The organism is Pinisolibacter sp. DMC19, assembly GCF_056313985.1.
In genome coordinates this window covers 1-112919 of sequence record NZ_JBQUZF010000007.1, presented here as the reverse complement: position 1 = coordinate 112919, position 112919 = coordinate 1, and the positions used below count along the sequence as shown (strand labels likewise).

Annotated in this window: 106 protein-coding genes, 1 tRNA gene and 2 rRNA genes (1 of these 109 running past the window's edge); 38 read left to right on the top strand and 71 right to left on the bottom strand. The window is 67.1% G+C overall.

The window, feature by feature from the left end:
• The 20 genes from ACT53U_RS16635 to ACT53U_RS16540 all read right to left on the bottom strand — a co-directional run.
• A protein-coding gene (locus tag ACT53U_RS16635) for an ABC transporter substrate-binding protein (protein WP_476156921.1) crosses the window boundary here: on the bottom strand, positions 1-391 show its start. 896 nt of this gene lie to the left of the window's left edge; 391 of the gene's 1287 nt are visible here — the first part of the coding sequence; its start codon is at positions 389-391; the stop codon falls past the left edge of the window.
• A gap of 46 nt (positions 392-437) precedes the next feature.
• Positions 438-1262 carry a carbohydrate ABC transporter permease gene (locus ACT53U_RS16630; protein WP_476156920.1) on the bottom strand — a complete coding sequence of 275 codons (825 nt, stop codon included), beginning with the start codon at positions 1260-1262 and terminating at the stop codon, positions 438-440.
• Entirely contained in the window at positions 1259-2185 is a 927-nt protein-coding gene (locus tag ACT53U_RS16625) for a carbohydrate ABC transporter permease (protein ID WP_476156919.1), read from the bottom strand. Before ACT53U_RS16625 ends, ACT53U_RS16630 begins: the two co-directional genes overlap by 4 nt.
• Positions 2182-3321: an ABC transporter ATP-binding protein gene (locus tag ACT53U_RS16620; protein ID WP_476156918.1), complete on the bottom strand. Its 1140-nt coding sequence runs from the start codon at positions 3319-3321 to the stop codon at positions 2182-2184. Before ACT53U_RS16620 ends, ACT53U_RS16625 begins: the two co-directional genes overlap by 4 nt.
• A gap of 118 nt (positions 3322-3439) precedes the next feature.
• Positions 3440-5368, bottom strand: a complete 1929-nt coding sequence (locus ACT53U_RS16615) for a bifunctional 2',3'-cyclic-nucleotide 2'-phosphodiesterase/3'-nucleotidase (protein ID WP_476156917.1) — start codon at positions 5366-5368, stop codon at positions 3440-3442.
• Between the two features lie 65 nt (positions 5369-5433).
• Positions 5434-6027, bottom strand: coding sequence for a MotA/TolQ/ExbB proton channel family protein (locus tag ACT53U_RS16610; RefSeq protein WP_476156916.1), 594 nt, complete (start codon positions 6025-6027; stop codon positions 5434-5436).
• The gene (locus ACT53U_RS16605; RefSeq protein WP_476156915.1) at positions 6027-8570 is read right to left on the bottom strand and encodes a TonB-dependent receptor; all 2544 of its coding nucleotides are present in this window, start codon (positions 8568-8570) and stop codon (positions 6027-6029) included. Before ACT53U_RS16605 ends, ACT53U_RS16610 begins: the two co-directional genes overlap by 1 nt.
• A gap of 37 nt (positions 8571-8607) precedes the next feature.
• The gene (locus tag ACT53U_RS16600; RefSeq protein ID WP_476156914.1) at positions 8608-9291 is read right to left on the bottom strand and encodes an energy transducer TonB; all 684 of its coding nucleotides are present in this window, start codon (positions 9289-9291) and stop codon (positions 8608-8610) included.
• 55 nt (positions 9292-9346) lie between these two features.
• Positions 9347-9751 carry an ExbD/TolR family protein gene (locus ACT53U_RS16595; RefSeq protein WP_476156913.1) on the bottom strand — a complete coding sequence of 135 codons (405 nt, stop codon included), beginning with the start codon at positions 9749-9751 and terminating at the stop codon, positions 9347-9349.
• Positions 9752-10005: 254 nt separating this feature from the next.
• A complete protein-coding gene (locus ACT53U_RS16590) occupies positions 10006-10650 on the bottom strand; it encodes a histidine phosphatase family protein (protein WP_476156912.1) in 645 nt (214 codons plus the stop codon).
• A complete protein-coding gene (locus ACT53U_RS16585; RefSeq protein ID WP_476156911.1) occupies positions 10632-11957 on the bottom strand; it encodes a DVU_1553 family AMP-dependent CoA ligase in 1326 nt (441 codons plus the stop codon). Before ACT53U_RS16585 ends, ACT53U_RS16590 begins: the two co-directional genes overlap by 19 nt.
• Complete coding sequence (gene trsS / locus ACT53U_RS16580; protein ID WP_476156910.1) at positions 11954-13345, bottom strand: radical SAM (seleno)protein TrsS; 1392 nt, start codon at positions 13343-13345, stop codon at positions 11954-11956. The genes ACT53U_RS16585 and trsS overlap by 4 nt, the downstream gene beginning before the upstream one ends.
• A gap of 17 nt (positions 13346-13362) precedes the next feature.
• Positions 13363-14535, bottom strand: a complete 1173-nt coding sequence (locus ACT53U_RS16575; protein ID WP_476156909.1) for a DVU_1551 family NTP transferase — start codon at positions 14533-14535, stop codon at positions 13363-13365.
• Entirely contained in the window at positions 14532-14990 is a 459-nt protein-coding gene (locus ACT53U_RS16570) for a DVU_1555 family C-GCAxxG-C-C protein (protein WP_476156908.1), read from the bottom strand. The genes ACT53U_RS16575 and ACT53U_RS16570 overlap by 4 nt, the downstream gene beginning before the upstream one ends.
• Positions 14987-15697, bottom strand: a complete 711-nt coding sequence (trsM, locus tag ACT53U_RS16565; protein ID WP_476156907.1) for a DVU_1556 family methyltransferase — start codon at positions 15695-15697, stop codon at positions 14987-14989. Before trsM ends, ACT53U_RS16570 begins: the two co-directional genes overlap by 4 nt.
• Positions 15697-15921: a DVU_1557 family redox protein gene (locus ACT53U_RS16560; protein ID WP_476156906.1), complete on the bottom strand. Its 225-nt coding sequence runs from the start codon at positions 15919-15921 to the stop codon at positions 15697-15699. Before ACT53U_RS16560 ends, trsM begins: the two co-directional genes overlap by 1 nt.
• Positions 15918-18275 carry a pyridine nucleotide-disulfide oxidoreductase/dicluster-binding protein gene (locus ACT53U_RS16555; protein ID WP_476156905.1) on the bottom strand — a complete coding sequence of 786 codons (2358 nt, stop codon included), beginning with the start codon at positions 18273-18275 and terminating at the stop codon, positions 15918-15920. The genes ACT53U_RS16560 and ACT53U_RS16555 overlap by 4 nt, the downstream gene beginning before the upstream one ends.
• Positions 18276-18397: 122 nt before the next feature.
• A complete protein-coding gene (locus ACT53U_RS16550) occupies positions 18398-21157 on the bottom strand; it encodes a molybdopterin-dependent aldehyde oxidoreductase (protein ID WP_476156904.1) in 2760 nt (919 codons plus the stop codon).
• A 115-nt stretch (positions 21158-21272) separates the two neighbouring features.
• On the bottom strand, positions 21273-22112 hold the full coding sequence (locus ACT53U_RS16545) for an XdhC family protein (protein ID WP_476156903.1): 840 nt from the start codon (positions 22110-22112) through the stop codon (positions 21273-21275).
• Between the two features lie 316 nt (positions 22113-22428).
• Positions 22429-24429: a sigma-54-dependent Fis family transcriptional regulator gene (locus ACT53U_RS16540; RefSeq protein ID WP_476156902.1), complete on the bottom strand. Its 2001-nt coding sequence runs from the start codon at positions 24427-24429 to the stop codon at positions 22429-22431.
• Positions 24430-24754: 325 nt separating this feature from the next.
• On the opposite strand from ACT53U_RS16540, the gene adh reads away from it, so the two are divergent.
• Together adh and ACT53U_RS16530 are read left to right on the top strand one after the other, a co-directional pair.
• Positions 24755-26275 carry an aldehyde dehydrogenase gene (adh, locus tag ACT53U_RS16535; protein WP_476156901.1) on the top strand — a complete coding sequence of 507 codons (1521 nt, stop codon included), beginning with the start codon at positions 24755-24757 and terminating at the stop codon, positions 26273-26275.
• 183 nt (positions 26276-26458) lie between these two features.
• Positions 26459-26863, top strand: coding sequence for a DUF779 domain-containing protein (locus ACT53U_RS16530; protein WP_476156900.1), 405 nt, complete (start codon positions 26459-26461; stop codon positions 26861-26863).
• Between the two features lie 59 nt (positions 26864-26922).
• On the opposite strand, the gene ACT53U_RS16525 is transcribed toward ACT53U_RS16530, so the two are convergent.
• The 18 genes from ACT53U_RS16525 to mdcB form a co-directional block, all read right to left on the bottom strand.
• Positions 26923-28611 (bottom strand): methyl-accepting chemotaxis protein, encoded by a 1689-nt coding sequence (locus ACT53U_RS16525; RefSeq protein WP_476156899.1) that lies wholly within the window; start codon positions 28609-28611, stop codon positions 26923-26925.
• 243 nt (positions 28612-28854) lie between these two features.
• Positions 28855-29619, bottom strand: a complete 765-nt coding sequence (madM, locus tag ACT53U_RS16520) for a malonate transporter subunit MadM (RefSeq protein WP_476156898.1) — start codon at positions 29617-29619, stop codon at positions 28855-28857.
• A complete protein-coding gene (gene madL / locus ACT53U_RS16515) occupies positions 29616-30014 on the bottom strand; it encodes a malonate transporter subunit MadL (protein WP_476156897.1) in 399 nt (132 codons plus the stop codon). The genes madM (ACT53U_RS16520) and madL (ACT53U_RS16515) overlap by 4 nt, the downstream gene beginning before the upstream one ends.
• Positions 30015-30312: 298 nt before the next feature.
• The gene (locus tag ACT53U_RS16510) at positions 30313-30888 is read right to left on the bottom strand and encodes a biotin transporter BioY (RefSeq protein ID WP_476156896.1); all 576 of its coding nucleotides are present in this window, start codon (positions 30886-30888) and stop codon (positions 30313-30315) included.
• Positions 30889-30890: 2 nt separating this feature from the next.
• A complete protein-coding gene (locus ACT53U_RS16505; protein WP_476156895.1) occupies positions 30891-31541 on the bottom strand; it encodes an energy-coupling factor transporter transmembrane component T family protein in 651 nt (216 codons plus the stop codon).
• The gene (locus ACT53U_RS16500) at positions 31538-32422 is read right to left on the bottom strand and encodes an energy-coupling factor ABC transporter ATP-binding protein (protein ID WP_476156894.1); all 885 of its coding nucleotides are present in this window, start codon (positions 32420-32422) and stop codon (positions 31538-31540) included. The genes ACT53U_RS16505 and ACT53U_RS16500 overlap by 4 nt, the downstream gene beginning before the upstream one ends.
• Before the next feature lie 119 nt (positions 32423-32541).
• On the bottom strand, positions 32542-33309 hold the full coding sequence (gene madM / locus ACT53U_RS16495) for a malonate transporter subunit MadM (RefSeq protein WP_476156893.1): 768 nt from the start codon (positions 33307-33309) through the stop codon (positions 32542-32544).
• A gap of 10 nt (positions 33310-33319) precedes the next feature.
• Entirely contained in the window at positions 33320-33718 is a 399-nt protein-coding gene (madL, locus tag ACT53U_RS16490; RefSeq protein WP_476156892.1) for a malonate transporter subunit MadL, read from the bottom strand.
• 170 nt (positions 33719-33888) lie between these two features.
• Entirely contained in the window at positions 33889-34098 is a 210-nt protein-coding gene (locus ACT53U_RS16485) for a biotin/lipoyl-containing protein (protein WP_476156891.1), read from the bottom strand.
• A gap of 41 nt (positions 34099-34139) precedes the next feature.
• A complete protein-coding gene (mdcG, locus tag ACT53U_RS16480; RefSeq protein WP_476156890.1) occupies positions 34140-34925 on the bottom strand; it encodes a malonate decarboxylase holo-[acyl-carrier-protein] synthase in 786 nt (261 codons plus the stop codon).
• Positions 34922-36010 (bottom strand): AMP-binding protein, encoded by a 1089-nt coding sequence (locus ACT53U_RS16475; protein ID WP_476156889.1) that lies wholly within the window; start codon positions 36008-36010, stop codon positions 34922-34924. The genes mdcG and ACT53U_RS16475 overlap by 4 nt, the downstream gene beginning before the upstream one ends.
• Before the next feature lie 76 nt (positions 36011-36086).
• A complete protein-coding gene (gene mdcE / locus ACT53U_RS16470) occupies positions 36087-36968 on the bottom strand; it encodes a biotin-independent malonate decarboxylase subunit gamma (protein ID WP_476156888.1) in 882 nt (293 codons plus the stop codon).
• Positions 36969-36984: 16 nt separating this feature from the next.
• Positions 36985-37941 (bottom strand): biotin-independent malonate decarboxylase subunit beta, encoded by a 957-nt coding sequence (locus ACT53U_RS16465; RefSeq protein WP_476156887.1) that lies wholly within the window; start codon positions 37939-37941, stop codon positions 36985-36987.
• Positions 37942-37957: 16 nt separating this feature from the next.
• Positions 37958-38269, bottom strand: coding sequence for a malonate decarboxylase acyl carrier protein (mdcC, locus tag ACT53U_RS16460; RefSeq protein ID WP_476138390.1), 312 nt, complete (start codon positions 38267-38269; stop codon positions 37958-37960).
• A 12-nt stretch (positions 38270-38281) separates the two neighbouring features.
• Positions 38282-39946, bottom strand: coding sequence for a malonate decarboxylase subunit alpha (gene mdcA / locus ACT53U_RS16455; RefSeq protein ID WP_476156886.1), 1665 nt, complete (start codon positions 39944-39946; stop codon positions 38282-38284).
• Positions 39943-40806, bottom strand: a complete 864-nt coding sequence (locus ACT53U_RS16450) for a biotin--[acetyl-CoA-carboxylase] ligase (RefSeq protein ID WP_476156885.1) — start codon at positions 40804-40806, stop codon at positions 39943-39945. Before ACT53U_RS16450 ends, mdcA begins: the two co-directional genes overlap by 4 nt.
• 26 nt (positions 40807-40832) lie before the next feature.
• Positions 40833-42047 (bottom strand): Na+-transporting malonate decarboxylase, carboxybiotin decarboxylase subunit, encoded by a 1215-nt coding sequence (gene madB, locus ACT53U_RS16445; RefSeq protein ID WP_476156884.1) that lies wholly within the window; start codon positions 42045-42047, stop codon positions 40833-40835.
• A gap of 133 nt (positions 42048-42180) precedes the next feature.
• On the bottom strand, positions 42181-43155 hold the full coding sequence (gene mdcB / locus ACT53U_RS16440; protein ID WP_476156883.1) for a triphosphoribosyl-dephospho-CoA synthase MdcB: 975 nt from the start codon (positions 43153-43155) through the stop codon (positions 42181-42183).
• A gap of 406 nt (positions 43156-43561) precedes the next feature.
• Between mdcB and ACT53U_RS16435 the strand changes: the two genes are divergently transcribed.
• The gene (locus ACT53U_RS16435) at positions 43562-43984 is read left to right on the top strand and encodes a HutP family protein (protein ID WP_476156882.1); all 423 of its coding nucleotides are present in this window, start codon (positions 43562-43564) and stop codon (positions 43982-43984) included.
• A 3-nt stretch (positions 43985-43987) separates the two neighbouring features.
• On the opposite strand, the gene ACT53U_RS16430 is transcribed toward ACT53U_RS16435, so the two are convergent.
• Positions 43988-45025 (bottom strand): bile acid:sodium symporter family protein, encoded by a 1038-nt coding sequence (locus ACT53U_RS16430; protein ID WP_476156881.1) that lies wholly within the window; start codon positions 45023-45025, stop codon positions 43988-43990.
• 130 nt (positions 45026-45155) lie between these two features.
• On the opposite strand from ACT53U_RS16430, the gene ACT53U_RS16425 reads away from it, so the two are divergent.
• Positions 45156-45998 (top strand): LysR substrate-binding domain-containing protein, encoded by an 843-nt coding sequence (locus tag ACT53U_RS16425; protein ID WP_476156880.1) that lies wholly within the window; start codon positions 45156-45158, stop codon positions 45996-45998.
• Between the two features lie 17 nt (positions 45999-46015).
• Here the strand turns inward: ACT53U_RS16425 and ACT53U_RS16420 are convergent, their stop codons facing one another.
• Entirely contained in the window at positions 46016-47374 is a 1359-nt protein-coding gene (locus tag ACT53U_RS16420) for a sensor histidine kinase (protein ID WP_476156879.1), read from the bottom strand.
• A gap of 31 nt (positions 47375-47405) precedes the next feature.
• Complete coding sequence (locus tag ACT53U_RS16415; RefSeq protein ID WP_476156878.1) at positions 47406-48209, bottom strand: response regulator; 804 nt, start codon at positions 48207-48209, stop codon at positions 47406-47408.
• A 196-nt stretch (positions 48210-48405) separates the two neighbouring features.
• On the opposite strand from ACT53U_RS16415, the gene ACT53U_RS16410 reads away from it, so the two are divergent.
• Positions 48406-48606 carry a NepR family anti-sigma factor gene (locus ACT53U_RS16410; protein WP_476156877.1) on the top strand — a complete coding sequence of 67 codons (201 nt, stop codon included), beginning with the start codon at positions 48406-48408 and terminating at the stop codon, positions 48604-48606.
• Complete coding sequence (locus ACT53U_RS16405; RefSeq protein ID WP_476156876.1) at positions 48603-49160, top strand: sigma-70 family RNA polymerase sigma factor; 558 nt, start codon at positions 48603-48605, stop codon at positions 49158-49160. Before ACT53U_RS16410 ends, ACT53U_RS16405 begins: the two co-directional genes overlap by 4 nt.
• Before the next feature lie 97 nt (positions 49161-49257).
• Here ACT53U_RS16405 and ACT53U_RS16400 read toward each other — a convergent pair whose 3' ends face one another.
• Positions 49258-50343, bottom strand: a complete 1086-nt coding sequence (locus tag ACT53U_RS16400) for an AI-2E family transporter (RefSeq protein ID WP_476156875.1) — start codon at positions 50341-50343, stop codon at positions 49258-49260.
• Between the two features lie 197 nt (positions 50344-50540).
• Here ACT53U_RS16400 and ACT53U_RS16395 point away from each other — a divergent pair, with 197 nt between their 5' ends.
• The 3 genes from ACT53U_RS16395 (at position 50541) to ACT53U_RS16385 (ending at position 51759) form a co-directional block, all read left to right on the top strand.
• Complete coding sequence (locus tag ACT53U_RS16395) at positions 50541-50951, top strand: hypothetical protein (RefSeq protein ID WP_476156874.1); 411 nt, start codon at positions 50541-50543, stop codon at positions 50949-50951.
• A 2-nt stretch (positions 50952-50953) separates the two neighbouring features.
• Entirely contained in the window at positions 50954-51340 is a 387-nt protein-coding gene (locus ACT53U_RS16390; protein WP_476156873.1) for a hypothetical protein, read from the top strand.
• Between the two features lie 122 nt (positions 51341-51462).
• The gene (locus ACT53U_RS16385) at positions 51463-51759 is read left to right on the top strand and encodes a hypothetical protein (protein ID WP_476156872.1); all 297 of its coding nucleotides are present in this window, start codon (positions 51463-51465) and stop codon (positions 51757-51759) included.
• Between the two features lie 103 nt (positions 51760-51862).
• Here the strand turns inward: ACT53U_RS16385 and ACT53U_RS16380 are convergent, their stop codons facing one another.
• From ACT53U_RS16380 to ACT53U_RS16365, 4 genes are all read right to left on the bottom strand, one after another.
• Positions 51863-52954, bottom strand: coding sequence for a sensor histidine kinase (locus ACT53U_RS16380; protein ID WP_476156871.1), 1092 nt, complete (start codon positions 52952-52954; stop codon positions 51863-51865).
• 1 nt (position 52955) lies between these two features.
• Positions 52956-53369 carry a response regulator gene (locus ACT53U_RS16375; RefSeq protein WP_476138499.1) on the bottom strand — a complete coding sequence of 138 codons (414 nt, stop codon included), beginning with the start codon at positions 53367-53369 and terminating at the stop codon, positions 52956-52958.
• 29 nt (positions 53370-53398) lie between these two features.
• The gene (locus tag ACT53U_RS16370; RefSeq protein ID WP_476156870.1) at positions 53399-54904 is read right to left on the bottom strand and encodes a sensor histidine kinase; all 1506 of its coding nucleotides are present in this window, start codon (positions 54902-54904) and stop codon (positions 53399-53401) included.
• Between the two features lie 311 nt (positions 54905-55215).
• Entirely contained in the window at positions 55216-55380 is a 165-nt protein-coding gene (locus ACT53U_RS16365; protein WP_476156869.1) for a DUF1328 domain-containing protein, read from the bottom strand.
• 378 nt (positions 55381-55758) lie between these two features.
• On the opposite strand from ACT53U_RS16365, the gene ACT53U_RS16360 reads away from it, so the two are divergent.
• Positions 55759-56064: a hypothetical protein gene (locus ACT53U_RS16360; protein WP_476156868.1), complete on the top strand. Its 306-nt coding sequence runs from the start codon at positions 55759-55761 to the stop codon at positions 56062-56064.
• Positions 56065-56276: 212 nt separating this feature from the next.
• On the top strand, positions 56277-57341 hold the full coding sequence (locus tag ACT53U_RS16355; RefSeq protein WP_476156867.1) for a zinc-binding metallopeptidase family protein: 1065 nt from the start codon (positions 56277-56279) through the stop codon (positions 57339-57341).
• A gap of 90 nt (positions 57342-57431) precedes the next feature.
• Here the strand turns inward: ACT53U_RS16355 and ACT53U_RS16350 are convergent, their stop codons facing one another.
• The 3 genes from ACT53U_RS16350 to ACT53U_RS16340 are packed head-to-tail and all read right to left on the bottom strand — an operon-like array spanning position 57432 to position 59165.
• Complete coding sequence (locus ACT53U_RS16350) at positions 57432-58394, bottom strand: lipid kinase (RefSeq protein ID WP_476156866.1); 963 nt, start codon at positions 58392-58394, stop codon at positions 57432-57434.
• Positions 58391-59017: an exopolysaccharide biosynthesis protein gene (locus ACT53U_RS16345; protein WP_476156865.1), complete on the bottom strand. Its 627-nt coding sequence runs from the start codon at positions 59015-59017 to the stop codon at positions 58391-58393. Before ACT53U_RS16345 ends, ACT53U_RS16350 begins: the two co-directional genes overlap by 4 nt.
• 1 nt (position 59018) lies before the next feature.
• Positions 59019-59165, bottom strand: a complete 147-nt coding sequence (locus ACT53U_RS16340; protein WP_476156864.1) for a hypothetical protein — start codon at positions 59163-59165, stop codon at positions 59019-59021.
• Between the two features lie 241 nt (positions 59166-59406).
• Between ACT53U_RS16340 and ACT53U_RS16335 the strand changes: the two genes are divergently transcribed.
• The 7 genes from ACT53U_RS16335 (at position 59407) to ACT53U_RS16305 (ending at position 65373) form a co-directional block, all read left to right on the top strand.
• Entirely contained in the window at positions 59407-59598 is a 192-nt protein-coding gene (locus tag ACT53U_RS16335; protein ID WP_476156863.1) for a CsbD family protein, read from the top strand.
• 141 nt (positions 59599-59739) lie between these two features.
• Positions 59740-60300 (top strand): NADPH-dependent FMN reductase, encoded by a 561-nt coding sequence (locus ACT53U_RS16330; RefSeq protein WP_476156862.1) that lies wholly within the window; start codon positions 59740-59742, stop codon positions 60298-60300.
• 194 nt (positions 60301-60494) lie between these two features.
• Positions 60495-60950 (top strand): RrF2 family transcriptional regulator, encoded by a 456-nt coding sequence (locus ACT53U_RS16325; protein WP_476156861.1) that lies wholly within the window; start codon positions 60495-60497, stop codon positions 60948-60950.
• A gap of 221 nt (positions 60951-61171) precedes the next feature.
• On the top strand, positions 61172-62236 hold the full coding sequence (locus ACT53U_RS16320; protein WP_476156860.1) for a sulfate ABC transporter substrate-binding protein: 1065 nt from the start codon (positions 61172-61174) through the stop codon (positions 62234-62236).
• A 280-nt stretch (positions 62237-62516) separates the two neighbouring features.
• On the top strand, positions 62517-63377 hold the full coding sequence (gene cysT, locus ACT53U_RS16315; RefSeq protein WP_476156859.1) for a sulfate ABC transporter permease subunit CysT: 861 nt from the start codon (positions 62517-62519) through the stop codon (positions 63375-63377).
• The gene (gene cysW, locus ACT53U_RS16310; protein ID WP_476156858.1) at positions 63377-64270 is read left to right on the top strand and encodes a sulfate ABC transporter permease subunit CysW; all 894 of its coding nucleotides are present in this window, start codon (positions 63377-63379) and stop codon (positions 64268-64270) included. Before cysT ends, cysW begins: the two co-directional genes overlap by 1 nt.
• A gap of 8 nt (positions 64271-64278) precedes the next feature.
• On the top strand, positions 64279-65373 hold the full coding sequence (locus ACT53U_RS16305) for a sulfate/molybdate ABC transporter ATP-binding protein (RefSeq protein WP_476156857.1): 1095 nt from the start codon (positions 64279-64281) through the stop codon (positions 65371-65373).
• An 82-nt stretch (positions 65374-65455) separates the two neighbouring features.
• Here ACT53U_RS16305 and ACT53U_RS16300 read toward each other — a convergent pair whose 3' ends face one another.
• A complete protein-coding gene (locus tag ACT53U_RS16300) occupies positions 65456-66025 on the bottom strand; it encodes an RBBP9/YdeN family alpha/beta hydrolase (protein ID WP_476156856.1) in 570 nt (189 codons plus the stop codon).
• Positions 66026-66572: 547 nt separating this feature from the next.
• Between ACT53U_RS16300 and ACT53U_RS16295 the strand changes: the two genes are divergently transcribed.
• From ACT53U_RS16295 to ACT53U_RS16270, 6 genes are all read left to right on the top strand, one after another.
• The gene (locus tag ACT53U_RS16295) at positions 66573-66779 is read left to right on the top strand and encodes a hypothetical protein (RefSeq protein WP_476156855.1); all 207 of its coding nucleotides are present in this window, start codon (positions 66573-66575) and stop codon (positions 66777-66779) included.
• Positions 66780-67132: 353 nt separating this feature from the next.
• Entirely contained in the window at positions 67133-68173 is a 1041-nt protein-coding gene (locus ACT53U_RS16290) for a methionine ABC transporter ATP-binding protein (RefSeq protein ID WP_476156853.1), read from the top strand.
• Positions 68163-68828 (top strand): methionine ABC transporter permease, encoded by a 666-nt coding sequence (locus ACT53U_RS16285; RefSeq protein ID WP_476156851.1) that lies wholly within the window; start codon positions 68163-68165, stop codon positions 68826-68828. The genes ACT53U_RS16290 and ACT53U_RS16285 overlap by 11 nt, the downstream gene beginning before the upstream one ends.
• A gap of 44 nt (positions 68829-68872) precedes the next feature.
• Positions 68873-69670 (top strand): MetQ/NlpA family ABC transporter substrate-binding protein, encoded by a 798-nt coding sequence (locus ACT53U_RS16280; RefSeq protein WP_476156850.1) that lies wholly within the window; start codon positions 68873-68875, stop codon positions 69668-69670.
• An 815-nt stretch (positions 69671-70485) separates the two neighbouring features.
• Positions 70486-71121, top strand: a complete 636-nt coding sequence (locus tag ACT53U_RS16275) for a hypothetical protein (protein WP_476156848.1) — start codon at positions 70486-70488, stop codon at positions 71119-71121.
• Positions 71122-71195: 74 nt separating this feature from the next.
• Positions 71196-72314 (top strand): IS5 family transposase, encoded by a 1119-nt coding sequence (locus ACT53U_RS16270; RefSeq protein WP_476156846.1) that lies wholly within the window; start codon positions 71196-71198, stop codon positions 72312-72314.
• Positions 72315-72529: 215 nt separating this feature from the next.
• On the opposite strand, the gene ACT53U_RS16265 is transcribed toward ACT53U_RS16270, so the two are convergent.
• Positions 72530-73123 (bottom strand): hypothetical protein, encoded by a 594-nt coding sequence (locus ACT53U_RS16265; protein ID WP_476156844.1) that lies wholly within the window; start codon positions 73121-73123, stop codon positions 72530-72532.
• Positions 73124-73935: 812 nt separating this feature from the next.
• On the opposite strand from ACT53U_RS16265, the gene ACT53U_RS16260 reads away from it, so the two are divergent.
• From ACT53U_RS16260 to ACT53U_RS16245, 4 genes are read left to right on the top strand one after another with little or no spacing between them, the layout of a single operon-like run.
• Positions 73936-75039 carry a patatin-like phospholipase family protein gene (locus ACT53U_RS16260; RefSeq protein WP_476156842.1) on the top strand — a complete coding sequence of 368 codons (1104 nt, stop codon included), beginning with the start codon at positions 73936-73938 and terminating at the stop codon, positions 75037-75039.
• Positions 75032-76069, top strand: coding sequence for a cyclic GMP-AMP synthase DncV-like nucleotidyltransferase (locus ACT53U_RS16255; protein ID WP_476157019.1), 1038 nt, complete (start codon positions 75032-75034; stop codon positions 76067-76069). Before ACT53U_RS16260 ends, ACT53U_RS16255 begins: the two co-directional genes overlap by 8 nt.
• Complete coding sequence (locus ACT53U_RS16250; protein WP_476156840.1) at positions 76069-77871, top strand: ThiF family adenylyltransferase; 1803 nt, start codon at positions 76069-76071, stop codon at positions 77869-77871. Before ACT53U_RS16255 ends, ACT53U_RS16250 begins: the two co-directional genes overlap by 1 nt.
• On the top strand, positions 77868-78389 hold the full coding sequence (locus tag ACT53U_RS16245; RefSeq protein ID WP_476156838.1) for a Mov34/MPN/PAD-1 family protein: 522 nt from the start codon (positions 77868-77870) through the stop codon (positions 78387-78389). Before ACT53U_RS16250 ends, ACT53U_RS16245 begins: the two co-directional genes overlap by 4 nt.
• A gap of 155 nt (positions 78390-78544) precedes the next feature.
• On the opposite strand, the gene ACT53U_RS16240 is transcribed toward ACT53U_RS16245, so the two are convergent.
• From ACT53U_RS16240 to ACT53U_RS16165, 16 genes are all read right to left on the bottom strand, one after another.
• Entirely contained in the window at positions 78545-78760 is a 216-nt protein-coding gene (locus ACT53U_RS16240) for a hypothetical protein (RefSeq protein ID WP_476156837.1), read from the bottom strand.
• A 415-nt stretch (positions 78761-79175) separates the two neighbouring features.
• The gene (locus ACT53U_RS16235) at positions 79176-80189 is read right to left on the bottom strand and encodes an AraC family transcriptional regulator (RefSeq protein WP_476156836.1); all 1014 of its coding nucleotides are present in this window, start codon (positions 80187-80189) and stop codon (positions 79176-79178) included.
• A 148-nt stretch (positions 80190-80337) separates the two neighbouring features.
• On the bottom strand, positions 80338-81171 hold the full coding sequence (locus tag ACT53U_RS16230; protein WP_476156834.1) for a transporter: 834 nt from the start codon (positions 81169-81171) through the stop codon (positions 80338-80340).
• Positions 81172-81571: 400 nt separating this feature from the next.
• The gene (locus tag ACT53U_RS16225; protein ID WP_476156832.1) at positions 81572-82984 is read right to left on the bottom strand and encodes a sigma-54-dependent transcriptional regulator; all 1413 of its coding nucleotides are present in this window, start codon (positions 82982-82984) and stop codon (positions 81572-81574) included.
• Positions 82962-84890 carry an ATP-binding protein gene (locus ACT53U_RS16220; RefSeq protein WP_476156830.1) on the bottom strand — a complete coding sequence of 643 codons (1929 nt, stop codon included), beginning with the start codon at positions 84888-84890 and terminating at the stop codon, positions 82962-82964. Before ACT53U_RS16220 ends, ACT53U_RS16225 begins: the two co-directional genes overlap by 23 nt.
• 77 nt (positions 84891-84967) lie before the next feature.
• Positions 84968-86248: a methyl-accepting chemotaxis protein gene (locus ACT53U_RS16215; RefSeq protein ID WP_476156828.1), complete on the bottom strand. Its 1281-nt coding sequence runs from the start codon at positions 86246-86248 to the stop codon at positions 84968-84970.
• Position 86249: 1 nt separating this feature from the next.
• Positions 86250-87404 carry a poly-gamma-glutamate system protein gene (pgsW, locus tag ACT53U_RS16210; protein ID WP_476156826.1) on the bottom strand — a complete coding sequence of 385 codons (1155 nt, stop codon included), beginning with the start codon at positions 87402-87404 and terminating at the stop codon, positions 86250-86252.
• 31 nt (positions 87405-87435) lie between these two features.
• Positions 87436-87876, bottom strand: a complete 441-nt coding sequence (gene pgsC / locus ACT53U_RS16205; protein WP_476156824.1) for a poly-gamma-glutamate biosynthesis protein PgsC — start codon at positions 87874-87876, stop codon at positions 87436-87438.
• The gene (locus ACT53U_RS16200) at positions 87860-88954 is read right to left on the bottom strand and encodes a hypothetical protein (RefSeq protein WP_476156822.1); all 1095 of its coding nucleotides are present in this window, start codon (positions 88952-88954) and stop codon (positions 87860-87862) included. The genes pgsC and ACT53U_RS16200 overlap by 17 nt, the downstream gene beginning before the upstream one ends.
• A gap of 198 nt (positions 88955-89152) precedes the next feature.
• Positions 89153-90358 (bottom strand): hypothetical protein, encoded by a 1206-nt coding sequence (locus ACT53U_RS16195; protein ID WP_476156820.1) that lies wholly within the window; start codon positions 90356-90358, stop codon positions 89153-89155.
• Between the two features lie 10 nt (positions 90359-90368).
• A complete protein-coding gene (locus ACT53U_RS16190) occupies positions 90369-90530 on the bottom strand; it encodes a hypothetical protein (RefSeq protein ID WP_476156818.1) in 162 nt (53 codons plus the stop codon).
• A gap of 18 nt (positions 90531-90548) precedes the next feature.
• Complete coding sequence (locus ACT53U_RS16185) at positions 90549-91883, bottom strand: TRAP transporter large permease subunit (RefSeq protein ID WP_476156816.1); 1335 nt, start codon at positions 91881-91883, stop codon at positions 90549-90551.
• Between the two features lie 136 nt (positions 91884-92019).
• Entirely contained in the window at positions 92020-92574 is a 555-nt protein-coding gene (locus ACT53U_RS16180; RefSeq protein ID WP_476156814.1) for a DUF6305 family protein, read from the bottom strand.
• A 69-nt stretch (positions 92575-92643) separates the two neighbouring features.
• On the bottom strand, positions 92644-94662 hold the full coding sequence (locus ACT53U_RS16175; protein ID WP_476156813.1) for a CocE/NonD family hydrolase: 2019 nt from the start codon (positions 94660-94662) through the stop codon (positions 92644-92646).
• Positions 94663-95050: 388 nt separating this feature from the next.
• Entirely contained in the window at positions 95051-96232 is a 1182-nt protein-coding gene (acmB, locus tag ACT53U_RS16170) for a methyl acetate hydrolase AcmB (protein ID WP_476156812.1), read from the bottom strand.
• Positions 96233-96355: 123 nt separating this feature from the next.
• Positions 96356-97360, bottom strand: coding sequence for an AraC family transcriptional regulator (locus tag ACT53U_RS16165; RefSeq protein WP_476156811.1), 1005 nt, complete (start codon positions 97358-97360; stop codon positions 96356-96358).
• Positions 97361-97945: 585 nt separating this feature from the next.
• Here ACT53U_RS16165 and ACT53U_RS16160 point away from each other — a divergent pair.
• The 4 genes from ACT53U_RS16160 (at position 97946) to ACT53U_RS16145 (ending at position 101926) form a co-directional block, all read left to right on the top strand.
• A complete protein-coding gene (locus ACT53U_RS16160; protein WP_476156810.1) occupies positions 97946-99247 on the top strand; it encodes an MFS transporter in 1302 nt (433 codons plus the stop codon).
• 76 nt (positions 99248-99323) lie between these two features.
• Positions 99324-100184 carry a L(+)-tartrate dehydratase subunit alpha gene (gene ttdA / locus ACT53U_RS16155; protein ID WP_476156809.1) on the top strand — a complete coding sequence of 287 codons (861 nt, stop codon included), beginning with the start codon at positions 99324-99326 and terminating at the stop codon, positions 100182-100184.
• The gene (ttdB, locus tag ACT53U_RS16150) at positions 100181-100789 is read left to right on the top strand and encodes a L(+)-tartrate dehydratase subunit beta (protein ID WP_476134147.1); all 609 of its coding nucleotides are present in this window, start codon (positions 100181-100183) and stop codon (positions 100787-100789) included. The genes ttdA and ttdB overlap by 4 nt, the downstream gene beginning before the upstream one ends.
• Before the next feature lie 270 nt (positions 100790-101059).
• Entirely contained in the window at positions 101060-101926 is an 867-nt protein-coding gene (locus tag ACT53U_RS16145; protein ID WP_476156807.1) for a fumarylacetoacetate hydrolase family protein, read from the top strand.
• A 59-nt stretch (positions 101927-101985) separates the two neighbouring features.
• Here ACT53U_RS16145 and ACT53U_RS16140 read toward each other — a convergent pair whose 3' ends face one another.
• Positions 101986-102900, bottom strand: a complete 915-nt coding sequence (locus tag ACT53U_RS16140) for a LysR family transcriptional regulator (protein ID WP_476156805.1) — start codon at positions 102898-102900, stop codon at positions 101986-101988.
• Between the two features lie 160 nt (positions 102901-103060).
• Between ACT53U_RS16140 and ACT53U_RS16135 the strand changes: the two genes are divergently transcribed.
• The 6 genes from ACT53U_RS16135 to ACT53U_RS16110 all read left to right on the top strand — a co-directional run bounded on the left by ACT53U_RS16135 (position 103061) and on the right by ACT53U_RS16110 (position 112342).
• A complete protein-coding gene (locus tag ACT53U_RS16135) occupies positions 103061-104365 on the top strand; it encodes an MFS transporter (RefSeq protein ID WP_476156803.1) in 1305 nt (434 codons plus the stop codon).
• A gap of 25 nt (positions 104366-104390) precedes the next feature.
• Positions 104391-105467 (top strand): tartrate dehydrogenase, encoded by a 1077-nt coding sequence (locus ACT53U_RS16130; RefSeq protein WP_476156801.1) that lies wholly within the window; start codon positions 104391-104393, stop codon positions 105465-105467.
• Positions 105468-105598: 131 nt separating this feature from the next.
• Positions 105599-106501 (top strand): LysR family transcriptional regulator, encoded by a 903-nt coding sequence (locus ACT53U_RS16125; RefSeq protein ID WP_476156799.1) that lies wholly within the window; start codon positions 105599-105601, stop codon positions 106499-106501.
• A gap of 1063 nt (positions 106502-107564) precedes the next feature.
• Positions 107565-108500, top strand: coding sequence for a hypothetical protein (locus tag ACT53U_RS16120; RefSeq protein ID WP_476156798.1), 936 nt, complete (start codon positions 107565-107567; stop codon positions 108498-108500).
• Positions 108493-110400: an AAA family ATPase gene (locus ACT53U_RS16115; RefSeq protein ID WP_476156796.1), complete on the top strand. Its 1908-nt coding sequence runs from the start codon at positions 108493-108495 to the stop codon at positions 110398-110400. Before ACT53U_RS16120 ends, ACT53U_RS16115 begins: the two co-directional genes overlap by 8 nt.
• 232 nt (positions 110401-110632) lie before the next feature.
• A complete protein-coding gene (locus ACT53U_RS16110) occupies positions 110633-112342 on the top strand; it encodes a recombinase family protein (RefSeq protein WP_476157018.1) in 1710 nt (569 codons plus the stop codon).
• Here ACT53U_RS16110 and ACT53U_RS16105 read toward each other — a convergent pair.
• From ACT53U_RS16105 to ACT53U_RS16095, 3 genes are all read right to left on the bottom strand, one after another.
• A tRNA-Met gene (locus tag ACT53U_RS16105) sits at positions 112299-112375 on the bottom strand. The genes ACT53U_RS16110 and ACT53U_RS16105 overlap by 44 nt on opposite strands.
• A gap of 231 nt (positions 112376-112606) precedes the next feature.
• Positions 112607-112721, bottom strand: a 5S ribosomal RNA gene (gene rrf / locus ACT53U_RS16100).
• Positions 112722-112795: 74 nt separating this feature from the next.
• A 23S ribosomal RNA gene (locus ACT53U_RS16095) occupies positions 112796-112919 on the bottom strand; the annotation flags it as partial.

The following is a 112919-nucleotide window of genomic DNA, read 5'->3' as shown; positions in this document are numbered from 1 at the left end:
TGCGCGGCGAATAGTTGGCGTCGAGGAAGGCCTGACCGCCTTCCTTGGCGATGAACGGCCCGAGATCGGAGATCTGGCCGCGCGGCGCCAGCGTGTGGACGAGCTCGGCGGTCAGATTGTAGCCGGAAAAGTAGACGTCCGGCAGATTGCCGGTGACCGCGGCGCGCAGCACCTGCTGCTGACCCTCGTTGTAGCCGGCGGCCGGCGCCAGGAACTCGATCTTGACGTCCGGGTTGGCGGCCATGAACGCGTCGGCGATCGGCTGATGGAACTTGGTGAAGCCCGGCAGGTTGTAGAGCACCTTGAGTGTCACCGGTTCGGCCGAGGCCGCGGCCGGCAACGCGAGCCCGACCGCGAGCGCGGCGGCGGCGATGCGTTTCACGAACGACATGGGGATCTCCGTTTCGTCTGGTTTGGAGCGGGAGGCGCTTTCCGGGTCACTTGACCCCGGACATCGTGATGCCGGCGACGAACTGCCGTCGGGCGAGAAGGAAGGCGACGACCATCGGCGCCGTGATCATCGTCGCGCCGGCCATCAGCGCGCCGTAGTTGGCGCCGCTCTCGACGTCGGCGAAGATCATCATGCCGAGCGGCGGCGGCGCGAGGCTGGGCGTAGAGACGACGATCATCGGCCAGTAGAGGTCGTTCCAGTGGGCGACCACCGAGAACACCGCGAAGGCCGCGAGCGCCGGCAGCGAGCCGCGCAGCACCAGCCCCCAGCAGATCTCCCACTCCGAGAATCCGTCGAGCCGCGCCGCGTCGACGATCTCGTCGGGGTAGGAGCGGAACGACTGGCGGAAGAGGAAGATGGCGAAGACCGACAGGAAGAACGGCACCATCATCGCGAAGTAGGTGTCGAGCAGCCCCGCCTTCGACAGGCCGACGAAGAGCGGCAGGGCGAGCGCCTGCATCGGCACGGCGAGGGCGGCGACCACCGCGGCGAAGAGCAGATCACGCCCCGGAAAACGCAGCTTGGCGAGCGCATAGGCCGCCGGCACAGCGGTCAGGACCTGCACCGCGAGGATGCCACCGCAGACGATCACGCCGTTCGCCATGAACCGCGCCATCGGCACCTGCGCCGCCGCGCGGCCGAAGTTGTCGAGCGCCGCGGAGAGGTCGATCACCGGCAAGAGCGAGCCGTGGAAGATCTCCGCCGGCGAACGCATCGCGGTGAGCAACATCCACCAGAACGGCAGCAGCATCAGAGCCGCCCCGGCGGCCAGCACCACGCGCGAAGCCCAGCGTCCCGTCGAACCGCTCATCGATAGTGAACCTTGCGATCGAGGTGGAGGGTCTGGCCGATCGACAGCACCAGGACGACCGCCAGGAAGAGCAGCGTCAGCGCCGCGGCATAGCCGGTGTTCGAATATTCGAAGCCCTCGAGATAGAGGTCGTAGAGCATCGTCTCGGTGCCGCCGCGCCCGTGGGTGAGCACGGCGACGGTCTCGAACACCTTGAAGGCGGTGATCGAGGTGGTGACGACGACGAACATCGTCGTCGGCCCGAGCATCGGCCAGGTGACGGTCAGGAACCGGTCGATCGGGTGACGCGCGCCGTCGAGCCGCGCCGCCTCGTGCAGATCGCGCGGGATGGCCGAGAGGCCGGCGAGGAACAGCACCATGTTGAAGCCGACGACCTGCCAGATGCCGATCACCGCCATGGTCGGCACCAGCAGCTTCGGCGTCGACAGGAAGGCGACCGGCTCGAAGCCGAGCGCGACGATCGCCGCGTTGATCGGCCCGATCGACGGGTGCAGCAGGAACTGGAACACCGTCGCCATGGCGACCAGGGTCGCCGTCACCGGCAGGAAATAGGCGGTCTCGAAGAACGACCGGCTGCGCCGCCGCCCCTCGATCAGCAGCGCCGCCCCGAGCCCGAGGAAGACGCCACCGGGAATGACGATCGCCGCATAGAGCACGGTGTTGGCGGTCGCCCGCACGAAGACCGGATCGGAGAAGGCGCGGACGAAGTTGTCGAGCCCGACGAAACGGGTCGCGAGCGCCCCGAGCCGATAGTCGGTCAGCGCGAAGCCCGCGAGCACGAACATCGGCACGAGGTAGATCGCGAAGAGCAGGAGCACCGCCGGCGCCGCGAAGAGCAGCCCCGTCCGCCGCGCCCGCGCCTCGCGGTCGACCGGCCGCGCGATCGTCCGGACCGCGCCGGAAAAGGTCGCCGCGACGCTCATGCCGGCACCTCGACGCGGAAGGCGGTCGGGCGACGTTGCCCGTCGGCACCGAAGAGATGGGCCCGTTCGGCGGCGATGCCGAGCGACACGATCTCGCCCGCCCCGGCGACCGCACTCGGCGCGCGGCGGGCGACGACGCGCAGCGTGTCGTCGGCGAGCGGCGCATAGGTCTCGAAACAGTCGGCGCCGTGACGCTCGACCCGCACCAGTCGCGCCGCGAGGCCCGGCGCCCCGACCACGACGTCCTCCGGCCGGACGCCGAGCACCGCCGGCCCGACCTCGGCCGTCGCATGGATGCCTAACGGGCGGCCGAAGGCGGTGATCGATCCGCCCGCCTCGATCTCGACCGGCAGCAGGTTGATCGACGGCGAACCGATGAAACGGGCGACGGCGAGCGAGGCCGGCCGCTCGTAGAGATCGGCCGCGGTGCCGAACTGCAGGATACGGCCGCCGTCCATCAGGGCGATGCGGTTCGACATGGTCATCGCCTCGACCTGGTCGTGCGTGACGTAGACGAAGGTGGCGCCGAGCCGGCGGTGCAGCGCCGCCAGTTCCTCGCGCATGTGGGTGCGCAGTTTGGCGTCGAGATTGGAGAGCGGCTCGTCCATCAGGAAGGCCGCGGGCGAACGCACCAGCGCCCGCGCCAGCGCCACGCGCTGACGCTGGCCGCCGGAGAGCTGCGCCGGACGGCGATCGAGCAGATCCTCGATCTTGAGCATCGCCGCGGCGGCGGTGACTTCCCGGTCGATCGCCTCGAGCACGGCACTCCGTCCGCGCACGAAGGGGGCGAGGAGCGGCATGCGGCCGGCGAGCGACAGGCGACGCATCCTGAGCGGCGTGGCGATGTTCCGCTTGACCGTCATGTGCGGATAGAGCGCGTAGGACTGGAACACCATCGCGATGTTGCGATCACTCGGATCGACCTGCGTCACGTCGGCGCCGCCGATCGTCACCCGCCCGCGATCCGGGCTCTCCAGCCCGGCGATGATCCTGAGCAGCGTGGACTTGCCGCAACCGGATTCGCCGACCAGCGAGACGAACTCGCCCGGCTCGATCGAGAGGTCGATCCCGTCGAGGACGCGCGCCCCGCCGAAGCTCTTGTCGACGCCCGTGACCGCGACCGATTGGGGGTCCATGACATGCTCCTTTCGTCGAAGACATGCGGGTTTCCCCGAAGAACGCGAAGGCGGCGTGACGGTCCTGTGAACTGTCCATGACGGTGTCACACCTGCCCCTTCGTAAGCACCACACGTCTCACGCGAGGTCGAAGGCGTAGCGTGCCCAGCCCTCGCGCACCGCCGCGATCTCGCGCAGTTCCGGTGCCTCGGCGAGCCGGCCGCGGGCCTGCGGCGCGCCGTCGAAGGCGACGGTGGTCGGCTTTCCGAGCGGGGCGAAACGCCAGGGCCGCTCGTCGGGCACCGTCACGTCCGCTTGTGCCATCACCCACTTCAGGACGACGTCGCGGTTGCCGTCGGGCGCGCGCAGCACCACCCGGTCGCCGTCCATGCCGGGGAAGCCACCGCCGCCGTCGGCGCGATAGTTGTTGGTGACGACCAGGAACTCCGCCGCCTCGTCGATCGGCCGGCCCTCGTGTTTCAGATCGGAGATGCGCCCGCCCTCCGGCGTGACGATGCGGCCCTGGGCATCGGTGCGCGGCGGCCGCGTGACGTCGATCGTCCAGGTGAGGCCGGAGATCACGTCGAAATTGTAGGACGGGATCTTGGGTTCGATGAGCGACTGCACCTCGGCCGCGCCCGGCACGATGCGGGCGAAGACGCGGGCGGCATGCTCCAGCCACTCGCGCAGCAGTGCGCCGGTCACCTTCACCACCACCAGCGTGTTGGAATAGGCGTAGAGATCGGCGACCTGGCGCAGCGCCACCGGCCCGGCCGGGATGTCGATCCACGAATCCGGCGTGTAGCCGGCGCGGAACGGCGCCATCGCCGAGAGCAGCGGCAGCTTCTCGTGCTCGGTGCCGGCGAGGAGCCGGCGGGCGTAATCGGTCTGGGCGCGGTTGACCAGCGTCGTCGCCGGATCGCGTCCGGTCCACACGAAATAGCTGTCGATCGAACGGGCGAAGCGGCCGGCCGGTTGGTCGACCCAGGCCCGCGTCGCCTCGTGTTCGGGGCGGACGAGGCGTTCGACCTCCGGGTCGGGCTCGACCAGAGCGACCGTCTTCTGCCCGTCGCGCCGGGCGATCGGCCGTGCCTCGCAGGCGAAGTCGGCGATCCGCCAGCGGCCGCCGTCCTGGACGAGGCCGAGATCGACGACGCCGAGATGGCTGCCCCAGAAGCCCGGCATCACCGCCGGCTTGCCGGCGAGCGTACCCTTGACCGCATCGACGCCCGCCTGTCCCGAGAAGTCCGGGCCGGGCAGCACGCGATGGGAATGGCCGGTGACGACGACGTCGATGCCGGGCACCTCGGCGAGATGCAGGCCGGCGTTTTCCTCACCCTTGCGACGCGGCCCGCCGCCGACGCCGCCGTGGCAGAGCGCCACGACGAGATCGCAGGACGCACGCAGCGCCGGCACGTGGCGTTCGGCGGCCTCGATCACGTCGTCGGTCGTGAGCCGACCCTCGAGGTTCGACTTGTCCCAGATCATGATCTGCGGCGGCGCGAAGCCGATCACCCCGATCTTCAGGTCGTGACCCGTGCCGGCCTCGTCGACGAAGCGGCGCTCGAGGATGGTGGTCGCCGGCAGGAAGGTCGAACCGTCGGCGCGGCGGATGTTGGCCGAGATCTGCGGGAAGGCCGAGCCGCGCAGCGAGCGCTCGAGGAAGTCGAGCCCGTAGTTGAACTCGTGATTGCCGAGCGTCGCGGCGTCGTAGCGAAGCGCGTTCATGACTCGATAGGCCGGATGGATCGCCCCGCCCGAGAGCCCACCGCGCGCGATCTGGTCGGCGAGCGGATTGCCCTGCAGCAGATCGCCGTTGTCGACCAGCAGCGTGTTGGCGAAGCTCTTCCGCGCTGCCGCGATCAGCGTGGCGACGCGCGAGAGCCCGGTCGTCGGGTCCGGCCGGGCCCTGTAGTAGTCCCAGTCGGTCAGCGCCATGTGGAGATCGGAAGTCGCCAGGATCGCCAACCGCAGCCGCGGCGTGGCGGCGAGCGCCGGATGGAGCCCCGAGGCCCCGAGAAGGGCGGCGGCGCCGAGGAAGTCGCGGCGGCTGGGATGGATCGACATGGCGGCCCTCGTCGAGCGCGGAAGAATGACGGACGCGCGGCCTCGAAAGGGCCGCGCGTCGAGGATCAGCGGGTGGCGGCGAGCAGGAAGCTCTTGAACTCCTCGAGGATGACGTCGGCCACCCGGTGGAGGAGGTTGTGGGCCATCAGCCCGTAGAGCGCCGTGCCGATGCCGATGGCGGTGGCGAGCAGTGCGGCGGCGATGCCGCGACTGACCGCCGCCGGATCGGAGACGCCGCCGGCCGACAGCGCATCGAACGTGTCCATGATGCCGAGGATGGTACCGAGCAGGCCGAGCAGCGGCGCCGCCGTGACCACCGTATCGAGCACCCACAGACGCGCCGAGACCCGCGCGTCCATCGTCAGGTAGAGCGCCGAGGACAGGTCCTCGACGCGCGATCGGGTGATCTCCGGCTCGTCCTGGACGGCGACGTAGTCGGCGATCGACCGGGCGAGGACGTCGCGCCCGGCGAGGTTCTCACCGTGCGACGTCAGTCGACCGGAGGCATCGAGCCCCTTGCGGATGCGGTGCACCCGCCACTTGAGGATCGCGTAGTAGACGATCCGCTCCACCAGCACGAAGGTCAGCAGAGCCGCGAAGCCATAGAGAACCGTGATGCAGATCTCGTGGAAATAGGCGGTGTCGATGTGAATGCCCATCAGAACGCCGCCTTGAAGGTGAGCATCATCGAGAAGCCTTCGCCCATGTAGTAGCTCGGCGACGAACCGGAGACCGTCGAGCCGTTCACGCCGGTGGTGGCCACCGCGTTGCTCTTGGTCGAGTAGACGCCGGTCAGCTGGCGCTGATCGAGCAGGTTGGTCATCGACAGGCGCAGTTCGGGCTTCTTGATCGTCGCCTTGTCGGCGATGCTGACGTCGCCGAAGCGATAGCCGAGGCCGGCATCGATGCGGCCGTAGCCCGGCATCCGCTCGTCGTTCATGAAGGTCGAATACTGCGGGCCGATGTACTTCATCGCGACGTTGGCGAGATAGGTGCCGTCGTCCCAGTCGAGGCCGAGGGCTGCGATGACGTTCGGCGACTTCGGCAGTTCCTTGCCGCGGGTCGGCAGGTAGTCGGTGACGTTGACGCCACCGACCTTGCCGACGGTCTGCAGGTTGTCCTGCATCCGGCTGGTCATCAGCGACAGCGACGCATAGGGGCGGAGGCCACCGAAGAAGGGACGGGTGCCGATCTCGGCGTCGAGGCCGAACTTGTCGACCGTGCCGGCGTTGATCGTCTCCGACAGCGAGTTGCCGAAGGGGTCGAGGACGTTGGTGGAGACCTGACGGTTGGTGAAGTGGGTGGCGTAGACCGACATCGCGGTGGCGAACAGGTCGCCCTGATAGCGGTGACCCATTTCGACCGTGACCGACCGTTCCGGGTCCGGCTTGGTCGCCGGGGTGATCACGCCGGTCGTCGTCGAGAAACTGTCGTAGAAGGCATAGTTCGGCGCGCTGCGGAACGCCGTGCCGACGCTCACGAAGGCCTGATGCTCCGGCAGGAATTTCCAGTTGAGGCCGATCTGCGGCAGGGTCGCCGTATCGTAGAGCGAGGTGTCGCGGGTGGTGCCCGGCGCCTCGTTGGTGACCTGACGGTTCACGAACACCTGCTTGACGCCGTAGTCGAGCTTCAGCGTGTCGCCCGCGAGCGCCCAGGTGTCGCCGAGGAACACCATGTTGGTGACGGTGCGGGTGGTGGCGTAGCGCTTCATCAGGGTCTGGCCGGCAAGCGTGCCGGAGGTCACGACATAGCCGTCGCCGTCCGTCATGAAGTAGTTCTGAATGTTGCCGGAGGCATCGAGCGCCTGATACGGGCCGGTCTGCCGATGGAAGGCCGACTCGAACCAGTAACCGCCGACGATCTTGTGATCGCCCCACTCGTAGGTCAGCTTGTTGACGATGCCGGGACGATAGGTCCGGGTGATCGACGGATTGTAGTAGTTGACCTTGGTGCCGGCGGTGACCACGCCGCTGCCGTTCCAGTCGACGCCGTTGACGCCGACGTTGCCTTCATAGACCGGCGAGCCTTCCGTCATGGTCGAGACGCCGCCGCCCGAGCCGAAGCCGTACCAGAAATAGGGCACGACGTCGTAGGTCAGGTTGTCGGTGATGCGGAAGTTCGACGGCAGCGAGACGATCGCGTTCTCGAACGGATTGACCTTGTACTTGTAGTAGCTCGTGTCGGCCGAGGCGCTTCCGGTCAGCCTGGAATTGTAGTTCGGCAGCCAGGTCCCGGTGTTGAACTGGGCCATCGTCGGGTTGGCGTAGAAATTGTTGACGGCACGGTTGTAGATCACCGAGGCGCGGATCTGATTGCCGGCATCGAGATCCCACACCATCTTGGTGTCGATGTGGGTGCGGTTGTCGGTGCCGACACCCGACCAGTGATCACCATAATTGTACGAATAGGAGACGTAGCCGCGGAAGTTCTCGATCTGGCCGCTCTCGAGGCGCAGATAGTTGCGCCAATGATTGTGCATGCCGATGGTCGAGGAGACGTAGCCGCCGCGTTGCTTCGACGGATCGGCCATGTAGAGGTTGATCACGCCGCCCGAGGCGCCGACATGCGGGCTGTCGAGATCGGGCGTACCTTGCGCGATCGACACCTGCTGGATGTTCTCGCTGTCGACATATTCCTGCGGATAGAGCGCGTAGTTGCCGGAATCGTTGACCGGCGCGCCCTCGATGGTGAAGCCGATCTGGCCGGACTCGAAGCCGCGCAACGTGATGTCGCCGCCGTTGAGGCCGGAGGCATCGGTCGACGCCTGATTCACGCCGGGCAGCAGATTGATCATCTGATAGGGGTTGGCGGTCGGCGGCAGCTTGTCGATCGCGTCGCGCGTCACCGTCGAGCGGGTCTTGGGCGCCTCTTCCTCGATCATGTAGCCGCCACCGAGGTCCTTGCCGGTCGACCCGCCCGCCGAGGTGCCCGCGGCCGAGCCGCCGCCCTTGGCATAGACGGTGCCGAAGTCGGTCGGCGCCGCGGTCATGCCCGGCAGGGCGCGGGATTCGTGGCGCGGCTTGGCATCGGCCGCCGGCGTGGCCGGCGCAGGAACCGCCGCGGCCGCGGCCGGCTTGGCGCGCTGCTTCTTCTTGTCGACCTGCGTCGCCTGATCGGCGGCAGGGGCCTGGGACTGCGCCTGCGCCCCACCGCACAGGGCGGTCGTGGCGAGCAGGGCGACGGCGAGAAGACGGAGGGTCATGGGGATCGGTCCTGTCGGTTCGTCTGGCGCGAAGGGTTCAGAATTGGATGCGTCCGGAAAGCGAGCTCGCACCGCCGGCGAGCGAGCCGCAGCCGGAGGAGAGGACGCTCGACCGGGCCGCGGCATCGAGGATCGACGAGCCGGAGCTCGCGGTGATCGAGACGCCGGTGATCGACGTGCCCGAGATCGAGACGGCGACGCCGACCGATCCGTGTGGGTTCTGCAGCCGTGCCTCCTTGGAGGTCGGGTAACGCGCCCGGCTCTGCAGACAGGCGCGGAACTCGCCCGCGTTGCCGGCCGAGGCCGGGCGCGCCGCAGCGGCGGCCCTGGCGGCGGGCGCCGGATGTTCCGCGGCGGGACGCACCGGTTTCGGCTTCTCCTCGCGCGGCTTTTCCGGCTTCGGCGGCTTGGGCCGTTCCGGCTTCGGCGGTTTCGGCGGCTCGGGCTTCGGCGGCGGAGGCGGCGGCTCGACCGCCGGCAGCGGATCTGGAACCGGCGGTTCCGGCGGCGGCGGAGGCTCCGGAGGCGGAGGTTCCGGCTGTGGCGGCGATTCCTCGGTCGGTGGCGTCGGCGGCTCCTCGGCCGGCGGCGTCGGCGTCTCCGCGGCCGCCTCCTCGGCGGGCGCCAGCGACAGTTCCATCGTCGTCTCCACCGGCGGCGGAGGCGGCAGCGGCGCGGCCGAGGAGGCCGCGGCATAGACCGCCCCGGCCATCACCAGCATCGCGACGGCATTCGATAGACGAGCGTCCCGGTCGGGTTTCATGATCGGCACGCACTCACTTCGCCCTCGTGACGATCTGCGCGCTGCCGACACCCGCCGACTTCAGCGCGTCGAGAACGCTCACCAGTGTCTGCAGGGCGGCGCCCTCGTCGCCGGCGATGACCACCGCCGCCGGCTTCTCGGCGGTCGCGGTCTTCAGCGTCTCGGTCAGTGCGGCGAGCTCCATCGCCCGACCGTCGAGGAAGATCTGCCCCGCGCGATCGATGCCGACGGTGTAACGGACCTTCTCGACGACCTTGTCGGGATGTGCCGAAGAAGGCGGATTGACCTTGAGGCCGAGCGCCGGAAGCACGTTGGTGCTGATCAGTACAAAGAATACGAGAAGAAACATCATCACGTCGATCATCGGAATGATCTCGATCCGTGCGTGACGTTCCTTTCTCTCCGGCCAGACTCGCATGACGTTACACCACAAATATGCCTTATTGCGGCGCAAACATAGACGATATAGCCAAACCTATGATGACAACCCGCACGTTTATTCGGCTAATATTGAAAATCAACGATTCGTAAAGGTTTGTACGATCGCGCAACAGCGTCCGCGACGGGTCGGCGCGTTGCAGTGCGACAGACGGCGCGGGTTCGATTCGAATTCATGGGGGAGAGACGGCCGACGGCTCCCCGGTCGGCCCGGCGGGCACTCGCGCCCGGCCGTCAGACGGCCTGTCGGGACGATCCGCGCAGCCAGTCGGCGAGCGCCGCCGGCCCGGCGTCCAGCAGCCGCGCCACCCATCCGTCGCGCTGCCGCTCGAGCACGTCGACGTGGCCGTAGGTCTTGGGCAGACGGAAGAGATTCCGCTGCGGCATGCCGAAGACATGGCAGAGGAGCAGACGATGGACGCCGGCATGCCCCGCCACCGCGATCCGGGCGTCGCGCGCGTCGTCGGCGATCTCGGACCAGACCGGCAGGACGCGGGCGAGCACGTCGGCGAAGCTCTCGCCGCCGGGCGGGCGGAAGCCGAAGAGATCGCGCCCGCGCGCCGCATGGGCCTCCGGGTCGGTCGCGGCCAGCGTCGCCCGGTCGAGCCCCTCCCAGTCGCCCATGTCGATCTCGCGCAGCCGCGCGTCGACCCGGATCGGGATCGCCCGCGGCGCGGCGAGGATCTCCGCCGTCTGCCGCGCCCGATCGAGATCGCTGCACCACACGACGTCGAAGGGCGGCGCCTCGGCGAAGACTTCGGCGAGCGCCGCGATCTGCGCGATGCCCGCATCGCTCATCGCCAGATCGGTGCGCCCGAGATAGCGGCGATGGCCGTCGCCGGCGACCGCGCCGTGGCGGATCAGGTGAACGCGGCGCATGGCGCCTCCTCCCGGACCAGCCGACGCTTGCCCCGCCGTGCGACGATCGTGCCCTCGCTGCGCCCGACCGCGAGGCGGAGCCGCCCGGTGGCGACGAGCGGACCGACGAGCCCATCGGAAGCGACCGCCGCCTCGACCGCCGCGACGAGTGCCGTGTCGGGCCAGGCCGCGACCGCCGCGACCGAGACGGCAAGCGTCGGCGGCGCGCCCTCGACGAAACGGGCCTCGAAGTCGCAGACCCCGTCGACGCCGAACAGAATCTCGTCGAGCCGCGGCATGCCGAAGCGCCGGCCGTCGATCGCGACGTCGCCGTCGAGCCGCCCGTCGAGCCCGACGAGACGCAGCAGGCGCGAGCCACAGGCGCAGGGCGCGTCGATCAGCCTTCCACGGTCGCCGGTGCGATAGCGCAGGAGCGGCATGGCGCGGCGGCCGAGCGTGGTGACGACCACCTCGCCCGGCTCGCCGAAACCACGGACCGCACCGGTCGCCGGATCGATCACCTCGACCAGCAGATCGGCCTCGCGCACGTGGAGCCCGGCATGGGCGGAACATTCGACCGCCCCGCCGTATCCGGTCTCGGTCATGCCCCAGTGGTCGTGGACGGCGGCACCCCAGGCCCGCTCGAGACCACGCCGCAGCGCGCCGCTCGTATGGTCGGAACTGACCAGCACGGCACGGAGCCGGATCGGCACGCCGCCGTCGAAGCACGACACCCGCGCGGCGGCGAGCAGCCGCACCGGCGGTCCGGCGGCCATCGTCGCCCGCTCCCGGCGCAGGAAATCGGCGACATCTTCCGGCGTCGCGTCGCTCGACACGATCAGCGGCGTCGCCCCCAGCCGCCGCAGCGCCGCGGCGAGCCCGTCGCCGACGCCGCCCGGCCGATCGGCGGGAAAGGCGATGGCGACGCGGTCCTCGGGACGCGTGAACAACGTCATGCCGTGATGGAAGAAATCGAGCGTCGCCTCGCGGTCCTCGGCCGAGAAGCCGACCCGCTTCGGCGCCCCGGTGGTGCCCGAGGTCGGCTGCGTCACGATCCGCTCGATCTCGCCCGCCGACACCGCGGCGAGCGGCGGATCGGCCCGCACCAGATCGTCCGGCGTGGTGAAGGGCAGACGCGCCAGCGCCGCCCGGCCGTCGATCGGCCCCTCCGGCCAGTCGGTCCGGGCGCGGTAGAACGGGCTGCGGGCGCGCGCATGGGCGATCGTCTCGGCGAGCCGGGCGAACTGCAGCGCCTCGAGGTCGGTACGGTCGAAGTCGGGCGAGAGCCCGTGCAGCGCCGCCAGCCGATCGTCGAGCGGGGTCGTCACGTCGCCGCCTCCTGCCGCCGCGTCTGCGGGCGATGCAGCGCACCACCGTCGCGGTCGGTCAGATTGTAGGCGCAGAAGGGGATGACCCGCCTGTCCGGCGACACGACGTGGATGTGGCATTGCCGCAGCCGCTCGAGATCGAGCGTCCAGGCATCCTGGAAGGCCATGCCGGAGAGCCCGAGCATCCGCTCCTGCGCCGCCAGGAACCGGTCGAAGGCATCGCCCTCGGCGCCGCCCTCCCCCACCGGCCGCGTCCACTGGCCGGCGACGTAGCGCCGGGCGCGGGCGACGTCGGGGCTCGGCCGGGTCGAGCCGCAGCAGGCGCTCGATTCTTCCTTCGGCGCCTCCGCCGGCACGCCGCAGCACGACGCCTTCGCCCCCGTCGAGCGCAGCCGCCCCGCGGCATCGACCGCAAAGCGGCCGCTGAACGAGCAGTAGGGGTTCTCGGCCGAACCGGGATTGAAGTCGTCGAGCGCGATCGTCCCGCCCGAATGGGCGATCAGCGCCGCCATCACTTCCGGCAGGGTGATGCGGTCGGCCGCGGTCGGCTCGTGCGGGCGGCGGCCGAAATAGGAGATCGGCTGGAAATGGACGGCACGGACCACCGGCATCAGCGCGATGGCGTGATCGACGATGGCGCCGATCTGGCCGTCGTTGATGCCGGGCACCACCGTCGGCACCAGCACGACGCCGATCCCGGCGTCGCCGCAGCGGCGGATCGCCAGGTCCTTCAGCCGCGCCAGCTTCGCCCCGCGCAGCGCCTTGTGAACCGCGTCGTCGACCCCGTCGAACTGGAGGAAGACGCAGTCGAGCCCGGCCTCGGCGAGCGCCGCCACATAGGCCGGCTCCATCGCCAGACGGACGCCGTTGGTGTTGAGCTGGACGAAGTCGAAGCCGCGGGCGCGCACCAGCCGGACGATCTCCGGCAGATCGTCACGCACCGTCGGCTCGCCGCCGGAGAGCTGGATGTGGACGCGCCCGCCGCCCTCGTTGAGCACGTCGAGCCATTGGCCGATCTCTTCGAGCGAGGCGTCCGTCCCCTGCCGTCCGGCCGAGGCGAAACACACCGGACAGGCGAGATCGCAGCGCGACGTCACTTCGAGCAGGACGCAGCAGCTCTGTTGGCGATGGTCGGGGCAGAGGCCGCAGTCGTGCGGGCAGCCGCGTTCGACCGCCGTCGCCGTCGCCGTCACCGTCGGGCGGGCATGCGCCCGCGCGCCCGCCCCCCATCGGGCATAGGAGGCGACGCCGCGCCAGACCGGCGTCGAGAAGGTCCCGTGCTCGGGACAGGTCTTGACCAGATGCACGGCGTCGCCGACCACCCGTCGCTCCGCCGGGATCGTCGCCAGGCAGACCGGGCAGACGCTCTCGGTGTCGGCGCGCGTCACGGGGGTCTCGCAGCAGCTCATCGACCGATCCTGACCTCGACGAAGGGCGGCGCCGCCGGCGGCGACGGCACGTCGGCGAAGTCGATACGGGCCACGACCGCACGCAACACGGCCTCGGCCGCGGCCCTACGGCGACGCGCACCGGCAAGCGCTGCCGGATCGTCGCCGAAACGTCGTTCGGCCGGAGCGAAACGCTCGTCGAGACCGACGCGACGCTCTCCGGCGATGCACTTGTCGGCGAGATGCACCACCGCCGCCTCGTCGATCGGGTCGCCGGGGGCGAAGTCGATCGCCATGTGTTGCGCGATCACCGCGGCGACGCGCGGAAAGCCGAGATCGGCGAGGATCGCCGCCCCGACCTCGGCGTGACGCGCATGACCCTTGGCGATGTCGTGCAGGAGCGCCCCGGCCCCGACGAGATCGACGTCGAGCGCGACGCCGGCGGCATTCAGCCGTCGCGCCAGATCGACCGCGAAGGCCGCCACCGCCCGGCAGTGCCGGCGGATCGGCTCGGCGACCGCATGGGCCTCGAGGATCGCCGCGCATTCGTCGGGCTCGGGCACGTGGCGATGCGCCAGCGCCTCGGCGAGGGCGGCGTGTTCCGGCGGGTGGTCCATGTCGTGGAGACAGGCGCGATCGAAGACCGCGACGGTGGAAGCCTCGCCCTCGTGCCGGGCGAGGAGCGCGCGTAGGCCCCCCTCGCCGTCGCCGGCGATGATCTCGGCGAAGAGCCCCTGCGGCAGGAAGGGCGGATGGCCCGGCTCGCCGCGGAAGGTCGGATGGACGATGCCGCCGCGCGCCAACCCCGCCTCGGCGACACGGGCGAAGGTCGAAGCCCGGACCGCCGGCACGTCGCAGGGGATGAGGAGCGTGCCGGCGATCGCTTCCGGCAGCGAGGCGATGCCGGTGCGCAGGCTGGAATACATGCCGAGATCGTAGGCGGCGTTCTCGACCACCACTGCCGGACCACCGGCGAGCACGGCTGCGACGTCGGCGCCGCGATGGCCGACGACGACGTGGATCGGCCCGATCCCGGCCTCGGCCAGCGTCGCCACGACGTGTTCGATCACCGTGCGGCCGCCGAAGGGCAGCAGCGGCTTCGACGACCCCATGCGGGTCGAGCGGCCGGCGGCGAGGACGACCGCGGCGATACCCCTGCGGTCGGTCGAGAGGGCGGGAGCGTCGGTCATGGCGTCTCGCTCCGCGCCTCGGTCGGATCGATGCCGTGTTCGGCGAGGATCTCGTTGAGCTTGTCCCAGACCTCGCCGACCAGCGCCGGACAGCGCTCGGCCTTCAGCGCCTGATCGAACTTCATGATGTCGGCGCAGTCGATGCCGCCGAAGCGCTGCTTCGCCGAGGTGTGGAACCAGCCGGAGAAGGCGTCGAGCACCGAGGCGAAGCGCGGATCTTCCGCCTCGTCCTCACCCGCCCGCCCGGCGACGAGGCCGAGCACGCAGCAGCCGCCCGACAGCGCGCCGCAGTTGAAGCCCTGGCCCATGCCGAGCGCCAGACCCGACATGGCGCGGACGAGATCGGGGTCGTCGCGGTTCTGTGCCTCCAGCGCCAGTTTCATCAGCACGTGGCTGCACTTGAGCCCGGAGAGCAACATCTCGGCGATGCGGAAGGTGGTGTCGGGATCGCTCATGACGAAACCTCCGGACCGCCGGCGACGCGCGCGGCGATCAGCATGAAATAGCCCGGCCGGGTCGGCCGCCGGCCGTCGGCGGTCGCGCCGCAGCCCTCGCCCCACAGCGCGTCGAGCGAACCGTGGGCGAAGACGAAGCGCGCCACCCAGTTCTTCAGAACCTCGGAACAGTCCTCGAACCACGTCGGCGCGAAGCCGCTCGCCGTGAGGTCGGCCGCGAGATCCCGCGGCACGGCGGCGAGCGCGCCCGAACCACCGCGCAGCGGATCGGCGCGATCGAAGACGTCGGAGAGCGCCAGATGCCCGCCGATCGCCACCACCCGCGCCCATTCGGCGAGGGCGGCGCGGCGGTCGGGCATGGTCGAGAGGACGCATTCGGAGAGGACACCGTCGAGCGACCCGGTCGCGAACGGCAGACGGACGGCATCGGCGAGGAGGAAACGCGCGGCGTCCTCGCGTTCGCGCGCCCTTTGGAGCGTCGCCGCCGCGCGATCGACGCCGATCGCACGCAGGCCCCGGCGCGACAGGGCCGCGACCCCGGTCCCCTGCCCGCACCCGACGTCGACCACCACCCCGCCGGCGGGAAAGGCGGCGCGATCGAGGAGACGTTCGGTCAGTTCCGGCCCACCGGGCCGCAGCGGTGCGCCGTCCGGGCCGCAGACGCGGCCGTCGCCGTAGAGACCGGCAGTGGACGGCGCGACCTGCATCACTTGTCCTCCAGCGCCTGTTCGACCTTCAGCATCCGCCCCGCCGCGAGTTCCTCGCTGACGTAGACGAAGCCGCATTTCGGACAGCGCGGCAGATCGACCGGGAAGGTCTGGCCGAGATAGGCGGCCTCGATCTTTCCCGGCTCGAGGGCGATGTCGCAGGCGAGGCAGATCATCGCCGGCGTTTCGGGGGTGGGGGTGGGGGTGGTCGGGGTCTCGGTCACGGCTTGGCCTCCACGCTCATGCGATGGCTCCAGGCGCGGCGCAGCACGAAACCGTCGCCGTCCGGCTCGTAGGCGACCCAGCAGGTGACCTCGCCGCTGCGGTGCGCCGCGACGAGACGGCCCGTCGCCGGGTCCTTCAGCCGCCGGCCGGAGGCTTCCGCCTCGGCGATGACGCGCTCGGCGTCCTCGACCAGCAGGAGCTTGCGCTCCATGTCGCGCCGGACGTCCTCGGGCACCGTCAATGCGATCCGCGGCACGGCAACCTCCATGTCTTCCCCCCAGAGATCGCGCATCAGGTCGGCCTTCAGCCGCAGCCGCGCGTCGCGACGGCGCGACAGGCCCGGATCGATCCGTCCGGCGGCATCGCCGTCGTCGGCGAAGACCAGATCGAGCAGATGGGCGGTGCGCTTGCCGTGTTTGGCGAAGGTGTCGCGGCACATGGCGCAATAGGCGAGGAAGTCGTCCGGGCTCTGGGCGATCCGCGCCGTGACGATGGCGTCGGCGACGTCCGCGTCGGCGTAGGTGACGAGACCGCCGTAGCCGCAGCAGGTGGTCTTCTCCGCCCCCGTCAGCTCGCGCAACTCGATGCCGCGGGCCGCCGCGATCACCCGCACCGCCTCTTGCGTCGCCGGGTCGTGGCGCGCGGTACAGGGGTCGTGGATGGCGAGCGGGCCCACGGCGAGGGGAGCGGCGAGCGCCGGCGCCTCGGGCAGGCCGACCATCTCGAGCACGGTCCACAGCGACGACGCCTCGACCTCCGGATGGAAGTCGCGGAACATCTTCAGGCAGGACGAACAGGCGGTGACGACCTTCGGCTTGCCCATCCGCCGCCATTCGGTATCGAAGGCGGTGCGGATCTCGTCGTGCAGCTCGACCCGCCCGGCCCAATGGGCCGGCGCGCCGCAGCAGTCGAGGAAGAGCCCGACGCCGCCGTCGATCCGCGCCGCGAGGTGGTCCCAGATCCGCCGCACGTGATCGGGCCGCGAGCCGGCGAGCTGGCAGCCGGGGAAGAACAGCACCGCGCTCGTCTCGTGCCCCGGCTGATGGCGCACCAGCGTCGCCTCGGCCGAGCGGTAGAAGGCGAGCTCCCGCAGGGCGAAGTCGTGATGCGACGGCGGCATCTTGCCCCGCCGCACCATCGACTGGCGGGCGTCGAGACAGACCTCGCCCATCGACAGGTCGTTCGGGCAGATCTCGGCGCAGAGGCCGCACAGCGTGCAGCCGTCGATCATCCGGTTGGCCTTGCGGTTGCCCATGACGATGCCGTCGTTGTTCCAGATCTCGCGGACGTAGCGCTTGGGATAGCTGCCGTAGCGGGCGAGATAGGGACAGGCCTTGACGCATTCCTGGCAGCGGCAGGGGAAGCAGCGCGCCGCCTCGGCCATCGCCTCGGCGCGGTCGTAGCCCTTGACCTGATCGGCCGGCACGACGGGCGCGACCGGCGCATGCGCCTCGACCGCGACATGGAGGCAGGAGGCCTGCGAACCGCTGTCGCCGCGCCCCGCCGTCAGGCTGGCGCCCTGCAGGAATCGGTCGACCGTCATCGCCGCCCGCCGCCCGTCGTGGATCGAGCCGATCGGCGAATAGTCGGCGAAGGTGCCGTCGGTCGCGTGCCGCGTCTCGGAGCGCAGGCAGGCGGCGAAGATCTTGGGATGCGACGTGGTGCAGGCGTTGCAGTCGATCGCCACCCGCCCGTCGGCGGTCATCTCCAGCGTCGGCGCGAAGGCGGGCGTCGGCCCGCGGCCGGGGGCGATCAGCACCGCGTCGTAGTCGGCGACGAGCCGGTCGAGCCCGTTCGGCCCGTCACCGCCGGAGACCCTTGCACGACAGACGATCTCGACGCCGAGCCGGGCGAGCGCACCGAGATCGGCCTCGATCGCCGAAGGCGGCAGCACGTCGGGATCGAAGTTGCGCAGCCGCTCGAGCGGCCGGGCGTCGGCCTCGAGCACGGTGACGAGATGGCCCTTCATGGCGAGGTCGTGGGCCGCCGTGAGCCCCGTCAGTCCGCCACCGACCACGGCGATCTTCTTCGGCTTGCGGGCGCGCTGCGGCGCGCGCGTCAGGACCGCATAGGCCTCCTCGACGCAGGCGCGCTCGAGCGCGGAAATCCGGATCGATCCACCGACCTCGGCGCGGCGGCAGGCCGGCTCGCAGGGGTGGTCGCAGACATGGGCGACGATCGCGGGAAAGGGGACGATCCGGGCATAGGTCGCGAAGGCGCCGACGAAGTCGCCCTTGGCGATCTTCTCGGCCATCGCGCGGGCGTCGACATGGAGCGGACAGGCGGCGGTACAGGCCGGCGGCTGCTCCTCGATGCAGAGGGCTTCCCATGCCTTGACCTGTTCGCCGTCCATTGTCGCCTCCTTCCGGTATCGGCGGATGGATCCGATCCGGCTTATGGGAACCCGCAGCATGGAAGATGCCGCGGGTTCCGTCTTTGAGCCGCGTCATGTCCGACGCGACATGACGTCAGGCGTCACTCCGCCGGCTCGTCCTCTCTGACGACGGTGCCGTTGGCCTCGAGGCCCGCCAGGATCGCCTCCGGCAGAGCGGGGATCTTGAAGATCCGCACGCCGCAGGCGTTGTAGACGGCATTGAGGATCGCCGGATGCAGAGCGGTGAGCGGCGCTTCGCCGACACCGGCCGCACCGAAGGGACCGTCGGCCCGCGGGGTCTGGAGATAGAGGATCTCGATCTCGTCGGGGACGTCCTTCGGATAGGGAATGCCACAGTCACGCAGGGTGGTGTGGGTTTCCAGATCGTCGAAGTCCTCGGTGAGCGCCAGGCCGATGCCCTGGGCGAGACCACCGTAGATCTGACCGTCGCAGGTCGCCTTGTTGATGACGGTGCCGACGTCGATCGCCGTCGCCAGCTTCACGCAGGTCGCCTTGCCCGTCTCCATGTCGACTTCGACTTCCGGCAGGAAGACTTCGTACATGTAGATCGGGAAGGGGTTGCCCTGGCCGGTTTCGGCCGAGCAGTCGGTGCAGGCCGCCGCCACCCACTTGCCGTCGTAGGAGACCGGGATGTTCTCGGCCACCATCTCCTTGTAGGTGCGATAGGTGCCGTCGGCCTTCTTCATGGCGTTCAGCAGCATCTCCGAGGCGACGCGGATGGCGTTGCCGCAGAAGACGTTCGAGCGGCTGCCGCCGGCCGGACCGCCGTTGGGGCCGAACGTGTCGGCCATCACCAGCTTGATGTCGTCCTGCTTGGCGCCGGCGACACGGAGCACTTCGTGCGCCATGGTCTGTGCGGAGAGATCCGCGCCCTGGCCGTGGTCTTCCCAACCCGAATGGACGATGTAGCCGTTCGGGGTGATCTCGACGCGCGCCTCGGAGCTGTCCGGACCGTCGAGGCCGCAGCCGTAGATGCCGAGCGAGATGCCGACGCCGCGCTTGGTGGCGGTGTTGACCTTGTTGAACGCGGCACAACGGGCCTTGGCTTCGAGATACCGCGGCCGGATCATGTCGAAGAGCTGCTTGAACACCAGCACTTCGGGCTTCTGGCCGGTCGGGGTGGTCGAGTTCTCGTTGTAGAGGTTCTTGTAGCGGAACTCGAAGGGATCCTCGCCCATCTTCTCCGCCAGCATGTCCATGGCGATCTCACCCGCCAGGAAGGCCTGCGGCGAGCCGTAACCACGGAAGGCCGAGCCCCAGGCGTGGTTGGTGGCGACGGTGAGGCCCTTGCCGCGGATGTTCTCGAGATGATAGCCGGCGCCGGTGAACTGCGCCTGGCGCAGGGTCACGAGGTCACCGAACTCCGAGTACGGACCGTGGTCGAGCCACCAGTCGGTCTCCATCGCCGTCAGCTTGCCGTTCTTGTCGCAGGCGAGCTTGATGTTGATGTTGGCCGGGCTGCGCTTGCCGGTATAGGTGATGTTCTGGAACTGGTCGTAGACCAGCGACACCGGCTTCTTGGTGACCAGAGCGGCGACGCCGAGCAGCGCCTCCATCGTCGGCGAGAACTTGTAGCCGAAGGTACCGCCGGTCGGGTTCTGGATGATCCTGAGCTTCTCGGGAGGAATGCCGAGGCCGGGGCAGATCATGGCGTGATGGAGATGCACGCCGATCGACTTCGACAGGATGGTCAGCACGCCGTCGTCGTCGACATAGGCTTCGCCGCAGTCGGGCTCGAGATGCAGATGCGGCTGACGCGAGCAGTAGGTGGTGATGTCGACCACCGCCGCCGCGCTCTCCATCAGCGGCTTGGTGTCGGCACCCTTGACGACGCCCTGCTCGTAGTAGGCGTTCGGCACGCCGGGATGGATCTCCATCGCGTCGGGGGCGAGCGCCGCGAAGCCCGACATGTAGGCCGGCAGCACCTCGACGTCGACCTTGACCTTGGCGGCCGCGGCGCGGGCATGGGCCTCGGTGTCGGCGGCGACGATGGCGATCGCGTCACCGAACTGGAAGATCTTCTCCTTGCACAGGATCGGACGATCCCAACCGTCGCCCTTGTTGGTCGGGAAGGTGATGAGGCCGGTGATGGCGTTCTTGCCGCCGACGTCCTTCCACGTGATGATCCGCTCGACGCCCGGCATCTTCTCGGCTTCCGCCGTGTCGATGTTCTTGATCAGGCCGTGGCTGACCTCGGCCTGGACCAGCGCCAGACGCAGCGTGCCTTCCGGCATGCGCAGCGCGATGTCGGCGCCGAAGTCCCAGGTGCCCGTGACCTTGGCGAGAGCCGAGGGACGAACCGCCTTGGTTCCGACGATCGAACCGTCGGCCTTCGGCTTGTCGAGGATCTGTTCGGCGGTCTTCTCCCCGCGCATCATCGCGGCCGCGTCCATCACCGCGTCCACCAGCGGCTTGTAACCGGTGCAGCGGCAGAGGTTGCGATTGCGGTTGAACCAGGCGCGGACCTGTTCGCGCGTCGGGTTCACGTTGTTGTCGAGCAGCACCTTGGCCGACATGATGAAGCCGGGCGTGCAGACGCCGCACTGGGCGCCGCCGTGGGCCATCCAGGCGATCTGCAGCGGGTGCAGGTTCGACGGGGTGCCGAGGCCTTCGATCGTGGTGATCGCGGCGTTCTCGGCGACCTTGGTCATGGGCAGGGTGCAGGCGCGAACCGGCTTGCCGTCGAGCACGACGGTGCAGGATCCGCACTGGCCGTCTTCGCAACACACCTTGCAGCCGGTGAGCAGCATCTGCTCGCGCAGCACGTCCGCGAGGGTCGCGTCGCCTTCGGCGACGATCCAACGATCGACACCGTTCACGTTGAGAGGAATGCGCTTCATTTTTCGTCTCCTTCCTGCGGTGAGGCGTCCGTCGCCCACGCCGTAGAGACCGATTGGTTTTGGTGTTCTGGGGATTGCCGAATGCGAGTCCGGGTCGACGCGGTCGCCCTCCGCGTCACGAGGCCTCCTTTCTCGTCGCCGCCTGGCCGAGGTTGCGCATGGTGCGCATGATCGGGCGGACCGCCTCGGCGCCGCGGCGCCAGGCGATCGCTTCGGCGATCACGGAGACGGCGATTTCCGCCGGCGTCTCCGCACCGATGTCGAGGCCGACCGGCGCATGGACACGCTCGAAGGCCTCGGCCGGCACGCCCTCGCTCTGCAGCGCGGCGAAGACCGTGAGAACCTTGCGTTTGGAGCCGATCATGCCGATGTAGCCGGCCTTGGTGCCCAAGGCCCATTTCAGGACCTTGCCGTCGAGCTCGTGGCAGCGCGTGGCGATGAAGATCGCCGAGCGGCTGTCCGGCTCGAGCCCGGCCATGGCGTCGTCGAAGGGTTCGGCGAGAACCTCCCGCGCGCCGGGGAAGCGATCCGTCGTGGCGAATTCCTCGCGGTCGTCGACGATCACCGTCGACCAGCCCGCCGCCTCCGCCGCCCGCGCCGTGACGACGCCGACGTGGCCGGCACCGAACAGGTACATCGTCGGGGTCGGCAGGATCGGCTCGACATAGACGTCGAGGCTGCCGCCGCACACCATGCCGGTGTCGAGCTTCGGGTTGTCGTGCAGCGAGAAGGAGACCATCTGCGGCCGCCCCTTGGCGATCACCTCGCGGGCGGCGAGGATCACCTCGGCCTCGGCTGCACCGCCGCCGACGGTGCCGACGATCCGGCCGTCCTCGTGGACCACCATCTTGGCGTCCGAGGCGGCCGGAATGGATCCCTTGTAGGCGACGATGGTCGCCAGCGCGCAGGCTCGGCCCGCGTTTCTCTCGTTGATGAGGTCCTCGTAGACGTCCATGGCGTCGCGCTCCGCTTCTGATCCGGTCCGGCGGCGCGTGCCGAGCCGAGGCCCGGGGCTTCCACACGCTGCGGACGGCCACTCGGCGGGACGAAGGACCCCGTCGCGGCCACGGCCGCCGGGCAATCGGTGCGGACGAGAATCCGGCGACCGGCATTTTCGTCGACGCGCCTCCCTGCGGCCGACGATTCCTTATGTCGAATCTATCATAACGGCTGTCGGCTGGCCGACAGATACGCAGTCTCCCGGAGAAACCCGAGGCGATGCGCGGTGTTTCGGCGAAGGCCGAGCCCGTGGCGGGCCCGGTCCGGTGCCGTCACCGACCGTCGAAGAGCCGGCGGTAGAGGGTGGAGCGATGGACGCCGAGCCGCGCCGCGGCGCGGGTGACGTTGCCGCCGCAGTCCGCCAGCACGGCGCGCATCGCGGCGAGGGTGACGGCGTCGAGCCGTTCGTCGGTCCGCTCGGCCGCAGCCGCCCCGGCCGGCACCCGGATCGGGTCGCCGCCAGCGGGCGTCGCCGGAGCGGCGACGCTCCGCGGTCCGGCCCTGAGGTCGGCCGGCAGGGCGTCGACGGTCAATACCTCGCCGGGATCGGCGAGGATCGCCAGCGTCCGCAGCACCGTCGTCAGCTGCCGGAAGTTGCCCGGCCAGTCGTGGGCGGCGAGATGAGCGCGGAGTTCGGGCGAGAGCGTCGCGCCTTCCGTCGCCCCCCCGGTCGCAAGGGCCTGTTCGGCCCACAGCCGATCGATGGCCTGCGCCAGATCGGGCCGACCGCGCAGGGGCGGCAGCTCGACCGTGTACTGGGCGATGCGGAAATAGAGGTCCTGGCGGAAGGCCCGCGCCTCCACCGCCTCGGGCAGGCCCTTGTGGGTGGCGCAGATCAGCGCGAAGTCGACCGCGACCGGCCGCGTGCCGCCGAGCGGCGTCACCTCGCGCTCCTGCAGCGCGCGCAGGAGACGGGCCTGCAGCGGCAGCGCCATGTCGCCGATCTCGTCGAGAAACAGCGTGCCGCCGTCGGCCTCGCGCATCAGGCCCTTGGCCCCCTTGCGCCGCGCGCCCGTGAAGGCGCCCTCCTCGTAGCCGAAGAGTTCCGCCTCGATCAGCCCTTCCGGCAGCGCCGCGCAGTTGACCGCGACGAAGGGGCGCCCCGCCCGCCGCGAACCGTCGTGCAGCGCGCGGGCGAAGACCTCCTTGCCGGTGCCCGTCTCGCCCTGGACGAGGACGGGGACGTCGGCATCGATCAGCCGCGTCGCCCGGGCCAGCGCCCGGTCGCGCGCCGCGTCGGAGACGATGGCGGGCGCGGCCGGGCGCGGCGGCGCCGGGGGCGGAACGACGGCGGGCACGGCGGCGACCTCCACCCGTCCGGCACGCCAGCCGACCGAGGACGTCGGACCGCTGGCGTGCAGCCGGCCGAGGCAGGCCCGGCCGTCACGGGTGACGAGACGATCGACCGTGTCCGGGTTCGGGCAGCGCCCCTCGAAGAGGTCGCCCCAACGCCGCCCCGTCAGCGCCTCGCGGTCGCGTTCCAGCAGCGCCAGCGCGACCCGGTCGACCGCCACCAGCCGATCGTCGCGGAAGGCGAGGAGCCCCTCGCCTTCCATCCGCCCGCCGTCGCGGCGGATGCCGAGGACGCGGCTGCCCGCCGTCGCCTCGAGGAACAGCGTCCGCTCGATCGCCGCGACCGCGGCGCGGACGTCGACGGTGGCGCTCGAGGCCCGTCCCTCGGCACGACCGGAGAGATCGAGCACGCCCAGCGTCTCGCCATCGGGGCCGAAGATCGGCGCGGCGGTGCAGGTCAGCACGCGGTGGCTCTCGAAGAAGTGCTCGGCGCCGAAGACGGTGACGTCGCGCCGCTCTGCCAGCGCCGTGCCGATGGCGTTGGTGCCGGTCGACCCTTCCGACCAGACGACGCCGGGGGTGAGCGCCACCCGCTCGGCCCGGTCGGCGAAGCCGCCGTCGCCGTGGCGTTCGATCACCACGCCGTCGCCGTCGGCGAGAATGACGACGCCGTCGCCGCCCGCCACTTCGTGCAGACGCTGCATCGCGGTGAGCGCCGCCACCCGCAGCCGCTCGCTGCGGCCGCGACGTTCGCCGAAGTCGGCGCGGCCGAGCGGCTCGATCGTCGGGCGCATGTCCATGCGCAGGCCGAGCGCGGCGCAGCGCTGCCACGAGCGGCGGATCGGCGCCGGCACCAGATCGTCGGCGATCTCGCCCTCGAGCGCGAAGCGGCGACGGATCGCCGTCATCGAGCGCGTCGCAGAACGGGTCGGCAGAATGGTCGAGGGGCCCTCGCGGCGCAGCGGCGGCAGACTGGACATCGTTTCCTCCCGGCGACCGCGTCCGCGCCCCGAAGGGCCGTCCGCGTCGCTCTCCCTGTTCGGCGTCCGCCTGTTGCCGGCGGATCGCGACGGTCGCGTCCTGCGACGCTTCCCCGCGACGGTTTCGTCGCATCTTGCGACGGAGGTAATGCGCCTCGGACGTTGCGTCCAGATCGACATGACGAATCCCGTGCGAACCGATTCGACGCGCTTGTTGCGAGTCAGTCGCTTACCGCAGTGCACACTGTCGAAAGAACGAGACGCGCCGGCGGTTGGCACGGGACTGGCAGTCGTTTCCGCACCAGAACACTGGGAGGAAAACGAGATGAACCAACCCGCAACCACCGTCTCCACGCCCGTCACCCCGTTCCGCGCCCGCTACGAGAACTTCATCGGCGGCAAGTGGGTGGCCCCTGTCGACGGCCGCTACTTCGACAACATCTCGCCGATCAACGGCCGGAAGATCTGCGAAGTCGCCCGTTCGCAGGCCGCCGACATCGAGCTCGCGCTCGACGCCGCGCACGCCGCCAAGGACGGCTGGGGCAAGACCAACGTCGCCCAGCGCGCCTACATCCTGAACCGCATCGCCGATCGCATGGAGGAGAACCTCGCGACCCTGGCGCTGGCCGAGACCTGGGACAACGGCAAGCCGATCCGTGAGACGACCGCCGCCGACCTGCCGCTGGCGATCGATCACTTCCGCTACTTCGCCGGCTGCGTCCGCGCTCAGGAGGGCACGCTCTCCGAGATCGATCACGACACCATCGCCTATCACTTCCACGAGCCGCTCGGCGTGGTCGGTCAGATCATTCCGTGGAACTTCCCGATCCTGATGGCGGTGTGGAAGCTCGCCCCGGCGCTCGCCGCCGGCAACTGCGTCGTGCTGAAGCCGGCCGAGCAGACCCCGGCCTCGATCCTCGTGCTGATCGAGATGATCGCCGACCTGCTGCCCCCGGGCGTGCTCAACATCGTCAACGGCTTCGGCCTCGAGGCCGGCAAGCCGCTGGCGTCCTCGAACCGCATCGCCAAGATCGCCTTCACCGGCGAGACCTCGACCGGCCGTCTCATCATGCAGTACGCCTCGCAGAACCTGATCCCGGTGACGCTGGAGCTCGGCGGCAAGTCGCCGAACATCTTCTTCTCCGACGTCTGCGCCGAGGACGACGACTTCTTCGACAAGGCGATCGAGGGCTTCGTCATGTTCGCGCTGAACCAGGGCGAGGTCTGCACCTGCCCCTCGCGCGCGCTGATCCAGGAGAGCATCTACGACAAGTTCATGGAACGCGCGCTGAAGCGCGTGGCGGCGATCGTCCAGGGCAGCCCGCTCGATCCGCAGACCATGATCGGCGCGCAGGCCTCGTCGGAGCAGATGGAGAAGATCCTCTCCTATCTCGACATCGGCCGTCAGGAAGGCGCCGAATGCCTCATCGGCGGCGAGCGCAACCATCTCGGCGGCGATCTCGAGGGCGGCTTCTACGTCAAGCCGACCGTCTTCAAGGGCAACAACAAGATGCGCATCTTCCAGGAGGAGATCTTCGGACCGGTCGTGTCCGTGACCACCTTCAAGGACGAGGACGAGGCGCTGCACATCGCCAACGACACGCTCTACGGCCTCGGCTCGGGCGTGTGGAGCCGCGACGCCAACCGGCTCTATCGCTTCGGCCGCAACATCCAGGCCGGCCGCGTGTGGACCAACTGCTACCACGCCTACCCGGCCCATGCGGCCTTCGGCGGCTACAAGCAGTCCGGCATCGGTCGCGAGACCCACTCGATGATGCTCGACCACTATCAGCAGACCAAGAACCTGCTGGTCTCCTACAACCCGAAGAAGCTCGGCTTCTTCTGATCGACGACGCGAAGAAGCGCGGCTTCTTCCGATCGATCGACGAGCGGCGCGCCCGCGAGGCGCGTCGCCCCCTCCCCCGCGAGCCGACGGTCTCTCCCTCGTCTCTTCCCCCGTCGGTTCGCCGAAAGGCCGCGCCCGTTCCTCGCGGGCGCGGTTCCTTCGTCCGGCGACAAGGAGCGCGCGATGCCCGGAGAATCCTACGGCGCGGCGACGACGGGACCGAACGGCGCCCCCCTGCGGGTGACCGCGACGCCGCTCGCCCTCGCCTTTCTCGACGCCCTGATCGAACATCACGGACCGGTGCTGTTCCACCAGTCCGGCGGCTGCTGCGACGGTTCGACGCCGATGTGCTGGCCGCGCGGCGACTATCTCGTCGGCGACGGCGACGTGCTGATCGGCTCTCTCGGCGAGACGCCGTTCTACATGTCGCGCTCGCAGTTCGACTACTGGCGCCACACCCGGCTGATCATCGACGTGGTGCCCGGCATGGGCGGCATGTTCAGCCTCGACAACGGCACCGGCCGCCGCTTCCTCACCCGCTCGAGCCTGTTCGACGACGCCGAACTGGCGGCCCTGGCGCCGCTCTGACGGCGTCGAGCCGGCGACCCAGCGCCACGACCTGCGGCGCGAGGCGCGCCGGTCACGGTTCAGCCGTTGGAACGCACGTCCTCGAGGAACTGTTCGACGACGTTCCTGAGCGAGTCGGTCTCGCCGCGCAGGGCCTCGGCCGCATCGGCGAGGCTCTTCGACGTGTCGCGGGTCTGCGCCGCGGCCTCGCGGACACCGTCGATCGAGTGCGAGACCTCCGAAGTGCCGGTCGCCGCCTCCTGGGCGTTGCGGGCGATCTCGGCGGTGGCGTCGTTCTGCTGCTCGACGTCGGAGGCGATCTCCGAGGCGATCGAGCCGACCCGGCCGACCGTCTCCGAGATGGTGCGGATCACCTCGACGGTGCGGCGTGCCTCGCTCTGGACACCGTCGATCTGGGCGGCGATCTCCTCGGTCGCCCGCGCGGTCTGGCTGGCGAGCCCCTTCACCTCGGCCGCCACGACGGCGAAGCCCTTGCCGGCGTCACCGGCGCGCGCCGCCTCGATCGTGGCGTTGAGGGCGAGGAGATTGGTCTGCTCCGCGATGTCGGCGATCAGCTTCAGCACCTCGCCGATGCGGTCGGTCGCCATCTCGAGGCCGCCGATCTGCTCGCCCGCCGAGCGCGCCTGATCGTTCGCCGCATCGGAGAGACGCGAGAACTCGGTCACCCGCTCGCGGATCGCCGAGACCGAGGCGAAGAGCTCCTCGGTGGCGGCGGCGGCGGTCTGGACGTTGGCAGCGGCCTGTTCGGCGGCGGCAGCGGCGGTCGCCGAGCGCATGGTGGTCGTCTCGGCCGAGGCGGCGAGCGCCTGCGACGAGCCCTCGAGCGCGCCGATCGCGCCGTCGAGCGTCGTCAGCGTCCGCCCGACATGGCCGTCGAAGGCACGGGTGAGTTCGGTGATGCGCTCTGCCCGCTCCGCCTTCGCCGCCTCCTCGCGACGCTCGCGTTCGTGGGCGGCGGCGCGCTCGATGGCGTTGTCGCGGAAGACCGCGAGCGCGCGGGCCAGAGCGCCGACCTCGGTCCGCATCTCGGTGCCGTCGATGGTGATGGCGGTGTCGCCCTCAGACAGGCGCCCCATCTTGACGGTGATCTCGGCGACCGGGCGGACGATCGAGCGGCGGATGGCGAAGGCCAGCGCCGCCACCGCCAGCGACAGCACCAGGGCGAGGCCGAGCACCTGCCAACAACGCGCCATGAAGATCTCGTCGATGTCCTCGACATAGGCGCCGAGGCCGGCGAAGCCGCCGATCTCCGGCAGGTTCTGGATCACCGTCACCTTCGGCAGCACGGCGCCGCCGGCGCCCTTCTCGGCCGAATAGCGGGCGATGCCGGTACCGGCCGGCGACCGCGCGATCGACACGAAGAGGCGGACGAACTCGACGCCGTCGGGATCCTTCACCGCGATCCGGTTGACGCCGATGTTCTTCGGGTTGGCATGGACCAGCGTCGTGCCGGCATAGTCGTAGGCGAGGATGTAGTTGGCATCGCCCGCGGGACCGAAGCGCACCGCGCCGAGCGCCGCGACGAAGGCCTTGCGCCCCGCCTCGCTCTCCGCCCCGCCGGCCGCCTTCATGTCGGCGCGCGCGACCGAGATCGCCGCATCCATGACGTTGCGCAGCTCCTGCTGCCGGCCGGCATAGAGTTCCGAACGAAGCGTCCACAACCCGATGACCGCCGCCGCGAAGATGCCGAGGATGGTCAGGGCGACCATGAGGCTGAGACGCGTTCCGATGGAGAGTTTGAGCAGCATGATCGATCTCGTTCCCGTTCCCGCATCCATCTCGCGACGATGGATGACCGATCGATGATCCGACGACGGCGCCCGAGCCCGTGGACATGCGGGATCGAGCGAGCGCCGGATCGGCCAAGCGAGGGTGATCCCCCGACGACTCGCGGCGCGGGAACACCCGCGCCGCGCGTTCTTCTATTTTCTACAACCGACTTACGCTGAGGCATCGTCATGTCTCAGCGTCAGCCGGCCCCCCTGTCCCTCTCATCCGCCCGTGATCGCGCGGATGAAGAGATAGACCACCGACGGCCCGACCAGACAACCGAGCCCGGTGTAGAAGGTGGCGGTCATCGCCCCGTAGGGCACCAACCGTTCGTCGGTGGCGGCGAGCCCGCCGGCGACGCCGCTGGTGGTGCCCATCAACCCGCCGTAGGCCATTGCCGCCTTCGGGTTGTCGAGGCCGATCAGCGGTGCGATCAGCGGCGTGCCGACCATCACCAGCACAGCCTTGATCAGCCCCGCCGCGACCGAGAGCGCCACCACTTCCGAGGAGGCGCCGAGGGCCGTGCCGGTGACCGGACCGACGATGTAGGTCGCCGCGCCGCCACCGATCGTCGCCAGACTGACGGCGTCGGTGTAGCCGAAGGCCAGCGCGACCAACGCGCCGAAGGCGAAGGACAGGAAGACGCCCAGGAACAGCGACAGCACGCCCGTCACGCCCGCCCGCCGGATCTCGCGGACGTCGACGCCGAAGGCGGTCGAGACGATCGCGAAGTCGCGCAGCATCGACCCGCCGAGGATCGCCATGCCGGCGAAGAGCGGGATGTCGGCGAGCCCCTTGGTTCCGCCGGTGACCCGACCGCCCACCCACGCCAGCACGAGGCCGACGAGGATGGCGACCGCAGAGCCGTGCAGCCGCCCGCGGCTGAGGTGGCTGGAGGCGACGTAGGAGACCCACACCACCAGTCCGACCACAGCGAAGGCGAAGACCAGCCCGTTCGCCGCAATGGTGTCAGCGATGATCCTCATCGACCGGCCCCCTTGCGCTCGAGGCCGGGCAGCGGCGGTTCACGTCCGCCGATCCGGGCCAGGATCGGCACCAGCGACCAGCAGAGCGCGACGGTTCCCACCCCCGCGATCACAGCGATCGAACCGCCGGATACCGCCGCGACGACGTTCTGCAGCGTCGCCATCGCCACGACGATCGGAATGTACATGCCGCTCCAGAAGAGAACGCCCCCCTCGGTGAGCTTGGGCAGACGCCCGGTCCTGCGCATCCAGTCCGTCGCGAAGATCAGAAGCAACATCGCAAAGCCGACGCCTCCCACGTTCGACTTCACGCCGAGCAGCGCTCCCAGCCACTCGCCGAATGCGACGCCCACCAGGTGACACCCGGCGAGGATCGCAACCCCGTACACGATCATGCTCTTCCTCCCATTTTCCCCGCCGGAACGGCGAGAATTACGACAACAACCTCAAAATTTTGAGCAACTATTGATAGAAAGAACTGATATACCAGATAATACAGAGGCTAACCATTGCGGCCGTAAGTATGTTTACGACCCTCTCGAGCCTTGCCTGAGTCTCCGCGTGGTTTTTCTTCTCACTGACGTTGTCGACGAAATGCAGAAGCACGCGAATGACGGCTGCAACGAAGACCATCGCAAGCGAAATGCAGAAGATCGCCGTCATCGTCGCGCGCCATCCGAGTTCGCTCGAGGATCAGGTCCGGTCGAGCGTGATGAAGGTCTCGATCCGGAGGCAGACGAGTGCGGCGAGCGCCGCCTTCAGCACGTCACCCGGAACGAAGATCAGCGTACCGATGGTTGCCTTGGCGAGCCCCAGCCCTGCGGCGAAGGCGAGCCAGGCGACGCCGCAGAGGTGGACGACGAGGACACCGCCGACGAGGCAGGCGCCGAAATAGGCCGCTCCCCGCGAGACGGGGCTCGTCAGAGGTCGTGCCCTGCGGGCCAGAAGACCGATCGTCGGCGCCGCACCGAGCCAGCCGATCAGATAGCCGGCGGTCGGCCCGACCAGCACGGCGAGACCGCCGCGACCGCCGGCGAGCACGGGAAGCCCCATGGCCACCAGTCCGAGCACGACGGCGAGCGCCAAGGCGCCCTTGCGTGGACCGAGCATCAGGCCGGCCAGCATCACCCCCATCGACTGGAGCGTGATCGGAACCGGCAGGAGGCCGACGGGGATGGCGGGCGCGGCGCCGAGCGCCACGACGAAGCCGGCGCCGAGCGCGACGAAGGTCAGGTCGCGGATCCCGAGTGCGGATGACGACGATCGCATGGTCATGTCCTCGATTGGGGCGTCGGCAGGAAGCCGCCGGCCGTGGGACCGCGACGAAGGGGTGGGGCATGTTCGAGGCCGCGCAGTTCGACCGCCTCGGCGATCTCCTCGGCGCGCAGCAGGATGCGCAGGCCGAGCGGGATGGCGAGCGCCAGCACCGAACGATCGAGCCCGCGCAGCGCCTGCGCCTCGCGGATCTCGTCCATCTCCTCGCACATCAGCGGCACGAAGCGGACGGCGAGCATCAGCGTGAAGGCGCAGCGCCCTGCATCGACCAGACGCAGCTTCTCGAGCGGCATCAGGATGAGTTCGAAGGCGCCGCAGATCTCGTTCCAGCTCCACAGTCGGGTGATGATCTGCGCCGCCGAGACCAGCGTGGCGAAACGCAGGAAGACGGCGAGACCGCCGAGCCAGTCGCCGTCGACGGCACCGAAGGCGGCCATGGCGGCGACCATCAGCAGCGCGCCGCGGCTGGCGCGGAACGCCTGGACGGCCGAGCGATGGGCGACGGCGAGGCCGGCGAAGGCCACCGAGGCCGTGACGGCGAGCACCACCGGATCGGCGATCCAGGCGAGGGCGACGCCGAAGGCCATCAGCCCCGCCAGCGCGCCTGCGACCCTCACGCGGGTCGCCCGCGATCCGCCCGACCTCATTGGTGCCTCCCGCGATAGAAGCGCACCGCCTCGGCGGGCCGACCGTCGAAGACGACGCGGCCGTCGGAGACGACGAGGGCGCGATCGAAGGTCTCGACCAGATCGAGATCGTGGGTGACGACGATCGCCTGCTGCGGCAGCTCGGCGAGCACCCGGCAGAAGCGATTGCGGTTGGCGAGGTCGAGGCTCGACGTCGGCTCGTCGAAGAGCACGGTCAGCGGATCGCGCGCCAGCACGCCGGCCAGCGCCACCAGCTGCCGCTCGCCGCCGGACAGTTCGTGGATGCGGCGCTCGGCCAGATCCTCGATCTGGAGCCGCTGCAACGCGCCGCGCACCACCGCTTCGACGTCGCCCTCGAGGCCGGTCAGGCCGAAGGCGAGGTCCTCGTGGACGATCGGATAGACGATCTGGTTGTCGACGCTCTGGAAGAGATAGCCGGTGCGCGAGCGCACCTGCGCCGTCGCCCGGACGGGATCGAGCCCGTCGAGCGCGACGCAGCCCTCGGTCGGCGCGAGCAGGCCCACGACCAGCTTGAGCAGGCTCGACTTGCCCGAGCCGTTGAGGCCGAGGATACCGATGCGGTGCTCGGAGAGGACGCAGTCGACGTCCTCGAGCACCCGCCGTCCGCCACGGTCGAGGCAGAGATGGGAAAAGACGATCCGCTGGCCGACGTTCTCGATCGGCTGGGGCAACGCGCTCTCGATCGTCACCCCGTCGAAGGGGCGATCGGGCAGCGGCCGGACGCGGTGGAAGGCGACGTGACGGATCGAGCCGCCGCTCAGCAGTACCGATTGGCCGCCGGCATAGGCCGTGCGGCGGGCATCGTGGCCGATGCCGAGCAGCCGGCGCAGCCCCTGCGCGAGTTTGGACAGAGTGATCATGGCACGTCTCCGGGACGGTTCGGTCGATCGCGATCCGAGTGCGAACTCGCGGCGGTCGCCGACCGGCGTTCAGGAAGGAAGGGGCGGCCGACGGTCGCCCCTTCGTCTCGATCGGGGCCTCAGCCGAAGATCATCTTCATGATGAGGTAGCAGACCGACGGGCAGACCAGGCAACCGAAGCCGGTGTAGAAGGTCGCCGTCAGCGCGCCGTAGGGAACGAGGCGCGGATCGGTCGCCGCCAGGCCGGCGGCGGTGCCGGAGGTGGTGCCCATCAGGCCGCCGTAGACCATCGCGGCGGCCGGGTTGGTGAGACCGAACGGCTTGGCGAGGAAGGGCGTCATGATCATCACGGCGATCGACTTCACGACGCCGGCGGCGACGGAGAGCGCGATCACGGTCGACGAGGCACCGACCGCCGAACCGGTGACCGGGCCGACGATGAAGGTGACGGCGCCGGCGCCGATGGTGGTGAGCGAAGCGGTGTCGCGATAGCCGAAGGCATAGGCGACGGCGACGCCGACCACGAAGGCGAGCGCGGTGCCGATCACCAGGGCGAGAACGCCGGCGACACCGGCCTTCTTCAGCTCTTCGAGCTTCACGCCGTAGGCGGTCGACACGATGCAGAAGTCGCGCAGCATGGCGCCGCCCATCAGGGCGAAGCCGGCGAACATCGGGATGTCGGCGATGCCCTTCTTGCCACCGGTGGTGATGCCGCCGACGTAGGCGAGGATCAGACCGATGATGATCGCCACCGCCGAGCCGTGGATGCGGCCCTTGGTGATGTTCTTCGAGAAGGCGTAGCAGACCCAGGTGAGGACGCCGACCACCACGAAGGCGAAGACCAGCGGACGATCGCCGATCAGAGTGTTGAGAAACATGTTCTGCATGGCGCTCACCTCAAGCCTTGGCTTCTTCGGTCTCGTCGCCGAACGTCGAGGTCGCGGCGCCCGCCATGGCGGCGAGCGGACGGATCAGGACGAAGCAGACGACGACGGAGAGGATGCCGGCGATGAAGGCGATCCAGCCGCCCGACAGCGCCGCAGCGACGTTCTGGGTCGCGGCCATGGCGATGACGACCGGGATGTACATCGCGTTCCAGAACATGATGCCGTCTTCCGACGCGCGCGGGAGCCAGCCCTTCTTCTTCAGCCAGGGCGTCACGAAGACGAGGAGCAGCATGGCGAAGCCGACGCCGCCGATGTCACCCGTGATTCCGAGAAGCTTGCCGAGCCCCAGTCCGATGGATGTTCCGATGAACATGCAGAGGCCGAGGACCATTACACCGTAGATGACCATTGTATTTCCCCCTGACAGAGCGATCGCCCTTCACCCCGCATGGCCGGAGGAAGTCTCGGGATCGGTCATGCCGAACCTCGGTCTTCCGACGGATCTGCCTCGGGTCTCGCGACCGGTTGCCTGAAGCGTCCGAGGGCATCGACGACACCCCCGGACGGCATCGTTCGATTTCACTCGACGACCATGATGAGCGCGCCGGGCTTGACGCGGTCGCCGACCGCGACGGCGATCGACTTGACCGTGCCGTCGACCGGGCACACCAGCGGGTTCTTCATCTTCATCGCCTCGAGGACGGCCACGGCCGTGCCCTTGGCGACGGTGTCGCCGACGGCGACGTTGATGGCCTCGACCTTCGACGGCATCTTGGACTTGAGTTCCATTTGACTTCTCCTTGCAGGGTGGGGCCTTGCGCGCCCCGAGTTCACGGCACCGGAACGGCCGGAGGGAGCGTGTCGATCTCCCTCAGGATCCGGCGTCGTTCGACGAGCCGAACGCCGTCGATGCCGCGGCCGACGACCGCGGTGACGTTCGACAGAAGTTCTTCGAGCTTGACCCCGAGGGCCGCCGGCGTGGCGACCTCGACGTCGATGCGGCGCCCGCGGGTGCGGGCGAAGTCCGCCATGGCGGCCGCGAACCGTCCGAGGTCCGCACCGGAGCGCGCCGCCGCCACGACGTCGACGTCTGACTGCGCCTCCATGTAGGGAAGGCCGGTCAGCGCGGTCAGCGCCGCCGAACCGAAGAAGCCGACGGCGACGCCGACCGACCGGCCGGTCGCCACGAGATCGGCGAGCATCGCCGCCTCGGCAAAGGCGCCGGGCCGCACCGCCTCGGCGATCTGCCACGGCGTGAAGGCGCGGCCGACGCCCGAGGCCGGCACCGCGACGGCGCTGCGCACGCGGACGCCGCCGTCACGGAAGGGGAAGGAGACGCCGAGCTGCAGCCAGCCTTCCGGCAGCGCCGTCTTCGGCGCGCAGACGATCCCGGGGATCGCATGCGCCTGGAAGAACGCGCGGGCTTCCGCCACGACCTCGGTGCGGTCGTGCATCGGCAGGACGCCGGCGCCGAGCGCCTCGGCGACCAGGGCGCGATGGGTCGATGCGATCTCCACCATCACGTGGCGGGCACGCAGCGGGCTGTCGAGGCCGATCGGGGCGACGGTGCACGGATCGACCGCGCCGTCACGGACGGGGAGCAGGACCGTGTTCATCGTGTCTTCGTCCATGCCGGATCGGTCTTGGCGATCGACTGGACCTCGGCCTGGGCACGGACGAGGTCTTCGAAGGCGCGGGTGGCGACGGGGCCGCGGATCTCGATCGGCTCCGCCGCCGTGCCGATGCTCGGCACCAGGTGCAGCACCGTCTCGGGCGCGGAGGTCGTGAGATCGGGCGAGACCTTCACCACCCGGCTCTTGATGCGCAGGATGGTGCGGGCGGCCCGGTCGATCGTCTCGCGGCTGGCGGCCGTGGTCGCCACGACGATCACTTCGTATTCGGGATGGGTGCGCCGGCGCCGATAGGTGACGACCCGGCCCTCGGGCGAGCAGACGTGACCGGTCTCCGAGATCGGGAAACTGTCGCCGGTCGGCAGGCCGCCGACCACCAACTCCGACCATCCCTCGCCGACCGGCGACGGCACGAGGCCGACGTCGTCGCGCAGGGGATGGCCGTCGAGGGTGAGCCAGCCGAATTCCTGACAGCCGTAGAGGTCGTGGACGGGCCAGCCGTAGGTCTCGACCCGGGTCAGGAGTTCGAGGTCCAACGGCGTGCCCGCCACGACGATGCGGCAGGCGTCGGGGAAGTCGTCGCGCAGGCCGAGGGTCTCGGCCTCCGCGATGCAGGCGCGCACGAACGAGGATTCGCCCAGCACGACGGCCGGCTTCTCCTCGCAGAAGGCGGTGATGAAGGCCCCGCGGCTCGAGCGCTCCAGGAAAAACCACTCGATGCCGTAGCGATCCAACGCCTCACGGGAAAAGACGTTGATCAGCGGCGGATAGGTGACGAGCATCCGGTCGCCCGGCTTCGCACCGATCGCCTCCATCACCCGACGGGTCGCCTCGCAGCGCGCCTCGATCTCGGCATGCGTGACGCCGACGATGTTCTGGAACGCGGAAGATCCCGTCGTGAACGTGAGATAGGCGAGATTGAAGGGGGTGTGGACCTCCTCCACGACATGGGCGGCGGTCGGGCCGGCGATTCCCTTGTCCGCCAGCGAACGCCGCGGCATTTCCGCGAAGTTCGGGACGGTCGAAAACAGGTCCGCGACGGCGGCATAGGCTTTCAGGGCTTCGGACACGACTGATCCCCATCGTTCTCGTGGGTGTGACCGCGGGCGGGACCGGGGCGCAGGGTGCGTCCCGGTCCGCCTGCGATCAGGCGGCGTCGGGACGGAACTGCTGCTCGACGGCGGCGAAGCCGGCACGCAGCTTCTCCTGGACGGCCGGGCGCACGACGCGACCGCCGCGTTCGGCACCGAGCTCACCGCGGCCGCGCGGACCGGTCGCCTTGCCGGCGGCACGGGTCGCGCGGATCTCGGCGATGCGGGCGGCGATCGCCGGGCGCATCGCGTCGATCGAGGGAACGAGTTCCTCGACGCCGCCGAGCTTGTGGAAGAAGGCGGGACCCGCCGCGAACACCGGGTTCGTCTTGGCCAGGACCTCGAGCAGCTCGACGTCCTTCTTGATGATCCGCGACACCGAGGTGATCGGCATGACGTGGATCATCGTGCCGAACTCGGACGGCAGCGACAGGATGCGGTCGGCCTGCAGACCGTGGCAGAGGAAGGCGCCGGAGATGGCACGCCCCACCACCATGGCGACGATCGGATGACCGGCGAGCCGGGCCTCCGCCAGCGCCAGCTGATAGGCGCCGGTCGCCTTGTTCATGCCGAAGATCTCCTCGACCTTGCCCGGACCGTTGCCGGGGGTGTCGACGATCAGCACGATCGGGCGCTTCTCCGCCGCGGTCTTCTCGGCATCGGCGGCGAGGGTCGCATAGACGGCCTGGGCCATCTTGTAGCCTTCCTCGAGCCCGATCACGCCGGAGTAGACGACGGGGAACTTCTCGTTGAAGGCCTCGGCGTCGGAGGCGATGACCGTCACGGTCTGACCTTCGAGCGTCGCGGTGCCGACCACCGCGCCGGGGCCGAAGTCGGCATCGGCGAAGGTGCGGGCGCCGACCGTGCCCTCGGTGAAGGAGCCGGCGTCGATGATCAGGTCGATCGCGGCCCGACCCTGTCCCAGTAGAGTTTCCATGACTAGCGTCTCCCGGTCAGAGTTCGAGGCGACGGACGGACTTGCGGAAGTCCGAGATCGGACCGTCGGCGAGACCGACGGGGTCGTTGTTGCCGGCATGGCGCCAGACGTCGCGGGCGTCGGTCGGGGCGATCTCGACCGCCAGCGCCACACCGCGCAGCTGCTTCTCGACGAGTTCCGGCGAGCCGATGCGACGCATCGGTTCGAAGGCCTCGATCGGCAGGGCGCAGAGTTCGGCGAGCTGAGCGCGGAAGGCGGCGACGTTGTCGTCGACCAGGAAGTTGGCGTCGCCCATCACGTACTTGTGGCGGCCACCGGTGGTGCGATAGACGAGCGCGCGGTTGGAGGCGTCGAACTCGTCCTTGCCCATCTCCTGCTCGATCACTTCCGGTCCGGTGAGACCGAGGCGACCGAACTCGCTCATCACGATGCAGTCGGTGGCGGCGGCGACGAAGCCCATGCCGCCGAAGCAGCCGATGCGCGAGCCGATGAGGGCGACGACCGGCACCTTGTGACGGGCGCGCTGGATGGCATCCATCACCTCGGCATGGGCGAGCAGGCCGGCATTGGCCTCGTGCAGACGCACGCCGCCGGTCTCGAAGGAGATCGCCACGAGCGGCAGCTGCGACGCCGGCAGGTTCGGGAACTCGGCCACGAGGCGATCACGGAAGTCGATCGCCATGTCGATGATGCCGACCATCTTGGCACCACCGACCTCGCCGACCGAACCGCCGATGAAGCGGCCTTCCTGCGAGATCACGAAGACCGGGCGCTTGCCGATCCGGCCGACACCGGTGACGATGCCGTCGTCGTTCTCCACCGCCTCGCCGAGCGCGACGAGATGCGGGCTGACGAGACGGTCGAAGGGACCGCCCAGTTCGACGAAGCTGCCCTCGTCGACCACGCCGACCGCACGCTCGCGCGCGCTGCACTCCAGGAAGCTGTTCGTCTGTAGTTTCGTCCAGTTGGGCATTCTCGGAACTCCCGGCTCAGGCCTGAACGTCGGTGAGCGCCTGGCGCAGACGCAGGGCGACGACGGCGGGCGACGCGTTGTTGTCGTTGATCTCGATCGACGCGGCAGTGAGGCCGGTCTCGGTCACGAAATGCTCGACCACGCGCTTCCACAGGCCGTCGAAGCCCTTGACCGGCGTGACGATGCGGACGGCGACGGCACCCGCGCCCGGCTTCGGCTCGAGCAGGACCTCGAGGTCGCCGGACCCGACGACGCCGTTGTGGGCGCGGCCGGCCAGGGGGGCGGTCGCCGGCCCCGTGACGGTGAATTCAATCGTCTCGAGAGACATGAGGAACTCCAATCACCAGTTGCGGAAGCGGGTCGGCGGGTTGTAGAGACCGCCCGAGATGTCGACGAGGTCGCGCATCGAGCGCGCCGCGAGCAGGTCGCGGTTGGCACGGCTGCGGTCGATGCCGAGGTCTTCCGGGGTCAGGAAGATGCGCGCCTCGCGCAGACGCTTGGTCTCCGCCGGATCGGCCTTGAGACCGACCTCGGTGTAGCCGGCGACGGCACGGATCGCGGCCATGCGGGCCGCCATGTCGGGAGCGCGGTTGAGGTAGGCGATGCCTTCCTCGGTCACGACGTGGGTGACGTCGTCGCCGTAGATCATCACCGGCGGCAGTTCGAGGCCGGCGTTCTCGGCGAGCTTCCAGGCGTCGAGCTTCTCCACGAAGGTCGGCGCACGGGCTTCACCGAAGGTCTCGGCACCCTGCACCACCAGACGCTTGCCGCGCGGCATGTCGCCGATCTGGTCGGCCATGTGCGGCACTTCCTGGCCGCACTTCAGCCAGCTCTCGGTGACGTGACGACGGCCCTTGGCGTCGCAACCCATGTTCGGCGCACCACCGAAGCCGGCGACGCGGTTGGCGGTCGCGGTCGACGAGTTGCCCCACGGATCGATCTGCAGCGTGCCGCCGATGAACATGTCGAGGGCGTAGTGACCGGCCGTCTGGGCGAAGGCGCGGTTGGAGCGCAGCGAACCGTCCGGTCCGGTGAAGAAGATGTCGGAGCGCGCCTTGACGTACTCTTCCATGCCCAGCTCGCCGCCGAAGCAATGGATCGTGTCGACCCAGCCCGCCTCGATCGCCGGGATCATGGTCGGGTGCGGGTTCAGCACCATGTGGGTGCAGACCTCGCCCTTGAGCCCGAGTTCCTCGCCGTAGGTCGGCAGGATCAGCTCGATCGCCGAGGTGAGGAAGCCGATGCCGTGGTTGATCCGCTTGACCTTGTACTCGGCGTAGATGCCCTTCAGCGCCAGCATGGCGAGGAGGACGTGGTTGTCGGTGACGAGGCCCGGGTCACGGGTGAACAGCGGTTCGATGAAGAACGGCTTGGGGCTCTCGACCACGGCGTCGACCCAGTCGGCCGGGATGTCGATGCGCGGCAGCTTGTCGACGATCTTGTTCACCTGGGCGATGACGATGCCCTGGCGGAACTTGGTCGCCTCGACGATGACCGGCGTGTCCTCGGTGTTGAAGCCGGTGTAGAGGTTGCCCTCACGGTCGGCCTCGTAGGCGCAGATCAGCGACACCCGCGGCGTCAGGTCGAGGAAGTAGCGACCGAACAGCTCGAGGTAGGTGTGGATCGCGCCGAGCTGGAGCTTGCCCTCGGAGATGAACTTGGCGACGCGGCCGGCCTGCGGGCCGCCGAAGGCGAAGTCGAGCTTCTTGGCGATGCCCTTCTCGAACATGTCGAGATGCGAGGGCAGCGGCACGCAGGACTGCACCATGTGGAGGTCGTGGATCTCCGCCGGATCGACCTTGTTCAGGCAGTCGGCGAGGAAGTCGGCCTGCTTCTGGTTGTTGCCTTCGATGTTGACGCGATCGCCCGAGCGGATGACCGCCTTGAGCAGAGCGACCGTGTCCTCGGCCTTGACCCGCTTGCCCGGCCCGATATAGGCGGCCGCGGCCTGCATGCGCTGGCGGGTGTCGGCCTCGAGCGTATCCCACCGTCTTTCGATCTTCATGAGAGAACCCCCATGTGGGTCTTTGAGAATTGCGAGGGTCGGCGGTCGGCGGCCGGAGCCGTGACGATCTCGCCGGAATGGACGTCGCGGAGAGCACCGTCGGGCCCCCGGACGCGCAGTGCTCCGTCCTCGGCCAGGCCGATCAGACGCGCACGGGTTTCCTGGTCGTCCTCGGCCAGTCGGACGATGTGTCCGACGTCGAGCGCGTGTTCGGTCCAGGTCGCGGCGAAGGCCGCCAGACCGGAACGGCGCCAGAGTTCGAACCAGCGATCGAACACCTCGAGAAAGACGCCGATCAGGTGGTCCCGGGTGACGGGACGCCCCGGCAGCGCGGCGAGAGAGGTCGCCGTCGACTGCAGCTGCGTCGGAAACTCGCTGGGTCGGATCGAGAGATTGAGACCGAGGCCGACGACGGCGAAGGCGAGTTCGCCTTCCTCGTCGCAGGCGGCCTCGGCGAGGATGCCGCAGATCTTGCGGCTGCCGACCAGAAGGTCGTTCGGCCACTTGATCTTCGCCTCCACGCCGGTGGCGAGCGCGATGGCTTCACGCATCGCCACCCCGGCGAGGAGAGTGAGCTGGGCGGTCTCGGCGAGCGGACGGCCGGTCTCGACCAGGACGGAGAGACAGAGGCTGCCGTCCTTCGTCGAGAACCACGACCGATCGCCCTTGCCGGAGCCGGCGGTCTGATCGCCGGCGACGAGCACGGTGCCGTGCCCGGCGCCCTCCCACCCCATCTCGACGAGACGGCGGTTGGAGCTTTCGACCGACGCGATCTCGAAGACACGGCTTCCGATGCCCCGAGCCTTTTCGAGGCCTTCCAGACGGTCGACGCGGGCGACGATGTCGAGGGGGTTGATCATGACCGGGTCTCCGGGTTCGCGAGCCGTCAGTGCACGGCGACCAGTCCGATGGTCGAGGCGAAGATGCCGACGGCGATCGCCGAGACGATCAGGCCGCAGATGTTGGCACCCATGGCGACGGGGAGGATCATCGCGTAGGGGTTGTCTTCGGCCGCGATCTTCTGGGCGAGCTTGGCGGTGGTGGGCACGCAGGACACACCGGCGATGCCGACCAGCGGATTGAAGCTCTTGCGGCTGACCAGGTAGACGATCCAGCCGCCGAGCAGGCCGCCGAGACCGGAGATCAGCAGCGCGGTGATGCCGAGGACGAGCAGGATGACGACGCGGCTGTCGAGCAGGGTGGAGGCTTCGCAGAGAACGCCGAGCACCAGACCGAGCATCAGGGTCGAGGAGTAGGTGATCGTCTTCTCGAGCAGCTCCTGATAGGCCTCGATCTCGGCTTCCTTGATCGCGACGCCCAGGAAGAACGACAGGATCAGCGGAGCGGCGACCGGGAGCAGCAGGCAGAGCAGGCCGGCCGACACGATGGTGAAGATGAACTTCGACTTCTGCGAGACCTCGGGGAAGTCCATGTCGCATTCGAGCGCACGATACTTCGCCGGCACGAACAGCTTCATCAGGTAGGGATAGCCGGCGTAGGTCAGCGACAGATAGAGATAGGCGATGATCGAGATCGGAACGAAGAGTTCCTTGGCCATCATCAGCGAGGCGAACAGCACCATCGGGCCGTCGGCGCCGCCGATCGAGCCGACCGCGGCCGCTTCACCGGGAGTCAGGCCGAACCAGTAGCCGATCACCAGCGTGGCGAAGGTGCCCATCTCGGCGAAGATCGCGCAGGTCATCGCCGCCCACGGACGGGCGAGGATGAAGCTGATGTCGGCCATCGAACCGATGCCGAAGAACAGCATGCAGGCGACCAGCGAATTCGAGAAGGCGAAGTTGTAGATCGGCTGCAGGAAGTAGATCTGCATGTCGTTCACGAGCTGCAGCGGATCCGAGATCATCGGATCGAGCATCAGCGTGCCGATCTTCTGCGCCTGCAGGAACATGACGCCGGCGTTGACGCACATCATCGCGATGCCCATCGGCACCATGATCAGCGGCTCGAGCGTCCGCTTGAAGCCCATCACGGCCAGGAAGAAGCCGAAGCCGATCAGCGCGAGGCGGGCGATGGCGATCGTCGGCTCCTGGACGAAGAGCGTGCCGATGCCGGGGAAGATGGTGAAGAGTTGTGCGAGCATGGGTGGATCTCCTTATCCGCTCACTCGGCGCCCGAGCCGGCCATGGCCTTGTTGAGAAGGACGATCACACCGATGACGGCGTAGGAGATCACCGCGGTGATTCCGTAGGCCATCAACGCGTAGACGACGACGTTCATGGTTTTTCTCCCGAATGGGTGTCGGTCTGGGTGAGGTGTTCGAAACGGGTCGTCGCCGAGAGCGGGAAGTCGCCATGCTCGAGGACGGAGAGGGCGACGGTGACCGCGAGGAGGTCGGCGCCGCCGCCGGGGCTGAGCCGGCGCTCGACGCAGGCCTCCCCGAAGCGGTGCAGGGCGGCGAGACCGGCGTCGGTCATCGCCCCGCCGAGGGCGCGCACCGCGGCCGCGCCGGTCCGCACGAAGGCGAGGCCGGGCAGCCCGCCGCGCCAGGCGACGGTGGTGTCCTCCGCTTCCGCCACGATGGCGACGAGGGCGTGGAGCAGCGCACGATTGAGCGAGGCGCCGGCGGCGAGGGCTTCGCGCAGCGCCGGCAGGCCGTGGCCGCGGACGGTCGGGAAGCCTTCCTCGACCTCGCCGCGGATGCCGCGCAGGCCGTGCTGCGCATAGAGGATCTCGCCGGCGGTCACCGGTTCGCGCCGGCGGGCGACGAGCTCGCGCTCGACGAGGCCGGCGGTCACGTCGGCGACCGCGGCCGAGATCGCCTCGGTCGAATGGGGGCGCCGGCCGTCTTTCGACACGCCGGCGGCAGCCGCGGTGACGCCCAGGGCGAAGAGCGCACCACGCTGCGTATTGACGCCGTTGGAAGCGGCGAGAAGGTGCCGGTCGTAGGTGCGACCGACGGAACGGATGCGCGGCAGCACCTCGTCCGGGGAACCGGCGAGGTCGAGCCCGATCTGGGCGCAGCGCGAGAAACAGGGAGCGATGGCCGCCGACGTCAGCATGAACGTCTGGAAGTCCATGTCGGCATGCGAGCCCATCGAGCGCGGCGTCACGAGGCCGGGCTTGGGATCGGCCGAAACCTCGAGCAGGATGCCGGTCAGGCACGCCGAACCGATCGCCCAGGCGTCATCGGAGACGCTTGCGGCGGTCTGCGGCAGAGACTCGAGATCGGAGAGGCGCGACAGGTCCATGACGGCGATCCGACCTGCTCGTCAGCCAAAGCGAGGCTTTGAACGACGAACAGCGAGACGACCGCGGCACGAGGCGCAGGCCGTCCGGAAACCACCATCAAGGGGTCAAGTGTCACTCGGTGGATATCGCCGCGGCGACGCGGAAAGCGTCTTCGGCGGCGAATTCGTTTGGGTCGATCAAGAGGTCACGAGGTTCTGCTCTCGACCCGGAGCGGGAACGGCAAACGTATCCCACCGATTGCTCCGCCCGTCAACGAGGGCGATCCCCATAGGTATTCGATCGCATTGCGGCCCCGGCGACGGCCACAATCCGAAGGCAGTTCCGCGAACCGGCCGACCATGCTAGGGGATCGCGACCGACGGCCGGCCGCGACGCCGCGACGCGCCCTCGGGGAGAGCAACAAACATGAAGATCGCGCTGGAAGCCGACCGCCTCGGCAAGCTCGCCGTCCTTCTCGCCATGTCGTCGAAGGACGAAGAAGAGGCGATCAAGGCCCAGATTTCGCAGGAGAGCAAGGTCCGCGTCGCGGTGACCTGGGTCAGCGGCCGCAAGACCGACATCAACCGCACCTTCCCGCGATCGATCGTCAACGCGGCGATGAAGGCGGGCGTGGTGCGCGACACGCCCGGCGCCACCCACGCCCTGATCCACGCCGGCCTCGAGGCGCTCGGCGGCCTGATCCCGCCGATCCCCGGCGACAGCAGCCTCAAGGTGAAGGTGGCACTCGCCTCCGACACCACCTGGCTGGTGGTCGCCGCCTACGGCGAATCCGCCTTCCTGCCGGAGACCAATCACGAGCGTCTCGGCCTCGGCGTGATGCATCTGTGACATTCAGCCGCTCTCCGCCGCGACGGGCGCGGCGATCGGTGTGACCGAAGGGGTGGATTCCGCGTTCCGGCGCGCATAGCGCCGCGACAGCCAGGCACCGGTCATCAATTCCATCTGGTGGAACAGCATCACCGGCACCAGCACCAGCCCGGCCTGTTCCGGTGCGAACAACACGCCCGCCATCGGCACGCCGGTCGCCAGACTCTTCTTGGCGCCGCAGAAGACCGCCGCGATCTCGTCGCCGCGGCCGAGGCCGACGAGCCGCGCCGCCCGGGTGATCGTCAGGATCATGCCGGCGAGCAGCATCGCCTCGACCAGCACGACCACGGCGAGATCGTTCGCCCCGAGCCGCGACCAGACGCCGAGCCGGACGGCCCGGCCGACGGCGCCGTAGACGATCAGCAGGATGGAGCTGCGATCGGTGATCGCGAGCAGCCGCCCGTTCCGGGCGACCCAGCCGGCGAGCCAGGGGCGCAAGACCTGTCCGACGGCGAAGGGGACCACGATCAACCGCACGATCTCACCGATCGCGCTCCAGGTGCCGGCCTCACCCTGCAACGACAGCGCGACACCGACCCACAGCGGAGTCAGCACCGTTCCGGCGATGTTGGAGAAGGTGGCGGCACACATCGCCGCCGGCAGATTGCCGCCGGCGATCGAGGTGAAGGCGAGTGACGACTGCACCGTCGAGGGCAGGAGCGTCAGGAACACCAGACCGATCACCAGGTCGTTCGACAGAACGCCCGGCAACAGGTGCGCGAGTCCCAGTCCCAACAGCGGAAAGAGCAGCCAGGTCGCGCCGAAGATCAACGACTGGAGCCGCCAGTGCGCGATGCCCTCGACCACTCGGCGAGGGGCGAGCTTGGCGCCGTAGAGGAAGAACATCACCGTGATGGCGACGTCGGTCGCGCGCGCCACCGTCGGCGCCATCGCCTCGTTCGCCGGCCAGAGACTGGCCGCGATCAGGGTCGCGATCAGGCCGAGGGTGAAGGGATCCGGCACGAAGCGGCGGACGGCGGCGATGACGGAGCCCGTCGACATGGATTTCCTCGCATTGCGGTGCCGTACGCGATCGCACGGGCGACGAACGAGCGAGGAGGATGTCGCACTTGGCGATGATGCGGAACCGTGCATACCATGCATTTGGTATTCACGTTTCGAGAACACCACGATGTTCGATCCGCATCTGGTCGCGAGCTTTCTCGCCATCGTCGAGGAGGGCAACTTCACGGCGGCGGCCCGCCGGCTCGGCGTCGGTCCGTCGACGATCAGCCAGCACATCCGCAGGCTGGAGCAGGAGACCGGCCGCCGCCTCTTCACCCGCGACACCCACCGGGTCGCCCCGACCGTCGACGGCGAGGCCTTCGTCGATCTCGCCCGTCGCATCGTCGAGGCACAGGAGCGCGCCCGCGCCTATTTCGCCGCCTCGGAACTGCGCGGGCGCATCCGCTTCGGCGTCTCCGAAGACTTCGCCCTGTCGCCGCTGCTGCCGCACGTCCTGAGGCGGTTTTCCGCCCGCCATCCCTCGATCGACCTGGAACTGCGCGTCGGCCTGTCGACCGAGCTGCACGCCCTGCTCGACGATGCCGCGATCGACCTCCTCTTCGCCAAGCGCCGCCCCGAGGACGAACGCGGCGTCACCGTGTGGCACGACCGGCTGGTCTGGTTGGCGGCTCCCGACTGGTCGGCCGCCGCCGGCGCGGCCCTGCCGCTCGTGCTCTATCCGCCGCCGAGCATCACCCGAGCCCTCGTCCTCGAGGCGCTCGACACCGCCGGCATCCCCTGGCGCGTCGCCTGCACCTGCGGCAGCCTCGGCGGCCTGCGGGCCGCGATCGCCGCCGGGCTCGGCATATCGGCCCAGTCGAGCCGCCTCGTTCCCGACGGTCTGGCGACGCTGGAGGCGGCGGACGGCCTGCCGCCCCTGCCGCACGTCGACTTCATCCTGCTCTCCGCCACCCGCCGCCCGCCGCCCGCGGTCCGCGCCATCATGACCTTCATCCGCGAGATCATGTGAAGCAGCGCCGACGCGCGTCAGAGGAAGGCCGGGTCGGCATCCAGACGGCAGGTCGTCCCCGCCGGACCGATGTCGAGATCGACACGGCCGGCCAGGGCGCGGGGCAGGTGCCGTTCGAGCAGCATCCGACCGTAGGCATCGCCGAGAAGTCGGGCCGGCGGTCCGGGCCGCGCCCATCGCAGGACGAAGCGCCCGTCCCGTTCGCCCCATGTGACGTCCGTGCCGGCGGACGCGGTCGCCGCCGCGTCGCTCACCAGTTCGTGCAGCCCCAGGGCGAGGCTCTGGGCGGCTTCGGGCGACAACAGACGATCCGCACCGTCGATCCGGACGGTGAGCGCCTCCCCGGCTGCCCTGATCTCGCCCTCGACGAGCCGGCGCAGCGGAACCCCCCGCCAGCTCTCCTCGACGAGAATCTCGTGCACCCGCGAGAGCGCCTGAAGGCGGCCCTCGAACGGCGCGAGGAAGGTCTTCGCGCTTCCCTCGTGCAGCGCAGCGCTCTGCCGGGCGATGCCCTGGACGACGGCGAGGAGGTTCTTCGAGCGATGGGTCAGTTCGCGCAGCATCTCGCGAATGTCGCGCTCGTGGTTGCGATGACCGGTGATGTCGATCGAGACCGTGGTGACGCCGACGATCGCGCCGCCTTCGACGAGCGGCTCGACGCGCCCTTCGAACCACGCCTCGCCGTCGGCGCTCGGCAGGCCGACCTCGAACCGTTCGGCGGCCCCGGTCTCGATCACCCGCCGCCGCACGCGGTTCATCGCGTCGGCGGTGACGTTCGGAACGACCTCTTCGGCCTGTCGGCCGATCAGATCGGCCTCGGTCAGGCCCTTGGGCGGGTTGTAGACCCAAGTGTAGCGCAGATCGCGATCCTGCTGGGTGACGGAGATCGGCGTGCCCTCGAGAGCGATCTCGAACCGGCGGCGGGCGACCTCGAGTTCGCGGGTGCGCACCGAGACCCGTCGCTCGAGCTCGCCGTTGAGACCGCGCATCTGTTCGAGCAGGGCCTGTCGCGCCGCCTGCTCCTCGGCGAGACGGCGATTGGCCTCCAGGAGTTCGCAGCGGGTCGGCTGCGACACCAGACGGGGCACCAGGAACCAGACGGCGCCGGCCATCGTCGTCATCAGGGCAGCGGCCACGGCTTCGACGTAGAACAGCGCGACGCTGTCGGGTGCGCCGATGAGGGCATAGCGTCCGAGCTGGGTCACGGCGAGGGCGACGACGAACATCGCCATGACCGTGGTCGCCCCGGCGAGGCCGCCGAGACGCCCACGGATGGCGACGAGATACCAGAGGAGCGCAGCGGTCATCGAGGCACTGGCGATCAGGGTCGCCGTGTCGACGATGAAACGGAGCCCTGTGAATGCCTCGGGTGCCACCGATCTCTCTCCCGACCGCGGACAGGCGGGATCAAGCGGAACGACGGACACCCGCCGAAGCCGCCGTGCCGAAGAACAGGGCCTGCGACACCACCGCCTTCACCGTGTCCTCGCGGAACGGCTTGGCGATGAGGAAGGTCGGCTCTGGGCGCGTGCCGGTCAGCAGCATCTCCGGATAGGCGGTGATGAAGATCACCGGAACGTCGAACTCGGCGAGGATCTCGTTGACGGCGTCGAGGCCGGACGAACCGTCGGCGAGGCGAATGTCGGCGAGTACCAGCCCGGGACGGGTGCGACGGGCGATCTCCACCGCCTCCTTCCGGGTGCGGGCGTTGCCCGCCACCGTGTGGCCGAGCGATTCGACGAGCGACTCCAGATCCATCGCGATGATCGGCTCGTCCTCGATGACCAGCACGCTGGCCGAGACCTGTTCGCCGATCCGGCGCGACGCTTCGTCCAGCAACTCGCCGAGCGTCTCTTCGTCGACCCCGAGGACGAGTGCCGCGTCCCGCGGCGCGAACCCCTCGACCGCCGTCAGCAGGAACGCCTGACGGGGCAGCGGCGTGAGCGCCTCCAGATGCCGATCGGCGGCGGCCGCGCCGTCGTCGAGGGTCTCGGCGACACGGTTCATCGGATTGGCGTTCCAGATCGTCGAGAAGTAGCGATAGGCCGCCAGACGCGGCTCGACGGTGCGGTCGAAGCCGGTCGGATCGGCGACCAGCGCCTCGAGCATGGCCACGACATGGGCGTCGCCGCTCGCCTGGCTGCCCGACAGGGCGCGAGCATAGCGACGCAGGAGGGGCAACTGCGGGGCGATCAGGGCGGTGATGGACATGGAGCACTTTCCCGACTGAGGACGACGATCCCTATCGTAGTCTGTACCGGTCCGAACGCAGGAGAGATCCTCCGGTTCCCTCGGCTCGCGAAAAAAGTCTCGTCCGCACGGGAACTCCTCGTCGACGGGCGCGTTGTCGTCGCAGAGATCTCCACCGATCCCGACGGAAATCCGAAGACCCCGCAGGAACCAACCCATGTCGCACCGCAAGCAGCCCCCGTCGCAGAATCCGCCGCTCGGCGCGCCCGTCGAGGCACATCTGGGGGAGAAACTGCGCGAGTTCTACGACTCCATTCTCTCCGAGCCAGTTCCGGACAGGCTCACCGCTCTGCTGGACCAGCTCGAGAGGCAGGAGCGCGCCGCCCTCGGCGCGAAGTCGGAAAGCGAGACGAAATGACGGCCATCACCGCGCTCAAGACGGCTCTGCTGTCCGAGCTCCCGGCGCTGCGCGCCTTCGGGATCTCGCTCTCCGGCAGCCACGACAAGGCAGACGATCTGGTCCAGGAGACCCTCATGAAGGCATGGGCCTCGCAGGGCTCCTTCACCGAGGGGACGAACCTGCGCGCATGGCTCTTCACCATCATGCGCAACACCTACTTCAGCCAGTATCGCAAGGCGCGGCGGGAAGTGCAGGACGTCGACGGCGAGGCCGCCGCCCGCCTGGTCTCGATTCCGGGTCAAGACGGCCATCTCGACCTCGACGACTTCCGCTCCGCCCTCGATCGGCTCGCCCCGGACCAACGCGAGGCACTGATCCTCGTCGGTGCCTCCGGCTTCTCCTACGAGGAGGCGGCAGAGATCTGCGGATGCGCGGTCGGAACCATCAAGAGCCGCGTCAACCGGGCGCGGACGAAGCTGATGCAGGCACTGTCGATCGACACGCTCGACGAGATCGGATCGGGTTTCGCGTCGTGGGGCACCGATCGCTCGTCGATGGCCTCGGGCGTCTGACCCACCCGCCGCACCCGGAAATTCCGAGACGACGACGGCCCCGGAGACCACCGCTCCGGGGCCGTTCTCGTGTCGGCGCTCCGGCTCGGCCGCGGCGTCAGTCGGGCAGCGTCGGGCGCGGGTCGTTCCGCAACTCCTCGGCCAGCGTCCGGGCGAGCAGCGCCAGGGGCATGGCGAGCACGGCGCCGAGCGCACCCCACATCCAGGTTCCCACGACGATCGCCACGAAGACGAGGAACGGATTGATCTCGAACCGACGGCCGAGGAAGGCCGGAACGACGCCGTTCTCCGCCACGAGATGGACGACGAGAAAGGCGCCGGCCGGCCAGATCGCCGCCGACGGCGTGTCGTGGACGAGGAGGCCGGCGGCGAGAAGCGAGAACGCCACCAGCGCCGCACCGAGGAACGGCACGAAGCTGACGAGGAACGTCAGGATACCCCACAGTGCCGGGTTGGTCAGCCCTCCGGCCCAGGCCAGGCCCGCCGACGCGAGACCGACACCGAGATAGACGATCGCCGTCGTGCCGAAATAGCTCGCCAGCGCGGCCTCGCCGGCGTTCATCACCCGGATGACCGACAGCCGCCGGTCGCGGTCGACGAAGGCGAGAATGGCGCGGCGCCGGAGATCGGCCCGGCCCGCGACGAAGAAGGCGAGGGTCAGGAAGAAGATCGCGATCTCGCCCAGCGCCGGCGTCAGGCCGCCGAGAACCCCCGTGACCGACGCCAGATCGATCGACGACGCGATCCCTTCCAATCCCGGGGGCGCCCCCGCACCGCCGAGGACGGAACCGGACCCCACCACGCGCGTTCGCAACGTGATCAGAGGCTCGAGCAGACGCCCGAACAGCGTCTCGACCCGATGGATCATGTCCGGCAGACGCTCTCCCACACCGGAGATCGCTTCCGCGGCCGCGTCGACCAGGACGAACAGACCGAAGCCGGAGACGACGACGAGCGCCATGCCGCCGACCAGTGGCGGCAGTCCGAAGCGCTGCACGCGGTCGCCGACATGCGCGATCACCGAGCCGAACACGACCGCGGCGATCATCGGCACGACGAGCGAGGCCGCCGCATGCAGCGCGACGACCAGGGCGAGCCCGAAGAGGCCGACGAGGGCGATCTCGCTCGGACTGCGTCCACTGTCCGGGGCGGCGGCGATCGGGTTTCGTTCGTGAAGATTCAAGGGGGTTCTCCTCGTCGGATCGCGAAGACGATCGCGCCGTCGAAACCCCAATTCCCGGAGCCGGCGAAGGTTCCCGCAGCGGTGTCGCGACGAGAATGGGAACCCGACAGACCTTCGTTCGTTGTCCCATCGAGCCGGCGGTCGTCGAAGCCGCCGGAGATCCCCTTCCACCGCTTCGAACGAGAGAGGAGCCCGTCATGGCCCAGTCCAACGCCATTCGAAAGGTCGAGTCCGTCGCCGAGAACGTCGCCACGGATGCGTCCGCCGCCGCCGCCGATGCCCGCGAGGCGAGTGCGACCGTCGCCGCGCAGGTCGAGGCGATCACGGCCTCGGCCCGCGAGGCCCTCGCCCAGATGCGCCGCATCGTCGACGACTTCGCCGCCGCCACCGGCGAGAAGGCGAGCACGGCGAGCGATGCGGTCGAGGCGGCGGGCGCCGCCACCGCCGATCGCATCGGCGCGCTCGTCGACGACGCCCGGAGCATGGGCAGGGACGGTCTCGACACGATCGCCGATCGGGTCGCCGAGCGTCCGGTCGCCGCTCTCGCGATCGCCGCCGGCGTCGGCATCCTGCTCGGCCTCGCCACCCGTCCCGGTCGGCGCGGATGAGAATGTCCCGGCTCGTCGGCATCGACGTCGCCCTCGTCCGACGCCGCGGCGCTCTGCTGACGGTCTTCGGCATCCTGGCGGCGGCGGCGCTCCTCGTCGCGCTCGGCTTCGCCGGGCGCGCCGCGGAGATCGCGCTGACACGTCGCCTCGATCCCGAGACCGCCGCGCTCGTCGTGGCGGTCTCGGCCCTCGCCCTCGTCGTCGCGGCGGTCGTCGCGATGATCCTCGTCCTGCGTCGGACGCGTCGCGACGTGGCGCGCGCCGTGAAGACCAGCGCGATGGTCACGCTCGGCCCGCCGGCGGTTTCGCTGGCGCTCCGCCACACCGGCCTCGCCGCCGTGGCCGTCGCCGCCGGCATCGGTTTCTGGCTGGCGCACAGGGAGGACTGAACCCCGGTGTCGCGCCGACCCGGTCCCCGGATTCACGCCGGCCTGGAACCGGATGCGCCGACGAGCGTTGTCTCCACAGACGTCCGAGACTTCGGCAGACACAACGAAGACAGGAGGCGATCATGCGTATCCGATCCTTCGCAACGGCCCTGCTCAGCCTGACCCTGACCTTCGCGACCGGCGGCGCCCTCGTCGGCCTCTCGATCGCGAAGGAGAGAGCGTCTCGTCCCGAAATCCCGACGGCAGACCGCTGCCCGCCCGAATCCTGTACCGTGGTGGTGAAGACCACCGCCGGCGGCCCGCCGAGCGAGATGTTCCAGCCCGGCACGTCGGAAGGAACCGCCTCCGGCAGGTCCGGCGGTTGGGCCGTCGCCTTCCATCGTCCGACCACGCCGTCGGACACCGTCACCGTCGACTGACGTCGGCCGAGAACGCCCCCGCGACGGCGGCTCGCGAATGGGTGCGCCGAGGCGGGATACGGAGAGAAGGGGCGGTCGCCGCACGGCGACCGCCCCTCTTCGTTCAGGTTCGGCGGGATTCGTCGTCGGGCTCGGATTCAGCGACACACCGGGGAAAGGCGACCGTCACGACGGTTCCGACCGTGCCGCGGCTCCAGGTGATGTCGGCATCGAGATTGCGGCTCATCGCCCGGACGATCTTGGAACCGAGCCCGGTCCCGTGAGCCTCCCCGGTTCCGTCCCAGCCGATGCCGTCGTCGGCCACGGTGACGGCGACGCGATCGCCGTCCTCGACCGCGCCGACGCGGATCTCGCCGGTCGCACCGTCGCGATAGGCGTATTTGAAGGCGTTGGTCACCAGTTCGCCGACGATGACGCCGAGGGAGACGGCGCGATCGGTCTTGATGACGATCGGCGCCAGCTCGGTGACGATGTCGTGCATCGCCCCTTCGCCCCGCATCGCCGTGCCGAGCTCCTGCAGGAGGTGCCCGAGATAGGCGGCGATCTCGACTTCGCCGACGTTCTGCGACGCATAGAGATGGCGGTGCACGCCGGCGACGGCGGCGATCCGGTTCTGCGTCTCCTGGAGCGCGTGTTTCGCCCGCTCGTCGTCGAGGATCGAGGCCTGCATCCGCACCATCGCCGCGACCAGGCCGAGCGAGTTGGCGACGCGGTGGTTGACCTCCTTGAGGAGCAGTTCGGCGCGGTCCCGCGCCTCGCGCACCGCCCGCTCGTTCTCGACCCGCGCGCGTCTCAGCCGCCAGCGGTCGAAGGCCTGTTCGAGCGCCGCGATCAGAAGATCGAAGAAGTCGGTCGACGTGTCCTTGATCACGTAGTCGTCGGCGCCGTTCTTCAGCGCCTCGACGGCGAGCCGGGCATCGGCCGAAGCCGTCACGTAGACGATCGGTGGCCTGCGGTCGCGCGAACCGACACGGGCGAGGATGTCGAAGCCGGTCTCCCCGGCGAGCGAGTGGTCGAGCGCCACCACGTCGACGCCGCCCGCGGCGAGCATGGCGAGCGCCTCCTCGCCGGTCGCCACGCCGACGACGGTGTGCCCGCGACGCGCCAGAGCCCTGCGAACCAGCGCGCACAGGGCCGGATCGTCGTCGACGTGGAGAACCGTGATCGATCCGCCCAGTTCGGTGCCGTAGGGCAAGTCAGTCGACCTCCGGGATCTGCATGACCGAAAGGAACAGACCCAGTTGGCGGATCGCGTTGGCGAAACTGTCGTAGTTGAGCGGTTTGGTGATGTAGACGTTGGCGCCGAGATCGTAGCACCGCCGGATCTCGCGCTGATCGTCGGTCGTCGTCAGAACGATCACCGGAGACCGCCTGAGGTGCTCGTTGAACTTGATGCGGGCGAGAATGTCGATCCCGGTCATGTCGGGCAGGTTGAGGTCGAGCAGCACGAGATGCGAGCGCCCGGCACTGACCGCGCCGCTGCCGTCCGGACCGAGCAGATGGGCGAGCGCGGTCGTCCCGTCGCGGAAGGCGACGATCTCGTTCGTCACGCCGGCCCGCCGAATGTTCTTCTCGATCAGTCGCGCATGCCCCTCGTCGTCCTCGATCATGACGATGACGACGGGCTTGGGTTCTCGAGTCACGTGACACCTCTCCGGATGCGCAGCGCGAGGTCCTTGGCGACGACCACGCGGAACATGGTACCACTCGTACCGTCGCTCACCACCGTCACGTCGCCGCCGAGGCGGCGCGCCAGCGCTCGGGTGTGGGCGAGGCCGATGCCTTCGCCGGGGCGGTCCTGTGGGCCGGCGCGGCGAAAGAGTTCGAAGATGCGTTCGTGGTCGGCGACGGCGATGCCCCGACCGTTGTCCTCGACCTCGAAGATCGCGTTCCACCGTTCGATCCGCCCTCTGACGACGATATGCCCGGGGCGCCCGTCGACGAGGTACTTCGCGGCGTTGTCGAGGAGATTGGTGAAGATCTGTTGCAGGGCGGGGCGGTCGGAGACGATCGCAGGCAGCCTGCCCTCGATCTCGACCTGCGCCCCGGCCTCGTCGAAGCGATGCCGAATGGAGGCGATGCAGTCCTTCACGACGGCTTCGACGTCGAGCGGCTCAGGCTCGAGCAGGCGTCGCCCGGCGCGCGAGAGCTTCAGGATCTCGTTGATCAGCCCGTCCATGCGGGTGGTCGAGGACCGAATGAACCCCAGCGCCTCGGGCATGTCGTCCTCCACCGCGGTCACGACGTCGCGATTGCCCGGGACCGCGCGATCGAGCGGCGCGATCTCGAAATGCTCGCGGATCGTCCGGGTCGATTCCTCCAGTTCCGCGGTGAAGCCCATGATGTTGACGAGCGGCGCCCGCAGGTCGTGGCTGACGATGTAGGCGTAGCGCTGCAGCTCCTCGTTCGCCCGCATCACGCCGGCGGTCCGCTCGCGCACCTGCTCCTCGAGCGCCTCGTTGATCTCCGAGAGATCCCGCCGCGCCCGCTCGATCTCGTTCATGTGGCGGCGGATGAGCAGAGTCGCGCCGACCGCCAGGACGACGATCATCGCCGCACCCAGCGAGATCATCGTCGTCAGGGAGGCGGCGGCCTCGCGCATGCCGGCGGCACTGTCGATGCGGTGACGGGCGGCCCGTTCGCGCAGCGCCCCGCCCTGGGCGCGAACCTCGTCCATCAGCGTCTTGCCGGCATCGGAGGCGATCACGAGCCTGATGTCGTCGAGATGACCGGCACGGAACTCGGCGAGGTTGGTCTTGACCAGCTCCATCTTGCGGCGTCCGACGCCGATCATCCGATCGATCTCGGCGTCCTCGAAGAGCCTGCCGCCGTCCAGCTCGCGAGCCCGTTCGCGCAGCTCCGCCGCATCCTTCTCGAACTCCTCGAGCGCGGTGACGTAGGGCGCGAGATAGCTCTCCTTCGAGGTGATGATGAAGCCGCGCTGCGCCGTCTCGGCATCGACCAGATCGGCGATGAACTCGAGCACCAGCCGATCGACCCGCGCCGCCCGCAGGGCTTCGCCCGACTGCTCCCGGGTTCTGGCCGAGAACACGAAGGCGGCGGCGACGATGGCGAAGAGCGCCGCCGCCCCGATGCCGAGCAGGAGAATGTTGTAGGCGGCGAACGGGCGCCGGAAGACCTTCATGCGGACCGTTGCTCTCTCGGTACTCGTGGGCCGACGCAGGGAGTGTCCCGCGCAACATGGGGCGGCATGCCCGGTCCGTCCACCCGTCGGGGGAGCCGTCGCGACCGCCGTTCGTACCGATCAACGCACCATGCGCCGTCCGGTTCCCTCCGCGACCGGATCTTCGACGTGGAACGGACCGAAGGTGCCGAGCAGCCGTGCCAGCCCCCGGCGGATCACGCCGCCGGCCTCGTCGTCGTCGACGACACCCGCCCCTTCGGCGACCGAGGGCGCCCGGGGGCGCCCTCTCGGTTCGATGAACCCGATCGTCCTCAGGCACCCGGCACCAGCTGGGAGACATAGGAGATGAGGAAGAGAATCAGGAACAGGCCGAACAGGACCTTGGTGATGCCGGCGGAGGTGTTGGCGATGCCGCCGAAGCCGAACACGGCCGCGATCAGCGCGACCACGAGGAAGACGAGCGACCAGTGCAACATGAGAGAATCTCCTCTGTTGGATTGATCGCACAACGCCGCCGGACCCGTTCCGGTTCCCCTGTCGGCCGCGGCCGGTGCCGCAGCTTTTTCGACACGTCCCGGGAACCGGTGGCCGCCGTCCGGCGTTGTCTCGGCAAGGTTCGAGACCGAGACAAGCCGACCACGACGCGCCACCGGACAGGTGGACCCGCGGCGGGAACGGCCGTCCTCGAGCGAACGATCACCGTCGAAAGGATCTCGTCATGGCTCGCGGCCTCCTGCTCTGGCTCCTCGGCGTTCCGATCCCGATCATCATCCTGATCGCGCTCCTCTATCGCTGACGCGCCCGACGCGTCTCGACCACCCCGCCCCGCAACCCGACCAATCGAAGGTGACACCATGAATCTCTCCACGGCCCCGGCTCCCAAGCGCGTCGCCCTGTTCTTCACCCTCGCCGTCGCCCTCACGCTCGGCGCCTGCGCCAATCCGCGCGACCAGCGCATGCTCGACGGTGCGCTGATCGGCGGCACCGGCGGTGCGATCATCGGCGGCGTGGCCTCCGGCACCGCGGGCGGTGCCGTCGTCGGCGGCGTCGCCGGCGCGGCGGCCGGCGCGGTGATCGCCGACGCCACCCGCCCGCGCGGTCACGGCAAGACCTGCTGGTGGTCCGACAGGCTCGATCGCCGCGTCTGCCGCTACCGCTGAGGCGACACGGGTCGCAGGCCGCCGCCCCGGAGACGGGCGGCGGCCTCGCCGTGTCTCGTTCGAGGAGGACGTCGACGCCGCCGCGGCGATGCCGAAACACGTCGTCGTCGTGTCGCCCCGCAATGATGGAGTATCGTTCGCGACGGGGGCCTCGTGCCGCCGCCGTGCCGCCGCGTTCGACGGGGGCGTCCGACCTTCCAAGGAGGGCCCACGTGCGCCTCTTTTCCTGCGACGAATGCGCCAACGTCGTGCACTACGACAATACCGCCTGCCTCGCCTGCGGCCACCGGTTGGGCTTTCGCCCGGACACGGACCGGCCGACGGCGCTCGTGCCGGGCGACGGCGTCTGGATCTCGTCCCGCGACGGCGGCCGTTGGCGCCTCTGCGCGAATGCCGATCCGTTCGGGTGCAATCGCATCCTCGCCGCCGACGGGACCGACACCCTGTGCGACGTGTGTCGCCATCACCGGACGATCCCCCCGCTCGACGATGCCGAAGCCGTCGAGGGCATGCGGCGGATCGGCATCGCCGAGCGCCATCTCTTCCATTCCCTGCGCCGTTGGGGGCTCGCCTGTCCGACCAGGGCCGAGGATCCCGTGGCGGGCCTCGCCTTCGACTATCTCGCCGAGGTCGAGGAACAGGGCGGCGCGGCGAAGCCGGTCGTCACCGGTCACGCCGACGGGATCGTCACACTCGCCGTCACCGAGGCCGACGACGTCGAGCGCGAGGCGCGGCGGACGCGGCTGGGCGAACCCTACCGGACGTTGCTGGGCCATCTGCGCCACGAGATCGGCCACTACTGGTGGGATCGGCTCGTGCGCGACGGCGGGCGGATCGACGCCTTTCGCACCGTCTTCGGCGACGAGAGCGCCGACTATGCGACGGCGTTGCACCGGCACTACGACGGCGGACCGCCGATCGGATGGCAGGAGACCTTCGTCAGCGCCTATGCCTCGTCGCACCCCTGGGAGGACTTCGCCGAGACCTGGGCCCACCACATGCACATGGTGGATGCCCTCGACACCGCGTCGGCCTTCGGCATCGCGCTCTCGCCGCAGGGGCGCGCGGCCGACACGCACGCGCTGGAGGTCGACTTCGACCCCTACCGCCAAGCCGACTTCCGCACCCTGGCGACGGCCTGGCCGCGCCTGACGGTGGCGGTCAACGCCGTCAATCGCTCGCTCGGCCAGCCCGACGTCTATCCCTTCGTGCTGACGCCGAAGATCGAGGCGAAACTGGCCTTCGTCCACGATCTGGTGAGAGAGGCGCGATGCTGAGACGGGGCGGCGGCCGCGGCGTCGCCAGAAGCAGGAGGGCGCCGATCCCGAAGGTGACGGCCTGGACCATCATGTGGATCACCGCGGAGATCATGAACGTTCGGGACGTGTCTGGTCTCCTCTGTTCGTGTGTCCGGGGTTTCGACGCGGTTCAGATGAGTTCGTTCCGGGCGCGACGGGCGCGAAGATGCGGACGGCGCCGGGGAGAACCCGACAGACCGCCGGCGTGCGGGTCAGAACCTCGCCGTCGACGCTGATCGAGCGCGGACGCCGCGTCAGGATCTCGAAGCGCGTTCCGCTCAGGGCGCGCACTTCGGGTCTCACGCCGTGCCGACCTCGCGGGAAGGAGCCGGCGATGCCGAGCAGTCGCCACACCGCCGGGAATTCGAGCGAATAGAGATCGAGCCGCCCGTCGTCGATCGCGGCGGTCTCTTCCACCACCATGCCGCCGCCGTAGTGGCGTCCGTTGCCGACGGCGATCTGGAGCGTCTCGACCGCGATCGTCTCGCCCGTCTCCGTCAGGATGGTGGCGCGGAACGGCCGCGCGTCGACGATCGCACGCAGGAGCGCGAAGAGATAACCGAGGCGGCCGAACCGACGTTTGACGCCGCTCTCCAGTCGATCGGCGAGCGTGACCGACAGACCGAGACTGGCGACGTTGAAGTAGAGGTGGCCGTTCACCTCGCCGAGGTCGACGCGGCGCGCCCTACCCTCGGCGATCACCTGCACCGCCGCCGCGGGGGCGAGCGGCAGCGACAGCGTCCGGGCGAGATCGTTGCCGGTTCCGGCCGGCACCAGCCCGATGGGCAGGCCGGTCGCCAGCGCGGCGGCGGCGACCGAGTTCGCCGTGCCGTCTCCGCCGACGGCGACGATCATGTCGGCCTCGTCGGCGAGCGCCGACACCCGGTCGCGAAGCTCGCGGGCGTCGCGGCCCTGCACCCGTACGCATTCGATGCCGTTTCGAGCAAACGCCTCGAGCGCCGGGGCCAGCACCTCGGCACCGCGTCTGGCGTTCTCGTTGGCGACGACCAGCGCGCGTCGGCGTCCGGTCATGCGAGCCGCCCTCCCATCAGGTCGAACAGACCCTCGATCAGGCTCGCGCCGACGAACAGGAGCGCGATCGTCCAGGCGATCGCCGCCAGTCCGACGAGGCCGGACAGGGCGAGCGCGACCCCGTCGCGCATCAGCAGAGACGCGGCGACCGCGACGATCGCGACGACCGGCGGCACGTTGCCGAGCGGGATCGGCAGGGCGACGGCGAAGCCGAGGAGCGCGATCAGCACGGCGGCGACGCGGCGTGCGCCGTCCCCCGCCAGGTCCTGTCGGCGCCCGGCCCGGAACAGTCGGCGCAGTCCGTCGAGAAACGGCAGCACCTTCCGCAACGCCGCCCGCAGAGCCCCCGCGGGAAGCGCGAACTCGGCGAAGGCGTTCGGAAGACGCAGGCGATCGAAGCCCCATGCGCACTGGATCGCGGCGATCACCACGAGCGTCCCGAAGGCCATGCCCCAAGGGCCGGGCACGGGGATCAGGGGCGGCAGGGCGAGCACGATGAACAGCAGCGGAAAGCCCGCCGTGCCGAGCATGTCGACCAGATCCCCGACCTTCAGCCGTCGCCCGTCGACCAACTCCCCTTCGAGGCGCCGCAGCGTCTCGAAGGCATCGGCCGAGGTCTTCAAATCACTTCTCCTTCACCGAGATGCCGTTGTTGCCGATCGAGATCTCGACCCCGTCCGGCTGCTTTCGCTCTTCGTGGAGTTGCCAGCCGAGAACACCGACGGCCACGACGAGGACGACGACGACGGCAACGAGCATCTGACGAGTCATGGGAACCCTCGTGGTTGGGGTGGGCGATCTTCGAGCGCCCTCGTCCGAGAAACGCACGGAGGCGCGAGAAGTTCCCGCCGGCACGATCGGCGAACCGGCCGCGACGAATATCCCGCCGCATCGGGAACCGCTTCCGCACGTCGGACGTTGTGGGGACAGTCGACCGCAGAAGCCGCGACGCACGGCATCACGAAGCGATGGACGAGACCCCGAACGACGGAAACGACGAAAGGAGCGTCCCATGAGCGCCACCACCGACAAGATCAAGGGCTATGCCAACGAGGCCGCCGGCAAGGCGAAGCAGGTCGCAGGCAAAATCCTGGACGACGACCGGCTGAAGGCCGAAGGTCTCATCCAGGAAGCCAAGGGCGACCTGCAGAAGGCCGTCGGCGCCGGCAAGGCGAAGCTCGCGAAGGCCGTCGACGAGATGTGACGCCATCGGCATCGCCGAAGAGCACCGTCCGACGGGAAACCGTCGGGCGGACGTTCTGCGTTCGGCGTCGCCGGCATCGGCACGACGGGTCGTCGAACCGGCCGCCGCCACGCAGTCCATGCACCAACGAAAGGAAGAGACATGTCCAGACACAACGTCGCCGTGATCGTCGGAAGCCTGCGCAAGCATGCCTTCACCGGGCAACTGGCCGCCGCGCTCGGCGGGCTGGGCGAAGATCGCCTCGCTCTGTCGCTCGTCGAGATTCGCGATCTGCCGCTCTACGATCCCGACCTCGACGAAGGCGTCGCCCCCGTCGCCTGGACCGCCTTTCGCGCGGCGGTGAAGCCCGCCGATGCGGTGCTGTTCGTGACGCCCGAATACAATCGTTCCGTCCCCGGCGCCCTGAAGAACGCGATCGACGTCGGATCGCGCCCCTACGGCGCCAGCGTCTGGTCGGGCAAGCCCGCCGCGGTGATCTCGTTGACGCCCGGCACACTCGGTGCCTTCGGCGCCAATCACCACCTGCGCCAGTCGCTCGTCTTCCTCGACATGCCGACCCTGCAGCAGCCGGAAGCCTATCTCGGCGGCGCCGGCACGATGTTCGCGCCCTCCGGCGGCTTCGCCGATCCCAAGACGGAGGCCTTCATGAAGTCCTATCTCGCCGCCTTCGCAGACTGGATCGACCGCGCGAAGAAGGCGTGACCCGTCGGCGGGCGACGACGGGTCCCCGAACGGCTGTTCTGCAGGACGCGCGCCCCCGCCGCGGGCGTGAACGACGGACGATCGCGTCCGCGGCACCGGCGCGGTCGGGCGCCGCGGCGCCGGCGCCGGCGCGCGAGACATATTGATCGACACCGGGCGAACGACTATCGAGAGGAAGATCGGAGGCGTTCGCGGTGTTGACCAAGAAGGGCAAGTACGGGCTCAAGGCCATGGTGTATCTGGCGCGGCTCGACGCCGGCCTCTCCGCGCAGTCGGCCGAGATCGCCGCGGCCGAGCACATTTCCAAGAAGTTCCTCGACGCCATCCTGCTCGATCTCCGGAATGCCGGCTTCGTCCGCTCCAAGAAGGGGCCGGGCGGCGGCTACGGTCTCGCGCGCGACGCCCGCGACATCGCCGTCGGCGCGATCGTACGTGCGCTCGACGGGCCGCTCGCGCCGATCGCCTGCGCCAGCCGCACCGCCTACCAACCCTGCGACGACTGCGACGATCTCGCCGGTTGCGCCGTCCGGCTCACGATGCTCGAAGTACGCGACGCCATGGCGAAGGTGCTCGACAATCTGACCCTCGCCGACATGGCCTCGCAGTCGGCCTCCGGCGCGCCCCCCGTGGATCGCGCCTTCGGTCGCTGACCGACGTCGAGCGCTCTGCCTCGCCCGACGCCGACGTGCTCTGCGACCGGCGGAGAAACGCCCCCCTCGAAGCCGGACGTCTCGCACCGCGAGGGGAACGGCATTGCGCGTCCCGCCCTGCCGCAGGCAAGTCGTTTCGATCTCCGTGAATCTATGGAATAGACATAATCTATGGCATAAGTAGTCTTTGTGGCATATCCTCTTCTCAGACGGAGACGCCCATGCCGCCCTCGATCTCCATGCTTCGATCCCGCCGCTCCGCCCTCGCCCGTCTGCGGGATCTGGCGGTCGTCACCGCCGCCTTCGGCATGGTGCTCGGCGCCACGGTCTTTGCTCGCGCCGAAACCTCGCTCCTGAACGTCAGCTACGACCCGACCCGGGAGTTCTACAAGGAGGTGAACCAGGTGTTCGTCGCCGAGTGGAAGGCGAAGACCGGCGAGACCGTCTCGATCAAGGCGTCGCACGGCGGCTCGGGCAAGCAGGCGCGGTCGGTCATCGACGGGCTCGACGCCGACGTGGTGACGCTGGCGCTCGCCGCCGACATCGACGCCATCGCCAAGCACACCGGCAAGCTGCCGGCCGACTGGCAGAAGCGGCTCGCCAACAACTCCTCGCCCTACACCTCGACCATCCTCTTCCTCGTCAAGAAGGGGAACCCGAAGGGCATCAGGAACTGGTCCGACCTGGTGAAGCCCGGCGTCGAAGTGATCACGCCCAACCCGAAGACCTCGGGCGGCGCGCGCTGGAACTACCTCGCCGCCTGGGCCTGGGCGGCCAGGGAATACAAGGGCGACGACGCCAAGGTGCGCGGCTACATCGCCGAGCTGTTCAAGCACGTGCCCGTCCTCGACACCGGCGCCCGCGGCTCGACCACGACCTTCGCCCAGCGCGGTCTCGGCGACGTGCTGCTCGCCTGGGAGAACGAGGCCTATCTCGTCTTCGACGAGTTCGGCGCCGACAAGTTCGACATCGTCGTGCCGCCCTATTCGATCCTCGCCGAGCCGCCGGTGGCGCTGGTCGACGGTGTGGTCGACGCCAAGGGCACCCGCAAACAGGCCGAGGCCTATCTCGCCTTCCTCTATTCGGAGAAGGGCCAGAACCTCGCCGCCAAGCACCACTATCGCCCGTCGAACCCCGCCGGCGTCGACAAGGCGTTGCTCGACCGCTTCCCGAAGGTCGAGCTGATCTCGATCGACGATCCGCTGTTCGGCGGCTGGGGCAAGGCGCAGGCCTTCCACTTCGGCGAAGGCGGCACCTTCGACCAGCTCTACAAGCCGGCGAACTGACCCGCACCGGCTCGACGAGAGGGGCTCCCTCGTGTCCGCACGAGGGGCCTCGTTTCGCGAGACGGGCGCAGCTCTCACCCTCCCCTCAGGGGAGGGTGGCCCGCAGGGCCGGGTGGGGTGAGCGGCGGTGCGGTAGAAGCAGAGGCCGCCGAGGCTACGCCCGATCGGCCTGCCTTCGGCCTCACCCCACCCCCTACCCCTCCCCTAAGGGGAGGGGAGAAGCGCCGACGTTCGGCGCTCCGCCGTCCGCCCGTCGCCGAGACCAACGACCAGAGGCTCCATGACCGACGTCCCCGCCTCCCCCCGCACCGCTCCGCGTCGCGCGCCGCTCGTCTCCGGCGTCCTGCCGGGGTTCGGCCTCGCCTTCGGCTGGACCGTGGTCTGGCTCTCCTTCGTCGTGCTGATCCCGCTCGCCGCGCTCGTGCTGAAGGCATCCGGCCTCGGCATCGACGGATTCGCCAAGCTGCTCGCAAGCCCGCGCGTGCTCGCCGCGCTCGAACTCTCCTTCGGCGCGGCGCTGATCGCGGCGGCGATCAATGCCGTCTTCGGCGTGCTCGTCGCCTGGGTGCTGACGCGCTACCGCTTCCCCGGCCGCAGTCTGGTCGACGCCGCCGTCGACCTGCCCTTCGCGTTGCCGACCGCGGTCGCCGGCATCACGCTCGCCGCGCTCTTCGCCAGGAACGGCTGGATCGGCGCGATCATCGAGCCGATGGGGATCAAGGTCGCCTATTCCCGCCTCGGCGTCGTGGTGGCGCTGGTCTTCGTCGGCCTGCCCTTCGTCGTGCGCACGGTGCAGCCGCTCCTCGCCGATCTCGACCGCGAGGTCGAGGAAGCCGCCGCCACGCTCGGCGCGAGCCGCGCGGCGACCGTCTTCCGCGTCTTGCTGCCGCCGCTCGTCCCGGCGGTGCTGACCGGCTTCACGCTCGCCTTCGCGCGCGGCGTCGGCGAATACGGCTCGATCGTCTTCATCGCCGGCAACATGCCGGGGCTGACCGAGATCGCGCCGCTCCTCGTCGTCATCAAGCTCGAGGAGTTCGACTACGTCGGGGCGACCGGCGTCGCCGTCGTCATGCTGGCGGTCTCCTTCGCCCTGCTCTTCGCGATCAACGCCCTGCAACACTGGACCGAGAAGAGGTGGTGATGGCGACCGACCAGAGGTTCCCGCTCGATCCGCCCCGCCCGCGGGCCCTGCCGGTGCCGCCGCCGATCGGCGAGACCGCAGGCGCGCGCCGCGTCCTCGTCGCGTTGGCGATCGCCTTCCTCGCGCTGGTGCTCGCCCTGCCGATCGCCGGCGTCTTCACCGAAGGCCTGCGCAAGGGGCTCGGCGCCTATTTCGCCGGCTTCGCCGATCCCGACGCCCTCGCCGCGATCCGGCTGACGCTTCTCGTCGCGGCGATCTCGGTTCCGGCCAATCTGGTGTTCGGCATCGCCGCCGCCTGGGCGATCACCCGCTTCGCCTTCCCCGGCCGCAACCTGCTCGTCACGCTGATCGACCTGCCCTTCTCGGTGTCGCCGGTCGTCTCGGGCCTCGTCTTCGTGCTGCTCTTCGGCGCCAACGGGTTGGTCGGTCCGTGGTTCAAGGCGCACGGGATCCAGGTGATCTTCGCGGTCCCCGGACTGGTCCTCGCCACGATCTTCGTCACCTTCCCCTTCGTCGCCCGCGAGCTGATCCCGATCATGCAGGCGCAAGGGGCGGCCGACGAGGAAGCGGCGCTGACGCTCGGCGCCTCGGGCTGGACGATCTTCACCCGGGTGACGCTGCCCAACATCAAGTGGGGCCTGCTCTACGGCGTGCTGCTGTGCAACGCCCGGGCGATGGGCGAGTTCGGCGCGGTGTCGGTCGTCTCCGGCCACATCCGCGGCCAGACCAACACCATGCCGCTGCAGGTGGAGATCCTCTACAACGAGTACGACTTCGTCGGCGCCTTCGCGATCGCCTCGGTCCTGGCGGTCCTCGCGCTCGTCACCCTCGTGCTCAAGACCTTCCTCGAATGGCGATACGGCGACGAACTCGCCCGTTCGACCCGGCACTGAGGCACCCCATGGACATTCACATTCGCGGCCTCGCCAAGGACTTCGGCGACTTTCCCGCCCTCCACGGGCTCGATCTCGACATCCGCTCGGGCGAGTTGCTGGCGCTCCTCGGCCCTTCGGGTTCCGGCAAGACGACGCTGCTGCGCGTGCTCGCCGGCCTCGAGCAGCCGAGCGCGGGGGTCGTCCATTTCGGCGAGGAAGACGCCTCGCTCCTTCCCGTGCGCGAACGTCGCGTCGGCTTCGTCTTCCAGCACTACGCCCTCTTCCGCCACATGACGGTGGCCGAGAACATCGCCTTCGGCCTCACGGTCAAGCCGAAGTCGGAGCGGCCGAGCGGCGCCGAGATCAAGCGGCGGGTCGACGAACTGCTCGACCTCGTCCAGCTGCCGACGCTCGCCAAGCGCTATCCCTCGCAGCTCTCCGGCGGCCAGCGTCAACGCGTGGCGCTCGCTCGGGCGCTTGCGGTCGAGCCGCGCGTGCTCTTCCTCGACGAACCCTTCGGCGCGCTCGACGCCCAGGTGCGCAAGGATCTGCGCAAGTGGCTGCGCGAGATCCACGACCACACCGGCTACACCACCGTCTTCGTCACCCACGACCAGGACGAGGCACTGGAACTCGCCGACCGGGTGGTGGTGTTGAACAAGGGCCGGATCGAGCAGATCGGCACCCCCGACGAGATCTACGACGCCCCCGCCTCGCCCTTCGTCTTCGACTTCATCGGCGACGCCAGCCGCATCCCCGTCACCGTCGAACACGGCCGGGCGAAGGTCGGCGACACCGTGCTCGATCTCGGCGTCGACGTGCTCGGCGCCGGCCCCGCGACCCTCTGGGTGCGGCCGCAGCACTGGGCGATCGGCCCCGACGCGGCCGGCGGCCTCGCCGGCACCGTCACCGGCCACCGTCGCCACGGCGTCGCCCGCCGCCTCGGCGTCGCGCTGACCGGCGGTACGGCGCTGGAGATCGACGTCGTCCCGGAACTCCAGGTGGCGATCGGCGACGTCCTGTCGCTCGCGCCGACCCGCTGGCGCCTGTTCTTCGACGACGGCCGCTCGGCGAGCGGCGCCGCGACGCGATCGAACGCGACGAGCCGCATCGCCGGCTGAACCGATGCCGGACCGACCAAACGAAGAGGGGTGGCGATGATCTCGCCGCCCCTCTTCGCGTTCCTGCCCACGCGCCGCCGTCTCAGCCGGCCCGCGCCGCCGTGAGGCGGACCCGGCCGCCCTCCATCCGGCGCAACCGATCGAGCAGCGCCAGTCCCTCGTCCCAGCGGCCGAGCCCGCTGTCGGCATTGACGTGGCCGACGCGTCCGACGTCGATCAGCGCCGCCTCCCACATGTCGGCGAGGACGGTCGATCGGGCGAACTTCATCCACGGATCGTCGCGACTGGCGACGACGATCGCCGGGCGCCCGAGCGGCGCGGTCGGCAACGGGGCGAAGGCGGCGACGTGCGGCCCCTTGCGCCGATGCAGTTCGACGTCGGCGGGCGCGACCAGCAGCAGCCCGGCGATCGGCAGGTCGGGCCGCCGCGCCGCCAGATGAACGGCGAGGACGGCGCCCAGACTGTGACCGGCGATCGTCGCGCCGGGATTGTCCTCGACCGCGCGCTCGACGCGGGCGAGCCAGCCTTCGAGATCGGGCCGATCCCAGTCGTCCTGCTCGACGAGGACCATGTCCTCGACCTCGGCGAGCCAGCGCCTCTGCCAATGGCCGGGCCCCGACCCGTGGAGCCCCGGAAGCAGCAATGTGGTCATCGGGTCCTCCCGGATGGGTCTGCGACGACGGCCCGCGGCCGCGATTTCCGAGGAGTCTAGCCCGCGGCGGCGGCCGGCGCGTGGGCGGGCGTTCCAAATCGCCCACGCCGACGTCATTCGTTTTCCAAGACCGGCGAGCCGGCCGAAAGCCGCACCCCGACCGGGGCATCGACATGCCGACCCGCCGCGACGATATAATCTACAAAAAAAGTATTTTATTTTTCCGGCGCTCGGAAATTCGCAAGCCGTTTCGTCGCGATCGGCGGCGAAGAGAGGCATTCTGAAAGGGTCGAGACGGCTCGGACCGGAGCGATCGCGGGATTTGTCGGAGCAGCTTGCACCGCGTCACCAAGGCTAAAAGCACCACGAAGGGTTTCGTGGGCTCCTCGTCCTCGGAGGTACCCATGTCCACGACCTGTCGCAGCGACCGCTGATCTGCCCGTCGCACCGATCGCTCCGCCCGGACCGCCGCGCACGAAGCGGCTCACGGCGGATCGCCCCCTTCGCCATCGTTTCAGAGGACGCCGCGCGAGCGGCGAACGACGCCATGCACATCGCCTATGCCATCGACGTCCATCACCAGACCGCCGGAGTCGCGGTCGGCGAGCCGGGCGACTTCAAGTTCTTCTCCTCCGCCCCCACCTTCGATCGCCTCGAGGGTCGGATCTTCCGCTCGCTCGATCAGGTCACCCGCGCCGCGCGCGAGCTCGCCGTCACGCACCGTGTCCGCGGCATCGCTTCGCATCGGCATTGACCCGCCGGCCGGCCCGACGCCGGCCCGCGGCGTCCGGCGTGGAGGGGCCATGCACCCGATGCATGGCCCACTCGCCCGCTCCGCCGAAAGCCGTTTCCAGCGCACTGCCGCGGGGGCTTCCACACGCTTCGGAACGGCCGCGTTCCATGGAATCTGATTTCCCGCTCCCGATGGGATCGAGGATCGAAATGCGTTTCCAATTCTCCGTTGCCCGAAGCCTGTCGGTTGGAAACGAATTTCTCTAGCATGGCCCGAGACATCGACAGGCGACGGAGCTGCCAGTGACCACGGAATCGACGGCCGAGCCGAGTGCGGCACGGCCCATCCCCTTCTCCCGCGACGCACGCGCCCCCATGGTGAGGCTCGCCGGCGTGACGCGGATCTACCCGAAGACCGCGACCAGCGCGGAAGTGACGGCACTCGCCGACGTCGATCTCGAGGTCTACCCCGGCGAGATCTATGGCGTGATCGGGCGTTCCGGCGCCGGCAAGTCGACCCTGATCCGCACCGTCAACGGCCTCGAGCAGCCGACGCGCGGGACCGTCACCGTCGACGGCGTCGAGATCACCGCGCTCGACGGCAGCCGCCTGCGCGCCGAACGGCGCAAGATCGGCATGATCTTCCAGCACTTCAATCTGGTCTCCTCGCGCAGCGTCTTCGACAACGTCGCCCTGCCGCTCGAATTCGCCGGCGTCGACCGACGGACGATCGAGGCGACGGTGGCACCGCTGCTCGACCTCGTCGGCCTCGCCGACAAGCGCGCACGCTATCCGGTGGAACTCTCCGGCGGGCAGAAGCAGCGCGTCGGCATCGCCCGGGCGCTCGCCACGCGCCCCAAGGTGCTGCTCAGCGACGAGGCCACCTCGGCGCTGGACCCGGAGACGACGCGCTCGATCCTGGCGCTCCTCGCCCAGGTCAACCGTGAGCTCGGCGTCACCATCCTGCTCATCACCCACGAGATGGAGGTGGTGAAGGAGATCTGCGGCCGGGTCGGCGTCATCGAGGCGGGCCGCATCATCGAACAGGGGCCGGCCTACGAGGTCATCACCCAGCCGAAGACCGAGACGGCGCGGTCCTTCCTCGGCACGCTCACCGGGCGGGCCCTGCCGCCGTTGCTGGCCGAGCGTCTGCTCGGGTCGCGCGAAGGCGCCTCGCGCGCCGTGCTGCGCCTGCTCTTCACCGGCGAACAGGCGGAAGAACCGACCATCGCGCGCCTGTCGCGACGGTTCGGCACCGACGTCGCCATTCTCCAGGCCCAGGTCGACGAGATCGCCGGGCGCCCCTTCGGCTCGATCACCGTGGCGATCGATGCCGCCCATGCCGACGACGCGGCTCTCCAGGCCTTCCTGGCTGAGTCCGGTGTCACCGTCGAAAGGATCGGTCATGTCGCCTGAACTCCTGCGGCTCGTCTGGAGCGCGACGCTCGACAGTCTCTACATGGTGGCGGTGTCGGGCCTCCTCGGCACGCTCTTCGGCGCGCCCCTCGGCGTCTTCCTCGCCACCTCGGGCAAGGGCGAGCTCTTCGCCGCGCCGATCGCCAACCGCATCCTCGGCCTCGTGGTCAACGCCACGCGCTCGACGCCCTTCATCATCCTGGTGGTGGCGATCATCCCCTTCACCCGGGCGATCGTCGGCACCTCGATCGGCACCTCGGCGGCGATCGTGCCGCTGACCATCGCCGCCACGCCCTTCATCGCCCGCATCGTCGAGGCGGCGATCCGCGAGGTCGATCACGGCCTGATCGAGGCCTCGCTCGCCATGGGCGCGACGCCGCTGCAGGTGGTCCGCAAGGTGCTCGTCCCCGAGGCGCTGCCCGGCATCACGCTCGGTCTGACCCTGACGATCGTCACCCTCCTCGCCAATTCCGCCATGGTCGGCGCGGTCGGCGGCGGCGGCCTCGGCGATCTCGGCATCCGCTACGGCTACCAGCGTTTCATGCCGGAAGTGATGGCGATCGTCGTCGTCGTGTTGATCGTCCTCGTCCAGGGCGTCCAGTCCTTCGGCGAGACCCTCGCCGCCCGCGTCAACAAACGCATCCGTCGCGGCTGAACGGCCGCCTCCGTCCCCGATCCGAAACCGAAGGATCCGTTCCCATGATCACCCGTCGTACGCTTCTCTCCGCCGTCGCGGCGGCCGGCCTCCTCGCCGCCGCCGCCCCCGCCACCGCGGAGTCCGTCAAGATCCGCATCGCCGCGACGCCCGGCCCGCACGCCCAGATCCTCGAGGCGGTGAAGCCGGTCGCGGCCAAGAAGGGCATCGATCTGCAGATCGTCGAGTTCTCCGACTACGTCGTGCCGAACGTCGCGCTCGACAGCGGGGAGATCGAGGCGAACTCGTTCCAGCACCAGCCCTATCTCGACAATCAGGTGAAGGACCGCGGCTACAAGATCGTCTCGGTCGGCCGCACGGTGAACTTCCCGATGGGCTTCTATTCCAAGAAATACAAGAACTTCGACGAGATCCCGGCGGGCTCGAAGATCTCGATCCAGAACGATCCGACCAACGGCGGCCGCGCCCTCCTGCTCCTGCGCGACAAGGGCCTGATCTCGCTGAAGGACGGCGTCGGCGTGAAGCCGAGCCCGCTCGACATCGTCGAGAACCCGAAGAAGTTCCAGTTCATCGAGATCGACGCGGCCCAGTCGCCGCGCGCCCTCGACGACGTCGCCGCCGCCGCGATCAACACCAACTACGCGACCCAGGCCGGGCTCGATCCGGTCAAGGACCCGATCCTGCGCGAGAACCCGGACGGGCCCTACGTCAACGTGATCGCCGTGCGCGTCGCCGACAAGGACAAGCCCTGGGTCAAGGATCTCGTCGAGGCCTATCGCTCGGCCGAGGTGAAGGCTTTCATCGCCGACACGTTCAAGGGCGCCGTCCTGACCTCCTGGTGAGGTCGCACGTCCGGACGGTTCGACGAGGCTCGTTCTCGCTCCCCATGGCGGAAGCGGGGAAGAGCCTCGCCGCGGCGTGCCGGGCCTTCGTCCGGACGATCGCGTCGAGCCGTCGGCGGTTCGCGGTCGGTCGGGCTCTGGACACACGGACGCGCCGTGGGGGAGCGGACGGAACCGCGCGCTCCGCACCGCGAGCCAAGCCGCGATCGGCGATTGTCGTTCGCCGGCCAAGTCGGCACGGCGCCACCGCCCCACCGTTTGCCTCTTGAACGCGAAAAGCCCCTCCGGATTTCATCCTGGAGGGGCTTTTTTGTTTGGTTGCGGGGGCCCGCAATGCCCGAGACAAGCTTTGCCCGAATAGCTCTCGTTACTTTCTCGGAAAATCAAAAATTACATAGCAGGGTGCCAAAGAGGTCGCCATCGCTCGCAGACGAATGATGATCTTCGCCCTTGTGAATAAATATATGCCTGACGAGGCGACCGCCGGAGCCGAGATCGCAAACGTGACGACGCGCGAAAATTGCGCCCGCGATTAATTTGCGGCCTTTGATTTTTTTCCTTTTTCGAGAAGTACAGCAAATTACTACCAGTCGGTGTGGCTCCTTCCGTCGGTGCCGCTTTGCGTCATCAGCGACGAAAGCGAATGCAGGTTCTCGAGAGCCACCTCACAGATCCTCCCCCAAGCCCCCGGACGACGAGCGTAGATTTTCAATTATTTTTGAAAATTCAAAAATTTATTACCTAAAAAGCAAAGCACTTGATAACATTCTAGAGAATCGATATCATTTCAACGAAACTAATTTGGAGCATCGAAAATGAGCGAAAAGCAAAACGAGCCGTTTATCAAAGAGATGTTGTTCGACGCGAAGACTCGAAATACCCTCAAGGCGACCGGGCTCCGAAACTTCAGCGCGGCATTACGCCTCTTGGGTATTGATTTCACGGCGTGCGTCGACCACGAGTTCGCACTCGGGCTGGCTCAACGGGTGCAACAGACGCTTGCCAATCCAACCTCATGGCAGGACGTCCGCCAATCCGGGTCATTCGTGGCGGATTTTCATCGGATGCTCCGGGATAATTTCGAATATCCAGCCTTGCCCTCGGAGCCCATCCCGCCCGAACCGGCCACCGAATGGGAAGACGCGCCGGCGCCCATCACGACGCGCACCGACGACCCGGTTGATCCTATCGAGGCTACTCCCGACATCATCACCGACGAGCAGGCGGAAGCGCGGCGCCACGACACGATGCCGTCCACTGCCCCGGAAATTGGGACCGAAGCGTCGTCGACGGAGCCCATCGTGGAGCAGATGGAAAGTCCCACGAGGAAGAGGCTCAATCCATTTGAGTCCCGGGCCAACGCCTCTCCCTCGTTGCCGAGCGTGCTCGACGGATCGTTTCGACGGAGTCCCGGGCGGCCGCCGAAGACCGTGACGGCATCGTCGAATTAGCAGGCTGTTGAAAAAGGCCTTTTCCCTCAGCACCTTGACGTGATTCCGTCTTCTGGTGAGGACGGAGTGGTTCGATGCGCGGAACGGACGAGAGAGCGGGATCCCTGTTCAGCTACGTGGATCTGGAGAGCCGGATCCCACTGAGGCACCCGCTGCGGGCGATCCGTACGATCGTGAACGAGGCGCTGTCGACGCTCGATGCCGACTTCGCCGGGCTCTATTCCCGGATCGGCCGCCCCTCGATCCCGCCCGAGCAACTGCTCCGGGCCATGCTGCTGCAACTATTCTACGCGATCCGTTCGGAGCGGCTTCTGGTCGAGCAGTTTGACTTCGACCTGTCGTTCCGGTGGTTCGTCGGGCTCGGCATCGACGATGCCGTCTGGGACGCCTCGACCTTCTCGAAGAACCGTGACCGTCTGCTCGACGGTGACGTCGCCGTGGCGCTGCTCGCCGCCATCCTCGATCGGCCGCAGGTGAAACGGCTCCTTTCGACCGAGCACTTCTCGGTCGACGGCACGCTGATCGAGGCGTGGGCGTCGATGAAGAGCTTTCGTCCGAAGGACGGTGACGACGGGCAGCATCCACCGGCGGGCAGCGGCTCGACCGGAGACCAGAAGACCGGCCGCAACGGCGAAGTCGACTTCCACGGCGAGAAGCGCTCGAACGCGACGCACGCCTCGACGACCGATCCCGACGCGATGCTCTATCGCAACAGCCCCGGCACCGGCGCGATGCTCTGCTACATGGGCCACGTGCTCATGGAGAACCGCAACGGTCTCGTCGTCGATGCCGAGACCACCCGCGTCTCCGGCCACGCGGAGCGGATGGCTGCGGTCGAGATGATCAAGGGCGTCACGTCCGTCTCGGGCAAGCGGCATGTCACGGTCGGGGCCGATCGCGGCTTCGACACCCGCGACTTCGTCGAAGACCTCCGAGAACTCGGCGCGACGCCGCACGTCGCCCAGAACACCGCGGGTCGACGGTCGGCGATCGACGGCAGGACCACACGGCATCCGGGTTACGCCATGAGCATCAGGGTGCGGAAGTGGATCGAAGAGGTGTTCGGTTGGATCAAGGGCTCGGCCGGGCAAAGGAAGACGAAGGTCCGAGGGCTCGCCAAGGAGCGTTTCGCCTTCACCTTCGCGGCCGCCGCCTACAACCTCGTCAGGCTCCCCAAGCTCTTGGCGGCCTGAACGAGGACGAGGGACGGTCGGACACTCGGGTCAGCATGCCGAAACGGCAACGAAGACGGCCGGCGGAAGGAACGAAACTGAACCGCAGGGGGCTATTTCATCACCCTGTTAGGGTTCCGAGTAACTCGAGGTCGACTCCGTAACGCAGCAGCCGGGGCCTGGAACCGAAATTTCGACCCATCGGTATCTCAATAGAAATGCTTGTTCATGGAGTCCTAAAAACGTGGGGCTTTGGAAATTGAAAGCGAGGTCGATCGGAGGCAGCGAGCAACGGTAGCCGTGACCCTGACGGCTGCGCGCGTCTCCGGGGTAGGGCGAGGAATCGGCTTGGGTCGCCACGCGTTCCGACGGCGAGCATAATGCGTGGCCGCCGTGCGGACACTGACGTGACCAGCGAGCGCCGCGACATCGACACGGTCCAACGTCGACTTCGCATTAGCCAGCGCTTGATGCCTCACGGCGTACAGACAGACGACTGGAATACGGAGTTTCAAGCAGAGCCTATAAAGACGTTTTGCGAGACGATTATAGATCTTTGACCACCCATGCGCACCGACTTCTTCGTGCAGAACATCAAGAAAGAGAATAAATCTTGCAATTGCGCCGGGGTCGAGGATGGAAATTTCAATAAACCTGTTTTCGATCCCGCGACCATTGGTGGATTTTGCCGACCGGATTGCCAGCGTCCCGTCGACGATGCGAGCATCCGCCCACTCGCACGGACGCAAGCCGAACGAAGCGCCATAGGTCAGCATTCCCGCGAGAATGAAGCCCGTGCGGTCCCTGGCACCGCCAGCAGCGATCGCCAATTTCCGAATCTCTCTCTCTCGTACGGTCCGGCGCTTTTTCGCGCTCGTCCGACGCGGAGCAGACCGATCGCGGGGCAAAGGCGACTCTTTCGACAGATTCGCGTATTTGGTTTTGTGGTCTTGCGTCCAGCGCGGCGATCGGGACATTGCGTCTGCCTCGGCGAGAATTGCCGCGCGATATTGACGAATGGTAGCAGGACGCCACGCGCCCGAGTTCGCTCGCCACCAAGCCGTTACCGCCTCGAGACGAACGATTCGATCTACCGAGACATCCGCCCCGCACTGTCGACATAGTCTGAGATAAGTCTTCTTATATGACTCTTCTGTTGCAAGCGTACGAAAACTGACAATTCCACAGGCGTCAACCATTTCGAGATCCTCCGATTCGATTATCGGATGAACCATCGCAAATTTCAACTGTACACGTTATTCGGACATACCTTAAATGCCCATACCAATCAAGATGTCCAGATCCAGACATCGAAGGCGAGAGGCAGTCGATCTTTCCCGAGCGAGCGATCCATCGCGCTTTTCCTCTGAAATCTTGCGAGGCCGTCCGCCTTCAAGTGGCGGCTCCACCGGAGGCCTCCAAGGGACGAGCATTAGACTCGGTGGACGACTGACGGCTTCGCGCCGATTGCCGTCACTCGGCCCATTTCGCATTGGCCATCGAAAAGGAGCTGAAGCGGGCGTCCTTCGTGAAGGAGGACCAATTCTATACCGCTCTGGCTCCGACCGATAAGAATCAACCGGAGCTAAACTTGTAATTGCCTTCTCCGCATCATACATTTTCACAGATCGGAGGCGAACACGTGAATTCGAACAATAGGTCTGGTGCATTTCGGGTGCTCTGCATCGATGGCGGCGGCATGCGCGGCATCTACAGTGCCGCCTACCTTGAAGTACTGGTGGGCAGGTATGCGAGCCTCCGTAAGGTCGAGAGCCTCGACCTCGGCAAGGGATTCGACCTGATCTGCGGAACCAGCACCGGCGCGATCCTGGCCTGTGCTCTTGCTTGGGGTATCGGCCTCGACCGGGTCGTGGAGCTCTATCGGAAGAAGGGGCCGGAGATATTCCCGGCGAAGGTCCCGGGCTCGTTTATTGGTATCATCGGACAGTGGTTTCGACGTCGAGGGCTCAACAGGCGCGGTGCGAAAGCCCTTGAGGATGCATTGGACGCGGAGCTCAAGGGTGCGACCGTTCGTAGACTGTGGGACGAGCGCGGCATCGGCCTCGCCGTGCCTGCTGTAGAGATGAGCCGCCACCGCGCCTGGGTGTTCAAGACGCCGCACCTTCCGAACAGCCGTGACCGCGACGGCGGCTACACGCTGACGCAGGTTTGCCTCGCCAGCACGGCGGCGCCGGTTTTCCGGTCGATGGCTTGGGTGCCCAACTTCGACACCGAGGGCGCACATATGTTTGTCGATGGTGGGCTTTGGGCAAACAACCCGGTGCTCGTGGGGTTGATCGATGCACTCGACCTTACTGCCAAGGGCGATGCGATCGAGATCTTCTGTCTCGGCACTTGTCCACCTCCGTCTGGTGATATCTTCACTGGCGAGCGTGACGCCCACCGCGGCTTCAAGCAGTGGCGGCTCGGGGTCGATGCCGCCGGGGTCGGGATCAGCGCGCAGCAATATGCCTATGACAACATGGCCCTCTTGCTGGGGAAGCATGTAGACCGCAGCGTGCGGATCATCCGCTTTCCTAGGGGCGACGTGCAGGCTTCGCTGCTCGAACATCTTGCGCTCGACGAGACGCGCAGAGTGTCCATGGACGCGCTGGTGGCGCAGGCGCAGACCGACGCATACCAGGCACTTAGCGTGTCGGGACGCGCCGACGATAATGATGGCAAAGCGATCGACGCTCTTTTCCGTTCACTGCCCGAGAAAAAGCGGGGTGTGGTACATGTTTAACAGTCATGATGACATGACCTCTTATCATAATGACAAGGTCCGTCTGCCCGTTGCCGAGCGGGATAACATGCGCGACAGGCGCGACACCAATAGGAAGCGACTCAAGGACGGCCTCAAACGTGACGGCGAACCGAAACCGGTCGGGTGTCACACGCAAGGCTCCTATGCCATGCGCACGATGATCCAGCACGCAGCGAAGGACTACGATATCGACGACGGAGTGTACTTCAACAAGTCAGACCTCGTTGGGCCGCGTGGTGCCGACAAGTCCGCGGCAGACGCGAAAGAGATAGTCCGCAAGGCAGTCCATGACGACAAGTTCAAGCAGGCGCCCGAATGCCTTAAAAACTGCGTGCGAGTGTATTACGATGCAGGGTACCATGTAGACATCCCTGTCTATCGGAAGTTCGAGAAAGATAAAAAGGAGGTTTACGAGCTCGCAAGCAGCGATTGGAAGGCGTCAGATGCCCGTGCTGTGACGAACTGGTTCAAGGACGCCAACAAGAAAAAGAGCCCAAACGCCGATAATTACGGGCAGATGAACCGGATCGTGAAGCTTTTGAAAGCTTTCGCTCGTAGTCGCGAAAGTTGGCGCAGCCGGATTGCTACCGGGTTTATGATCACAAAGCTCGTCGACGAAAAGTACCTCGCGCACGACGGGCGCGATGATCAGGCGCTCCGGGACACCATGCGTGCGATCCACTCCCGGCTTGAGGAGACACTGGTTATTAGCCACCCTGTGTTGGACGAAACGCTCACGAAGGGAGACGACGACGCCCGGGTGAAGTTCTTGCGTGATAAGCTGGAATGGGCACTCGGTGAGCTTGATGTACTCGACAAGTGGGATTGTTCTGACGAGCAGGCCCGCACAGCTTGGGACAAAGTGTTCAATACGGATTTCTTCACCGGGCGCGCTAACTCGAAGAAGGCCGAAACGAGCGTGACTAGCGCCTCGGTTCTTCTGGCAAGTACCGAGCGGACTTCTGCCGAGAGCGCATTCGACAAGCGCGGGGGCGACCGATACGGCTGATGGCGACGCCTGACGATACGACGGACGTGCCTCGGACTGCTGCCGACTTAGCGAGCGCTTTCCTTGAAGGCCTTGGGGCTGTTACGTTGTCGACATCCGAGCTCGCCGGTATCGGCCACGGCAAGTTCACCGCTGGTTGGAAGCTTGCGGTGGACTTTGAGGGCGGCCGTGAACACATATTCGCGGTGGTTCTGCCGGTAGGTTTTCCCTACGAAGCACCGAGGATCGCGGTGCTGGATGCCCCGCCAGTCCTGTCTTGGCCTCATCTCGAAGAGGGGCAGGTCCTGTGCGTCCTTCCGACCGGTACGTCTGCCAACCCCGAAGCCCCCGTTGCACAGCTCAGGGAGCTGCTTAATGACGGGGTCCGGCTCGTGCAGGACATCTTGGCTGGGCGGGTAGACAGCGATTTCGATCGCGAGTTTACCGCCTACTGGCGACGTGGCGCCGCCGCCAGCGTGCAAGACTTCAGGAGCCTGCTTGCGCCAGGAGGCGCACATCGCCAAATCTGGATTTGGCGGGGAAAATCTTTTCATGTGGTCGCTGAAACCAAAGAGGAACTGAATAACTGGCTTACCAACCGCTTCGGTAAAGAAAAAGCCGCAAGCCTGACGCTCGACAAGTCTCTTTGCCTAGTCGCGAAAGCCCCCATCCGTCCAGTTGACTACCCACGCACCGCCGCCGATCTCCGACGACTGTTCGCCGCCGACGATCATGCACTAGATCTAATCACCGCGCAGGCACTCAGTAATGGGGAACGAGATCTTGTACTTTTAGTCCCCACGCAGACCGGCGTGGGGTTTGCGGCCGTCTCGATCGATCGGAGCGGCATGCAGCTGCCGCCTGGAGGGAGGCGCGTCGATGAGCTATGGAAGGGCTTTCGCAAAGGGCACATGCCCCGCCACGTCGCCCACCTACGCGCGACCAGCGCTGCTAACAAAGTAGCGCGGCATAAGGTCGACCGGGTCGACCACAGCTGGGTCCATGGGCGCGATCATGACTCACGCCAAAAGGTTCTGAAAGGTGCGAACGTGCTAGTGATCGGCTGTGGGTCGCTTGGCAGCACGGTTGCCGAGCTACTGGTGCGAGCCGGGATTGGGCGACTGACGCTGATGGACGGCGAAATCTTGGATTGGCCCAATATCAGTCGTCATGCGCTGGGTGCCGATCAAATCGGCCAACCCAAGGCCTCGGCGCTAGCTCGTCGGCTCACAGCGGCGTTTCCTCACCTGCCAAGCATTGACGCGGTAGATCGATGTCTGACCCTCGCAACGGCCGATATGCTAGTTGGGCGCGATCTCGTGGTCACCACGTCCGGCGCATGGGCCGTGGATAGCCTAGTGAATGTGTGCCAACGGACCGGTGGGGTGGGTACGGTACTGTACAGTTGGCTTGAGCCAAATGCCGTCGCCGCGCACGCCGTCACCGTCCCCTCCGGTGGTGCTTGCCTGCGTTGCCACATGACGGGCACTGGTGCCCCTGAGTTGGCTGTCAGCCAATGGGATGGCGGTGGCGTGTTCACGATACCGTCCTGCGGTGGCACTTTTACGCCCTACGGTGCAGTAGAGCTCGCATTCGCCCACGCATTGGTCGCCGTGCAGGCTCTTGAGGCGTTGTTGGCTCCGGCCGCAGATAGTCGCCACGCCGTTTGGATCAGCAGGACGGCTGGCTGGAAAGTGCTGGGCGGGAGCCTGGCTCCCGAATGGCGGCGACAGGTCGGTGATCCGGGTGAGGGAGGCTTAGTGGTCGTAAGACCTTGGACGCGGATCGCGGCCTGCCCGGTGTGCGGAGCATCCCGGTCATGATCGCGTTTCTCGCGAATAACGGCGCCGAACGCATCACCTTCAGCGAGGTGGTCGTCGACCACATGTTGGCGCACCGCCAACTGCGCGCGAGAGACACCGAGGCCGGCGGCCAGTTGTTTGCGCGACTGTCCGAAGGGCGTGTCGACATCGAAGTCGCAACCGGGCCACGTCCAGCAGATCGACGTTCGCGGTTCTATTTTGCACCTAGTCGCATTCACGAACGCAGAGAAATCCGCGATCTGCACCGACGCGGGCTCCACTACGTAGGTGACTGGCACACACATCCGCAGCGGGCGCCTTTCCCATCTTCTATTGACTTGAAAAATATCCATGAGATCTTCACACGATCACACCATCATTACGCGGGAATTCTGATGGTGATAGTGGGGCAACTTGAACCGCCGGGCGGCATCTTTGTCGGCATCGCCAACGGCGAAGGGGTTACTTCTCTGGTGCCGCTGGTCACCCCTGAATCGGTGATTGGAGACGGGGGAACGCCAATTGGCAACCCAATGTGAGGCGCAGTGTTGTCGATCCATTCAGAGTTCAGCTTTTTGCCGCCCTTGGGCCGGACTCAAGCCGCCTTTTCCTGGAGAGTATTCCCTGCGAGCGTCCGCTTCGGGTCGCGGGCCGTCACCGACCACATTGCGCAATCACCTGTCTCGACGCGAAATCAACCCTCCATCACCCCATCGGACAATCGCACCAGGTCGGCTTCGCTTTCGGGCGGTGCGAGCATGTCGCGCGCGAGGCTGCTTTTGGCTTCGAGCAACTGATCGAGCTTTCGAGCGAAGGAATGGTCACCGAAGGTCGGGTGCATGGCGAGGGGCAGGTGGATCACGTGGTTGGCCGCGGTGACGGTCTGTTGATACCGGTGGGGCAGGGGCAACTGTGTTGTTCAGGCGAGAGCGATGGGTGTTCCTGTCTTGAGCATGGCGTTGAGGATGACGAGGGGCTGTCGGGCGACGGCGATGAGGATGGTCTTCGGCGCCTTGCCCTTCTGACGCATTCGATCGCGTAGGGCGACGAGAACGGGAAGCGGCCCATGAACCGAGCGTCCCCCTGATGAGCGACGGAGGGCACAGCAACGCCGCTCGTTGTATCGGGCCTCAACCGAGAGCTTGCCCACTGGATAGCGCGCAGAAATCAAAATAATCGGCGTTATAAATGCATCTGTTGTGTAATTTCATATATTCAACGATATGACGTTGGATTGCAGCGTTGAACTAAAAACTATATATTATTATCTATATTCTTTGTAACTTTCCGAAAGTTACATTAATTGCTAAAATAAAAAGCGACGATTATTTCTGGATCCGATTTGAAAGCGTCTCGGAAGGCAGTTCTCCGAACTGTGTCCGATAGAGTTTGGCGAATACGCCGAAGTTCGCGTAACCCCAGCGGCTCGCGATCATGGCCACGGTCTCGTCGCGGCCCGCCGACCTCAGTGCCTCGCGGACGCCAATCAACCTTTGTTCGCTCAGGAACTTGCGCGGCGTGGATCCTCGGAACCGTCGAAAGCCACCAGACAGGGTGCGAGCACTAACACCGACCGCGGCAGCCACCTCCGCGATTGCAGGCGGATCGAACGCCCGCTGGCGCATACAGGCCTCTGCGGCTCGGACGTAGTATGGCGCGGCTCCGACACCTCCAGTTCCGAGACCTATTCCGGCGCTCGCCGTCCACGATCGCAGCACCTCGATGCAGACGAGCTCGTCGAGGCGCGGACCGCCCCGATCGTCGACCAACCGCTCCGCCGCTTCGCCGATCGTGCGCACGAGATATTGGAGCAAGGCGAACCAAGCCGATCGCGGCCCGCCGAACCTCGTGCCGATCGTCCACAGCCGTTCGTCCAGGTCGAAACCGAGCCAGCGCCGGGCGGTCGCCTCGAGCAGATCGCGCGGGATCGCCAAATCGAGTTGGAGGCTGCCTTCGTCGGCGTCGAAGCGGTAGTCGACCCGCCCACAGTCAACCACGAAGCTCTCTTCGGCGCAGGTCGTGACGGCCTCGCCGCGGTTGATCCCGTGGTGCGCTTGCCCTGCGATCGTCGTCGAGACCAAGATCTTCTCGGCCGACCGCTCGAAGCGATCGGCGCGCACCGCGGTGCCGAACGACATCCACAGCACCGTCAAGCGGCCGATCGCGAAGGCCTGCAGCGCAGCGTCGGGCCGTGCGTACCGGACCGCCGGAGAGATCCGACAGGGTACGTACGCGCGCCGACAGAACTCACGAATTTCCTCCCAATCTCTGGTGCGCACGCAATGGCGCGCTTGTATCGGGCGTCTGTGGGAATCGTAGAGCAACGCATCTTCGAACATGGCCCGCCGATCATCCTCCCGATGACGTCGACAAAGCCCCTCGTCGTCATGGTCGATCGCGCCGCCGATTGTGCGCCGCCGCGGCCGATCGCCCCTTGAACAGGGGGCGACGGAGCGCGAAGTCGCCTCCGTCGCCCCGCTTCGCCCCTCAGTTCTTCACGACGACCGCCCGGTCCGCCGGCTTGGGGTTCCACAACGGCATCACGATGTTGGCCCACATCCGGGTATCGCGACCACCGTAGTTGGTCTGCGCGACGTCGGTGGTGACCTTCATCTGCACGTTGACCGGCCCAAAGTCGTAACCGACCAGACCACCGAGCGCGACCTGGCTCTGGCGAGAATAGCCATCGAAGGGCGACGACAGGTCGGTAGAGGCAAAGGCGACCGCACCGACCTCGACCTTGCCGAACTTGTGCGTGGCGGTCAGATCGAGGTTGAACCAGTCCGGGCCGCCGGTCAGGCCGGAATGCCCAGTGCCATAGGCCGTGGTGGCGCTGAGGTCCCAGCCGTCCTTCAGGTAGGAGAGAGCCGCCACGCCCTGGAATGCAGCCCAGTCGTGTCCGACATCCGACTTGACCGGCAGGTGTGCACCGGCCTGGAAGCCGCCGTAGAAGCCGCCGCCGAGGTCCCACTTCAACTGCGCTTCGACCAGTGTGTTCCCGAACCCGGAGAAATGCGGGCCGCCTCGCACCGAGAGATCGACGTAGGGCGTCACCGTATCCAAGATCACTCGGCCGCCGGCGATCGTCCACGGCGTCGACCAAATGAACCAAGCCGGCGCCGCGGCGAAGAGATCGGCGTTCGGCGACGTCGTGCGCGTCCCGTAGGTCGGGATGGAGATCAGATAGACGCCCTCCGGCAACGGCGCGCCCATCGGAATGCCGGTCGAGATTCCCGGAAAGAGCTCAGAACCCGCGAACGCGAGCGTCGAGGAAAGAAGGAGGGTGGTCAGAGCACCCACACTGCGCATCGTCTTCTTCATCGGTGGTTCTTCCCTGATGGCTCGCTCGCCGATGGTCCGACCGATCGGCGCGAGGCTCCCACGTCGAGCGGTCGCGCCGAAGTGGCGCCCGCCGATTGCCCAACGCCCATCCAATGGACGGGCGCTCCCCTAGGTCGGTTGCCGTCGTGCCGTTCACAGTCGACGCGACGGGGCTCCCGACCATCGCGCGACAATGCGACGTCGCCGAACGGCGATCTGCTTCCGATCGGCAAGCCCTGTCTCGAATCGGCAGGGAAACCGCAAATCCCCGATCGACGGCAGCGACCGATCATCGCAGCCCGCCTGGTGGCCAACCTCGAGTGCGGCAAGGGAAATCGCGTGAGCCGGCGCGCTTCGCCGCGCCTTCGCCGGTGAAGTGGATCGGCCCGATCTGCGCGGCTCAGTCGTCGGTGCGCTCGGCCTTCAGCCGCTTGCTGAGTGCCGGCTGGGAGATGCCGAGCAACTTGGCGGCCGCCACCTGTTTTCCGCTGGCGCGGATCAGCGCGGCGTTGGTCATGATCTGCTTCATCTCCGCGAAGGTTGGCATTTCGCTCAGTTGGAGCAGGAACCGCAGTAGATCCTTCGCACCCGGTGGGTCCCGACGGTCGATCGCCTCGACATCGAGCACCGGCTTGAAGTCGTCCACCCCAAGCACGTCCTTCGGCAGGCTGGCGACGTGGAGCATCGACTTCTGGAGTTCCCTGACGTTTCCCGGCCAGTCGTAGCGCGACAGCATCAGCATCGCCTCGGGCGCGATCGTCTGGCGTGTTCGCCGAAACACCTGCGCCGCCTGTTCGAGAAAATGGGCGACGAGCAGCGGAATGTCCTCACGCCGGTTGCGCAGCGGCGGAACGTGGATGCGGTGGGCGAAGCGATAGAAGAGGTCGCGGCGGAAGGTGCCGTCCTTGAGCCCCTTGTCGAGGTCGCGGTTGGTGGCGACGACGATTCGGCAGGAGAGCTTGCGGGGTACGTCGCTGCCCAACGGATAATATTCGCCCTCCTGGATGAACCGGAGCAGCTTCGCCTGAGCCATGTTGCTCATCTCGCCGATCTCGTCGAGAAAGAGCGTTCCGTCTCGGGCACGAACCGCCAGACCGCCGCGCTCGTCCTGCGCGTTGGTGAAGGCACCGCGCTTGTGGCCGAACAGTGTATCGTCGAGCATCGTGTCGTCGAGACCGGCCATGTTCACGCAGACGAGTTCCCCGCGCCCGCCGACCTTGTGGATCGCCCGCGCGATCTCCTCCTTGCCGACCCCGCTCTCGCCGGTGACGATGATCGGTTCTCGGCTGGTTGTGATCGCCTCGACGTAACGGAAGACGCCGATCATCGCGTCACTGGCAGTGACAATCGATTCGAAGGATTCCGGGTGCTCAAGCGCAGTCTCCAGCAGGCGTTCGGCCGAACGGCGATTCTGACGCTCGAGTTCCAGGCTCTGCACCGCGTGCAGGATGCCGGTCATCAGACGGTCTTCGCCCCAGATCTTGATGAAGTAGTCGTAAGCGCCTTTCTTCATGCACTGGACGACGGCGTCGACATCATTGCGGCCGGTGATGATGATGACCCGGATCTCGGGATGGCAGGCGCGAATGCGCTCGAGGAGTTCCTCGCCCTGGATGCTGGGCATCGTCAGATCGAGTAGCACCAAGCCCACGTCTTCGCGCTCGAGCACGTCCATCACCCGCCGAGCGTCGCGGCAGGTGAGAACGTTGTCGATCGAGGCCGCGCTGAGCAACGACAACGACAGCGACCGCAACCAAGATTCCTCATCGTCGACGAGGAGCAGCGAGAAATCAGGATATTTGCCCATTGCCATCGCCACTCCTGTTCGCCGGCAGGCGAAGCGTCACCGTCGTACCCGCGCCGGGGTGGGATTCGATTTCCATCGTGCCGCCGTGCGCCTTGACGATCGTGTCACTGATCGACAGCCCGAGCCCGGTGCCGCCGCATTCACGCTTGGTGGTGAAGAAGGGATCGCGCAGCAGTGGAATGTTCTCCTCCGGGATGCCACAACCCTCGTCGCGCACGACGAACAGCACCTCGTTCGTCTCTGCGTTCCATCGCGTCGCGATGTGGATCCGCTGGTCGCGCCGTTGCAGCGCCTGACAGGCATTGACGATCAGATTCACGAGAACCTGCTCGATTTTCTGGGAGCTTCCGCTGATCGGCGGCAGATCCTCGGCCAGATCGACGTCGATGTGATCCGTCGACTTGCGGATCGTGTGTTCGAGCAGGCGTAGCGCCGAGCGCGTCGGATCGTTGATCGAAAACGTGGCACCCCACCGAGTGCTGTCCGGCCGAGCGAAATCCTTGAGGTCGTCCACGATCTCGCCGATACGGGTCGAGGCGACCTCCATGTCGGCGATGAGGCTCGGCAGGTGGACGCGCAGCATCGAATAGGGGATGCCGGCGAACGGCGTATCGTCCGCGATCCGATGCTCGTCGAGCGTCCTCAGGACGTCGACGCCGAAGCGCTTCAGAAAGGAGATGTTGAGCGAAAGCAATCCGTTCGGGTTGTTGATCTCGTGCGCGATGCCGGAGGCCAGGGTTCCGATCGCGGCGAGCTTGTCGGCTTGAATGAGTTGCGCCTGATTGGTTAGCAACTGCGCCTCCGTGCGCCTTCTTACTCCGATCTCGGACGACAGTTCGGCGGTCCGGATGCCTATCTCCTCCTGGAGCAGGCTGGTCCAGAGGAAGAAGAGGACAAGAACCGCAAGCGAGATGCCGGCACCGATCATGATCGACGTCAGGATCGTGTTGCGCGCCGACTTCGATATCAGAAAACGCTCCTCGACCCATCGCGTCTGGATGCGATCGAATTCGCCGCTTTCCTGCAGGGCTCTGAGGCCATTGGCGAAGATGCGGTAGAGGTCCGGGTTTTTCTTGCGGATGGCAAAGCTGTATTCGACCAATTCGTGAGTGTCGCCTGCGATTTCGACGTTCTCGAGGTTGATCATGCCGAGAATGCGCTGGGCGATGTAGTTCTCGAGAATCGTATAGTCGTAAGCGCCCTCGTCGATCAATCGCAACGCTTCTTCGGCATTGGCGGCCATGCCGACATTGGTCAGTTCGTCGCCATGGAGGTCATGATAAACGCCGTCTCGGTTGAAGACGAAGCGCCCCTTGCCCAGTTCGTCGCGGTAGTCGAGCGGCGCCGGAACGCCCTTACGCTTTACCAGAGTCAGCGAGTTGACCGCATAAGGTGGGGTGAAGTCGAAGTGGAGCGCCGTACGTGGTGTCTTCACCATGCACAGGACGACATCAACATCGCGTATGATTGCCGATTCCTGCGTGTCATCGAGCTTCCGACTGACAACGTCTATGCGCGCCCGCATTTCGCGGCCGATCGAACGAGTCAGTTGGATGATGTAGCCGTCGAGCATGCCACCCTTTTCCATGAAGGCATAGGGCGCATAGGCGCCCAGGCTCGCCGGAATACTCTGCTTATAGCCGTAGTAGGCGTTCAGCGATTTGTCCCATGTGACAAATTGATTGTAGGCCACCACGGTTGCACCCAGACCACAGGCCATAGGAATCAGCAGGAACAACAGCGCGTTCCGTTTTGCCAGCATCAGGAAATGGCGCCAGACCATCGAACCGCCGCTCTTGTTCGTCGGGTTCGTGAACCCGAAGCGCCACCGCGAGCGGCCGACTGGCGGCCGATGAGGCGGATCGCCGCGCGCCGGAAGCGCCGGGGGACGAGAGGTAGGATCATCGCTCATGTCGAAGGATCCTTCCATTGTGGGAAGCACGTTGGACAGCCTCGAGGCAGACGCACGAGCCTGTCACGCAGCGCCGCTCAGAGCGTCTCGACGAAGTCGGCGACCAATCGCTGCATGCAATCGGCGTGGCCGGTCAGCCCGTCGGAGTGCTCGAGCACGTGCGCGACCGATCGCTCCACCGTGGCATTGGCCCGAGCGACACCCTCGGTGTTCGCGGTGACGCTTTTGGCTTCGGTCGCCGCCCCCTGGATACTTCGTTCGATCTCGTGGGTCGCGGCCACCTGTTCCTCGACGGCGCTGGCGACACTCGACGAGATCTGCCGTATCTTGTCCATGACCGCGCCGATCTCGCCGATTGCGGCTACGGTGTGGTCCGTCTCCATCTGGACAGCGGCGATGTGGCCGGCGATCTCGTCAGTGGCCCGCGAAGTCTGAGTGGCGAGGTTCTTCACCTCGACAGCGACGACCGCGAACCCCCGACCCGCCTCACCCGCCCGGGCCGCCTCGATCGTGGCATTGAGTGCGAGAAGGTTGGTTTGCCCGGCCACAGCGCCGATCAGTTTGACCACGTCGCCGATGCGAGCGACCGCGGCAGACAGACCGCGCACGAGGTCGTTCGCTCGACTGGTCTGCTCCGAGGCGGCCGCAGAGACTTTGGCCGCTTCGGCGATTCTGAGGCTGATTTCGGCGACCGATGCAGCAAGCTCCTCCGTCGCCGCGGCCACCGTCTCGACGTTCGAGGTCGCCCGCGACGCCGCGTCGGCCGCCTGTTCGGCCCGTGCGGTGGCGTCCCTCACCGCGGACATCACCGACCGGGCGAGTTCCCTCAGTCCCTCGGCCGCGGTAGCAACCGCTGTAGTCACGATGGAAGCGTGTGAGTGAAATTCGCGGGCCACTTCGGTGCGCTGCTGCGCGGCGAGCGCGGCCTCCATCTGCTCGTGGACGTCGATCAGCGTGCCGCAAGCGCGTAGGGCGGCGCCGTCGTGGTCGCGGGCAAAGCCGCAGGTACTGCGGAACCAGCGGTAGGATCCATCCTTCGTACGGGACCGGAAGTGAACGTCGTAGCGGGTCCGGCCGCTACGATCGAGACGAGCGGCGTCGAAGGCTGCGACGACCCCGGCTACGTCGTCGGGGTGAACCCCGCCGCTCCACGATTCCATCACGTTTGGAAAGTCGGTCTCGTCGCGAAAGCCGAGCGCCCGCCGGAACTCGGACGAATAACGGAATTCCCGTCGTGGATCGGCCCAAGCGTCGTCGACGTCGAGATCCCACAGACCAACCCCGGCGTGCTGGTCAAGCAGGCGCAGGCGCTCGACTTCCCAATTCCCATCACGACGGCTTTTCGACTTGTCGAACATATCATCTCCTCCCGGGATCGAATGTGTCCGAATCGCACAACATGGAACTCCCTGTGACCGCGGCGAACGCGAACCAGAGCGCGAGAAAGCCAAGCAGTTGCAACAGATGGCTCCGATGGGCCGCTCGGAAGTCGATGTCGTAGGCGAGAACACGTGGTGCGATCGGTAGATGGTTTGCCGCCGCGAGCCGCTCGATGTTGAGCATGTGGATGACCGGCACGCCCTTCTCGGACATGCGATGCAGCAGGCCGCGCTTCGGCGCATCGTTCGGAGCGAGGTGCCGCGCGAGGCCACCTTCGAGGGCATGGGTCTCGTTTATCCAGCCGATCGCGGTCACGTTGCCGCCGACGTTGATGTAGGCTCGGGGAGTCCCCTCCGCGAAGTAGAGTGCCATCCGGTGCAACGCGTCGCGTTCCACGGTGGCCGGCGTCCCCTCGCGCAGATAGGGGATGCCGTTCCGCGCGATCGCCGCCTCGCCCTCGGCGATGCCGGTCTCGAAGACGCCGCCGTGGGTGTCGGCGATGCCGCCGAGCGAGGCCCAGCGGCTGCGTGTGTGAACGATCCCCGCTTCGGCGAGACGTTTCTCCATGTCGAGCCAAGTGAAGCCGTATATGTTGGCGCCGTACATCGAGGCACCGACCGACGAAATTACCTGGGCATCGATCCGCAACGTTTCGATCGCGCACAGAACGGCGAGATTGAGAGCGGGAAACGAACCCGAGAAGGTCACCGCGATGCGGTCGCCGGCATGCACCTCCGCCTCCTTCAGCCACCGCACCACGAGGCCGGCGAAGGCTGGATTGAGGGAGGTCTGCTTGGCAACGAGGTCACCGAGACTGGTGGTGATGTCGCTGTATTCGACGCCGATCAGACCGGAACCGGCCGGATCGAGTTTCGGGTCGATCGGCTCGCCGATCTCGAGCCGCATGCGGCCGAGCTCCCTCAACCCACGCGTCATGAGCTCGCCGGCCCGGAGCGCGTCCTCGTCCGGAATCCAAGGATTGCGCGTGGCATGGACCGCGAGCACGGCGAGCACGAGCCCCAATGCGATCCAGGTCAGTGTCCGCCGCACGGTTGCCGAGAGGCGGGGGCCGAACGGTTGGCGCGGCCGGCGACCGTCGTCGCGCAGAGCGAAGGCAGCGTGGAGGGGCGTCACGAAGTGCCTCCCGAGCATCGACGGTCCTCCTTCACAGCGAAAGCGCCGCGCGTTGGGTGAGAAAGACCAGACCGGACAACACCAGCAGCGCGAGCAGGGTCAGACCGACACCCTGCCGATCCATCTCGCTCGCCACCAGGCCGGGCACGACGTAGCCGACCACGTCGAGCCGTCCACGCCCGAGATCGCCGCCGAGCAGCAGCGCAGTCAGGGTCCACTGCAGCGCGAAGGCGACGAGAACGGAGACGACGAAACGCCGACGCCCGTAGAGGATCGAGAAGAAGGCGAGACCGCGCACCACCACGGTGGTCGCGAGCGACGTCGCCAGGCAGGTTGCGATGACCCAGGGCTGATCGAAAGTCAGTGCGAAGTAGCCCGGGGCGATCAGCCCTCCAGCGGTCAGCCCGGTCAGCTCGAACAGCACGAAGCCGAACAACAGGGCGAGGGCAATGGCTTCAACGAGCACGGTCACGGCTCCCTTTCACGAGGTCGCGCCACCGTTCGCCGATGCCGTGACAATTGCCGATGCCGGTGATCTCGACGCCGCACAGGCCGCGCGCCGCGGCCGCTCGGCAGAGACGAGTCGTCACGTCGGCCGGTCGTCCCCATGGCGGGACCCGGCTCAGGCGTCGGTCGCCCGCCGCCGCCAACCAGACGTATCCGGCATGGTCGCCCTGCGGCACGATGAGGTCGAAGCGCTCGTCGACGAGCAGCCGCACCAGAAGATCGCGGGTACGCAAAGGGCGATCGGCGCGCGTCGCCAGCAGCGCCACCTGGAGCCTCTGCCGATCGGGTCGGTTCTCGGACCACAACACGGCCGAGGTTTCTGCGTCGTTGGCCGAGAAGAGATCGCGAAAACGAACCGTCATGCCGTCGTGGACAAGGTCGAAGTCGCGGCGAGTCGCGGCGTCGCAGAGCTCGAAAGGCGGGAAGGCGATCGGGTTCGGCGCGATGCGCTCGGCGACGGCGCTCGCGAGCCGCACGGCCTGTCGTTCCGACGTCGGGCCTTCGACGATCATTGTGCGGCAGCCGCAGGTGACAGCGAAGGCGGCCAGATCCTCGGCGCCCTCTTCGTCGCCCAGGAAGAGCTCACCCCCGGGGGGGATCATGTAGGACAGGGTCATCTGCACTCCGGCCCGGCCCGGCCCCATGGTCTCGGCATGATCGGGGCGGGTATTCGTGACGACGGCATGGGTGGCGCGCAAAATGGCTTCGGAATGCCACACCGTCTCGGGGCCGAGCGCCATGCCCTCCACGACGACGGCGTCGACGCCGAGGGCAGCGGCACGCTTCAGAACGGTGACGTGTTCATGGATGCGTGGCGGGCCGATCCGGCGGATCGGTTCGATCTGCCCGTCGGGCAGGATGTATTCGGGCGCGTCGCCGGTTGTCTTGGCGAGCACCGAGAGCCCGCGTTCGCGCAGGAGGCGGGCGAGCGCACGCACCGTGCTGCTCTTGCCGCGCGTTCCGTGGACGTGGATGCGTACCGGTACGCGACGTCTGTCACGCTCGACGCGACGGCTCTCGATGACGAGCGCCGTGATCACCAAGACGAGGCAGATCCAAGGAAGCATCGCATTACCACCATCGCGATCGCAGCCGCGTCGGAAGGGGGCGGAGCGTAGGACCCGGTCCGTGACCGGTGACCGCGCCTGCCCGGCGATCTGGACTCGGGCCGCACGGGTCACCCTTGCGACCCGTGCGGTCCATGCGGAAGGAGTGTAGAACGCCCCCGTCCGCCAGGCCGGTCAGCGGTACCAACTCTGAGAGAGATACCGCCAGAAGCCCGGCAGAGCGCGGATACCGGGTCGTTCGGTCCCCTCGGGCACCGAGGCCAGATAGTGACCGACGTCGTTGGTCATCAGATCGCGATAGGTCGGGATGTCGCCCCAGCCGATCGCGATGCCCTTGCTCTCGGAGAGCGACGTCGTCAGTGCTTGCAGGAGTTGGATGTTGCGACCGACCCGCAGTTTCAGCGGACTGCCGCCCTCGGGCCATGGCGCGAAGAGGTATCCGAGCTTGGCGGCCTTGTCGTAGAAGGCGTCGACGCCGTCCACGGTCAGATACTCATCGGTGATGCCGCGGATCTTGCCCTGGGCGGGGTTCATCGTCTCCGAGGTGAAGGCGTAGAGATTGGGGAACATGTCGCCCATCTCGAGGTTCGACAGACCGCGGAACGAATCCGGCGAGGTCTCCATGCCGATGTTGATATCTGCCATCTGCATCTCGAGCACGGCCCCGCTGCCCACGTCGGCGGCGCGCTTGTGCGAGCTGACCGCGTTGACGAAGGGATATTCCGGCTGCCCCTCGTGCAGGTCGATCTGCATGTCGACGTGTTCGGCCCGGTGGAGCTGCTGGATGCCGTAGGCGACGTTTTCCTGGAATGTACCGTCCGGCCGGCCGGGATAGGCGCGGTTCGGATTGCGGATCTCCTCGCCGGAGTACTTCTGCTTGTGCGGGTACTGGATGAAGACCTCCGGATCCGGCCATAGCTCACCGGAGTTGCCGGTGCGCGAACCGAAGCGGAAGACCCGGCCTTCGCCGTTCGCCTTCTGCGGGATGGTGATGAACTGCGGGTGAGCCTCCTGCGGATAGTTGTTGGTCCACCCGGTGTTGTTGGTCTGCGGTATGACGATCACCCGCCCCTTCTGCACCGTGGCATGTTCGACGACGACCAGGGCCGCCGCAAAGCCCGCGGTCTCGTCGCAGTGGGTGCCGCCGAGCACCAGGAAGGTGCCGCCCGGCTCCTTGCCCTCGAGAACGTAGACGCGGGTGTCGCCGAGGGTTCCCTTTAGGCTCGGGTTGTAGTCGCTGAGCCACTTGACCTGCGTGACGCCCGGGCCGGGCACGATGATGTCGTCGCGCCACATCTGGGCGTAATTCACGGTCAGGGCGAGACTGATGGCGGCAGACGCGCCGATCACCGCCCAGCCGGTCTTGCTTCCGTTGGTCATGATCGCGGCCTCACTTGATGAAGAACAGACGCATGGCGAAGGGAACGATGACGATGATCGACATGATTTGTTCCCAAATATTCTTCGATCGCAGCACGATGGTGAATACCAGATAGAGGATGAAGGCTGTCAGGGCCGTGTAAAGTCCCATGGTGATCATGTATTGAGGCATTTTAAACTCCTCGCGAGCTCAGAACGGAACGAAGACAGCGGCGAACTGGTTGGCGAAGACGAGTTCTATGACCGCATAGATGATCGTGAAGAGGCTCGGCACGATGCATTTCTTCAGCATCGGCATGTAATCCTTCTCGCCGGCGAGATCGCGAGCGAAGTATCCGCCGAGCGCCGAAGGCGGCACGAGCTGGGCGAAATAGCAGAGCATCGAGAGGCCGGCCACGAAGGCGACCTGGTTCTTCGAGATCATCGCCAGTTCGAAGGGAATACCGAGGATGACCGCGGTGCCGAGCTGGGTCAGCACGCCGCCGAGCAGCGGCAACGAGATCGCCATGGCGAGGTACATCAGCGCCGGTGCGGTCGCGCCGATCACCATGGCCGCGAGCACCAGCAGCCCCTTGGCACCGGTCAGCGTCGTCACCTGCACCACGGCGCCGATCACGAAGATCAGGGCAACGGTGGACAGCACACCGCCGCCGATCGCCTCGCGACAGGCCGCGACGTAGTCGAAGCGACGGCCGGTGAACAGCGTGACGATCGATCCGACCATGAACACCATCGGCGTGACGATGTCCGGGAACTGGCCGGGGAAGGCGCGGATGCACACCATGATGGTGATCACCACGAGCAGCGGCACGTAGGGCATGATCGCGTTCTTGCGCTCGGGCTTGGGCAGCGCTTCCTCGATTGCCTCGAGGGAGGGGACGCGATAGTCGCGCCATCCCAGCCAGAACATGGCGAACAAACCGGTGGGAAGGGTCAGCGCCCAGAGAATACGGTCGAATCCCTCGTAGGGCATGTTGATGCCGCTCGCGATGATGATCGCCGGAAGGTTGACCGGAGGTGCCGCCGAACCGATCGTCGTCACCACGGCCAGGATCGCCGCGATTTTCACGTTGGGAATGCCGCACACCCGCAGGATCACGACCGCGACCATACCGGTCGACAGAATCGCCGCGGTGCCGACGCCGGTGACCATGCCGGGGAAGAACAGCAGCACCATCACCAGGACGAGGACGACAGCCGGTTTGGTGCGGAAGTTCGCCAGGATGTCATAGGCTATACAGTCGAGATTTCCGGCGGCCTTCATCGTCGTCAGGAAGATCATACCGCAGAAAATCACGAGATTTATGTAGATGTACCAGGTCGGCCCCTCGAACAGGTGGCGGAGCGGATTGAATCCCGTCGCCACGGCACTGGCACCGACTGCCACAAACAGCGTGATCGCGAGCGGTATCTTCTGATTGTATTTTCTCGCCAAGACCATCATGACCGCGAAGGTGAGCGCCATGACGAGCAGAGCGAACCCGGCCGTCCAGTACATGGCGTCACCGTGGGAGTGAGCGAACATGGAAACCTCATGGAAGTTGATTGCGGATCGGGCGCGTCGCCGACGCGAGAGACACTCCGCCGGCAACGAGGGGCTGTTTGCCGGCGGAGTGGGGTGCTCCGTCGGCAGGGGGGCTCGCCGCCGACGGATTCGTGGATCACTTGGCGTGTTCAGCGAATATCTTGATCAATTCCATGGGCTTGTCGGCGAGGATCAGCGGCTTCTCGCCGGCGACTTTGGTGAAATAGCCGTCGCCGTTGCCCTGCGTGTAGACGACGAAGGCGTCGCCGGCCGGAGCGACCACGTCGAGCATCTGCTGCGACATCGCCTCGCGACCTTCGATGCCGCCGATGTGGATCATCACGACAGGAATCTTCTTGGCCTTGGCGGCGCCGATCAGCGCCTTGGAGCGTGCGCTCTCGGTATCGAGGTTGACACCGGCCACGCCGAAGCCCTTGTGGCTGACGCCGACGGTGATCAGCAGCGTCTTGGCGTCGCCGAGATCGGCGTCGGTCGCCATCGGCTTGAAGGTGACGTTCTCGATCTTGGCCTTTTGCGCGAGCACCTTGACGGTGTTGCAGTCGGGCGATTGCCCGGCCGAGGTCAGCAGGATTGGTCCTTCGAGCTTGGGGAAGTCGGCGGCAGCGGCCGATCCGGCGGCAAAGCCGAGGACGAGTGCGCAGGCGGCGAGGTAGGTCTTGGCGGTCTTCATGGCAAGTTTTCTCCGTCCGGCGCCCCGTGAGGGGCGCCGGTGGCTCAATGGGTCTGTCGAGTTGGCGAATTACTTCTTCTTCGGAATGATCGGCAGGATCACATGGGACGGATGGTCCGGGTCCATGTAGATCTTCTGATTTGCGACCTTCCATTCCGTCGCGAGTTCGGGGAATTCGGCGACGTTCATGTTGCGGCTGTAGCGCGGCCAGTTGGAACTGGTGACCGCCACGCGGATGCGATGGCCGGGCTTGAAGATCCAGCTGTTGTGCCAGAGGTCGATGTCGTAGGCGTAGACCTTGCCGGGTTCGAGCAGGGTCGGGGTCGTTCCGGATTCGCGGAAACGACCGCGCACGATGCCGTCGCCGACGATGATCGACTTGCCGTCCGGCGTGACGTCGCTCACGCGCACCACCCAGTCGGTGTCGACCTGGTCCGTCGCCGCGAAGAGCGTCGCACGGATGTTGCCGGTCACCTCGGTGTCCTGATCGAGCACCGGGGTGGAGAAGGTGATCGTGTGCAATTCGGCCGGCAGCTGGTCCTCCGGGCCGTGGCCGGTGGTCGGCAGCTTCTCGTCGCGCTGCAGCACCGCCTTGATCAGGTCGGCGTCGGCCGACATGGAGCCCGTGGTGCCGGCGGAGGGTGTCCCCTCCGGATCGACCGCGAAGGCGAACAGGTTGTTGCCGCCGCGGGTGGGAACCGGCTTCATCGGGTCGTACTTGTAGGTGACCGGCGCGGCCTCCTTGGTCGGCGCCTTGGTGCTCAGGCTGCCGTCGTAGAGCGCCTTGCTGGAGCCGCTCTTCTCCGGGGTCAGGTAGTACTTGGTGTAGACCGTCTCGGGCAGCGGATACGTCGCCTTGGTCGACCAGCTCTTGCCCTTGTCCGCGTTGAACGTCCACAGATTGACACGCGCATTCGGGTCGAAGCCCGGGCGCTGGATGTCGCGCAGCCAGTAGTCGAAATAGGCCAGCCGCATGTTGGCATGGTCATAGTTCTTGAGGTCGTCGCCGAGGCTCATCGAACCGACCTTGTCGAAGTGCGAGTTCGCCCAAGGCATTTCGGCATGGTCCCAGGGGCCGAGGAATAGAGTCTGGTTGTCGCGGGCGAGCGGGGTCGCCGCTTCGCGCTGGAGCAACGTCCAGGCCTCGACGGTGCCGGCTTCGAACACGTCGTACATACCGCCAAGGTGCATGACCGGAACGGTGACGTCGTGGAAGTAGGTCTTGGGATTGCGCTTCCACCAGTATTCGCTGTCGACGTTGTGCTGCATCCAGTCCTTGAGATAGTTGTACTGGCCCTTGTCGCCCATCTTGGCCGGCTCGAAGTCCGCAAGCGGCAGCACGTTCACGTAGGAGGCCATGTCGGCCGGATAGAGCGTGAGGTTGTCGAGATACTCCTGGCGAGCCTTCTCGTCGGGGATGAGCCGCGGCGCGAGCCGGCGCGAGAAGTTGAGGCCGGTCCACCCGGACAGGAAGCCGAACTCGAAAGCGCCCTGGCGATAATACCACTGGCGATAGAGATCGGAGGCCGTCACCGTGACGATGCCGGTCTGCAGATGCGGCGGATGGGCGAGGATCGTGTTGAGGCCGACCTGACCGTCGTATGACCCGCCGTCGACGCCAACGCGACCGTTGCTCCAGGGCTGCTGCGCGACCCACTCGACGACGTCGTAGCCGTCGTTCTTCAGGTTGACGTGCAAGTCGATCGAACCTTCCGACTTGTTCTGCCCGCGCACGTCGTAAACGACCAGTGCATAGCCGCGCGAGGTGGCGTGCGGCACGAATGTACCGGCGGCCAACATCATCGCATTGGTCTTGCCGTAGGGCGTACCGTCCAGAATGACCGGGAACTTGCCTTCGCCCTTCGGCCGATAGACGTCGGCCATGATGATCGTGCCGTCGCGCATTTTGATCGGCACGTCGACTTCGGTGACGTATTCTTTGAATTCCACCGTGGGCGCCATGCCCGGCTTGGCTTTGGGATTGCCGACGTCGCTCCAGCCTAGCGAGGGCATCGCCGCCATGACGGCGAGCGTGACCGCCGCACAGGCCAGCCTTCTCTTGACGGAACCCCTGATGAACCCTGGCATTTTACGCATCTCCTCTTCCTGGGAACATGGCAGCGTCGAGCCGCGACCTCTTTAATCAAGAAGCGTGCCACGACATTAATTTATTGAAATAAAAGAATTTTATGCGAGTAGGGGCGAGGGCGAAGGGCGGCGCTATAGCCGAAGTCATCGAGACGGCGGCGTTGCAGCGGCCAGGCCGCACGGCGGCGGGCCGATCGGCGGCGGATTTTCGCGCCGGGACCGCCGCCGCCCACGCCGCGGTCGCCGAAAGGCGGGCATATAACCGGAGGAATGGGACTTGCCGCATGTTATGGCCGCTCCGTCGGAAGGGGGTGAAGTCGTCGTCGTCGGGTGGACGCGACGCCGGGAGGCGAGGGCGATCGCGCCCCCGCACGTTGGCGCGTCGCCCTCAGCCGGCCAACGCGCGGTAGATCGCCGCTTCGAACTCGAGGAAGGCGGGGAAGGACACCGGATCGCCGAAGGGCAGGATCTGGGTCGCCCAATAGCCGCCGATGCCGTTGCGGCGATCGATCCAGAAGAAGCAGTTCGCCAGTCCCGCCCAGCCGAGGCTTCCCGCCGGTCGACCGGTCGGCGCCGGCTCGGTGTTGACCATGAAGGTGTGTGACCAGTCCTTGGCGATGCCGGGGAAGAACTCGGCGTCGTTGGACATCGTTCGGTCGACGCCGCGCAGCATGGTCACCATCTGCGATCCGCCGAGGCCACCCTTGACCGCCCAGGCGACCGTGTCGGGCCGCAGCACTCGACCCGCCGGACCCGCGCCGTCGTCGAGCCACATGCGGATGAACTTCATGTAGTCCGGCACCGTGCCGTAGAGCGCGTGCCCGCCCATGTCGATCTCCGGATCGTCCGGCAGCGCGAGCTCGTCGAGCGGGAGCAGCGAACCGCCGAGGCCGCGGGCGTGGATGGTGGCGGTTCGCGCGCGCATCGACTCCGTCCGGGTGAAGGCGGTGTCGTGCATGCCGAGCGGTTCGAAGATGCGCTCGGCCATCACCTCGCCGAGCCGTCGCCCGCGGACGCCCTCCACCACCTGGCCGACCCAGTCGATGTTGGAGCCATATTCCCATCGCTCGCCGGGATCGAAGACCAGCGGCGTCGCGAGAGCGGCGCGTCGCCCGGTGATCACCGACGGCTGGCCGTGGTCCCTCGCCAGACGAGCATAGTTCTCGTTGAAGACGTCGTAACCGAAGCCGGCGGTGTGCAGCATCAGCTGACGGGTGGTGATCGCGGAGCGCGGCGGCCGCAGCCTGGGCCGGCCCGCGTCGTCGAAGCCCTCGATCACCATCAACTCGCCGATCGCGGGAGCATGGATCGCGGCCGGGGCGTCGAGATCGAGCAGCCCCTCCTCGACGCACTGGAGCGCGGTGGTTCCGGTGATCGCCTTGGTGGTGGAGAAGATCGCGAAGACGGTGTCTTCGCTCATCGCCTCACCGCCGAGACGACGCTCGCCGGCGGCGCGGCGATAGACGTCGCCGTGGCGATCGGTCACGCAGGCGACCACGCCGGGCACGCGGCGCTCGCCCGAGACGCACCGCGACAGGATCGGATCACAGACGTCCGCCGGATCGTTCATGGGTCTTCCCTCCCGAGCTCCTTGCCCGGGAGGGAAGACCGTAACGCGGGTGAGATCCGCTCGGGATCGGCAGGGACCGTCCCGAATCGGAAGAAAACGACGCGTCCGGTGCGCCGTCTCGGGTCAATTGCCGGCGCGGACGCGATTGCGGGTCTTGGAGGGGAGTTCCCCGAAGCGGCGACGATAGGCGCCCGCCAGCGCGCCGAAGTTCACGTAACCCCAGTCGACCGCGATGTCGGCGACGGTCAGGTGAGGTGGCGCGCTGCACAGGTCGGCATGCAGACCCTCCAGCCGCCGTGCGGCAAGAAACGCCCTGGGCGAGACGCCTCGAAAGCGCCGGAAACCCTCCGACAGCGTGCGTGCGGAAATGCCGATGCGACGAGAGACATCGGCCACGGTCGGCGCTTCGCGGGCCTCTTGGCGCAGGATCTCCTCCGCTCGGCGCACATAGTGCGGAGCCACCCCGCCACCTCCACGATCAAGGCGGACACCGGCGCCGTCAGCCCACTCGCGCAGGAGATCGAGACAGATCATCTCCTCGAGGTGACGCCCGAAGACGCCGTCGGGCGGCATCGGCAGATCGGCGCACACCGTTCGAGCGGCATAGTCGAGCAGCACTTGCCAGCGCGAATGTGCCCCGCCGAACTTGACCCGCCGCCCCCACAATCGGTCGTCGGGCACAAAGCCGAACCATCGCTCGGCCGTGTCCTCCATCGTACGATGGGACACCGTCAGGTTGAGCTGCAGATGGTCGACGTCGCCGTCGAGCCAGTAGTCGGCGCGCGAGCAGTCGACGACGAAGCTCTCGCCGGCCCGCGTGACGACCGGCTCGTCGTCACCGCGATGGCGCAGCCCGCCGGATAGCGTATTGAGCACAAGGATGTTGCCGGCAGCCGGATCGAAGCGGTCGAGATGAATCGCCGTGCCGTAACGGAAGCGTGTCATCGTCACCCGCCCGATTTTGGCCGACAGCATGAGTGCGTCGGGATGGCAGAACCGTTCGAGCGGCTGCACCCGATACGGCATGTAGACCGCTTTGCAGAATTCGGCGACTTCGTCCCAATCGCGAGATCGCGTCCGATCGTCGCGACCGTTCGGTGCCTCCCGACCATCGAGCATCATTGCCATTGGAGTATCTCGTATCGGTCTGCTGTTTCCTATGGGAATACCGCGAAGTCGAATTCGCAGCCGTTTGGTCGCGGCGACGGGCTGGTTGCGGATCGGCATGTCTAATTGGCCTCAACAGCCTGTTGCCGATCGCTCGGTTCCGGGGCCGATGCAGCATTCATTACTACCAACCTCGGACGTTTCACTGAAATCGGCAAGAGCCGCTGTGTGCGGCTGTTGCGACCTTCGGCCCCAGGGCAGGTTGGCGGGCTCGATCTGGATTTCCCCTTCCTGCGAGTATTGTTGCAAAATCTACCTCCGGCACGCCAGCCGCGTGCCGGAGGATGTGGTCTTCCCGCGTTCGAGAGGGTCTTCCCTCCTCAGGTCGCCCCGGCCGGCTCGTTCATCGTTACCGAAGTATCCGTCACAATCTTTGCCGACAATCCGATCCGCGGTTCGGCATCCGCTCAGACCCCAACCGATAGGTTATTCGCAATATTTGTATAATCTCGCAAGAGTTAAGTCCCGCGCCGATCCCTGTAATATTTATTCCGAATATTGGGGCATTTACTTACGTCCCACTCGGAATGATCAGGGAGAAAAATCATGTCGGAAGAATTGGAAAGGCGAACAATCGCGCGCATCGCCTTGCGCATCGTCCCATTCATCATGCTTCTCTACTTCATCGCCTTCATGAATCGCGTTCACATCTCGTTCGCGGCACTGACGATGAACAAGGATCTCGGCTTCTCCGCCAGTGTCTATGGCTTCGGCGCCGGCATCTTCTTCCTCGGCTATTTTCTGTTCGAGATCCCCTCCAATCTGATCCTCGAGAGGGTGGGGGCGCGGATGTGGATCACGCGCGTGATGATCACCTGGGGCATCATCTCGGGTGCCAACGCGTTCATCGTCGGCCCGAACAGCTTCTATGCGGTCCGCTTTCTTCTCGGCGTGGCCGAAGCCGGGTTCTTTCCCGGCATTATTCTCTACCTGAGCTACTGGTTCCCAGCCCGCCATCGCGCCGGCGTGACCGCGCTGTTCATGGCGGCTGCGCCGATCTCCACGGCGTTGGGATCGCCGCTCGCCGCCGCGCTGCTCGAGATGAACGGCATCATGGGCATGGCGGGCTGGCAATGGCTCTTCATCACCGAGGCCGTCCCGGCCGTGGCGCTGGGCTTCGTCGTGTTCTTCTACATGACCGACCGACCGGAACTCGCCAAATGGTTGCCTGAAGACCAGAAGCGTTGGCTCGTCGCCGAAATGAATGCCGAGCATGCGAAGAAGGCCGGTCACGCCAGCCATTCGATCCTGCGCGGCCTAGCCGATCCCCGGGTCATCGCGCTGAGCCTCGTCTACTTCGGGACGTCCGCCGGACTCTACACGCTCGGCATCTGGGCTCCGATCATCATCAAGCAACTCGGCGTCTCGTCGATGATGGTGGGGCTGCTCAACATGGTCCCGCCGACGGCCTCGGTCGTCGCCATGATCTGGTGGGCGCGCCATTCCGACCGCACCGGAGAACGCCCCTGGCACGTGGTGCTGGCTTGTCTGCTCGCGGCGGCCGGGCTGTTCTGGGCCGGCGTCACCAACGGCGTGATCGGCGTGATCGGGGCGTTGACACTCGTCAACATCGGCATCAGCTGCGCCAAGCCCCCGCTGTGGAGCATGCCCACGATGTTCCTGTCGGGCTCCGCCGCCGCGGCCGGCATCGCTGCCATCAACTCCTTCGGCAACCTCGGCGGCTTCGCCGGCCCCGCGATGATCGGCTGGGTCAAGGACTGGAGCGGCAGCTACCTCGGCGGCCTGTACTTCGTCGCCGCGCTGCTCGTGCTGTCGGCCGTGCTGACCCTCGTCCTCGCCCGTTCGGCCGGAAAGGCTCCGACCGTCGCCGCCGAACCTGCCGAGTGATCTCGGCCATCCATCGTCCCAATCAAGGAGAAGACCCGTGGAACGGACTGAAGCGGTCGCCACGCTGACCGACGTCATGGCGAAGTTCACCGCCTACATCGGCAAACGCCTGCCGACCGACGTCAAGGCGAAACTCGCCGAACTGCGGGAGGCCGAGACCATGCCTCTCGCCACCGCCATCTACAATTCGATGGCCGAAAACCAGGAAGCGGCCGACACGCTCGATCGCCCCTGCTGCCAGGACACCGGCGTGATCCAGTACTTCATCACCGTCGGAGCCGCGTTCCCCTTTATCGGCGAACTCGAATCCTGCCTGCGCGACGCCACCCTCGAAGCCACGAGGAAAGCGCCGCTCCGGCACAACTCGGTCCAGACCTTCGACGAGAAGAACACCGGCAACAATACCGGCTACCGCATTCCCTGGCTCGACTGGGACATCGTGCCCGACGACGATCGCCTGACGATCGACGTCTACATGGCCGGCGGCGGCTGCACGCTGCCCGGCGCCGGCAAGGTCCTCATGCCGGGCGAAGGTTACGAGGGCGTCGTCGACTTCGTGTTCGACGTCATCACCAACCGCGGCGTCAATGCCTGCCCGCCGCTCCTCGTCGGCGTCGGGGTTTCGACCGCAGTGGAGACCGCCGCGCGTCTCTCCAAGAAAGCGCTGATGCGTCCGGTCGACTCGTCGAACGCCAATGATCGTGCCGCACAACTCGAACGGCTGCTCGAAGCGGGGCTCAACGACGTCGGTATCGGGCCCCAGGGTTTGACGGGCAGCGCCAGCGTCATGGGCGTCAACGTCGAACAATCGGCCCGACATCCTTCGACGATCGGCGTCGCCGTATCGACCGGATGCTGGGCGCATCGCCGCGGCCAGATCCGCTTTGCCCCCGATCTCTCCTATGAAATTCTTTCGCATGAAGGAGTCGTGCTGTGAAAAAGGTCCTCCAGACGCCGATCCGGGACGAAGATCTCGAAGACCTCGAAGTGGGCGACGTCGTCTACCTCACCGGACACCTCGTCACCTGCCGCGACGTCGCTCACCGCCGCCTCATCGAGCTCGGGCGCGAGCTTCCGGTCGCACTCGAAGGGCTCGCGATCTTCCACGCCGGGCCGATCGTGCGCAAACTCGACGACGAGAAGTTCGAAATGGTGTCGATCGGCCCGACGACGTCGATGCGCATGGAGAAGTTCGAGAAGCAGTTCATCGAGGAGACCGGCGTCAAGTTGATCGTCGGCAAAGGCGGCATGGGTCCGGAGACGGTCGAGGGCTGCCGGACCCACAAGGCAGTTCATGCCGTGTTCCCCGGCGGATGTGCGGTTCTCGCGGCGACGCGCGTCGAAGAAATCGAGCGCGCCGAATGGCAGGATCTCGGCATGCCCGAGACGCTGTGGGTCAACCGCGTCAAGGACTTTGGGCCGTTGATCATCTCGATCGACACCAAGGGCAACAACCTGTTCGAGAAGAACAAGGCCGTCTTCCACGAACGCCGCGCGGCGATCGCCGACAAGATCAAGTCGGAAGTCCGCTTCATCAAGTGACGCCGCAGCGAGCGGGAAGCCCGCTTCCCGCTCGCCTTCCGTCGCGCGAAATCGACGGAACAAGCTCTTCGAAGGATCGGCGCAACCGAACGCGCCGCCACTGCGACATACCCGATCACGCGCTCTCGCCACCCCCGAGGCCGATGCAACCGACGAGCCGACACGCTCGAAGGACGGTGCTCGCCGTGCGCCGATCCTCGGACGTCACGCGCCTCGTACGGCGACGCATCGCGTCCCGATCCGCGCATTCGCCGACGCATGAGGAACAAGATGAAACTCGCGAACTTCGATATCGATTCCAGACACTCCTATGGCCTGGTCACCGACCTCGGCATCGTCGACCTCGGTCGACGGCTCGGGGCGACGTTTCCCGACATCAAGACGTTGCTGGCGAAGGGCGGCCTCTCCCGCGCCGCCGCATTCCGCCGCGCCCAGGTAGACTTCGGCCTCGACGAGATCGCGTTTCTTCCGACGATCGACCGGCCGGGCAAGATCTTCTGCGTCGGCATGAACTACGCGGAGAAGCGCGCCGAATTCGCCGAGACCAATCCAGCGCCGACGCTCTTCGTCCGCTTCCCCCATTCGCAGACCGGTCACGGCGGGCCGGTCGTCAAGCCCTGCGTGACCCGAGAATTCGACTACGAAGGCGAACTCGCGGTGATCATCGGCCGCGAAGGGTTCCGCATTCCGGCGGAAAGTGCCTACGACCATGTCGCCGGCTACAGCTGCTACATGGACGGCTCGGTGCGTGACTGGCAGCACTCGTGGTTCACGGCCGGGAAAAACTGGCGCAGCACCGGCGCCTTCGGTCCTTGGCTCGTCACCGCCGACGAGATTCCCGACCCGCATGCGCTGAAAATCGAGACCTGGCTCAACGGCCGCAAGGTGCAGGACGATTCGACCGGCAACATGATCCACCGCATCCCGGATCTGATCGCCTACATCTCGACCTTCTCGCCGCTCGAGCCCGGCGACGTCATCATCACCGGCTCGCCCGGCGGCGTCGGCAAGAAGCGCAATCCGCCGCTGTTCATGAAGGACGGCGATCGCATCGAAGTGAAGATCGAGAAGATCGGACGGCTCGCCAACACCGTCGTCGAAGACGAGGACGTCGACACGGTACTCGCCGCCGAATGACGCCCGCGCGGCTCGCGAAGTCGAAGCACCGCGCCGATCGGCTCGGGCTTCGGCTTCGATCAGGCGTCGGCGGAAAGGGCGGCGATGTTGGATCGCAACAAGTCCAGCAGCGTGTCGCGAACCGGATCGCGGGCACCCCGCATCCACGCGGCCGCCAAGGGGAGCAGCAGATCGCTCTCGCCTCGGGGAACGTCGAGAGGGACCCATCGAACGCCCTCCGTCGCCACCTTCGAGGCCCATCGCGGCACGATCGCGACGCCGAAACCGGCCGCGACGAGACGCACGATGGTCTGCTTCTCGTCGGCGATCTGGGCGATCGCGGGGCGTAGGCCCGCTCGTTCGAAGAGGCGCATCGTCAGATCGTGGCTGTGGGGCCGCGAGCGGCGGTCCGGAACGATGAGCGGCTCGTCCGCCAACTCGACGACCGAGATCTTCTTGCGCCGCGCCAGACGGTGCCCGCTCGTGACGGCGACGACGGCAGTCTCGCGGAAGAGGGCTTCAAACTCGAGTTCCCTGCCCTTGTGCTCCGGCGGCCGGACGAACGCGAGATCGAGACGCCCCGACAGGAGCCGCGGCAACAGCCGAATGGTCTTGTCCTCGACTAGTTGCACGGTGACGCCCGGCATCGTCTCGCGGAAGAGACCGAGCAGACGAGGCACCAGTCCGGCCGCCGCCGTGTCGATCGCGCCGATACGCAGCGTCCTGGCCTTCTGACGGGCACCGTCGCGGAAACGTCGGGCGATCTTCGCCGCGCGATCGAGAAGGTCGCGTGCCTCGTCGAGCAACGACGCTCCTTCCGCCGTCAGCACGACGTTACGCGTCGTGCGCAGGAAAAGCTGAATGCCGAGGTCGTCCTCGAGCAAGCGCACGTGCCTTCCCAAAGCCGCGGGGTGCAGCTCGAGCCGACGTGCCGCACGCCCGAAATGCAGTTCTTCCGCCACGGCGACGAAGCAACGCAACTGGTTCAGTTCCACCCTCGCCTCTCCTCGAACGGCCTGACTGCACGGCACATTATATACGAAATTTATAAAATCCATCGTCGATTGTTCGCCGACACGCCCCATGCCCAAGATGTCGCCAATCCTTCCACCAGGAAGGAAACAATGAAGAAATCAGGGAACCGGAGGCGCTACGATGTCGAGCGACATTGAAAGCAGAACCATGCGCAGAGTCGCGCTGAGGATCGTGCCGTTCATCATGCTCCTCTACTTCGTGGCCTACATCGACCGGGTGAACATCGGGTTCGCCTCGTTGACGATGAACAAGGACCTCGGCTTTTCACCGGCGGTCTTCGGCTTCGGTGCAGGAATTTTCTTCTGGGGTTACTTTCTGTTCGAAGTCCCCTCGAACATCGTTCTCGACAAGGTCGGTGCCCGGATCTGGATCGCGCGGGTGATGGTCACCTGGGGTCTGTGCTCGGGCGCGATGGCCTTCGTCTGGGACGCGACCTCCTTCAACGTGCTGCGCTTCCTGTTGGGCGCGTCGGAGGCCGGCTTCTTCCCCGGCATCATCCTCTATCTCAGCTACTGGTTCCCGGCGCGGCGTCGCGCGGCGATCACGTCGCTGTTCATGGCGGCGGCGCCGCTGTCGGTGGTGATCGGCTCTCCGATCTCGTCGCTGTTGCTCGAGATGAACGGCGTCGCCGGCTTCAAGGGTTGGCAGTGGCTGTTCCTCGTCGAGGCGGCTCCGGCGATCGTGCTCGGTTTCGTCGTGTTCTTCTACATGACCGACCGCCCGGAACAGGCGAAGTGGCTCGCCGACGACGAGCGCGCCTGGCTGGTCGAGACCATGAACGCCGAGACCGCCGCCAAGGCTTCGGTCGCCCACGTCGGCGTCCTGCGCGGCCTTCTCGACATCCGCGTCCTCGCGCTCGCGCTGGTCTATTTCGGCACGTCGGCCGGCCTCTACACGCTCGGCATCTGGGCGCCCCAGATCATCAAGGGCTTCGGTCTCGGCAATCTCGAGGTCGGCTTGCTCAACGCCATTCCGCCGACCGTCGCCGTCGTCGCCATGTACCTGTGGTCCTGGCATTCCGACCGCCGCAACGAACGGACCTGGCACGTGGTGATCGCCTGCATCGCCGCCGCCGTCGGCCTCGTCGTGGCCGGCGTCTCCTCGACCGTCGTCGGTGCGGTGACCGCTCTGGTGCTGGTCAACATCGGCATCAGCTGCGCCAAGCCGCCGCTGTGGAGCATGCCGACGCTGTTCCTCTCGGGTTCGGCCGCGGCGACCGGCATCGCCACGATCAACTCGATCGGCAATCTCGGCGGCTTCGTCGGCCCGGCGATGATCGGCTGGATCAAGGATCGCAGCGGCAGCTTCCTCGGCGGCCTGTGGTTCGTCGCCGGCCTCCTCGTCGTCTCTGCCGTCCTCACGCTCGTTCTGGCTCGCTCGGCCAACCGCACGGCTGCGGCCGTCGCCGAAGCGAACCGCACCTGACCCTCTTCCGTTCGGAGAAAGACCCATGAAGACCTACAAGATCGCCGCCATTCCGGGCGACGGCATCGGCACCGAAGTCGTGTCCGCCGGCGTCGAAGTCCTCGAGGCGCTGGCCCGCCGCGAACGGAGCTTCGCCTTCCGTTTCGATCACTTCGACTGGGGCGGCGACTACTACCTGAAGCACGGCCGCATGATGCCGGAGGACGGTCGCGAGCAGATCCGCAATCACGACGCCATCCTGTTCGGCTCGGCTGGTCATCCCGACATCCCCGACCACGTGACGCTCTGGGGTCTCAGGCTCGCCATCTGCCAGCCCTTCGACCAGTACGCCAACGTCCGCCCGACCCGCGTCCTCAAGGGCATCACCTCACCGCTGCGCAAGGTCGAGGACAAGGAGCTCGACTGGGTGATCGTCCGCGAGAACTCGGAAGGCGAATATGCCGGCGTCGGCGGGCGCGTCCATCAAGGCCTGCCGATCGAGGCGGCGACCGACGTCTCGATCCTCACCCGGGCCGGCGTGCAACGCATCATGCGCTTCGCCTTCGCGCTCGCCCGCTCCCGCCCGCGCAAGCTCCTGACCGTCGTCACCAAGTCCAACGCCCAGCGCCACGCGATGGTGATGTGGGACGAGATCGCTGTCCAGGTCGCCGCCGAGTTCCCGGACGTGACCTGGGACAAGATGCTGGTCGACGCCATGACCATGCGGATGGTGATCAAGCCCGAGAGCATCGACACGATCGTCGCCACCAATCTCCACGCCGACATCCTGTCGGATCTCGCAGCGGCGCTCGCCGGCTCGCTCGGCATCGCGCCGACCGCCAACCTCAACCCGGAACGCACCTTCCCCTCCATGTTCGAGCCGATCCACGGCTCGGCCTTCGACATCATGGGCAAGGGCATCGCCAATCCGATCGGCACCTTCTGGTCGGCGGTGATGATGCTCGAGCACCTCGGCGAGGCCGGCGCGGCGAAGCGTCTGATGACGGCGATCGAACGGGTGACCGCCGATCCCCGCTTCCACACGCCGGATCTCGGCGGTTCCGCGCGGACCGCCGACGTCACCGCGGCGATGATCGACGCCATCGACGGCGCCAACGACTGAGGGAAGGCGCGACATCCGTCCGCTCCGACATCGGGCCGGCGACGAGGCCTCGTCGCCGGCAAGGCGCGTCGGCTGTCCGGACATGTTCGGCGGTGCCGCTCCGACCCGCCGACCGGCCTCGGGAGGAAGACATGGAACTCACGCACTTGCGGTGCTTCCTCGCCGTCGCCGACGAGCTCCACTTCGGACATGCCGCCATGAAACTCGAGATGCTGCCTTCGGCTCTCGGCCGCTGGATCAAGCTGCTCGAGGACGAGCTGGGCGCGCCGCTCTTCGTGCGCACGACCCGCTCGGTTGCTTTGACCAGTGAAGGCAACGAACTGGTTCGCGAGGCACGTGCCGTTCTGCTGCGGATCGAGGGGATCGAAGACACGTTCCGTCGGCGCGGCCGCATGAAGCCGGACAGGAGGGTGAAGATCGGCACCATCGACAGCGCCGCGTCGGGGCTCATCCCCCAGCTGCTTCACAATCTCAAACTGATCCATCCGGAGCTGAGCGTGCAGGTCCATGAGGACAAATCGAACAAGCTGCTGCCGAGAGTCCTGACGGGATCGCTCGACATGGCCTTCGTTCGGCCGCCGGAGCGCCCCGACGACCGACTGGAGTTCATCCATCTGTTGGAAGAGGCGCCGATCGTCGCCTTGCGGTCGTCTCACCCCTTGGCGGACGCACCCTTCCTCACGCTTGCCGACATCGCGGATCTGCCGCTCATCGTTCCGGACCGCAAGGCGCGACCTCACAGCTACGATCTGACGATGAGGCTCTTCCACGACGCGGGTTTGACCCCGCGCATCGGCGAGATCGCCGACGAGAAGCAGACGATCATCAATCTGGTTCGCGCCGATCTGGGGCTTGCAGTCGTGCCCAATCGCACCGCGAGGCTCGCAATTCCGGACGTCGATTTCCTTCCGCTCTGCGATGCCGATGGCCGCCCTCTGGAAGGGCTCCCGCTCGCCTTGGTCTGGTCGAAGGGCACGCGCGACGAAACAAGAAACGAGATTCTAGACATTCTCGGCAAGATCATCGATCGATGACGACGCCCGCGGTGGATCGGACCGTCGTCGCGCGCCCCGGTTCGACCGCTGGTGCCAAAGATCCGAGCCGGCCGGACTGCCCGTCCCAGATCTGGCGGTATTCCGACAGAAAGTCGAGAACACCGGCTTTCAACTCGCACCAGTTCGTCGATCGAAAGACCGATCACTCGCTGGTCGAGGCGAATTGCCACCTCCGAGCGCTGTCGAGCACAGCTTCGCTACGATGAAGCGCCACTACGGGTTGGTCCGGGTCCGATAGTTCGGGCTGAGGCGCTATCACACCCACATCCAACTCGTAGCCTTCGCGATCAACCCGAAGCGCGTTCTGGTCCTCAAAACGGCCGCCACCGCTGCGACCATGGCGAGATCATCAGGTCGTCGGGAGGGGAGAAGTGTACCTGAAATGAGGAAATTGGAGAGACGCAACATGCGTTGACCGGGCGAAATCGCTGCGTGAGCCTCGCTCGTGAGACGAGGCGCGCACAAAATTGTCGCGATCCGCACACTGAGAACCGGAAAAATTTCTCCACAAAGCCTCGCTCCTTAAGCCTCCGGACCGCAGAACTCGCCAGGTCTGTTGCGGAAAAGAAAGAGACGCCTTCGGGCCATAAAATATAGATTCATTAATTTTCAATTAACCAGGAATCAGCAGAAGTTTATGATTCGCGTAAACGACCTTTACGCGGATCGAAAGCTTACTATACTGAAATCAGATCGATGCATTCGATCTCGGGCAGGTCGCTCCGCCAAGAGCGGCCGCCGGAGGCGCGCCAACGCCGTCCGGCAGCCTGACCATCAGCCCACCTGTATACCCAGGAGGAACCAATGGCTCACGCCAATATCCGGCGGCGCGCTTGCGCCCGCAATCCCTATCCGCCCGACATCCCCGGTTTCACCCTCGATCGACGCCGCAGCGCCGACCGATCGCCGAGACGCGTCCTCGTGCTCGACGCTCGACCGCCCGATCTGCGTCCGCACGCGACGATGCCGCACCTCTGAGTGCCTCTCCGAGCAAAAACCCGATCAGTAGGACCGGCCTCCCATGGAGCCGGAGTGTGAAACGATGTCGAAAATTCTGAACAGTGCAAAGAATCTGGCCAAGATCCGCCAGTGGACCGACGAGAAGCTTCGGTTTACTTGGATCCCGCAAATTTCGTTCGATACGCTGCGCACGCGTGACGTCGAACGGTCGCCCGGGGTCTACATCCACGTCTATCGAGACGTCGACGGGCAGGTGCGGCACTACATCGGTGGTTCGGGGGGCGACGCGTTGACCCGCGCCCGTTGCCATCTCTATCCGCGGACCGATGGGTGCGTCGGCATCGGCTTCGTGATCGGTGCGGTGGAACCGCTGACCGCAGCCGAGGCCTTTGCCGCTGAGCGAATCCTCTATCAGATCGCCCGGCTCGGAAGCGTTCGAGTCCAGAAGGAAGAGCCGCACGGCAGCACGATCGGCCTGGAGCGATATGGGGACCTCCGGGCCTCCATCGGGCGGTTGGCGATCGCGCTGGTGCGGGCCGGTGTCCTGCCGCTTCATTCGGCACCGCGCGCGATCATGGCCGGCCCGCGTGGCTTTGTACCCGGGATCGATGGTCGCGATCTCGAGATGTCGGCGACCGCAATACTTCGACGCCGAGGCGTCGATGCGACGGTCGTGATCGACCAGGCGGACCGGCCTCACCTCCAGCCCGGGTCTCAAATCAGCAGGGAAGAGGCCGCGGACGTTGCGGCGGTGACGCACATGCGCCGTCTCGAGGCCGTCTACGGCGGTGCCGTCAGCCCGAGCGGTGCGGTGCTCCGGCCGATCGCTTTCCCGTCTTGGCCCGCAGCGACGAAGTTCTGCCTCGGCACCCTGGCGGGTACCGAACGTCAGTGGCGCAGGTCAGACGGCGATCTGAGCGGTCTCGAGCCCGGAACGCCCGTACGACCGCGCGGGCCGGAGAATGCACTTTCTTCCGTCCTCGACTGCGTCACCGAGGGAGGGCTGCGTCATGTCTGATCTCGATTTCCGCTGGCAAGACGAGAGCATCGATGGCACTGCCGAGACTCCCGAGACCTTGTCGAGCGCCCTCGCATCGACGGCATTGCGGCACGTACTGTCGGCCGATCAACGACGGATGCTGGCGGGCAACGGTGGCATCCTCTTGCTGGTCGGAGTTCCGACGGAGTCGTGGTTCGAGCCGATTGGGAAAGTGATCGAGCGGGAGTTCGGCCCGTTCGACTCGATCTGCGCGGCTCGACCTGCCAAGCGGCATCAGACCTCCGATCCCCGCCTGCCGGAGGTGAGTGCGCGTCTGGCTCGCGGTGAAAAGGTGGCGGTCGCGGCTGCGGACGTCGATGCCCACGTCGATGCGGGAATCCGAGCGGCGGCCGACATCGAGGTCACGATCGATCGCGTGACCGCCAAAGATCTGCGCCGCGCCGTCAGACGGACGACCGGGCAGCATCTGACGGGCCTGCGCGACGCCGATCTCGTCGGTCTGGGCCTCGACGACCTCGTCGCTGCGGTGAGAGCCGGCGGATCGCAAAGCGCCATCCTCCACCGGATAAGGCGAGCCCATCTCCGCAGGACCGGTTCGCCGGACCTGCGGGACGTTCCGATGCTGAACGAGATCGCCGGTCTCGGCGCAGTCGGCGATTGGGCGCGTGCGACTGTTGTGACGCTCGACCGAGCCCGAACCGGCACGCGACCCCTCCCAATCGCGTCGGCTCTCCTGGTCGGCCCGCCGGGTGTCGGCAAGACGATGATCGTGAGATCCATCGCCAAGAGCTCGCGCGTTCCATTCGTCGAAACGTCGGTTGGGCGGTGGCTGTCCAATGGCGACGGCGCCCTCGGTGACGTCGTGCGGGCGATCGACGACATGGTCGCGCACGCCTTGGAACTGCCGGTCGGCGTGCTGTTCATAGACGAGCTCGACGCGGTACCCGACCGCAAACGCCTGTCGCAACGCGGCCGGGATTGGTGGACGCCCGTGGTGACACACCTGCTCACCCAGATCGACCGGATCCGTCGCGTGCGTCCGGGCATATTGATCGTCGCGGCCACGAACCACGGCGATCGCCTCGACGAGGCCCTCGTACGTCCGGGGCGCTTCGACCAGCACATCGACATCACGGCCCCCGATGAAGCGGCTCTGCGCGAGATCCTCGTGTCGCTGATCGGCGATGAGCTCTCGTCCTCGGAAATCGCCGCCTTGGCGAAACTCGGTGCCGGTGCGACGGGCGCAACGGCTCGTACCTGGGTCGAAGCCGCACGCCGCCGCGCCGCCGACGCGTCTCGCGGGCTGGCGTTCCGAGACATCCTCCCCGAGGTCGCTCCCGAGGACCGGCGATCGGATGAGGAGCGCCAGACGGTTGCACTTCACGAGGCCGGGCATGCCGTCGTAGCCGCCGATCTCGGAATCCGCGTCTCGCGTCTGAGCATCCGCGCATCACCCGGTGCCAGCGGCGAGACGACCATTTCGCCTTCGCGACTTCATGCCCTCGTGGACGATGTCGACGGCGCCATGGTCGCGGCGATGGGAGGTCGGGCCGCCGACGAGCTTCTCGGTCTGGGAGCCAACATCGGCGCGACCGGCGACCTCGAGCGGGCGACGGCCATTGCCGTTGGGGCACGAGCGGCAGCGGGTCTTCGGGGGCGATTGTCTCACCGAGGCGATCCCGAGGCCATTCCCGCCCTGCTGGCGCAGGATGGCATCTTGGCGCGGGAGGTCGAGGGGGACCTTCGCCGCGCCCTCGAACGTGCGCGTGAGATCGTCGGGCGCCGCCGTCGAGACGTGCTCGCCCTCGCCGAGAAACTGCTGGAGCACAGGATACTCGACGGTGCCGAGATCGAGGCGTTGCTCGAGGCTGGCGGCATGAGCGCCGAATACCCGCCGTGTGCGCTCGAAACGAACTGAAGGCAGTGGCGCGAGCGCGCACGCGCGCCCGCGACCCCTGTATTATTTCAATGACAAGGACGGCCAAGATCAACGTATTCAGTTCACTAGATTTGCTGAATATACGCCTATATCGTCGTAAATACGAAACGAATCAGACAAAACTGCATGTTTTGTATCGAAATTTTAATGATATTGCAGCGAAACGACGTTCTGCATATAGTCGTATTCCCTCGTAATCGGAGATATTCACATGCCGATGTTCAAGCCAAATCTGGTCGCATCAATCTATGCGCGCTACTCGACTGATGAACAGAGACCCGAATCAATCGACGATCAAGTCGCGCTTTGTCTCAAGGCGTGCAGACAACAAGGATGGGACGTCGCGACCACGTACGAGGATCCTGCGATGACGGGCGCGAACAGTCTGCGCCCCGAGTACAATCGCATGAAGACAGATGCAGCCGCAGGGCGCTTCGACGTCGTGGTCTGCGAGTCGATCGACCGTCTGAGCCGGCGATTGACCGAAGTCGCAGCGCTGGCCGACCACCTCGCCTTCTACAACGTGAAACTCTTTACCTGCGACCGCGGGTACCTCGACCCGATGTTGATCGGCGTCCTCGGAGGGATGGCTCAAGCGCAACTGCAGGACCTCGGAAACAAGACGAAGCGCGGCATGAGCGGCAAGGTCGCCGCGGGCCTTTCGGCGGGAGGCATCGGATTCGGCTACTCGAAAGTCGAACGCCATGACGGTGTCGAAGGCGAGCGCACCATCAATGAACGCGAGGCTGACGTAGTTCGGCGGATTTTCAGCCTCTACGCCGACGGAATGCCGCCGCGCGAGATTGCCGTTTTGCTCAACAAGGAGGGCGTTTCGGGACCCGAAGGTCGCCCGTGGGGCGACACGACCATCCGGGGGCAAGTCACTCGAGGTACCGGCATTCTCAACAATAGCGCCTATATCGGGAAACTGATCTGGAACCGCTGCAGCTACGTGCGCAACCCGAGCACCGGGAAGCGCGTCGCGAGGCCGAACCCTCCGGAACTTTGGGAATCACAGACCGCTCCGCACCTGCGGATCATCGATGATGCGCTCTGGGACCGGGTCAAGGCGCGGCAGAATTCAGTGACCGTCGCGATGACGCGTGACGCGAATGGAAACGCCTTGAACCGTGTCCACCGGAAACGGCACCTCCTGTCCGGCCTCATCTTTTGCGCCGAATGTGGCGCGCCGTTCGCGATGGTCGACAAGCGTCGCTACGCATGCCCGAACCACAGGTCGAAGGGTACCTGCTCGAACAACATCAAGGTGCGCCGCGACAGGCTCGAGAACCACCTCTATGACCTTTACGCCCACAATCTCGGACGGGAGGAAGTGGCAGAAGACATCATCGCTCGGTGGGAGGCGTTGGCGGCGCGCGACAACGGCCCGATCATGGCGGAGTTGCAATCCAAAGTGAAGGCGCGCGAGGACCTCCAGCGGAAGATCGACAATATCGTCGGGGCGATCGCCGAGGGCATCGCGTCGCCGAGCCTCAAACAGAAGCTCTCCAACCTGGAAGTACTGATACCGGGGCTCGATGCCGAGATAGCTGCAATCGAACGCAGCGCCAGTGACCGTACCGGCTATGATCGTGAGACCGCGAGGAAGCTGCTCGACCTCGTCCGGAGCAATGTGCGGACCTGGTTTTCACCTGACGACGAGAGCGGACAGAGTGAGCACCCGTTCGCGAGAATCCTCCGGTCGCTGGTGGACCGGATCGAGGTGGGTCGCGACACCGACGGCTCCGAGCTCGTCACCTACGAGGGGGACATCCTCCAACTGGTTCTCGCGTCGGGCTGGGTGAAGATCGATGTCGCGGGGAATAGTCCAAACGAAACAAGCCCCTCGACGCCTGAGGCGGAGGGGCTTGTCTCGGTGGTTGCGGGGGCCAGATTTGAACTGACGACCTTCAGGTTATGAGCCTGACGAGCTACCGGGCTGCTCCACCCCGCGTGAGGCGGTGGACGGTTTCGCGGTTGCGATGCGTCCGAAGGGTGTTGCCGTTGTCCTCGTCCCGGTGGCGAGGCGGCGGAAGCGGTATCGGTCGAAGGACACGAGGGCCCATGAAGACCGAACGCCCCTCGGGCGTGAGCCTTCGGGGCGGATCGTCGTTTCGACGTGTTTCGCGATGTGTCGCCGAGGCGAAGTCGTGAGAGAAGGTCGAGAATGGGATGTTCTTGGCAGGCCTGGCAGCGACCTACTCTCCCGCGTCTTGAGACGAAGTACCATTGGCGCTGAGGGTTTTCACGGCCGTGTTCGGAATGGGAACGGGTTGGGGCCCCTCGCAAGAACCACCAGGCCGGCGAAGAACATCCGTGATGTATGAGGTTTCGGTGCATACCATCCGCTTGGGATGAGCATTGAATAATGAGAGCGATCAAGCCGATCGAGCTATTAGTACCGGTAAGCTGAACACATTACTGTGCTTACACACCCGGCCTATCGACGTGGTCGTCTTCCACGGCTCTGTTTTGCGAGATCTTGTTTTGACGTGGGT

Bases quoted from the DNA above. Each gene is read 5' to 3' on its own strand.
- ACT53U_RS16615 (WP_476156917.1), bottom strand. From the start codon at position 5,368: ATGTCGATCCATCCCAGCCGCCGCGACTTCCTCGGCGCCGCCGCCCTT.
- ACT53U_RS16330 (WP_476156862.1), top strand. From the start codon at position 59,740: ATGTCCAGACACAACGTCGCCGTGATCGTCGGAAGCCTGCGCAAGCAT.
- ACT53U_RS16180 (WP_476156814.1), bottom strand. From the start codon at position 92,574: ATGAAGACCGCCAAGACCTACCTCGCCGCCTGCGCACTCGTCCTCGGC.
- ACT53U_RS16485 (WP_476156891.1), bottom strand. From the start codon at position 34,098: ATGGAACTCAAGTCCAAGATGCCGTCGAAGGTCGAGGCCATCAACGTC.
- ACT53U_RS16610 (WP_476156916.1), bottom strand. From the start codon at position 6,027: ATGGGCATTCACATCGACACCGCCTATTTCCACGAGATCTGCATCACG.
- ACT53U_RS16165 (WP_476156811.1), bottom strand. From the start codon at position 97,360: ATGGCAATGATGCTCGATGGTCGGGAGGCACCGAACGGTCGCGACGAT.
- mdcC (WP_476138390.1), bottom strand. From the start codon at position 38,269: ATGTCTCTCGAGACGATTGAATTCACCGTCACGGGGCCGGCGACCGCC.
- ACT53U_RS16270 (WP_476156846.1), top strand. From the start codon at position 71,196: ATGCGCGGAACGGACGAGAGAGCGGGATCCCTGTTCAGCTACGTGGAT.
- ACT53U_RS16525 (WP_476156899.1), bottom strand. From the start codon at position 28,611: ATGCTGCTCAAACTCTCCATCGGAACGCGTCTCAGCCTCATGGTCGCC.
- ACT53U_RS16275 (WP_476156848.1), top strand. From the start codon at position 70,486: ATGAGCGAAAAGCAAAACGAGCCGTTTATCAAAGAGATGTTGTTCGAC.
- ACT53U_RS16435 (WP_476156882.1), top strand. From the start codon at position 43,562: ATGAAGATCGCGCTGGAAGCCGACCGCCTCGGCAAGCTCGCCGTCCTT.
- ACT53U_RS16255 (WP_476157019.1), top strand. From the start codon at position 75,032: ATGTTTAACAGTCATGATGACATGACCTCTTATCATAATGACAAGGTC.
- madL (WP_476156897.1), bottom strand. From the start codon at position 30,014: ATGATCGTGTACGGGGTTGCGATCCTCGCCGGGTGTCACCTGGTGGGC.
- ACT53U_RS16340 (WP_476156864.1), bottom strand. From the start codon at position 59,165: ATGACTCGTCAGATGCTCGTTGCCGTCGTCGTCGTCCTCGTCGTGGCC.
- ACT53U_RS16235 (WP_476156836.1), bottom strand. From the start codon at position 80,189: ATGTTCGAAGATGCGTTGCTCTACGATTCCCACAGACGCCCGATACAA.
- ttdA (WP_476156809.1), top strand. From the start codon at position 99,324: ATGGCGAAGTTCACCGCCTACATCGGCAAACGCCTGCCGACCGACGTC.
- ACT53U_RS16385 (WP_476156872.1), top strand. From the start codon at position 51,463: ATGCGTATCCGATCCTTCGCAACGGCCCTGCTCAGCCTGACCCTGACC.
- madB (WP_476156884.1), bottom strand. From the start codon at position 42,047: ATGCTCGCACAACTCTTCACCATCTTCCCCGGCATCGGCACGCTCTTC.
- ACT53U_RS16120 (WP_476156798.1), top strand. From the start codon at position 107,565: ATGTCGAAAATTCTGAACAGTGCAAAGAATCTGGCCAAGATCCGCCAG.
- ACT53U_RS16545 (WP_476156903.1), bottom strand. From the start codon at position 22,112: ATGGACGTCTACGAGGACCTCATCAACGAGAGAAACGCGGGCCGAGCC.
- ACT53U_RS16320 (WP_476156860.1), top strand. From the start codon at position 61,172: ATGCCGCCCTCGATCTCCATGCTTCGATCCCGCCGCTCCGCCCTCGCC.
- ACT53U_RS16410 (WP_476156877.1), top strand. From the start codon at position 48,406: ATGTCGCACCGCAAGCAGCCCCCGTCGCAGAATCCGCCGCTCGGCGCG.
- ACT53U_RS16530 (WP_476156900.1), top strand. From the start codon at position 26,459: ATGCCCGGAGAATCCTACGGCGCGGCGACGACGGGACCGAACGGCGCC.
- ACT53U_RS16350 (WP_476156866.1), bottom strand. From the start codon at position 58,394: ATGACCGGACGCCGACGCGCGCTGGTCGTCGCCAACGAGAACGCCAGA.
- cysT (WP_476156859.1), top strand. From the start codon at position 62,517: ATGACCGACGTCCCCGCCTCCCCCCGCACCGCTCCGCGTCGCGCGCCG.
- ACT53U_RS16550 (WP_476156904.1), bottom strand. From the start codon at position 21,157: ATGAAGCGCATTCCTCTCAACGTGAACGGTGTCGATCGTTGGATCGTC.
- ACT53U_RS16465 (WP_476156887.1), bottom strand. From the start codon at position 37,941: ATGCCCAACTGGACGAAACTACAGACGAACAGCTTCCTGGAGTGCAGC.
- ACT53U_RS16620 (WP_476156918.1), bottom strand. From the start codon at position 3,321: ATGGACCCCCAATCGGTCGCGGTCACGGGCGTCGACAAGAGCTTCGGC.
- madM (WP_476156893.1), bottom strand. From the start codon at position 33,309: ATGCAGAACATGTTTCTCAACACTCTGATCGGCGATCGTCCGCTGGTC.
- ACT53U_RS16405 (WP_476156876.1), top strand. From the start codon at position 48,603: ATGACGGCCATCACCGCGCTCAAGACGGCTCTGCTGTCCGAGCTCCCG.
- ACT53U_RS16500 (WP_476156894.1), bottom strand. From the start codon at position 32,422: ATGATCACTCTGTCCAAACTCGCGCAGGGGCTGCGCCGGCTGCTCGGC.
- ACT53U_RS16130 (WP_476156801.1), top strand. From the start codon at position 104,391: ATGAAGACCTACAAGATCGCCGCCATTCCGGGCGACGGCATCGGCACC.
- ACT53U_RS16190 (WP_476156818.1), bottom strand. From the start codon at position 90,530: ATGCCTCAATACATGATCACCATGGGACTTTACACGGCCCTGACAGCC.
- ACT53U_RS16430 (WP_476156881.1), bottom strand. From the start codon at position 45,025: ATGTCGACGGGCTCCGTCATCGCCGCCGTCCGCCGCTTCGTGCCGGAT.
- ACT53U_RS16295 (WP_476156855.1), top strand. From the start codon at position 66,573: ATGCACATCGCCTATGCCATCGACGTCCATCACCAGACCGCCGGAGTC.
- ACT53U_RS16290 (WP_476156853.1), top strand. From the start codon at position 67,133: ATGGTGAGGCTCGCCGGCGTGACGCGGATCTACCCGAAGACCGCGACC.
- ACT53U_RS16285 (WP_476156851.1), top strand. From the start codon at position 68,163: ATGTCGCCTGAACTCCTGCGGCTCGTCTGGAGCGCGACGCTCGACAGT.
- ACT53U_RS16335 (WP_476156863.1), top strand. From the start codon at position 59,407: ATGAGCGCCACCACCGACAAGATCAAGGGCTATGCCAACGAGGCCGCC.
- ACT53U_RS16175 (WP_476156813.1), bottom strand. From the start codon at position 94,662: ATGCCAGGGTTCATCAGGGGTTCCGTCAAGAGAAGGCTGGCCTGTGCG.
- ACT53U_RS16135 (WP_476156803.1), top strand. From the start codon at position 103,061: ATGTCGAGCGACATTGAAAGCAGAACCATGCGCAGAGTCGCGCTGAGG.
- ACT53U_RS16365 (WP_476156869.1), bottom strand. From the start codon at position 55,380: ATGTTGCACTGGTCGCTCGTCTTCCTCGTGGTCGCGCTGATCGCGGCC.
- ACT53U_RS16510 (WP_476156896.1), bottom strand. From the start codon at position 30,888: ATGCGATCGTCGTCATCCGCACTCGGGATCCGCGACCTGACCTTCGTC.
- ACT53U_RS16220 (WP_476156830.1), bottom strand. From the start codon at position 84,890: ATGAGCGATGATCCTACCTCTCGTCCCCCGGCGCTTCCGGCGCGCGGC.
- trsM (WP_476156907.1), bottom strand. From the start codon at position 15,697: ATGCAGGTCGCGCCGTCCACTGCCGGTCTCTACGGCGACGGCCGCGTC.
- ACT53U_RS16125 (WP_476156799.1), top strand. From the start codon at position 105,599: ATGGAACTCACGCACTTGCGGTGCTTCCTCGCCGTCGCCGACGAGCTC.
- ACT53U_RS16630 (WP_476156920.1), bottom strand. From the start codon at position 1,262: ATGAGCGGTTCGACGGGACGCTGGGCTTCGCGCGTGGTGCTGGCCGCC.
- ACT53U_RS16555 (WP_476156905.1), bottom strand. From the start codon at position 18,275: ATGGACGGCGAACAGGTCAAGGCATGGGAAGCCCTCTGCATCGAGGAG.
- ACT53U_RS16215 (WP_476156828.1), bottom strand. From the start codon at position 86,248: ATGTTCGACAAGTCGAAAAGCCGTCGTGATGGGAATTGGGAAGTCGAG.
- ACT53U_RS16360 (WP_476156868.1), top strand. From the start codon at position 55,759: ATGAATCTCTCCACGGCCCCGGCTCCCAAGCGCGTCGCCCTGTTCTTC.
- ACT53U_RS16230 (WP_476156834.1), bottom strand. From the start codon at position 81,171: ATGAAGAAGACGATGCGCAGTGTGGGTGCTCTGACCACCCTCCTTCTT.
- ACT53U_RS16450 (WP_476156885.1), bottom strand. From the start codon at position 40,806: ATGATCAACCCCCTCGACATCGTCGCCCGCGTCGACCGTCTGGAAGGC.
- acmB (WP_476156812.1), bottom strand. From the start codon at position 96,232: ATGAACGATCCGGCGGACGTCTGTGATCCGATCCTGTCGCGGTGCGTC.
- ACT53U_RS16540 (WP_476156902.1), bottom strand. From the start codon at position 24,429: ATGTCCAGTCTGCCGCCGCTGCGCCGCGAGGGCCCCTCGACCATTCTG.
- ACT53U_RS16590 (WP_476156912.1), bottom strand. From the start codon at position 10,650: ATGCGCCGCGTTCACCTGATCCGCCACGGCGCGGTCGCCGGCGACGGC.
- ACT53U_RS16625 (WP_476156919.1), bottom strand. From the start codon at position 2,185: ATGAGCGTCGCGGCGACCTTTTCCGGCGCGGTCCGGACGATCGCGCGG.
- ACT53U_RS16395 (WP_476156874.1), top strand. From the start codon at position 50,541: ATGGCCCAGTCCAACGCCATTCGAAAGGTCGAGTCCGTCGCCGAGAAC.
- ACT53U_RS16415 (WP_476156878.1), bottom strand. From the start codon at position 48,209: ATGTCCATCACCGCCCTGATCGCCCCGCAGTTGCCCCTCCTGCGTCGC.
- mdcB (WP_476156883.1), bottom strand. From the start codon at position 43,155: ATGGACCTGTCGCGCCTCTCCGATCTCGAGTCTCTGCCGCAGACCGCC.
- ACT53U_RS16225 (WP_476156832.1), bottom strand. From the start codon at position 82,984: ATGGCAATGGGCAAATATCCTGATTTCTCGCTGCTCCTCGTCGACGAT.
- ACT53U_RS16185 (WP_476156816.1), bottom strand. From the start codon at position 91,883: ATGTTCGCTCACTCCCACGGTGACGCCATGTACTGGACGGCCGGGTTC.
- ACT53U_RS16300 (WP_476156856.1), bottom strand. From the start codon at position 66,025: ATGACCACATTGCTGCTTCCGGGGCTCCACGGGTCGGGGCCCGGCCAT.
- ACT53U_RS16280 (WP_476156850.1), top strand. From the start codon at position 68,873: ATGATCACCCGTCGTACGCTTCTCTCCGCCGTCGCGGCGGCCGGCCTC.
- ACT53U_RS16570 (WP_476156908.1), bottom strand. From the start codon at position 14,990: ATGAGCGATCCCGACACCACCTTCCGCATCGCCGAGATGTTGCTCTCC.
- ACT53U_RS16605 (WP_476156915.1), bottom strand. From the start codon at position 8,570: ATGACCCTCCGTCTTCTCGCCGTCGCCCTGCTCGCCACGACCGCCCTG.
- mdcE (WP_476156888.1), bottom strand. From the start codon at position 36,968: ATGGAAACTCTACTGGGACAGGGTCGGGCCGCGATCGACCTGATCATC.
- ACT53U_RS16160 (WP_476156810.1), top strand. From the start codon at position 97,946: ATGTCGGAAGAATTGGAAAGGCGAACAATCGCGCGCATCGCCTTGCGC.
- adh (WP_476156901.1), top strand. From the start codon at position 24,755: ATGAACCAACCCGCAACCACCGTCTCCACGCCCGTCACCCCGTTCCGC.
- ACT53U_RS16595 (WP_476156913.1), bottom strand. From the start codon at position 9,751: ATGCGAGTCTGGCCGGAGAGAAAGGAACGTCACGCACGGATCGAGATC.
- ACT53U_RS16375 (WP_476138499.1), bottom strand. From the start codon at position 53,369: ATGATCGAGGACGACGAGGGGCATGCGCGACTGATCGAGAAGAACATT.
- ACT53U_RS16305 (WP_476156857.1), top strand. From the start codon at position 64,279: ATGGACATTCACATTCGCGGCCTCGCCAAGGACTTCGGCGACTTTCCC.
- ACT53U_RS16115 (WP_476156796.1), top strand. From the start codon at position 108,493: ATGTCTGATCTCGATTTCCGCTGGCAAGACGAGAGCATCGATGGCACT.
- madL (WP_476156892.1), bottom strand. From the start codon at position 33,718: ATGGTCATCTACGGTGTAATGGTCCTCGGCCTCTGCATGTTCATCGGA.
- ACT53U_RS16575 (WP_476156909.1), bottom strand. From the start codon at position 14,535: ATGACCGACGCTCCCGCCCTCTCGACCGACCGCAGGGGTATCGCCGCG.
- mdcA (WP_476156886.1), bottom strand. From the start codon at position 39,946: ATGAAGATCGAAAGACGGTGGGATACGCTCGAGGCCGACACCCGCCAG.
- ACT53U_RS16145 (WP_476156807.1), top strand. From the start codon at position 101,060: ATGAAACTCGCGAACTTCGATATCGATTCCAGACACTCCTATGGCCTG.
- madM (WP_476156898.1), bottom strand. From the start codon at position 29,619: ATGAGGATCATCGCTGACACCATTGCGGCGAACGGGCTGGTCTTCGCC.
- ACT53U_RS16195 (WP_476156820.1), bottom strand. From the start codon at position 90,358: ATGACCAACGGAAGCAAGACCGGCTGGGCGGTGATCGGCGCGTCTGCC.
- ACT53U_RS16245 (WP_476156838.1), top strand. From the start codon at position 77,868: ATGATCGCGTTTCTCGCGAATAACGGCGCCGAACGCATCACCTTCAGC.
- mdcG (WP_476156890.1), bottom strand. From the start codon at position 34,925: ATGAACACGGTCCTGCTCCCCGTCCGTGACGGCGCGGTCGATCCGTGC.
- ACT53U_RS16505 (WP_476156895.1), bottom strand. From the start codon at position 31,541: ATGAGGTCGGGCGGATCGCGGGCGACCCGCGTGAGGGTCGCAGGCGCG.
- ACT53U_RS16370 (WP_476156870.1), bottom strand. From the start codon at position 54,904: ATGAAGGTCTTCCGGCGCCCGTTCGCCGCCTACAACATTCTCCTGCTC.
- ACT53U_RS16390 (WP_476156873.1), top strand. From the start codon at position 50,954: ATGTCCCGGCTCGTCGGCATCGACGTCGCCCTCGTCCGACGCCGCGGC.
- ACT53U_RS16600 (WP_476156914.1), bottom strand. From the start codon at position 9,291: ATGCTGGTGATGGCCGGGGCGGTCTATGCCGCGGCCTCCTCGGCCGCG.
- ACT53U_RS16110 (WP_476157018.1), top strand. From the start codon at position 110,633: ATGCCGATGTTCAAGCCAAATCTGGTCGCATCAATCTATGCGCGCTAC.
- ACT53U_RS16250 (WP_476156840.1), top strand. From the start codon at position 76,069: ATGGCGACGCCTGACGATACGACGGACGTGCCTCGGACTGCTGCCGAC.
- ACT53U_RS16425 (WP_476156880.1), top strand. From the start codon at position 45,156: ATGTTCGATCCGCATCTGGTCGCGAGCTTTCTCGCCATCGTCGAGGAG.
- cysW (WP_476156858.1), top strand. From the start codon at position 63,377: ATGGCGACCGACCAGAGGTTCCCGCTCGATCCGCCCCGCCCGCGGGCC.